Below are 114,967 nucleotides of genomic sequence, written 5' to 3'. Positions count from 1 at the left end.
TCGCTCCACACCTTCGTCGCGACCCCCGCAATGACTGTGCGATCGTTCGAATAGGCCCAAATGCCAAGCACCGGCTTAGATTCCTCACGTGCACAGGCAATCTCCCACTTTTGCCCCGTCGATGCAGAGGAATTCTTGCTCACGAGGACGATGACTCCGTCGGACCGACGGATACGCGTGCGCACCTTCGCCTGCCAGTCGGAGTCGTAGGCTTCCTTCACTGACATATCTACGAACTCATACGGAGCCCTGGGTGAGAGCGATTGGCCTTTCAGCGCATCGCGCTGCCACTCGTCCTCGATAGCAAATGCAACAAAAATGGTCTTCGTGTCAGCCAATTCGGGCTCCTTTGTCGGACTGGACGTCAGGTCAAGGTAACAGATCGCCACCCGATGCGGCTAGCCAGCCAAACCCTAGGATGATCGCAGGACGTCAACCCATTGGAGGGCAACTTGGCCATCCCGACCACGATGTTCGGCATTCTGGCGCTCGTAGCGCTTGTAGTACCTGGCATTGTCTTCGCAGGAGTTCGTGCGTGGCTTCGAGGTTACAAGTGGTCGGATCAGACGGCGGCATCACGAGTACTGGACGCTGTGCTGGTCAGCGTGATCCTCGATGCCCTCTATCTGTGGGCCTTCGGGGCACTACTGGCTCCTATTCTCAACGATCCGCAGGGTGAACTGATCGCCAACCCGAGCTCCCTCGGATTTGCAACGGTCGTGCTCGGCCTAGCAATCCCCGCTGGCATCGCATTCGCCTGGCATGCTGACATGACTTGGACAAAGCCTGCGTGGGGGTGGTGGCCAAGCTGGGTCCAAATTCCCAGGAGACGCTCCTCCTTCGAGAGCACACCCACAGCCTGGGACAAGGTCGCGCCGCGACACAGTGACGTCTGGGTGAAAATCCGACTTCCGAACGGCGAACGAGTCGCTGGGTGGATGAGCGGGAAGAGCTTCGTTTCCACTTACCCGCAGCCTCGTGACATCTACATTCAGGAACAGTTCACGATCTCCGCGGATGGCAGCATCGGTGATCGAATCCCCAACACGGGCGGCGTGTGGCTTAGCATCACAGATGGGTCCATAGTCGAGTGGATCAACGAGCCTGAGGGGGACACTGACACATGACCGAGCAGCAGCCGCGGGAAATCCGTGAGGGAGCCGTCACGAAGGGCGCCGCGCCGACGGGAAATCGCCCTGCCCCGGCTCGAGCTCCAAGCACGCCATCGGGTGTAAGCGTTCCGGTCGAGCCCCCGCAGGAGCAACCGAGGGATTAGCAGCGTCTCCCTCGCCAGGCGCAACCCACTATTTGCCTTCGTCGACAACACATTCTCCCTTAGGCGCCGCCTAGTTGGGTCGAACCTGCTCGGAACGCTGGCGGTTCAGCGTATCGGTGACGTTGCCCAGGTCGTCGGGGAATAACGCGGCGTAGGTGTCGAGTGTGACTTTCGCGGACTTGTGCCCGAGCATGCGCTGCACCACCTTGACGTTGGCGCCCGCGCTGATTGCGAGCGACGCAGCTGTATGACGAGGGTCATGCGTTGTGATCCGGCGGAAGTGTGGGCCGAGGTCCATGCAGCGCTTCACCGCTCTCGTAAACCACCCTTGTACGCATGGCCCGGTCGCAGAAACCTGCCATCATCTGCGCTCCATACGCGATCGTCCGGCGCTTTGTTCTTGCAGGCCGCAGTCACCTCGGTGTCAACGGAGTCAGGGTAGGCGACTGTACGGCGCTCACGGGACTTCGCACTAGCCAGCAGCGCGCCGCTCTGAGCGAGCTGGCTCCCGCGGAACAGCCTGTGGTGTCCGAGCACGTCCTCGACTAGCCTCTGCGTATCGGTCGTCCAAATGCCGTCGTGCAATCGGCTGCATGGGGCGGCCTGTCCGGATCCCAGTCGCCGTAGTCCTGCGTTTCTGGATTCCAGTGATAGACCCGGAGTCGTAGATGCTCGAACGTGCCGTAGGCCCGGTCGCGGCGTTGTTCCCATCGCTCGCGCTCCGCGGTGGATTGCCATAGCTCGAACCAGCGCAGCAGGCAGAGGTCGACCACGTGCGTCAGCGTCCAGATGTACTGAAACAGGTTGCTGTTCGGTAGCTGCAGCGACCCAACGTCGGGTTGGTCTGGTGAGACCTGCCGTGAGAACCCACCCACCGTGAACACTTCACCGTGCGCTACGCCCGACAGATGCGAGTATTCGGCTCGGGCCTCGTCGACGTCCGCTGCTTCCATGACGCCTGTGACCAGCGCTGTGTAGGTCGGCACCTTGTCCTCGCCACCTGGCACCTTCACCGCGTCGAAGTCACGTTGTGCCTCCTCGACAGCCGGCTCGGCGTCGACCGCCTCGGCTCTGCCGTCGTGGAGCGTCGCCCTGATGTGAGTCGGCGTGTACCTCTGGGCAGACTTCACTTCGTTGAGATACATGAGGGCCGCGCGGTGCCGCGATCTTGCAAGATCCGTTGCGCTCAGCACCCACCACGCCCTGCCGAGTGTTTCGAGGGTGGTTCGGGTCAAAGCCGCGATGGATGGGCCAAACGTCTCGTCCATACGCACGAGGCGAGCGACGGCCTGAAATTCGTCACTCGCCGCTGACAGCGACATTGACACCGGACCGAGGAAGGAACTTCCAACGGTGTCTTCTTCGACCTGCGCGGCCTCTGATTCTAGCGGCGGGTCGCTCGCGGCCAGCCTCGATCCGGCGTCGCGCCAGGCGTTGCCGAGATCGATCATCGCGTTACCGAGCAACTGTTGTACGTGCGGTGGCGTCGGCAATCGACCGTCCATTTTTCAGGCCTCCTTGCCTGCAGCGGCTCACGCGGAACCCGAATCCGTACCTGCAATGCTGCCCCGGTCGGGAGCGATGGTAGGCCTGCAGCACCCGGGATGCAAGGGTCTGATGCTGTTGCACTCAGCGCCCGGCGACGCTGACGCAAGTGGGTCGGCGCGATCCGTCGACCGGCCTCCGTGTACGGCTGCAGCGCTTCGCGGAGCGCGGTGGCGTTGTCGTCGCTGAGGTCAGTCTCATAGGCGCGGCGTCGACGCCGAACCGGATTGTCTCGTCAGATCCTCGCTCGAGGTCGTCGACAAGGGTGGCGATCGTGCGCTTCGCCATAGCTTCATTCTTACCCGACCAACAGCCGTCGAGAACAACCCAATAGGGTGATGGAACACTCAGTAGAACAGGATCAAAACGTGGCAGTACGTCGCTCAGGACCAAGCTCGTTCTGGTCCTTCTCCGAATCGGCTCCTCGCACACGGCTGTACCGCGACGACATCGATTCGCTGTTGAAGCTGGTCCGCGATAGAGGCGCTACCGCGAGCCTCGTTTCGGGCAGCAACGTAGATCTGGACGCGGGCGAGGATATCCAGTCGTTGTCCGGCAAAGAATTGAAGGATCTATCGATCAAGACGCGCAACCCTGATTTCTCCATCGATCTGCAGCTAGCGCGGACTTGGGTTCTCTCCACCGACAGCTCGACTAGCACACACGATTTTGGGAAAGCGGTAGTCGGATTCCTTGGCCAGCACAAGGCAACCGCATGGGAGCGTGTCTGGCTAGAGATCTTCCGGAGCCGGTTCCTGGTGCTGGGCCTCACCGTTGTTCTCGGTTCTTTTGTCGTTCCGCTGATCTTGCTCAACGGTCTGAACCCGTTCCTCTTCCTGTGGCTGCTCGGCCCTTCCGCCGGAAGCGGGATTGCCGCAGCACTCACCAGCGGAACCGGTACATGGATTACACGGCGGACGCGTGCTGACGTCTACCAACGTCGAGAAGACCGCGGCTGGAGCATCGTTGGGTTCATCGGAACGACCATTTTTGGCGGCATCTTGGGGGCCGGAGTTACCTACCTTCTCACCCAGTAGGCGACCTGAAACAACCTTGTGGGATACCTCCTGGCTAGCTACGTCGCTGGTCATCAAGCTCAACCGCGGCCGCGCCGCCGGCCTTTGGGTCTGTACAACGGTTTGGCTAAACAGCAGTGCCCCCGCCTCACAGGGCGCGTACTGCGCAGCGGACGGCGGCTGTAGGTTTCGGTTCCATGCACCACACTTGCATCACGCGCGTCCTGGGAATGCAGAAAACCCCCGGATAACCAGGGGTTTTCTATGGCGGTACCGGTGGGATTTGAACCCACGGTGCTCTTTCAAGCACACAACTTTTCGAGAGTTGCACCTTCGGCCGCTCGGACACGGTACCGGGGTCGAGTGTAATAGAAGACGAGCGCCGACGCGAATTGAGCGATGCCGCTCATCCACAGGCGGCGCGGAGGGCCGGTGGTGTCGGTGGCCACGCCTAGGCTGGCCGCATGGCCAAGGCACACTCCCCTGCATTCCGCTGCACCGAATGCGGCTGGACCACCGCCAAGTGGGCCGGCCGGTGCGGCGAATGCCAGCAGTGGGGAACGGTCGTCGAGGCGACGGCCCCCACCGGTGTCCTCGGCAAGTTGACCCCGATCCGCGCGACCGACGAGCGCGCCGCCCGCCCCATCACCGAGGCCCGCTCCGACGAAGCACCCCGGTGGTCGAGCGGCATCGCCGAGTTCGACCGCGTCCTCGGCGGCGGGATCGTGCCTGGCGCAGCCATCCTGCTCTCCGGCGAGCCGGGTGTCGGTAAGTCGACCCTGCTCCTCGAGGTCGCGTCCCGGGCCGCGAAGACCGGCGCCCGCGTGCTCTACGTGAGCGCCGAGGAGTCGGTCAGCCAGGTCCGCCTCCGCGCCGAGCGCACCGGCGCCCTCCACGACGACCTCTACCTCGCCTCCGAGACCGACCTCGCCACCATCCTCGGCCACATCGACCAGGTCGACCCGAAACTCCTCATCGTCGACTCCGTGCAGACGGTCTCGTCCTCGCAATCCGACGGGCTCGCCGGCCAACCAGGCCAGGTCCGCGAGGTCTCGGCCGTCCTCACCCGCATCGCCAAGGAGCGGGACCTCCCGATCCTCCTCGTCGGCCACGTCACCAAGGACGGCTCGATCGCCGGACCCCGACTCCTCGAACACCTCGTCGACGTCGTCTGCCAGTTCGAGGGCGACCGTCACACCGCACTCCGCTTCCTCCGCGCGCAGAAGAACCGCTTCGGCGCGACCGACGAGGTCGGCTGCTTCGAGATGGCCGGCGACGGCATCGCCGAGGTCCCCGACCCGAGCGCCCTCTTCCTCAGCCAGAACGAGCCCGTGGCCGGCACCTGCGTCACCATCGTCATGGAAGGCCGCCGCGCGCTCCCCGTCGAGGTCCAGGCACTCATCAACAAGACGCAGGCACCGAACCCCCGCCGGGTCACCAACGGCGTCGACCCGTCCCGCGTGGCGATGATCCTCGCCGTCCTCCACGGGCGGTACTCCTACGACCTCAGCGACCACGACGTCTACATCTCCACGGTCGGCGGCGTGAAGATCGCCGAACCGGCGGCCGACCTCGCGATCGCCCTCGCCCTCGTCTCCGTCATCCGCGACCTCGCCCTCCCCCGCGACCTCGCCGCCTACGGCGAGATCAGCCTCAGCGGCGAGGTGCGCCCCGTGAGCGTCGCGAAGCAGCGCGGTTCCGAGGGCAACCGCCTCGGCTACAAGCTGCTGCTCAACTCCGACGTCAGCAACGACCTCAAGTCCGTGCTGGGCATCGCGAAGACCGCGGCCGAAGCAGCGCGGCCCGCCCGACGCGAACGCGAGCTCGACGCGGCCTTCTGAGCCGACCGCCGGCGGTCAGGATCGAGCTCTTCGGCCGCCCGCGCCTACTCCGCCGGCGCCTCGAGTTCGAGGACGCGGAGCAGCTCCTCCGGCGACGCCTGCAGGGAGTGCGGACCGGCGACGTCGAAGAGCACCGTCTCGATGTCGTCACCGTAGGTGCGGAGGAAACTCGCGAGCCAGACGCCGTCGTGCAGGCCCACGTAGGGCGGCAGGGCGGCCGGCTTGTTCTTGGCGTCAGAGAAGAGAAGCAGCGCGAGCCTCGCGGTCTCCGGCTGCCGGAACATCCAGACCTCGCCGGTCTCGGTCGGCTTGTCGGGATTGCCCGGCTTCATGAGCGGGACGACGAACCGCCCGTTCCGCAACGCGAGCGCCACCGCCACCATGTCGCCGGCGGCGAGGGCCGCGGCCAGGGGCTCGGAACGGAACTCGGGTCGCTTCTGCTTCGCCATGCCTCCATTGTCGCAGGCCGGTGACGGGCGACAGGGTGGCCCCGCGAGTCCCTCGGCTCAGTTCAGGAGGAACTGCGCGCTGTCGGCGGAGGCGAACCCGCCGATGGAGGTGTTGAGGTGGTACGACGCCCCGCCTGCGGGCACCGGATCGCGCGGCGTATCACAGGTGTCGGGAGCGGACCGCGTGCGGTCCCAGGTGATCGGCGGGTTCGACGAGACCGTCTTCCCCGGCTCCAGAAGCACCTGCTGGTCGCTCGGCGCCGTCTGGCAGTCGGTGGAGGTCCAGTACGATTCCTCGCCACTCGAGACGGTGAACACCTGTTGGCTCGTGCCGGCGTTCATCGTGCACACGGCCGAGCCGGTGTTCGTCACGCTCAGCGACAGCTGGGGCAGCTCGCCCGCCGCGAAGCTCGTGCCGTTGACGACCGCTTCGACCCGGATCTGATCCGCGGTGCACGCAGCCGCCGAACCGGGGTCCGTGGTCGCGGCCTCGTCGATCGGCGCGGTCGTGGACGTCTCGGGCGCAGCGCTCGCGACCGGCGGCGCGGACGCCGACGGGGTCGGTGACGATGACGAGGCAGCCGGCTCGGCACCGGAACCCGACGCCAGCCGGACGATCAGGACGACGACCAGGATGACGACGGCGAGCAGGGCACCGAACACGATCAGCCTGCGTCGCCAGTAGACGGCGGGCCGCTCCGGTCCGCGGGGATTCGTGAGGCTCGACATGCTCACAGATTAAGTGCAGTCGCGCGGAAACGCCCGATGCCCCGCCGTCGGTGCGGACCGTGGTCCGACCGATGACGGGGCATCGGGATGGTGCTTACGTGTCCGCGAACGCTAGAGCTGCTGCGCCGAACGACGACGGGCGATCACGAGCGCGAGACCACCGACGAGGAGCAGTGCGGCGAGCGCCGCGTTCCCCCACGGCTCGGCACCGGTGTCGCTCAGGCTGCCGTCCTGGCTGCCGCCGGCCGTGCCCGAGCCGCTACCGGTCCCGCCGCCCGCACCGGGCTGGGTGCCCGGGTCGGTGCCGGGGTCGACCGCCGCGGCCTGCACGACGATGTCCTGCCAGCCGATGACGTTGCCGTCGGCGTCCTGGACGACCAGGCGGTGCGAGCCGACCGGGGCGTCCTCAGGAACGGTGACCTGCACGTTGCCGTCCGCGTCGACCTGCACGAGGCCGTCACTGACGAGGATCGGGTCGGAGTGCAGCCAGACGCTCACCCAGGTGCCGGCGTATTCCTTGCCGACGTGGATCGTGGCGAGCTTGCCGATGATGAAGTCGGTGATCGCCTTGATGAGGTCCTTGAGCGCCTGGATGAGTGCCGAGTCCGGGGCGGGCGTCGGCGGCGTGACCACCGGCGGCGTCGCGACCGTGAGCGGCACCGTCAGCGTGGTGCCCGACTCGAGTGCCGTGAGGCGCACCGTCGCCGCGCCGTCGGCCGTGCCGGCCGGCAGCGTGAACGAGACCGTTGCGGCACCGGCCGTGACCGGGACCGTTCCGACGGCTGCACCGTTGACCTCGATGGCGAGCGAGGTGTTCACCGGGCTGCCCGTGGAGGTCAGGTCGAGCTTCGCGACGTCGAACGTGACCTTCCCGCCGGCGGCGATCGCCGCGGTCGGTACGTTCGTGACCTGCACGCTCTGGCGGGCGAAGTCCGGAGCGACCGGGCTGTTCGCCGTGAGGTACGAGACCCACGCGTCGCGGTCGACGAGACCGGAGTCGCGCGTGTCGGTGCCGTTCGCGAACTCGCGGAAGTTGTCGCCACCCTGCAGCAGGAAGCTGAAGGAGCCGATCCGGTAGCTCTTCGCCGGGTCGATGGGCGCGCCGTTCACCGTGATGCTCGTGATGCGCTCGCCCTGACCCTTCGTGGGGTCGAAGGTGTACTGGACATTCGACGACAGGCCGAGCTGCAGGTACGGACGAGACGGCACGTTCCCGGCCGCGTCGAGCTGCCACTGCTGCTCGAGCACCGTCTTGAACTGGGCACCCGTGAGCGAGGTCGTCCACAGGTTGTTGAGGAACGGCAGCACCGCGTTCGCCTCGGCGTACGTGATGTCACCGGCGAGGATCTCCTCGCGCATGCCACCCGGGTTGACGATGCCGATGTCGGCCCCGCCGCGGTCCGCGCTCGAGAGCGAGGCCCGGAGGGAGTCGGCGACGAGCGCACCGAGCGTGGACTCCGCGCCGCGGTCGTCCTTCACCCCGTTGTTGAACGCGCGGGTGATGTCGGCCTTGGCCTCACCGATCTTCCGGTTGCCGATCTCCGCCGCGACCGCGAGGGCCTTGTCGGTGATCGTCTTGACCGTGGCGACCGCCGGGTACTGCTTGACGAGGTCGGCTTCGGCCACGGTGGTGCGCGCGACGTTCTTCGCCGTGTAGGCGGTCACGTCACCCGACGCGCGGTCGACGGTCAGCGTGATCTGGCCGATGAACTCGCCGTAGCTGCCGGTCTGGAGCACGGGGCGGGTCTTGCCGGTCACACCGGGGATCGGAGCGTCCCACGCGTACTGCTTGTGCGTGTGGCCGGTGAAGATCGCGTCGACCTCGGCACTCGTCGTGGTGACGATGTCGGTGAAGGCACTCTTCTCGGCGAGCTCCTGCTCGAGGGTCGCGCCGTCCGGCGTGCCGGCTCCAGCACCCTCGTGGTACTCGGCGACGATGACGTCGGCCTCACCGTTGGACTCGTCGCCGTCGCTGAGCTGGGCGGCGACGCGGTTCACGGCCTCGACCGGGTCCCCGAAGTCGAGGTCGGCGATGCCCGCAGGCGACACGAGCGTCGGCGTCTCCTCGGTGATGGCGCCGACGACGGCGACCTTCACCCCGTCGATGTCGAGGATCGTGTACTCCTGAAGTGCGGGCCGCTTCGTGCCCTTCTCGTAGACGTTGGCCCCGAGGTACGGCCAGGCCGCGTTCTTCCCGTCGGCCATGACGCGGTCGACGAGGTCGCCGTAGCCCTGGTCGAACTCGTGGTTGCCGACCGCGGAGGCCGCCAGCCCGAGTGCGTTGAGCACGTCGATCGTCGGCTGGTCCTCCTGCGACGACGAGGCGAAGAGCGAGGCTCCGATGTTGTCGCCGGCGGAGATGAACGCCGTCTGGTCGGGCGCGAACATCGACTTCAGCTGCTCGATCGTGCCGGCGAACTTCGTCGTGTTGGCGTCGATCCGACCGTGGAAGTCGTTGATGTTCAACAGGTTGACGGTCGCGGACTCGCTCGCGTCGGCGCTGATGCCGACGATCACGGGGTCGTGGTCACTCGAACGGAACATGTCCGGCACGTTGAAGTCGGTCACGTTCGCGTTGTACCGCGAGTACTCGAGGGCGATCGACTCGACGGAGTTGATGTTCCACACGTCGGCGCCGGTGACGCTCTGGTCGGCCTCCGGCGACGCGAAGATGTGGTCGAGCGAGCCGACCGCACCGTCGTAGGCGTAGGTGTACTCGCCGGTCTTCGCCTCCTGGCTGAGGTAGCCGGCGTCACGGAGCACGTCCAGCGGGTCCTCGGCGTCGTAGGAGTTGAAGTCACCGACGAGGAAGACCTTCTTCGTGCCGATGTCCTTCGAGACCGTGTCGGCGAAGGCCACGAGGGCCTTGGCCTGACGCGTGCGGTCGCCGGTGAAGGCGCCCTGGCCGGTGTTGGCGTTGTCGCCCGTCGCGGCCTTCGAGGTGCTCTTCGACTTGAAGTGGTTCGCGATCACGAGGAACGTCGCCGCGTCGTCCGCGCCCTTCGGCTTGAACGCCTGAGCGTCGGGCTCGCGGGCGTTGTCGAAGGCGGGCTCGTCGAGCAGGATGCGCGATTCACCGACCGTCTCGACGGTGGCGGACTTGTAGATGAACGCCGTGCGGATGACGTCCTCGTCCGCGGGGACCTTCGCGGGCGAGGGGACGAACGTCCAGGTGCCCTCACCGGCGGCGGCGTTGAGGGCCGCCGTCAGCGTCTTCAGGGCGTCGTCGCGGTCGAGACCGATCGACGCGGAGTTCTGGATCTCCTCGAGCGAGACGACGTCGGCGTCCAGGGCGTTGATCGCCGAGACGATCTTCGCCTGCTGACGCGCGAGGCTCTCGGCCGTGGCCGCTCCGCGCACGCCGCAACCGGCGGCGTCGGAGTTGTCGACGGTCGTCTTGCCACCGTCACGGTCGCTGTAGAAGGTGCAACCGGTGCGCGAGTCGCCGGTGGTGGCGAAGTAGTTCAGCACGTTGAAGGTCGCGAGCGAGACGTCGCCGCCGACCCCGCGAGGCGAGGTGGTGCGCGTGTTCTCGAACGTCGCCGGCTGCGCCTCGGCCGCGTTGGCGCCCGTCAGGTGCTGCGTGGGCTGGAACTTCCAGTTGCTGTTGCGGAAGTCGAAGACGACCGGAGCGGTGAACGTGACGGCTGCACCGACGCGGACGGGAGCGGTGGTCGAGACGTACGGGAGCGGGATGCCGGTGTTCTCCGCCTTCGAGAAGTCGACGGTGGAGGCGTCGTCGAGGACGACCTTCTCCGCCGGGACCCGTGCCGCAGCGGCGAGCGCCTCAGCGGACCCGGGCTTGCCGAGCACGGTCGGGGTGACGAACGGGCTGTCCGACGCGGCCAGGCCGACCTCGCCGTACCGGTTGGTGGCGTAGGTGTCGGTGACGGTGTAGTCGCCCGCGGGAGCCACCAGCATGCCTTCGAGACGCTCGCGCTCCTCATCGGTGGCCGGGAACGCGACCGTCGCTGCGGTCGGTGCCGTGACCCCGGTGGCGTCGAGCGTGGTGACCGCCGCGGCGTCCGTGACCTTCAGCTGCGTGAGGCCGTAGTACTCGTCGACCACGCCGGTGACCTGCACGTACTGACCGACCGCGACGGAGCCGACGGTTGCCGGTGAGTAGACGAAGATCCCGTCGGACGCGAGGTGGGTCGCGGGGTCGATGGCGCCGCCGGTCCCCTCGGTCTGGAGGTAGTAGCCGTTGAAGCCGCCCGTGGGGAAGCTGGCGGTGACGAAGCCCTTCGTGGTCACCGTCTGGCCGACCATGGTGCTCGCGGCCGCGGTGCCCTGGATCTCGGCGATCGTCGCCACGCCGGGCTCGACCGGGGTGGTCGGGTCGGTGGGCTCGGGGCTCGGCTCCGGGTCGGGGGTCGGCTCGGGGTCGACCGGGGTGTCGCCCGCGCTGTTCTGCGGGGTGACGGTGTCGCTGAGTCCGAAGTCCGCGGCGTTGCTGTCGGTGTCGGCGAAGTCGGTGCGCACGATCGACTGCGGTACGGCGTTGCCCGAGGGCGACGGCGACGCGGCCGTCTCGAAGGTGTTCGAGGTGCCGTAGCCGAGGAGGTCGACGATGGTCGGGTCGGCGACGACGGAACCGGTCGGCAACGTCACGGCGGCCGTCGAGGCGACGAGCGCGAGCGTGCCGTTCTGCCCCTGCGGGCTCAGGGAGCTCGTCACGTCCGGGGTCGGCAGCGCGACACCGTTGGCGCCGTTCGACGATCCGGAGACGAGGTAGTACCCGCCGGCTGCGATGGAGCCGGTGAGCGGGACCACGGTGGAGGAGGCGCCGACACCGTCGAGCTTCCGGTACTGGATGGACCAGCCGCTGACGTCGACGGGCGTCGCGCCCGGGTTGTACAGCTCGACGAACTTGTTCAGATAGGGCGCGTTCGCGCTCCCACCCGAGAGGTAGGCCTCGTTGATGACGACGCCGAGGCCGTCCGTCGAGGCGAGTGCGGGTGTCGCCACGAGCGGTGCGGCGACGAGCCCGGCAAGGGCGGCGAAGGCGGACAGCCTCCACGGGTGTTTGAACGACATGTGGCTCCGAATCGAGGGCCGTCCTCGTTCGGGGCGCGCGACAACGCACCCCCCATTCGAGGCACAGACGATGGGTAGTGCCTCACAAGCTAACCGACATGCGTGACGGAAGACCACCGGAAATGTGAACGGCACGTAAACCCGGGCGTGCTCATCTGAGCAGACCGACTTCGTCCCGAGGCACTCGAACGCCTGGTCAGCAGCTGATTGTGAACGGTCTCATGACCCCATCCGCGGGCCACCAACCTTCAAGCGGTGGTTCAGAGCAGCTTGAGCATCCGGGTGTTACCGAGCGTATTGGGCTTCACCCGCGCGAGGTCGAGGAACTCGGCCACACCCTCGTCGGAGGAGCGCACGAGCTGCGCGTAGACCTCCGGCGGGACGATCTCCTCGCCGATCTCCTGGTACCCGTGCCGCGTGAAGAAGCCGGTCTCGAACGTCAGGCAGAACAGGCGACGCAGGCCGAGCTCGATCGCGTCGTGCTCGAGGCGTTCGACCAGCGCGTGGCCGACACCGGTTCCGAGGTGGTCGGCCGAGACGGCGAGCGTGCGGACCTCGCCGAGGTCCTCCCAGATGACGTGCAGCGCACCGCATCCGATGAGCTCGCCGTCGGCGGTCTCGGCGACGCGGAACTCCTGGACCGCCTCGTAGAAGACGACGTCGTCCTTGCCGAGGAGGATGCGCTGCTGCACGAGCGGTTCGACGAGCTGCTGGATGCGGCGGACGTCACCCGTGCGGGCGCGACGGACGGTGTATCCCTGCGGAGCCTGCTCGACCATCTCGCCTCCCAGCGTCAGAACCTCCGAGCAAGTCTACTGACGCCCGCGCGGTGTTCCCGACCGAGCGAGGGCCTCCGGGTCAGTGCCAGGACGCGGGACCAGCGCTCCCCGCCGGGTAGGTGTCGATCGACACCTCGTCCTTGCGCCACGCCTTGAGGACCGGCGCGACGATCCGCCAGCACTGCTCGGCGACGTCGCCGCGCACCGACAGCGTCGGGTCGCCCTCGAGGATGCTCGACAGCACCTCGCCGTACGCGCTCAGCTGCCCGGCCTGGAGTTCCGCGTGGAGGGCGACGGGGTCCAGCTCGAACGGGTCGTCCTCGCCGTTGATCATCAGGTCGAGGTCGAGCGACGCCGGCTTCAGGCCGATCCGCAGCCGCGCCGGCGTCTTCGTCCCATGGAGGCCGGCGGGCAGGTGCGGCACCGGCTTGAAGGTGAACACGATCTCCTGCCGCGTGCCCGACAACGCCTTCCCCGAGCGCAGCACGAACGGCACGCCGGCCCACCGCCAGTTGTCGATCGCGAGCGTCATCTCGGCGAGCGTCTCCGTGTAGTTCGAGGGGTCGACCCCCTGCTCGTCGATGTAGGCGGGCAGCTTGCGGTCGCCGATCGTGCCGGCGCCGTAACGCGCCCGCCGACTCTCCGTCCCGTCGGTCTTCCACGGTCGTGTCGCGCGAAGCACCTGCGCCATCCCGCCGCGCAGGTCCTCGGCGTGCACGCTCGCCGGGGGCTCCATGGCGGCGAACGCGAGCACGAGCAGCAGGTGGCTCTGGATCATGTCGATCAGCGCTCCGGCCCGGTCGTAGTAGCCGGCACGACCCTCGAGTGCCAACTGCTCGTCGAAGACGATGTCGACGCGTTCGATGTTGTCGGCCGACAGCAGCGGCTCGAAGATGCGGTTCGCGAAGCGCAGGCCGAGGAGGTTGAGGACCGTGGACTTGCCGAGGAAGTGGTCGACACGGAACACCTGCTCCTCGGGCACGAGGTGCTGGAGGAGTCGATTGAGCGAGCGTGCGGAGGCGTAGTCGGTCCCGAACGGCTTCTCCAGGGCGAGCATGATGCCCTTCGGGAGCTCCAGCTTCCGCAGCGCCTTGCAGGCGAGCAGGGTGACGGCCGGCGGCAGCGCGAAATACAGCGCGACGTTCGGGCCGGCGGCCTCGAGGACCCGCTCGAGCGACGCGGGGTCGGAGACGTCGGCCTGCAGGTAGGTGGTCTCGGAGACGATCGCATCGGCCAGCTTCGAGGGGGCGTCGGCGAAGGAGCTCGCGACCCGCTTGCGCCACGCCTCGTCGGTCGACTCCGAGCGGTCAACGCCGATCAAGCGCACCGCCTCGCCGCGCGGCGAGGCGAGGAGCGAGGCGAGCCCCGGGAGGAGGAGTCGCGCCGTGAGGTCTCCCCCGGCGCCGAGGATGACGAGCGTGCGAGGGGCTGCGGCTTCGGAGCTGGCGGCGTTCATGCCGCGATCCTACGGGGTGTGGTCGATCATCTGCGCGACCTTGCGCGCCGCCTGCGATCCCCCGGCCCGGTACGGTGAGGGCATGCGACTCGGAGTCCTCGACGTGGGATCGAACACCGTCCACCTGCTCATCGTGGACGCCCACCCCGGCGCTCGCCCCATCCCCCAGTCGTCGCACAAGTCGGTGCTGCGACTCATGCGCTACCTCCTGCCCGACGGCTCCATCAGCGACGAGGGTGTGGCCGTCATCCTCGAGTCGATCGGCGCTGCCGCGGCGATCGCCCGCGAGAGTGGCCTCGACGAGCTGCTCTCGATGGCGACGTCCGCCATCCGCGAGGCCGCCAACGGACCCGAAGTCCTCGCCCTCGTGGAAGCACGGACCGGCATCGCACTCCAGGTGCTGTCCGGTGACGACGAGGCGAAACTCACCTTCCTCGCCGTCCGCCGCTGGTACGGCTGGTCCGCCGGCGAGATGCTGCTGCTCGACATCGGCGGCGGTTCTCTCGAGATCGCCGCCGGCGGCGACGAGGTCCCCGACGTCGCCATCTCGCTCCCGCTGGGCGCCGGGCGTTCAACCGTCGGGTTCCTCCACGACGACCCGCCGACCGCCGCCCAGCAGGAGGCACTCCGGCTGCACGCCCGCCAGGTGCTCGCCGACGCCCTGCCGGCCTTCGCCGCAGAACCGGACGCGCATCACGTCGTCGGTTCGTCGAAGACCATCCGCTCGCTGGCGCGGCTCGCCGGCTCGGTCGCAGACGGCATCGGCGGAACCGAACGGTCGCTCCTGCGCCGCAGCCAGCTCGACGACTGGATCCCCAGGCTCGCGAGGATCCCGGCCGAGGCGCGCCCCGCACTCCCCGGCATCACCGCCGACCGCACCTTCCAGATCGTCGCCGGCGGGATCGTCCTCTCCGAGGCCATGGCCGCCTTCCGCGTGCGCGAGCTCGACGTCTCCCCCTGGGCCCTCCGCGAGGGCATCATCCTCCGCTACCTCGACCGCCTCGGCTGACCGCCGCCGTTCGTTCGCCCATATTCGGGCGAGTGAACTCCGAGTCGCCCAAAGATGGGCGAACGAACGCGGCCAGGCACGACGAAGGCCCCCACTCCGCGGAGTGGGGGCCTTCGGTGGTGCTGGTGACTACTCGCCCGTGATCGCGAGGTCCGGCGTGGCCGAACCCGTTCCGAGCGAAGCCTGCGAGTTCACGCCGGCACCGACGGACTCGCCGCGAGCCGAGGTCGTGAACGCGAACGCCCCGTCCACGAAGTCGACGTGCACGTGGTCGCCGGCGTTCAGCTGGCCGTGGAGGATCTGCTCGCTGAGCTGGTCCTCGACCTCGCGCTGCATGGCACGGCGCAGCGGACGCGCACCGAGAGTGGGGTCGAACCCGACCTCGATGAGTCGCTCCTTCGCCGGGAGCGTGAGCTCGATCGTCATATCGCGGTCGAGCAGACGCTCCGACAGGCGCTTCGTGAACAGGTCCACGATCTGCAGGAGCTCCGGCTTCGACAGCTGCGGGAACACGATGATGTCGTCGACACGGTTGAGGAACTCGGGCTTGAAGTGCTTCTTCAGTTCCTCGTTCACCTTGCCGCGCATGATGTCGTACCCGGTCGAGGCGTTGCCCTCGATCTGGAAGCCGACGGGCCCACCGGCGATGTCGCGAGCACCGAGGTTGGTGGTCATGATGATGACGGTGTTCTTGAAGTCGACGACACGACCCTGACCATCGGTCAACCGGCCCTCTTCCAGGATCTGGAGGAGCGAGTTGAAGATGTCGGGGTGCGCCTTCTCGATCTCGTCGAAGAGCACGACGCTGAACGGCTTGCGGCGCACCTTCTCGGTGAGCTGGCCACCCTCTTCGAAGCCGACGAACCCGGGAGGAGCACCGAACAGTCGCGAGACCGTGTGCTTCTCGCCGTACTCCGACATGTCGAGCGAGATGAGCGCGCCTTCGTCGTCGAACAGGAACTCGGCGAGCGCCTTGGCCAGCTCGGTCTTACCGACACCCGTGGGGCCGGCGAAGATGAACGAACCGGACGGACGCTTCGGGTCCTTCAGACCGGCACGGGTGCGTCGGATGGTCTTCGAGAGGGCCGAGATGGCCTCCTCCTGACCGATGACGCGCTGGTGCAGTGCCTTCTCCATGAAGACGAGCCGCGAGGACTCCTCCTCCGTGAGCTTGAAGACGGGGATACCGGTCGCCTGGGCGAGCACCTCGGCGATCAGACCCTCGTCGACCTCGGCGGTGGTCTTGACGTCGCCCGAGCGCCACTGCTTCTCGAGGCGCAGACGCTCGCCGAGGAGGTTCTTCTCCTCGTCGCGGAGCGAAGCGGCCTTCTCGAAGTCCTGCTCCTCGATGGCCGTCTCCTTGGCCTCGCGGACGCCGGCGATCTTGTCGTCGAACTCGCGCAGCTCCGGAGGGCTCGAGAGGATCGACAGACGCAGGCGTGCGCCGGCCTCGTCGATCAGGTCGATGGCCTTGTCGGGCAGGAAGCGGTCGGAGATGTAGCGGTCGGCCAGGTTGGCGGCCGAGACGAGTGCACCGTCGGTGATGGACACCTTGTGGTGGGCCTCGTAGCGGTCGCGCAGCCCCTTGAGGATGTTGATCGTGTGGGGCAGCGACGGCTCCATGACCTGGATGGGCTGGAAGCGGCGCTCGAGTGCGGCGTCCTTCTCGAAGTGCTTGCGGTACTCGTCGAGCGTGGTGGCACCGATGGTCTGGAGCTCACCGCGTGCGAGCAGCGGCTTGAGGATGGAGGCTGCGTCGATCGCGCCTTCAGCGGCACCGGCACCCACGAGGGTGTGGATCTCGTCGATGAAGACGATGATGTCGCCGCGGGTGCGGATCTCCTTGGTGACCTTCTTCAGGCGCTCCTCGAAGTCACCGCGGTAGCGGCTTCCGGCGATGAGCGAGCCGAGGTCGAGCGAGTACAGCTGCTTGTCCTTCAGCGTCTCCGGGACGTCGCCCTTGACGATCGCCTGGGCGAGGCCCTCGACGACCGCGGTCTTACCGACACCGGGCTCACCGATCAGGACCGGGTTGTTCTTGGAGCGACGGGAGAGGATCTGCATGACCCGCTCCATCTCCTTGTCGCGACCGATGACCGGGTCGAGCTTGTTGTCGCGCGCGGCCTGGGTGAGGTTGCGACCGAACTGGTCGAGGATCTGGGATCCGCCCTGGGCCTGCTGCTCGCTCTGGTTGCCGCCGACGGGCGCGGCTTCCTTGCCCTGGTAGCCGGAGAGCAGCTGGATGACCTGCTGGCGCACCCGGTTGAGGTCGGCGCCCAGCTTGACGAGGACCTGGGCGGCGACGCCCTCACCCTCGCGGATGAGGCCGAGCAGGATGTGCTCCGTGCCGATGTAGTTGTGGCCGAGCTGCAGCGCTTCGCGCAGGCTCAGCTCCAGCACCTTCTTGGCGCGCGGCGTGAACGGGATGTGTCCCGTCGGCTGCTGCTGGCCGGTGCCGATGATGTCGGTGACCTGCTCGCGCACGGCATCCAGGGAGATCCCGAGGGACTCGAGCGCCTTGGCGGCCACTCCTTCGCCCTCGTGGATGAGGCCGAGCAGGATGTGCTCGGTCCCGATGTAGTTGTGGTTGAGCATCTTGGCCTCTTCCTGGGCCAGGACGACGACACGACGCGCACGGTCGGTGAATCTCTCGAACATGATCACTCTCCTCCGGCACCGGGCAGGGTGGTGATGCCGTTAGTAGGAGCGTAACGACCACCGCAGCTCTCATCGCCCCTGTTCGCCGTGGGCGTGATGCCGGGGGTCCGGGAACGCCGCAGCGCACGTGCACCTGGCACGTGCGCTGCGGGTGTGGACGGATCGCGGGTGGATCAGACGGGGAACCGGACGGTCGCGGCGAGCGCCCCACCGCCGGGGACGTCCTCGGCTCGGACGGCGAGGATCCTGGCGTCGGACAGGAGTGCCCGTCGGAGGATCTCGTCGATCACGCCGTAGTTCGACGCGTCGGCCTCCTCGTCGAGGGTGACGACACCGGTGGCCTCGTCGACCGTGCCGGGCAGGTTCGTGTCGATGTCGACGAACAGGGTGTCGACGGCGTTCGCGGTCGCGGCGCGTGCCACGTCGCCGAGGTCGGTCACCGCGCGTCCGTTCGACGCCCGGGTGCCGAACTCCTCGCAGAGCGCGTGCAGCTCCGCGGCGTACAGCTCGTCGAGGATCGGTCGTGCCGCGGCGGCGAGCTGTTCGTCGGAGCGTTCCTGCTGGTTGCCCTCGATCTCGGGCTTCACCAGCTGCTTGGAGGTGCTCACCGAGCGGAAGATCCCCGTCATCGGTTCGGCGCCGGCGAGGATGAGCGGTTCCTTCGAGTTCGCGAGGATCGGCGCGAGCGCCTTATCGATGATCTGCGCGTACTCCTGCATCCGGATCTTCTGGCCCTCCGAGCCCTGGATGCGTCCGAGCTGCTCGCGGCCGTTCGAGCCGCGACCGCGGATGGAGTCGACGTGAGCCGCCGCCGCGACGTCCTCGGGGATGTCCAGCTCGATGCTCGTCGCCGGCAGGTCGCGGGCGACCGCCACGAGCCGGACCCCGCTCTGCGCCAGGGCCAGCACGTAGGCGGACTGCGGGAAGGTGAGCGCCCGCATGAGCGGCTTGATGTAGAAGCGGTCCGACACCACGGTGCACGAGCGCAGGACGTTGGGCACACGGAAGTACCGGGTCGTCGTCGGGCTGACGAAGATGGCCAGGCTCGAGGACAGGTACCGGAGGAAGTCCGGGTCCTCGAGGAGGCGGTCGATCTCGTCGGTGAACCGCCCGACCGCGGCACGGTCCGCTCCCGCCGCAGCCAACTGCTCCACCGCCTGTTTGACCTGGTTCTTCAGGTCGAGCCGGATGTGGCTCGTGTCCGCGGGGTTGGTGCTCGTCTCGAGGTAGATCGACACGCTCGACGCTTCTCGGGCGTTCGCGAGCTCGACGATGTCGGAGCGGGTCGGAATATCGGTGTGGTGCACTGATGCCTCCTTCGATCGCGTCAGGCGAAGGGTCGACCGGGAGCAGGCGACGCCGTCGTGGGCCTGACTTGCCCCCAGTATAGGGACGCGGTCGCCGCGCGGCCCTGGCGGATTCGCCGGGGATTCGGAGGCGGAGCGGGCGCCGTCGGGCTCGCTCAGCGCACCCGTCGCCGGGCCGTGCCGACCGCTACTGGAGCGCCGAGGTGAGTCGGGCGAGGTTGTCGAGGACGGTCGAGCGCAGCGGCTGCTTCAGCCATTCCGCGAGCGTCAGCTCCTTGCTGATCTCGCGGTACCCGTCCTCCACGGCACGCATCTCACGGACGAACTCCCGCCCACGGACCATGAGCGACACCTCCAGGTTGAGACCGAAGGACCGCATGTCCATGTTGCTCGAGCCGATGACCGCCACGTCGTCGTCGATCGTGAAGTGCTTGGCGTGCAGGATGTACGGCGCCGGGTACTGGAAGATCCGCACCCCAGCCCGCAGAAGCGCCTCGTAGTACGACCGCTGTGCGTGCCACACCACCGCCTGGTCGCCGATCTCGGACACGAACAGATCGACCGGGACCCCGCGCTGCACGGCGGTCGTGACGGCGGCGAGCAACGACTCGTCGGGGACGAAGTACGGACTCGTGATGACGATGCGCCGTTGCGCCGCGTAGATGAGCGCGAGGAAGAGCTTGAGGTTGTTGTCGCCGTCGAAGCCGGGGCCGCTCGGCACCACCTGGAGTTCGAGGTCGCCGGCCGGCCGGGCGTCGAGCAACCCGACCTCCTGCGACAGCACGTCGCCCGTCTCGCTGTACCAGTCGCTCAGGAAGATCGTGTTGATGCCGGCGACCCCCGGGCCCTCCACCCGGGTCATGAGCTCCTGCCACTGGAGCCCGCGTTTGATGTTGCCCGGCTTGTTGTAGCTCCGGTCGATCATGTTCTGCGACCCCATGTACGCGACGGCGCCGTCGACGATCACCATCTTGCGGTGGTTCCGGAGGTCGGGCCGTTGGAACTTCCCCTTGAAGGGCTGGAGCGGCAGCATGAGCGCCCACTGCGCCCCCATCGCCGTGAGGCGCTGCAGGGTGTGCTTGTAGTCGGGGGTCCGCCAGCTCGCGAAGTGGTCGAGCAGCACCCGGACGGTGACGCCGCGATCGATGGCGCGTTTCAGCGCGTCGAAGAACGGCTTCGTCGTCCGGTCGCAGGTGAGGATGTAGAACTCGACGTGCACGAAGTGCTCGGCGCGGTCGACGTCGCCGGCCATCGCGTGGATGGAGGCCTCGTAGTCGCCGATCAGGCTCGCGGCGTTCCCGCCCTGGAGTGGCATCGAGCCGAGGTTGCGATTGAGTGTCACGACCGATCGGAACCACGCCGGCGCGTTCGAGGTCAGGTTCGCCTTGACGAGGTCGCGGGTCGTCTGACGGATGTACACGTTGATGTCGTACTGCTTCCGCCGACGCACCCGCGGCAGCTTCGGATTGCCGATGAGCAGGAAGACGATGACGCCGAGGTACGGGATGAGGAAGATGGCCAGCAACCAGGCCATCCCGGCGGTGGGGCGCCGGTTGCGCGGGACGACGATGACCGCGATGACCCGGATGATGAAGTCCAGGACGAGGGCGGTGATGCCCAGCCAGTTCCAGGAGAACTCGATCGTCATGTCGCCCATCCGCTCAGGTGCCGAGGCTCCAGCCTACTGACCGCCCCGGACTGCGGGCATGCGACACCGCGGCCTCGGACGGACGCTCAGACCTCGCGGGGGGCCGTGGAGTCGACGGGCGGCAGACCGAGCTTGGCCCGCTGTTCGGCCTCGACCTGCGCGTACGCCTTGCGCTCGTTGCGGTCGGAGCGCAGGATGGCACGCATCACGACCCAGAAGATGACGCCGACGACCACGGTGGGCAGCAGCGACCAGAGCGCATTCAGCCAGTAGTCCTCGATCACCCGTCAATCGTACCGCCCTTCGACAGGCGCAGGGACCGGAAGGACGGGTCGCTCAGGAACCACCCGCGAGGGCGCCCCAGAGGCCGCTCACCACGAGGTAGAGGCCGATACCGCTCACCACGATCCAGATCGTGATCCGTGCCGTCGTCGGTCCTTGCTTCTTCGGGTCCTGGTGGTCGCCCGGGTCCATCATGCTCATCGTCGCGCCTGACTGTTCGTGGTCGTGCTGCCGGGTGGGCCGCTACTTGACCAGGGGGAAGAGGATCGTCTCGCGGATGCCGAGACCGGTGAGCGCCATGAGGAGGCGGTCGATGCCCATACCCATGCCGCCCGACGGCGGCATGCCGAACTCGAGGGCCCGCAGGAACTCCTCGTCGAGACGCATCGCCTCGACGTCGCCCTGCGCGGCGAGCTTCGCCTGTTCGATGAACCGCTCGCGCTGCACCACCGGGTCGACGAGCTCGGAGTAGCCGGTCGCCAGTTCGAAGCCGCGGACGTAGAGGTCCCACTTCTCGACCGCGCCCTCGACGGAACGGTGCGCCCGGACAAGGGGGCTCGTGTCGACCGGGAAGTCCATCACGAAGGTCGGGCGCTCGAGCCCGCCCTTCACGAAGTGCTCCCACAGCTCCTCGACGTACTTGCCGTGGATGGGGTGGGGCACTTCGACCCCCTCGCGCTCCGCGAGGGCCTTGAGCTCCTCGATCGGGGTCTGCGGGGTGATCTCCACACCGGCTGCGGCGGAGAGGCTCTCGAACATCGAGATGCGGTCCCAGTCGCCGCCGAGGTCGAACTCGGTGCCGTCGGCCCAGGTGACGACGTGGCTGCCGCTCGTGGCCAGTGCGGCGTTCTGGATGAGGGTCTGGGTGAGGTCGGCCATGGTGCCGTAGTCGCCGTAGGCCTCATACGCCTCGAGCATCGCGAACTCCGGGCTGTGCGTGGAGTCGGCACCCTCGTTGCGGAAGTTGCGGTTGATCTCGTAGACGTGGTCGATCCCGCCGACGACGGCGCGCTTCAGGTAGAGCTCCGGCGCGATGCGCAGGTAGAGCTCGGTGTCGAACGCGTTCGAGTGCGTGACGAACGGCCGTGCCGACGCGCCGCCGTGCATGACCTGCAGCATGGGCGTCTCGACCTCGACGAAGTCGCGCTCCGTGAACGTCTGGCGGAGGCTGGCGACGGTCTTCGCCCGGTCGAGCACGTTCTTGCGCGCCTGGTCGCGGGCGATGAGGTCGAGGTACCGGCTGCGGACCCGGGTCTCCTCGTTCAGCTCGTTGTGGAGGTTCGGCAGCGGGAGGATCGCCTTCGCGGCGATGGTCCACTCGGCCACCATGATCGACAGCTCCCCACGGCGGCTGGAGATGACCTCACCGGAGACGAAGACGTGGTCGCCGAGGTCGACGAGCTCCTTCCACGCGGCGAGCTGCTCGTCGCCGACGCTGGCGAGACTCACCATGGCCTGGATGCGGCTGCCGTCGCCCGACTGCAGGCTCGCGAAGCAGAGCTTGCCGGTGTTGCGCAGGTGCACGACCCGCCCGGCGACGCCCACGGTCACACCGGTCGCCTCGTCGGGCTGCAGCTCGCCGTAGCGGGCGCGCACGGCCGGGATGGTGTCCGTGATGGGCAGGGTGACCGGGTAGGCGCCACCGGCACCGGAGGTCGCCTCGTCGATGAGGCGCTGGCGCTTCGCGAGGCGGACGGCCTTCTGCTCGGAGAGCTCTGCCTGCTCTGCTGCGTCGTCGATCTGCTCTGGCGTCGTGTCAGTCATGCGGTGCGATTCTCCTCGTGCGGTCACTGGAGTTTACCGGGGACCACGCTCGGGCTGCGCGCACGGACGGTTTCCTATGAACCGGCTATCGACGGCCTGACAAGGGTCTCGAAGAACCGTTCCGAGCACCCAGTCGTGGCCTCGGCCCGTGCTTGGCTCGGAGGCCAGGAGTCCCGATCGGGGGCACCGACGCCGGAAACGAACTCGAAAGGCTCGTCATGACGACGCTCTCCGACCACCAGCACACCGACGATCAGCACACTGCCCGCCGCGACGCCACCGTCGTCCCACCGGTTCCGGCCTCGGCCGCCAACGACCGGCGCTCCGTCGGCCTCGACGCCGGGCTCGTCCTCCTCCGCGTGGTCCTCGGTGTGGTCTTCATCGCGCACGGGCTGCAGAAGTTCCTCGTCGACACGATCCCGGGCGTCGCCGCCGGCTTCGGCGGGATGGGCATCCCGCTCCCCGACGTGACCGCGGTCGTCGTCGCCGGACTCGAGGTCGTCGGTGGACTCCTGCTCATCGTCGGGCTCGGCACCCGCGTCATCGGGGCGCTGCTCGCCGTGACGATGGCGGTGGCCCTGGTCCTCGTGCACCTGCCGGCCGGCTTCTCCGCCGCCGAAGGTGGCTTCGAGTACGTCATGGTGCTCGGCGTCGCCGCCCTCGCCCTCGCCCTCACGGGCCCGGGTCGGTTCGCGATCGACGCGCTCATCCGCCGTCGCCACTGACCCCGGTACCACGACGTCGCCCACTCCGTCTGGCGCGACCACGGCCGCTCGCTCGCCCGTTCGGACGAGTGGGCGGCCGTTCGGCTAGAGCAGCTCGTCGACGTCGGGCGTCGTGGCGCCGCGCAAGGCCTCGTCCACCGAGGACCGGACGAGCGAGGACAGGAACCCGCCGGCGTTCTCGATCCCGATCTCCTGGAGGAGTCCGGTCGCCTGCTGCACGACGGCCCGCGAGAAGCTGGCAGCCGTCTCGACCGCCTCGGCGTACGCCTCCCGATCGGCCTCGGCGATGATCACCGGTTCCGCGCCCATCTCCACGACCAGTGCCTGGCCGATCGGCTGGACGGGTGCCGGAGCGGTGACGGCGAAGGACGTCTCGTGCAAGCGGGCGAGGTCGAGGCTGGTCCCCGTGAACACCATCGCCGGGTGCAACGCCAACGGGATGGCGCCCGCGCGAGCGGCCGGAGCGAGGACCGCGGTGCCGAAGCGAGCCGAGGTGTGCGCCACGAGCTGGCCCGGCTGCCACGCACCCACCGCCGCGAGCCCCTCGACCAGCGACGCGAGTTGCTCGTCAGGCACGGCGATCACGACGAGTTCGCTCCGCTCGACGACCTCGGTCGGATCGAGCACGGGGACGTCCGGCAACAGGGCGTTCGCGCGGTCGAGACTCTCCTCGGACACCGCGGTGATGCCGACGATCGCGTGTCCGGCACCGCCGAGGGCCGCCCCGATGACCGGGCCGACCCGACCGCTTCCGATGATCCCGACGCCGAGGCGGGCATTCCGACGGTCGGCGCTCACCGCATCGTCCGATCGTCGTCGGCCGGCACCGGCGTTGCCGGGGATTCGAGTGGTCCCTCGGCCTCAGCCACGGCCTCCGTGCCCGGCTGCGCCGTCGGTTCTGCGAGGTACGGGGCCGTCACCGGCTCGTCACCGGGCTGGTGTTCGGGGTCGAAGCTCGCCCAGCGGTGACTCCGGTCGGTCGCCTGCGCGACCACGATCGCCTCGGAGGCCGCCTCGAACATGCGAACCGCCTCGTCCCGCGCCATGGCCGGGAGCTTCGCGATGACCGGACCGGGCACCGTGTGCGCGGTCGCGGAGGCCAGGTCGAGTGCCCGCAGGAGCGGCCCCTGGTTGATCCGGATGCTCTGCAGCCGGGCGAGCGGCAGGATGTGCAGCTTCCGCCAGACCACCCCCTGGCGGAAGAGCAGCATCCCGTCGCGCAGCGCATAGCCCGTGCGCCGCCACGAGAACCAGTTGATCCACATCGAGCGACGGGGCGACCCGACGAACCCGACCCCGTCACGCGTCGAGAGGGCGGACTGCAGTGGAGCCCAGGCGCTGCCGTCGATGCGACCCGCGAGCATGAGTTCCACGACCTGGGCGGCGTCGACGAGCGATCCGACCGGCAACACCGTGTTGTTGCTCGCCCCGCGGGTAGCCTGCTCGAGGGAGAGACCGGCCTTGTTGATCCGGACCTTCCACCAGCCGAAGGGACGCCAGATGATCGGCTGCGACACCTCGATGGCGTGGATGCGACCCGGAGGGATGGTGTCGTTGGTCGTCGAGAACAGACCGAACCCGACGCGCACGCCCGAGGGGGTCGCGGCGATGCTGTAGCGGAGCGACTTCGTCACGCTCGACCAGATGAAGGCACCGAGGCTCAGCACCATCGGCACGAGCCAGAACCAGGCCCATTCGAGACCGTTCACGAGCAGGACGACCCCGACCACGACCGAGATCAGGACGATGACGGTGAACGGACTCAGCACGGTCGAGCCGACGAGACGTCCGAGGGTCAGCCGCACGACCGAATCCGGCACCGCCTCCTGAGGGTCCAGTTCCGGTGAGATGAAGTCGTCCACCCGCTCGGTGACGAACCGTGAGACGCCGCCGCCGTCCGGCGTCGCGGCGTCCGGCAGATTCGGGTCGACCGGAGCGGCGGCGGGCCGCTGCTGGCGCTCGGCGAGCTTCACGCCGCTCGCGAGGGTGAGCACGTCGCGGCGCAGGCCGTCGGCGTCCGCCGTGTAGAGGTACTCGAGCTTGACGTTCGCGTCCTGCCCGGCGACGCTCACGTTGATGCGGGAGGCACCGATGAGTCGGGCCAGCAGCGGCTTCTCGATGGAGACGCCCTGGATGCGGTCCAGCTTGGCCTTGCGGTTCGTGCGGAAGAGGATGCCGCTGCGGACCTCGACGGCCTCGTCGGTGACGCGGAAGGTGTGCATGCGCCACGAGAGCCAGAACACGGCGATGACCACGATGAGCCCGCCGGCGATCGCGAGGAGCACCCAGCCGACGAACCCGTGGTTCAGGATGTAGTCGATCGGGTCGGTCGGTTGCTCCATGCCCGGCGCCGGGATGAAGAACTCGATGAGCCGCTCGCGCAGGTTGGCGATGACGATGCCGAGGATGGCGACGAACGCGATGCCGCCGCGGAGCAGGGGCGTCGCCGGGTGCAGGCGGTGCCACTGACCGTCGACCAGGCTCTGCCCGGCGACGCGCGGAACGATCGCCTCGGCCGTCGGTTTGACGCGTGGCCCGGCAGCGGGCGCCTCGAACCGGGGCGGCGGTCCCTGCGGCTGCTGCTCGCTCACAGGCCGGTCCGTCGGCTCTCCGCCACGGCGACCAGGTGGTCGCGCAGTCCCTCCGCCTCGGCCTCGGGCAGCCCGTTGATCACCACGCCGGTGGAGGCGGATGCGGTCACGAACTTGAGGTCGGCCAGGCCGAACGCGCGCGAGAGGGGCCCGCGGTTGATGTCGACGAGCTGCATGCGACCGTACGGGACGGCGACGAAGCGTTGCCACATGATCCCCCGGCGGAACAGGAGGTCGTCAGCGCGGAGCTGGTAGCCGATGGCCCGGATCCGACGCGGGATGAAGGCCGCGGTGATCAGCGAGATGACCGCGAAGGCGGCGAACGGCCACCAGATCCACGTCCAGTCCCAGACGAGCGCGACGAATACGACCGCCGCGGTGACGATGAGGAGGCCGGCGCCCTCGGAGATGAACTCGATGGCGATGAGTTTGCGGCTCACCCGACGCCATTCGACGTCGGGGAGGTCCAGCCGGTGCCCGCCGGGAGCGGACGACTCGGCGTGTGCGGCCTCCGTGGCCGACGTCTCGTCGAGCGGTGTGTCGATCAAGGGCCGCTCGATGAGCGGTTCAGGTGTGGGACGGGGCTCCCCCGGGTGCGGCGTCGTCATCATCATCCTTCGGAACGGTGCAGAACCACTCGGCCACCAGAGCGGCGGCGACGAGCGCGACGGATCCCACGATGGACGCGATCACCAGCCACAACGAGCCTAGCGCGGGCAGGATCGGGCGGGTCAGGAGGAAGAGCATGATCCCGACGGTTGCACCGGCGACCAGGGCGCCCGCGTGGCTCGACGCCTTCGCGAGGGCGGCCACGCGCATGGCCCGGAACGGGTCGATCCGTCGGGTCGCGTGCCCGGTCGTGCTGCGCCGGATCGGCCAGGACAGGACGATGAGGATGATGGCGACCGCGACGAGGGAGACCGTGAGGGTGACGGGCGGGATGATCGAGGCACGCCCGGCGGACACCGACGCCACCTCGACGAGGAACCCGACGACCACGCCGACCCCGGCGAGGACGATGAGCGGCGTCGCGGTGGTCCGCCTCACGGCTGCGCTCCGTCGTCGGGGACCACGGATCCGTCCTTGGCGGCGGCGAGGGTGTCGAGGCGACCTACACCGGGCAACGTCGCGTCGGGGTCGAGCAACAGCCACGGCACGACGACGAAGCCGCGCTCGGCGGCACGCGGGTGCGGGACCGTCAGGCGGTCGTCGTCGATCGTCTCGTCGTCGTAGGCGAGCAGGTCGAGGTCGAGCGTCCGGTCGCCCCAGCGCTCCTCGCGGACCCGGCCGTGGGCCAGTTCGATCCGCTGGAGTTCGTCGAGGAGTTCGAGCGGCCGGAGCCGGGTCCGGACGATGGCGACCCCGTTGAGGTAGGCGGGTGCCGACTCGTCCACGCCCGCCGGCTTGACGGCGGCACTCGAGACGAGCGGCGAGGGTCGGACCTCGAGCACGCCGTCGACGGCGGCGAGGTCCTCACACGCCTGAGCGATCGTCGCGCGGCGATCCCCGAGGTTCGCCCCGAGCGCGATGACAGCCTGCACCGCGCGTGGCTTCGGTGGCCCCGGGCGTCGCGCCGGGTCGTGGATCGGGGTGCGCGACACCATCAGCCGGCCTGTCCGGTCTCGGCGCGATCCGCGGCGGTGCGCTCGATCGTCACCGCGACGTCCGCGAACGGCACCGTGATCGGGGCGCTCGGCTTGTGGAGGGTGACCCGCACCGCCTCCGCGCGCGGGTTCGACAGCACGACGGCGGCGATGCGCTCCGCGACGGTCTCGATGAGGTCGACCGGGTCGCGCTCGACCGCGGCGACCACGGCTTCCGCCAGCTCGCCGTAGTGCATGGTCGCGCCGAGTTCGTCGCCGCCTGCCGCAGGGCGGAGGTCGAGGGTGACCGTCACGTCGATGACGAACTCCTGCCCCGCTTCGCGCTCGAAGTCGAAGACGCCGTGGTGGGCGAAGGCCCGCAGGCCTGTGAGGGTGATCGAATCAGTCATCGGCTCCACCTTGCCATGCATCGAGGGTGTCGAGGGCGAGTCTCGTGGCGGCGACGTCGTGGACGCGGACGCCCCAGGCGCCGGCTTGGACCGCCAGCACGCTGACCACGGCACTCGGGAGATCGCGATCGGTCATCGGCGCGTCGTCCGGCAGGAGTGCGCCGAGGAACCGCTTGCGCGAGGCGCCGACGAGCACCGGATAGCCGAGCTCGAGCAGCAGGTCGAGGCGCGCGAGGATGCGCCAGTTGTGCTCGGTGTGCTTCGAGAAGCCGAGCCCCGGATCGACGACGATCCGCTGCGGATCGACGCCCTGACCGAGCAGGGTCGACACGCGGTCGTCGAGTTCGCGCGCCACGTCGACCGCCGCGTCCGTGTACGAGGCGCGGCTCGCCATGTCCACCGAGTGGCCGCGCCAGTGGCTGATGACGCAGTCGAGGCCGGATGCGGCCATGAACGCCGGCATCCGATCGTCCGCGAGCCCGCCGGACACGTCGTTGATGATCGACGCACCGGCGTCGGCTGCAGCTCGGGCGGTCTCGGCGCTCATGGTGTCGATGCTCACCCGCACCCCGGCCGCCGCCAGGGCCGACACGACGGGTGCGACCCGGTGTTGTTCCTCGCGGGTGTCGACCCGAGCGGCGCCCGGCCGGGTGGACTCACCGCCCACGTCGATGACGGTGGCCCCCGCAGCGACGAGCTCGAGGCCGTGCGCGACGGCGTCGTCGACGTCGAAGTAGCGGCCGCCGTCGCTGAAGGAGTCGGGCGTGACGTTGACGACGCCCATGATCTCGGGCTCCGTCGTCGGCGCCGCGGTCGTGCGTCGGCCGTCTGCGGGGACGGCGTGCCCGTCGTCGCTCGTCACCGGATCACCGGGCCTGTTCGGCGGTGGTGCCGATCAGCTGCATGAGTTCGGCCCGCGCGGCAGGATCTGCGAGGGCGCCGCGGCTGGCGATCGTAACGGTGGTGCTCGTCAGCTGACGCGAGCCGCGCATGGACACGCAGCCGTGCGCCGCCTCGAGCACGACGAGGACGCCGCGTGGGGCGAGTCGCTCCTCGAGGACGTCGGCGATCTGCTCGCTCAGTCGCTCCTGCACCTGCGGGCGGGACGCGATCGTGTCGACGACCTTCGGCAGGGCGCCGAGCCCGATGACGCGTTCGTCGGGGAGGTAGGCGATGTGCGCCGTGCCGAGGAACGGCAGCAGGTGGTGCTCGCACACGGAACGGAAGGCGATGTCGCGGACGAGCACGGCGTCGCTCGTCGCACCCTCCTCGATGGGGATCGTGCGAGCCAGGTGCTCACCGGCGTCCTGGCCGATGCCGCTGAAGAACTCCGCGTACGCGTCGGCGACGCGCGTCGGGGTGTCGGCCAGGCCGTCGCGGGCCGGATCCTCGCCGATCGCGTCGAGGATCTCCAGGACGGCCGCAGCGATTCGCGCTCGGTCGACGGACGGCCGCGAGGCCGAGTCTGCATCAGACTCGGCCTGCGCGGCTCCGGCCGCGGCGTTCGCGGGGTGCTCGCCGGGCGTCATGCGGGCTAGGCGGTCGCCGGTCGAGGCTTCGTGGCGCGGGTGCGCTTCGGCTTTACTGGCGCCTCCGGCTCCGGCTCGGAGCTCACGCCGCCGTCCGCCGCACCCGAGTCGATGGGGGCGGTGAACGTCGTCGAGCCGACGGCGGAACCGGACCCGACCGGGCGCTTCTTGCTGGACAGCCACACCGGACGCGCCGGGAGCTTCTTGACGTCCTTGAAGATCTCGGCCAGCTGCAGGTGGTCGAGGGTCTCCTTCTCCATCAGCTCGGCGGCCAGGCGGTCGAGCACGGCGCGGTTGGTCGTGATGACCTGCCAGGCCTCGTCGTGTGCGGCCTCGATGAGTTCGCGGACCTGGGCGTCGACCCGCTGCGCGATCTCCTCGGAGTAGTCGCGCTGGTGGCCCATGTCGCGGCCGAGGAACATCTCACCGGAGGACTGACCGAGCTTCACGGCGCCGACGTCGGTCGTCATGCCGTACTCGGTGACCATCTTGCGGGCGATGCCGGTGGCCTTCTCGATGTCGTTCGAGGCGCCGGTGGTCGGGTCGTGGAAGACGAGCTCCTCGGCGACGCGGCCGCCCATCGCGTAGGCGAGCTGGTCGAGCAGCTCGTTGCGCGTGACGGAGTACTTGTCCTCGAGCGGGAGCACCATCGTGTAGCCGAGGGCGCGGCCGCGGGGCAGGATCGTGACCTTCGTGACGGGGTCGGTGTTGTTCATCGCCGCTGCCGCGAGCGCGTGACCACCCTCGTGGTACGCGGTGATGAGCTTCTCCTGCTCGCGCATGACGCGGGTGCGTCGCTGCGGACCGGCGATGACGCGGTCGATGGCCTCGTCGAGTGCACGGTTGTCGATGAGCTGTGCGTTCGAGCGCGCGGTCAGCAGCGCCGCCTCGTTGAGGACGTTGGCGAGGTCGGCACCGGTGAAGCCGGGCGACTTGCGGGCGACGACCTCGAGGTCGACGCTCGCGGCCAGGGGCTTGCCCTTACCGTGCACCTCGAGGATCCGCTTGCGGCCGGCGAGGTCCGGGGCGTCGACGCCGATCTGGCGGTCGAAGCGACCGGGACGCAGGAGCGCGGGGTCGAGGATGTCGGGACGGTTCGTCGCGGCGATGAGGATCACATTGGTCTTGACGTCGAAGCCGTCCATCTCCACCAGGAGCTGGTTGAGGGTCTGCTCGCGCTCGTCGTGACCGCCGCCCATGCCGGCACCACGGTGACGACCGACGGCGTCGATCTCGTCGACGAAGATGATCGCCGGCGAGTTCTCCTTGGCCTGCTGGAACAGGTCGCGGACGCGGCTCGCGCCGACACCCACGAACATCTCGACGAAGTCTGAGCCGGAGATGGAGTAGAAGGGGACGCCTGCCTCGCCGGCGACGGCGCGGGCGAGCAGGGTCTTACCGGTTCCGGGAGGGCCGTAGAGCAGCACACCCTTCGGGATGCGGGCGCCGACGGCCTGGAACTTCGCGGGCTCCTTGAGGAAGTCCTTGATCTCCTCGAGCTCCTCGATGGCCTCGTCGGCACCGGCAACGTCGTCGAAGGTGACCTTCGGCGACTCCTTCGAGACGAGCTTCGCCTTCGACTTGCCGAACTGCATGACCTTGTTGCCGCCGCCCTGCATGCCGGACAGCATCAGCCAGAAGAACACACCGATCAGGAGCAGCGGCAGCAGGAGACCGAGCATCGACAGCAGCCAGCTCGGCTGCGGGACCTTGTCGTTGTACCCGCCGGAGGGGTCTGCGGCGTCGACGGCCTCGACCACGTCGGCGGCACGAGCGCCGACGTAGTAGAACTGCACCTGCTTGCCGAACTCGTCGTCCGCCTTCGTCAGCGTGAGGTCGACGCGCTGGTCGCCGTCCGTGATGACGGCCTCCTTGACCTGCCCCTTCTCGAGGAAGGCCAGGCCTTCCTGCGTGGAGACCTCACGGAAGCCGTTCATGCTCATCAGGCTGATGCCGATCCAGAAGACCAGAGCAGCGATGATGAGGTACGGGATGGGACCCTTGAAGAGGCGCTTGACGTTCATAGTTGAGAGGCCGGGACTGGCCCGTTCCCTTTCTGCAGGAGGGGTCGACGGGCGGAGCCGCGTCGGAAATCAGGCTACCCCCTCGCTGCTGGATGCCTCCCCCATGTTTGCCATGGGCTTAACGAGTGATCCAGGCGAGGTTCGTCGCTCGCTCAGGCGTAGACGTGAGGGGCGAGCACGCCGACGTCGCGGAGGTTGCGGTACTTCTCGTCGAAGTCGAGACCGTACCCGACGACGAAGTCGTTCGGGATGTCGAAGCCGACGTACTTGCACTCGACGTGGACCTTCGCGGCCTCCGGCTTGCGCAGGAGCGCGCAGACCTCGATCGAGGCGGCGCCGCGCGAGGCGAAGTTCTCGAGCAGCCAGGAGAGGGTGAGGCCGGAGTCGATGATGTCCTCGACGATCAGGACGTGACGGTTCGTGAGGTCTGCGTCGAGGTCCTTGCGGATCTGCACGACACCGCTCGACTTCGTGCCGGCCCCGTAGGAGCTGACGGCCATCCAGTCCATGGACAGCGGGATGCGGAGTTCGCGCGCCAGGTCGGCCATGACCATGACCGCGCCCTTCAGGACGCCGACGAGCAGGACGTCCTTCCCGGCGTAGTCGACCTCGATCCGGCGGGCGAGTTCGGCGAGCTTGTCGCGGATCTCCTGCTCGGTGACGAGGATGGTCGTGAGGTCGTCCGAAATGTCGCTCTGCTCCATGCGTCGAGTGTATGCGAGATGACCCGGACGCCGGTGCGCACCTCCTCCTCGCGGGGCCTGCCGTCAGCGCGCGGAGAACACGATGCGGCCGTCGCGGCGCATGGCCCGGCAGCCGGGCAGATCGATCGGTCCCTGCCCGGCCCAGTCGGTCACGAGCCGCGCGACCTCGATCGTCTGCGTCCTGGAGAGGGCGACCCCGAACTCGCTCTGCACGATGTACCGGATGACGCGCTGCCGGAGCGCGGCGGGGTTCGCAGCGAGCGCCGCCGCGCTGACGGAGATCCCGGCCTCGGCGTGCTCGACGATCTCCTCGATGGTCTCCTCGATCATCTCCTCGAAGGCCTCGGCGTCCTCCCGCATGGCGTCCGCGGTGCGGGCGAGCGCCTCCGCGATGCCCGGTCCGAGTTCGCTCTCGAGCACGGGGAGCACCCGCTCCCGCACACGGACACGCGTGTACGCGGCGTCGGTGTTGTGCGGGTCGTCCCAGGGGGTGAGGCCCATCGCGGCACACGCCTCGCGGGTCTGCGCCCGGCGGACGCCGAGGAGCGGGCGGACGAGGGCGCCGCTGACGGGCGACATCCCCTGCAGGCTGCCGGCGCCGGATCCGCGGGCGAGCCCGAGGAGCACCGTCTCGGCCTGGTCGTCGAGCGTGTGTGCGAGCAATACGGCCGACGCCCCGGCCTCGACGCGTGCGCCCTCGAGCGCCGCGTACCGGGCATCGCGCGCAGCCGCCTCCGGACCGCCGTCTGCACCGACCTCGACCCGCCGGACGAGCACCGGGTCGAGGCCCATCGCCCTCGCCTGGTCAGCCGCGCGGGCGGCGACGGCTGGGGAATCCGTCTGCAGGCCGTGGTCGACGATGACGGCACCGGCCTGCAACCCGAGCTTCGACGCCTCGAAGGCGGTCGCCGCGGCGAGGGCGAGCGAGTCCGCCCCACCACTTAGGGCGACGAGGAGGTCCGCCTCGCCCTCCGCCCTGGAGCCGGCCGCCGACCACCGGCCGATCGCGTCGCGGACCGCCTTCCGCAGTAGGGCGACGGACGGGTGGAGCGGAGGTCGGACGTCGTTCACGCGCTCCACGCTATTGCACGACGGCGGGCGTCCCCCGGTACCGGTGGCTCCTGGGCGCATCGGTTAGGGTTGGTCCTCGTCGGCGACCGTGCCGATTCCAGGACATCCAACCTCGCAAGGAGCAGGCTTATGGCCGAGTACGACGCCGTCATCGAGATCCCGCGGGGCAGCCGCAACAAGTACGAGATCGACCACGAGACCGGTCGGGTCTTCCTCGACCGCGTGCTGTTCACGAGCTTCGTCTACCCCACCGACTACGGCTTCTTCGAGAACACCCTCGGCGAGGACGGCGACCCGGTCGACGTGCTGGTCCTCCTCGACTTCCCGACGTTCCCGGGCGTCGGCATCAAGGTCCGTCCCGTGGGCGTGCTGCACATGACCGACGACGGCGGCGGCGACGACAAGGTCATCGCCGTGCAGTACAAGGACCCGCGCTGGGCGCACATCCAGGACCTCAACGACATCCCGCAGGCGACGCGCGACGAGATCGAGCACTTCTTCGTCCACTACAAGGACACCGAGCCCGGCAAGTGGGCTCGCATCGACGGCTGGGGCGACGCCGCCGCCGCCGAGAAGATCATCCTCGCGGGCTTCGAGAAGCTCAAGGCGGAGGGTCACTGACCCCCTGAGGCCCAGCCTCACCCCGCACGACGAAGCGGCCGACACCCTCGGGTGTCGGCCGCTTCGTCGTGCGGGGTGCCGCGATCAGCCGAGCGGTGCGCCGCGGTCGGCCATGAACGGCTGGGCGTCGATCGCGTTGCCGTTGATGCGGACCTCGAAGTGCAGGTGGCAGCCGGTGGAGGCGCCGGTCGTGCCGACGTAGGCGATGACCTGCCCCGCGGAGACCTGGTAGCCGACACCGACCTGGATGCCGCCGTCCACGATGTGCGCGTAGCCGGTCGAAACACCCGATCCGTGGTCGATGAGGATGAAGTTGCCGTAGGTGCCGTACCACCCGGCATAGGTCACCGTGCCGGAGGTCGCCGCGTAGATCGGGATCCCGCACCCGCCCGCGATGTCCGTACCCCGGTGGAAACTGCCCGAGCTGCCACCGCCGGTGGAGATCGGGTCGCGATAGCCGTAGGTGCCGGAGATGCTGCCGGACGCCGGGATGGCCCAGCCCTGGCTGCTGAGCTGACCGCCATCGGCGCTCTGCCCTCGGGCCGCAGCCTCGGCTGCGGCCTTCGCCTTCGCCGCGGCCACGCCGGCCTCGTAGTCCTGGACCGTCTTGGCCGTGGTGTCCTGCAACGCCGTCAACTGCGCGTTGAGCGTGACGATCAGCTCCTGGTTCTGCTCCAGCTTCGCCGCCGCCGCGGACGCCGCCTCCTGCGCGGCCTGCATGGCGGCCTGCGCGGCCTGCCGCAGCGACTCGCGTTCGTCGCGGGCGACGCCTGCCTGCTCACCGAGCGCCGCTGCGGTGTTCCGCGCGGCGACGGCCTGCTCGTAGACACCGTTGCTGTGCTCGGCGACCTGGTTCATGTTGCCGAGCTTCGACAGGAGGTCGGTCGCGCCCTTGCTCTCCCCGTCGAGGAAGAGGCTCAGGCTGAGGTCGGCACCACCGGAGCGGTACAGCTGGGAGGCGACCCGACCGGCCTGCTTGGTGGCCGTGTCGGCTTCGGTGGTCTTCGCGTCGGCTTGGGCCTGGATCGCGGTCGCACGGGCGTCGGCCTCGAAGAACGCCTCTTCGGCCGCCTGGAACTCGGTTCCGCGCTTCTGGGCCTCGTCCTGGGCCACTTGCAGTTCGTCCTGCAACTGGACGATGAAGTTCTTGATGTTCGTGACCTCGGCCGCCTTCGCGGCCTCGTTGCCCTTCGCCGCCTGGACGTCGTCCCATGAGGGATAGTCGGCTGCCGAAGCCGGTCCCGCGATGCCGAAGGATCCGACGATCGCGAGGGACATCACGACCGCGGCGGCGAGGCGTCCGCGCCAACGGGCGGAGGACACCGTCCCGGAGGTCGTCGTCCGGCCTCGGCGCGAGGCACCGGGAAGTCTCTTGCTCATGAAGTACGGCCCATCTCGGTTCGCTGCAGTCACATCGGTCACATCTGTACCACTGTCCACGGTACCCCCGGAGGGGTGGGGACAGCCCTCGGACACCCCGCGCGGCGCGGCCGGGCGGGCATGGTGCCACGCCCGAGGCTAACCCCGGCGATGTGCGGCTCAGCGACCATTCGGCGCCTGTCGCGAGATCCGCCGTCGAGCGGGACACGGCGGCGGGGGAACCCGATTTTGGATTCCGGGGTTTCATCCGTATGCTTGTCGCTCGGTAGTCATGAAGCTTCAGGGCTTCGCGGCCCTATCGTTTAGCGGCCTAGGACACCGCCCTTTCACGGCGGCAGCACGGGTTCGAATCCCGTTGGGGTCACCACCGACTACTGGAAAAACAGCCGCTCAGATTCAGGTATAGTGAGTCTGCGCGACTGCGAGAAGCACCGAGCAACACCAGCATCACCGCAGTTCGTATCATCACCAATTCAACATGTATGGCCCTGTAGCGCAGTTGGTTAGCGTGCCGCCCTGTCACGGCGGAGGTCGCGGGTTCAAGTCCCGTCAGGGTCGCAAAAGGTCGGAAGCCCTCTCGCAAGGGAGGGCTTCTGCTTTTGAGACATCGTCGCCGTTCGTGCAGCTGATGTACTCGGCTCTGTAGCTCAGTTGGTAGAGCGCACGACTGAAAATCGTGAGGTCACGGGATCGACGCCCGTCGGAGCCACGGAACCCCCACCTAGCTTCTACATGGTGGGGGTTCTTTTTTTGCCCGGCCTGCCACCCAGCCCGCCGAGGCCCGACACGATTTGCCACGCCCGTCCACGGTGACCAGACTCGCAGCGTGGAGTCGAGACCGTCACGCCGAGCAACCAGCCGCACGCGGCGAGCGACCGTCCGCCGAGCACACTGGGTGGCCGCCTCCGTCCTCGGCGTGTTGCTGAGCGCCTCGCTCGTCTCCTGCTCCGATACGCAGTACGGACTGCCACCTGACGAAGCCGTCGGCACGTGGCGCAGCGGAGACACCCTGCTCGAGCTGGCCGACGACGGAACCTTCGACGCCACCGCCTGGCCCTCGGAGGTGCAGTGCAGCTTCGACGAAGACCCACGCGAGAACGACGTCATCGACTTCTCCGGGACATGGGTCGTGGACAACGAGGGAACCAATCGGGACCTCGTTCTGCGGCCCGACGACGGCGCTTGCGAGACGTCATCGATCACCTCCAGCGTGCGGAGCGACGACGATCTCGCTCGCCTGTGCATCCACACCCGCGGGTCCCTGTCCGGCCCGGCCGAGAACTTCTTCACCCTCTATCAGGGTGATCCGCCGGAGATCGAGGATCCGGATCGCTGCCTGAACTACTAGCCGGCACCGGCTCAGTGGGCCTGCGGGCAGACCTGTCTCGCTTCCCCGCTCCCTGAGCCTGCCGAAGGGCCTCCGAAGAACTTCCACAATCGAGACAGCTCAGCATCTGGAATGTCAGTGGTCCATGGTGGACTTGATCCATGACCGAGAGCACCGCTTCCGCAGTTCGAGCTGGCGATGAGTACGCCGCGCAGCTCGCGGAGTTCTCGGACGAGTACGCGGAGATCTGCCGGCAGCAAGCTGTGTTGGCCGCTCGGGCGGCGCGGCTCCTCGCTCGCTCGGCGGCGTATGCCGACGCCCTCGCCGACTCGGTCGTCCCGGCCATCTATCCGCCGGCCGAACGGCAGGCCCTCTCCCGCCGATCCACTTGCGCAGCGCTCGCCATGGCTACGCGAACGCCCGAGCAGACGGTTCAGCGGGCGACGAACGAAGCGGAACGGCTCGTGAACGAGGCACCCGCCGTGCTCGCTTCGCTCGAGGCCGGCCGCATCTCGGCTCGGCATGCGCAGACGATCACCGACCAACTCAGCGACGTGCCGACAGCGGGCCGGGCGGCGTTCCTGGAGGCGGTGTTACCGGTCGCGGAGCAGTTGACCGACGCCAGCCTCCGCAAGCGCGCCCGTGTCCTCCGGGAGCGCCTCCACCCGGAGTCCATCACCGCACGTGCGGTCCGCTCCGAGGCCGACCGTCGCGTCGAGTTCGAGCCCGCGACCGACGGCATGGCGTGGGTGCACCTGTTCACGACCGCACCGATCGCGCAGGGCATCATCGAGCGGGTCGAAGCCACAGCAGCGGAGTCGCGCGCAGCTGGCGACACCCGCACCTGCGCCCAGCTGCAGGCGGATGCCCTCGCGGCACTGGCCCTCACCGGCGTGACCCCGCAAGATGTCATGTCGAGCCCGGTGCTCCCGCACCCGATCGAGGTCCAGGAGCACATCACGCCCACCGTGCAGATCACCGTCCCCGCGCTCAGCCTGGCCGGCGTCTCTGATGCGCCGGCGACCCTCGACGGATACGGCCCGATCGACCCGGAGACGGCCGCCCGGCTCGCGGTGAACGCGCCCAGCCTGACCCGGATCCTGGTCCAGCCGGAAACCGGCGCCGTCCTCTCAGTTGGGCGGAAGCAGTACCGCGTGCCGGCCGATCTCCAACGGGCGGTGCGCCTCCGGGACGGCACCTGTCGCGCACCCGGCTGCGGCAGGCGCGCGCGGGCCTGCGACTTGGATCACTCGCTCGCGTGGGAAGACGGCGGGGCGACGGACGTCGGGAATCTCGCGTGCCTGTGCCGACATCACCACCGGATGAAGCACCTCCCGGGCTGGAACCTCGACCACGGGCCCGGTGGTGTCCTGGACTGGACGACACCCGACGGGAAACATCATCGGACGGAACCCGATCCCGCTCCGTTCTGACCACCTCCGGTCCCCGAGCGTGTCGGAGGGTTCTTCGTGGGCACTTCGACAAGCTCAGTGATCGGAGGAGATTCACGGGGCGCGCTTCGGTCCCTGAGCTTGTCGAAGGGTTTCTCGTGCGCACTTCGACAAGCTCAGTGACCAGGGACGCACTCAGCGACCGGCAGCGGTTCACCGGACACACTCCGGTCCCTGAGCCTGTCGAAGGGCAGTCGGAGTGCGCCCGCTCGGTGCGCGCGAAGGACCGTGGCCGGCTCCCGCCATGCGCCTTCATCCGCAAGCCCGAGACATCCAGGGTCGATCGAGACAGACTGGTGGCATGAGTTCTGCAGACGACCGCACCACCGACGGACCCGACGACGCCCACCAGATCCCGGACGGCGTCGACGACGCGACTGTGGAAGCGGTCGGCAAGGTGACCGAGGCGCTCGAGGTGGTGGAGCAGGCACGCGGCATGCTCTACGGCTTCCACCGCCTCACCGGCAAGGCGGACCTCGCGCTGGGCGAAGCGGCAGACGCGCTCCGCGACGCCGGGCACACCGAGCTCGCCGATCGCATCGATCGTGAGCTCGTCGGGCGGAACGTCATCGACGGACGCTGGACGTTCCAGATCGTCGAGGACTACGACGGCAACTACTGGGAGCCGTTCCGCACGCTCGAGGCACACGTGCGCGATGAACTCGCCGGCGGGCGCCGCCACCTCGCGGAAGCCGCCATGAAGGAGGACCGCCGCACCCACGGCGCTCCACACCACGAGGCGACGCCACCCACCGTCTGACGCCAGCCCGGAGGCGCCGGCGGCCGTCCCAGGACAGCCCCGGCAAGCGGTTAGGCTCGATCCGATGACCGACACACCTGTCTCCCGGACGAAGTTCTCCCGCCAGCTGGTGATCGTCGGAGCCGCCGAGTTCGCCGACGCGTACGGAGCCGACGCACTCACGCTCGCCGCCCTGGCCCGACACCTGGACACCTCGGCGCCCGCGCTCCTCAAGCACGTGCGGAGCACCGAGGACCTCCGAGCCGCCGTCGCGTCCCTCGCACTGGCCCACCTCGCCAGCAGCATCGACATCGCGACGAGTGGCCTCGGCGGGACGCCGGCGCTCACCGCACTGGCCGAGACCTACCGTCGCTTCGCCCTCGCCTACCCCGGCCGGTACACGCTCGCCTTCTCGACGACCGACGTCCGGACCGTCACCGGCGACCCCGCCGATCGGGAACTCGTCCTCCTCGTCGAACGGACCCTCGCCGGACGCGGGCTCGACAGCGTCGCGATGACCGACGCCGGCAGGATCGTCCGCGCGGCCCTCCACGGCTTCGTCTCCCTCGAGCTCGTCGACGGCTTCACCCGGGGTGCCGAGCCCGGCGCGAGCTACGCTGTCCTCGTCGAGCTGCTCGACCGTTCGTCCGCGCTCGGATCACGCCACCTCCAGGAGACGCCATGACCATCGACCCGACCACCCCGACGGCTCCGACCGTCCTCTTCGTCTGCGTGCACAACGCCGGACGCTCCCAGATGGCGGCCGGCTTCCTGGGCGCGCTCGCCGGCGACCGGGTCGAGGTGCTCTCGGCGGGCAGCGAACCCAAGGACCGCATCAACCAGGTCGCTGTCGAAGCGATGGCGGAGCACGGTATCGACATCACGGCCGCCGTCCCACGCATCCTCACCACGGAAGCGGTGCGGGCGTCGGACGCGGTGATCACCATGGGCTGCGGCGACGCCTGCCCGATCTTCCCCGGCAAACGCTACGAGGACTGGGAACTCGAGGATCCGGCGGGGCAGGGCATCGACGCCGTCCGACGCATCCGCGACGACATCGAGGAACGCATCGCGGCCCTGTTCGTCGAGTTGGTCCCCTCCGAGACGTCCGAGTTCCCGACCTCGATCGGGTCGGTCGCAGGCAGGGCGCTGTCCGCTCACGGGTTCACCCGGTTCGAGCAACTCACCAGGGTCTCCCCCGCGGCGCTCGCCCGCATCCACGGCGTGGGTCCGACGGCCATCGATGTCCTGTCCGCAGCACTCGACGCCCGCTCGCTCGCCTTCGCCTCCTGAGCGCGATCGTCGGCAGCCGCCCGGCGTCGGCCCGCAACCCCATTGCTCAGCGCGACACCCGTCGTATCGTGGTCGTATGAGCAAGCACGCAGCGAACGACGACCGCATCCCCGAGGACACCGAGACCACCGAGGACTCCATCGAGCAGGAGGTCGACGGTGAGGACACGTTCCTCCCCGTCGCCGAGCCGACCTCAGGCCCCGCCCCCGCACCGTAACCCGAGGAAGCGTCACCTGAGCCGCCGGGGGAACCTGCGGCTCAGGGGCGGACGAGTGCTCGGAGGTCCTCCAGGGAGCCGTCGAAGACGTTCACATCGATGAACTCCTCCTTGCCGACGTAACCGGCCAGGCGTTCCCGGCTGGTGTACTGCCACAGGTCCCACGCCCGCCCGTCCGACAGGACCGGTGGTGTGACGACCGAGCGGATCCAGAGCGGGTTCCGCTCGTACGCACCCGCGAGGAACGCGTCGGAGTACCGCATGGTCGCGTAGATGATCGGCGGTCGCCCGTAGTGCTCCTCGAGTGCCGCGAGGAGCGGATCGAGGACGGCGGCGACCCGCTCAGCACTCGGAGGCGTCCGGCAGTAGTCGGCGTAGCACTCGAGATCGATGGTGATCGGCAGCGCCCCTGCGGTGACGGGGACGGTGTCGAAGATGTTCTGCGCCTGCGTCTCGGCCGGGCTGTCGAAGCTCAGGAAGTGGTACGCCCCGACGAGCAGGCCGGTCTTCTCGGCCGCCCGCTGCGCGCCCGCCCAGTTCGCGGCGAACCGTTCGTCCTGATCGCCTGATCCCTCGGTCGCCTTCATGATCGCGAAGTCGATGCGCTGAGCCGCGAGGACATCCCAGTCGATCTCGCCCTGATACGAGGAGACGTCGACCCCTCGCACCGCGTACGAGGCGGCCAGGATGGCGTTCGGCCGCACGAGCCCCATGGCGATGAGCGCCACGCAGACCACGCCGATCGCGAGCGTGCCGGCCGCCCCGACGACGAGCGGCCACCAGCGTCTCCAGAATCGGTTCATCGACTCACTGTGTCACGTCTCGGCCGGTCACCTCGCCGTCGTGCCCCGGCGCGTGATGGCTCACCGCGGATACAGGACGGCGGTCTGCGGGTCGACGACGAGGTCCACGGGATCACCGGTGGACCACCCGGCCGAGGCGAGCGTCGGCACCGTGACGTCGGCCGCGAGGAGTTCCGTGCGGATTCGGACGACGTCACCACGCGGTTCGAGGTCGGTGATGACCGCCCGGACGGCGCCGCCACCGGGAGCCTGGTCGGCGTCGAACACCTCCACCCGCGACGGCCGGAACGCGCAGGCGACGGCGGCCCCGAGCGGCATGGGCTCCCCCTCGACGACCGGGCCGACCGCGACCTCCGTCCCGTCGACCAGCCGGAGCCCGCTCCGCGTCCGCACGCCCGTCAGGAGGTTCAGGCCGGCGAGGTCGGCGGTGAACGCACTCCGCGGCCGCTCCAACACCTCCGAGGTCGGCCCCTGCTCGACGATGTGCCCGGCGTCGAGCACGACGACCCGATCGGCGAGGGTGTACGCGTCCAGCACCTCGTGGGTCACGAGCAGGGTCGTGCGTCCGCGCAACTGTTCGCGGAGCATGCGACGCAGCTGCGGGGCGACCGAGGCGTCGAGCGCGGCCATCGGTTCGTCGAGGAGGAGCAGCGCGGGATCCGGCGCGAGCGCCCGGGCGAGCGCCACGCGTTGCGCCTGACCGCCGGACAGCTCAGCGGGTCGGCGGTCCTCGAGGTGGGACGCCTCCACCGATGCCAACCGCCGCCTGGCGATGTCCCGTGCCTCGCCGCGCGACATCCCGGCGACGAGCGGCCCGTAGGCGACGTTGTCGAGCACGGTCCGGTGCGGGAAGAGCAGCGCCTCCTGGGCGAGCAGTGAGACACCTCGCCGGTGGGGCGGGAGCCAGCGCTCACGCCCGGCCTCACCCACCCGGAACAGTTCACGACCGCCGAGCGTCGCCAGCCCCGTGTCCGGCCGCAGGAGACCCGCGAGGACGGCGAGCAACGTGGACTTGCCAGCTCCGTTCGGTCCGAGCACGGCGACGGTCTCACCGGGGGCGAGCTCGACGGCGACGTCCCAATCGCGGGCGCGCATGGTCGCCCGCAGGCTGAGCGGTGAACCGCCACGCTCCGCCGGGATCATCGATCGACTCCGACGACGGGTCGCGGAGACGGTCGCCGCCCACGGGCCGGACGTCGCGTCACCGCTCCACGGGCACCGGCGACCCCGACGACGAGGACGGCCACCACGACGAGGACGAGCGACAGGGCGACCGCGGCGTCCGGATCGGTCTCGCGTTGCAGGTAGATCTCGAGCGGGAGCGTGCGGGTCACGCCCTGCAGACTCCCCGCGAAGGTGAGCGTGGCGCCGAATTCGCCGAGCGCCCGCGCGAACGAGAGGATGGCGCCGGAGACGATGGCGGGCGCGATGAGCGGCAGCGTGACCGTCCGGAAGACCGTGGTCGGCCGCGCACCGAGCGTCGCCGCGACCGCCTCGTAGCGAGCGCCGCTCGTGCGGATCGCACCCTCGAGACTCAGGACGAGGAACGGCAGGGCGACGAAGGTCTGGGCGAGGACCACGGCGGTCGTGGAGAACGCGATGCTGAGCCCGGCGTCGGCGAGCGCCGGGCCGAGCAGGCCGAGCCGGCCGAAGGTGTAGAGCAGGGCGATGCCGCCGACGACCGGGGGAAGCACGAGCGGGAGGAGGACGAGCGACCGCAGGAGCCGCTGGCCCGGGAACCGTGTGCGGGCGAGGACGAGCGCGAGCGGCACGCCGAACAGGACGCAGAGTGCCGTCGCGATGAGCGAGGTCCGCAGACTCAGGCCGAGCGCCGCGACCGAGGACTCCGAGGTCACGAGGGCGCCGAAGTCCGCCCAGTCGACCCGCAGCACGATCGCGACGAGCGGGAGCAGCACAAACGCCGCTCCGATCGCCGCGATGACGACGACCCAGCGGGGCACCCCCGAGCCCTGGTTCCTCATGCGGTCACGGCGCGCCGAAGCCGGCGTCGGCGAGGACACGCTGCCCGTCGGCGCTCACGACGAAGGCGGCGAAGGCTGCGGCGAGCGCGGGGTTCGCGCTGCCGGCGAGCGGCGCGATCGGATAGGTGTTGACGGCCTTCGAGGACTCGTCGAAGGCGATGCCGCGCACCGCGTCGCCCGCCGCGATGACGTCGGTCACGTAGACCAACCCGGCGTCGGCCTCCCCCGAGGTCACCTTGCCGAGGACGTCGGTGACCGACGACTCCTCACTGACCGGACTCAGCGCGACACCCGTGGCCTCCTCGACGGCGACGGTGGCCGCGCCGCACGGCACCTGCGGCGCGCACACGACCGTCTTGACACCGGGGCGGGCGAGGTCGGCGAAGGTCTGCACGTCGGCGGGGTTCGACGGCGGGACGGCGATCTGCAGGACGTTGGTCGCGAAGTCGGTCGGGTCGCCGTCGACGAGGTCGGCGTCGACCAGCTTCGCCATGTTCTTCTCGTCCGCCGAGGCGAACACGTCGCCGGGGGCACCGTTCGTGAGTTGCGTGACGAGGTCGGACGATCCGGCGAAGGTGAGCTCGACGCTCGTGCCGGGGTGCGCCTGCTCGAAGTCCGCCGCGAGCGTCGTGAAGGTCGTCTTGAGGGACGCCGCGGCGTACACCGTGATGGAGCCGCTGAGCTCGTCCGCCGTAGCTGAGCCGCTCGGTGTCGGCGCCGTCGCTGGCGCGGCGCAGGCGGATGCGGTGAGCAGGATCCCGATGCCGAGGGCCACGGCGCTGAGCAGTCGGGTGGAGCGACGGGGTGCGGTGCGGTTCATGTCTGCGCCTTCGGGGTCTCGATGAGGACCGTCGTGGCTTTCACGACGGCGATGGCTGTGGAGCCGAGTTCGAGGCCGAGTTCGCGCACGGCCTCACTGCTCATGAGCGACACGACACGGTGCGGTCCGCACTGCAGTTCCACCTGCGCCATGACCGTGTCCATCGTGATGTCCGTGACGATGCCGACGAAGCGGTTCCGCGCGGAGCGTCCGATCTCCGAGGGGTCGACGGGGAGGACGGCGTTCTGTCGGGCCAGCCGCGCGAGCGACAGCCCATCGACGACCGCACGGCCGGCGTCGTCCTTCGCGCTCACGAGCGCGCCCTGGTCGATCCAGCGGCGGACGGTGTCGTCACTGACCCCGAGGAACAGGGCGGCGTCTCGGATACGGATCTGCGGCATGGAGTCAGGCTAGTGCACGCATCCACGCCTGATCGCCGTAGTCTCGTCCGCATCCGCGTTCCCGGCCGCCCGTCGCGTACCGATGCGGCGACCCTCCGCGACGACGACCGCTCCGAAGCACCCGCATGAGATCACGACTGCTCGCCGCCGCCGCGGTGCTCGCCCTGGCCGCCGGGCTCACCGGATGCGCCCAGTCCGACGACGACGGCCCGGTCGTCGCCTTCTATGGAGACTCCTACACGCTCGGCACCGGCGCGAGCGACCCGGCGAACCGGTGGTCGACGGTGATCAGCGAAGAACGAGGATGGCGAGAGTTCAACCCGAGCGTGAACGGCCTCGGCTTCATCAACCACCGCGACCGCTTCGGTGACGACAGCGGCGATCTGCCCTCGCTCATCATCGCCGAACGCCCCGAGATCGTCTTCGTGACGATGGGGCTCAACGACGCCTTCAGCTTCGACCAGTCGGCCGATCGGATCCACGAGCAGATCGACGCCGACCTGCATCGCTTGCGCGACGCCCTGCCGGACGCGCGCTTCATCGTCGTCGAGTCCTTCTGGTACACGGACGAGCGCCCGGCGGCGATCGAGACGATCATCGATTGGGTGGCCGAGGCCGCCGACGAGATCGACGCGGACACCGTTCCCGGAGCGTCGCACTGGATCGAGGGACACCCGGAGTGGATGGCCGCAGACGGACTGCACCCGAACGACGACGGCTACGCCGAGATGGCGCGCCGCATGGACGCGGAACTCGACCGCCTCGGCCTCTGAGGCGTCGCCCCGAGTGGTCTCGCCACTCAGCCCAGGCGGATGCCCCGGTCCGCCATGAACGGCACCGCGTCGACGCGGGAGCCGCCGATCCTGACCTCGAAGTGGACGTGGCAGCCGCTGGAGGCACCCGTCGATCCGACCAGGGAGATGTTCTGCCCTGCGGACACCGACTGGCCTTCGCCGACGAGGATGCTGCTGTTGTGCGCGTAGCCGGTCATGACCCCGCCGCCGTGGTCGATGAGGACCCAGTTGCCGTAGGTCCCGAGCCACCCCGCGTAGACCACCTGGCCGGCATTGGCGGCGTAGACCGCGCGACCGCACCCGGCTCCGATGTCGGTCCCGGAGTGGAACGCGTTGACGCCCGGCACGGGTCGCCCAGGTCGTGGTCCGTAGTTGTCGGTGATCCTGCCGGAGATCGGCAGCGCCCAGCCCTGACCGCCGACCGCACCTGAACTGGCACCGCCACCGCCGCCACCACCACCGCCGCCACCGCCGGCGTTCGCTGCGGCGTTCGCGGCGGCTTCGGCAGCAACCCTCGCCGCTTCGGCTGCCGCGGCGGCCGCAGCTGCAGCAGCCGCTGCCGCCGCGCGCACCTCCTCGCCCTTGCGGTAGTCGGCTTCCGTGGCCGCGCGGTTCTCCTTGAGGACGATGAGCTGGGCCTCGAGCGTGGCGAGGTACTCCTGCTGATCGGCCACGGCGGTCTCGGCGTCCGCTCGAGCCGCGACCGCGTCGCCGAGGGCGGTCTCGGCTGCCGCCGCGAGGTCGCCGAGCGCGGCTTCGGCGATGGTGGCCTGCTCGGTGAGGAGGGAGGCCGTGTTCGCGTCCGTCTTCGCGCGGTCGTAGGTCCCGTCGGTCGACTCGCTGAGCTTGGAGATCGTGCTCAGCCGGCCGAGGAGCGCCTCGGGTTCGTCGCCGTCCAGGAACGCCGCGGTCGAGAGGTCCACGTTCCCGGACCGCAACCACGCGGCGACGAGCGCACCCGCCTGCCGCTTGGACGTCTCGGCCACGGTCGTCGCGGCGACGGCCTGCTCACGGAGCGACACGGCACGGTAGCTGGCTTCGTCGACGGCGAGCTGCGCCGCCTCGTACTCGTCCGCGCGCAGCACCGCTTCCGCCTCGGCGAGCACTGCGGCGTTCTTGAGCTCCTGGACGAGGCCTTCGATCTGGACGATGGTCGACTGCTTCGACGTCTCGCTCGACCGGGCCGCCTCGACGTCCTCCCAGCTGGGGTACTCCGCAGCAGCGGCCGGTTGCGCGAGTCCCAGTGAGAGGACGATGACTCCGGCCAGGGTCGCGGCGATGGATGCGCGACGGCGCGCGGGACGGAGGCGTGGCATGGTGCCCATCGTGCCAGCGGTGAGCCCTGTTCGGGGGGAGGCTCGCCCAGCGGGCACGGCGGGTTCAGCGGCGGGCGAGCACGAGGTCGAGCACGCGGTCGGCGACGGCGCGCTTCGAGCCGGCCGCCTCACCGACGAGCTCGCCCTCCCGGTCGATCACCACGACCTCGTTGTCGGGTGTGCCGAAGCCGTCGGTCCAACCGACGCGGTTGAGGACGAGGAGGTCGGCGCCCTTGCGGGCGATCTTGGCTCGACCGAGGGCCAGGAGCTCGTCGCGATCGGATGCGGTCTCGGCCGCGAAGCCGACGATGAGGCGGCCCGGCACGGCTGCCTCCGCGAGCCCCGCCAGGACGTCGGGGTTGCGCACGAGTCGCAGGGTCAGTTCGTCGCCGGTGTCCTCCTTCTTGATCTTGCGCTCGGCGATCTCGGCGGCCCGGTAGTCGGCGACGGCCGCCGCCATCACCACGACGCTCGCCTCCTTCGCCGCTGCGTCCATCGCGGTGGCGAGTTCCGCCGCGGTCCCGACGGGGACGACCCTGAGGCCGACGACACCGGCCGCCTCGGCCGCGACGTCCGCCTCGAGGTGCGCTGCGACGAGCACGACCTCGGCGCCGCGGGCGACGGCCGCCTGCGCGACCGCCAATCCCTGCCGGCCGCTCGAGCGGTTGCCGAGGAAGCGCACCGGGTCGAGCGGTTCGCGCGTGCCACCCGCGGAGACGACGACGCGATCGCCACGCAGGTCGCCGGCCGAGTCGCGGCCCTGCAGGAGCGCGAGTCCCGCCGCCACGATGTCCTCCGGCTCGCTCATCCGCCCCGGTCCCTCGTCGCCGCCGGTGAGTGCGCCGGTCTCCGGTCCGATGCAGGCGACGCCGCGCGAGCGCAGGAGGGCGACGTTCGCCGTCGTGGCCGGGTGCTGCCACATCTCGGTGTGCATCGCCGGGGCGAGAAGCACGGGTGCACGACTGGCGAGGATGGTGGTGCCGAGGAGGTCGTCGGACAACCCGGCCGCGAGCTTCGCCAGGGTGTTGGCCGTCGTGGGAGCCACGACGATGAGGTCCGCCCGCTGCCCGAGGGCGACGTGCCTGACCTCGGCGACGCCGTCGTACAGCGAGGTGGTGACCGGGTTCCGGCTGATCGCCTCGAGGGTGGGCAGCCCGACGAACCGCAGGGCGCTCTCGGTCGGGACCACGTGGACGTCGTGCCCGGCACGCACGAAGCCACGCACCACGCCGACCGCCTTGTAGGCCGCGATCCCACCCGTGATGCCGACGACGACGGTGCGACGGTGCGCTCCGGGTACTGCGTCCTGCGTGGTCATCTCGTCTCCTCGCCACCGGCGCTCCGGCGCGCGGTCCTCGTCTAGTCTGTCCTAGTCCGGCCGGCCGAGGAGGAACCCCCGTGTGCACCGTCATCATCGACTTCGAGCCGGGGCGCCCGTGGCCGATCGCCGTGCTCGGGCTCCGGGACGAGCAGCCGGGACGCGCCTGGGATCCACCCGGCTCCTGGTGGCCGGCGCTCGGTGACGGGGTCCGCGGCATCCACGACCGAGAGGCGGGTGGTGCCTGGTTGGCGACGAACCTCGACGCCGACGGCGGGCCGCGGGCGGCGGTCGTGCTGAACCGACGCGAGGACCTCCCGATGCCGGCGAGCGGGTGGGTCTCGCGCGGGGTACTCCCCCTGCAGGCCGTGACGACCGGGGTCGACGGCTCCGACGGCCGGATGGCCCGCTCGTGGAACCTCGTCGAGCTCCGCCCCGACCGCGTCGAGGTGACGAGCTGGGACGGCACGTCGCTCCGCTCGGTCGAGGTGCCGCCCGGTCTGCACGTCGTGACCCACGAGGGACCCGACCACCTCGACGTCCCCCGGGTGCGCCGGTGGCGGCCCGACTTCGTCGAGGCCCCGGCGCCGACAGGCCCGCTCGATGGCGCCACGGCCGCGTCGTGGGAGCCCTGGTTGCAGACACTGCGATCGACGACGCGCCTGGCGGCCGACGCGGACGAGGCCGTCGTTCGCATCGACGACCACGACGGCCTGCGACTCGCCTCGCTCTCCGTCACCGCCCTGTCCCTCGGCCCGCAGGGAGCGGTGCTGCGGAACGCCAGGCTCACCGAACCGGGCCGACTCCCCAACACCTTCGTCTGGGAGTGACGCGGGGTCCTCGGACGAGCCACGGGCCCCCGATCGGACTGGCGGCCGTGTGGAGGGCGCCCAGGCCCGCTCGATACTGTTGCACCATGGCCCTGAACCCCGTGCGACTGCGACTGCTCGAGGCCTTCGACCGCCTCGGCACGATCCGTGCAGTCGGCCGCGAGCTCGACCTGAGCCCCTCGACGGTCTCCCAGCAGCTCTCCGTCCTCGAGTCGGAGACCGGCGCCGCCCTGTTGGAACGACGCGGCCGGACCCTCGCGCTGACACCGACCGGAGCACTGCTCGTGGAACGCGCCAGGGCGCTCCTCGCGCAGATGGACGCCATCGAGGTGGAACTGGCCGAGGTCGAGTCCGAGCCGTCCGGCCGCTTCCGCATCGCCGGCTTCGCGAGCGTCATCGCCCCGGTCCTCATCCCGGCCGCGCGCGCGCTCGCCCAGCAGTACCCGCGACTCGAGGTCGAACTCATCGAAGTCGAACCGCACGAGAGCACCACGGCCGTCCAACGCGGCACCTGCGACGTCGTCATCACGGTCGACCAGGAGGACGGCTTCCTCCTCGACCCCTCGGTGCACAGCGTTCCGCTCACCACGGACCCGCTCCTGCTCATCGCACCGCTCGACCACCCGCTCGCCGGGCGCGACATGGTGTCGTTCGCCGAACTGCAGGCGGAGTCGTGGGCGCTCGACGCCCCGGGCACCTACCTCGGCGAACTCGTCCCGCTGCTGTGCCGACGCTCGGGCTTCGAACCCCGGGTGGTCGGACGGTTCACGAGCTACGAGGTCGTCATCGACCACGTCGCGGCAGGGCTGTCCGTCGCCGTCCTCCCCGACATCGCGATCGGCTCGCGTACCGACGTCGTCCGCAAGCCGATCTCGGGGATGAGCGAGCGGAAGATCATCGCAACGGCGCGGAAGGGCTCACTGCAGCGTTCCGCCGTCGCCGCAGCGCTCGCAGCCATCCAGCGCGCGACGGACGAGGCCGTCGCGCGCTGAGCTCGACAGGCGAGCGGTCAGCCGTGGTAGCCCGACTTGGCCATCGCGACGAGCGCGCCGACCATGCCGATGCCGCCGAGGACGGTGATGAGGGCGATCACGCCGATGAGGATGTCGTTCACGGTCATGCACCCATCGTACTGAACCTCGCGGGAGCCACGACTAGGGTTGGTCCGTCCCCCGAACAGCACCCGGAGCACCCCCATGATCACCTCGTCGAGCGAATCGCAGGCCGCCGCCTTCCGTGAGGGACGGACGCCACCGACGGAACAGCTCGACGCGGACACGGTCGTCATCGCCGTTCCGACCACCGACCCCGCGAACCCCTTCACCCTCTGCTCGGTGCTCTTCGGCACGGACGGCCGCGCGATCGTCATCGACCCGGGAACCGACACCCCGGAGGGTCGGGAGCATCTCCTGCGTGAGCTCCGCGACGTCGGCGTCACCACCCTCACCGGCATCGTGGTGACCCATCTCCACCCCGACCACCTCGGCCTGGCCGGGGTCCTGCGGGAGGAACTGGCCGCGCCAGTCCTGATGCACCGGCTCGAAGACGAGGCGGCCGGTTCGACGCCGCCCGGCCCGGCCGAGCTGGCCGCGGCCCTGGACGCCTGGGGCGTCCCGGCCGACGACACGACCGTGCGCCCCTGGAGTGAGGGCGCCGCCGCCCCGGCAGGCCACCTCGGCGACACCCGTGCCGATCGGACGCTCGAGGACGGCGAGCTGCTGGCCCTCCCCGGTCGCACGGTCCGCGTCATCCACACGCCCGGGCACACCACGGGGCACCTCACGCTGCGCGACGAGGACCGCGGCTACCTCTTCACCGGCGACCACGTCCTCCCCACGATCTTCTCAGGCCTCGGGCTCGGTGCACGGACCGCGGAGAACCCCGTGACGGCCTATCTGTCCTCGCTCGACCGCGTCCGTGAGCACGACGGCGACCAGGTGATCCCGGGACACGGCTTCCGCTTCACCGGCCTCGCCGAGCGGTGCGACGAATTGGCGGCCCATCACCTGCGTCGTGCGGACGAGGTGCGGTCGGTCCTTGCCGACGACCCCGATGCGGACGTCTGGACCATCGCCTCGCGCATCGGCTGGTCCGCCGGGTGGGACGCGCTGACGGGACTCCTGCGGGTGTCCGCGCTCACGCAGACCGACTGGCATCGGGCCCGCCTCCTGCAGCTCGCCGGCTGACGGCTACCCTCACCCGCCGGCGACACCTCGACGAGCCAGGGCACGCTCGAAGGCGTACAGGCCCCCGCCCGCTGCGCCGCCCGCGGCGAGGACGGCGAACGCGACGACCCCGATCGTCGACCCGAGTCCGATGGGCGCCGCGATGAGGCCGCCGACGACCGAGACGAGCACGGCCGAACCCCCGCCGGCGATCCAGGCTCGACGGAGCGGAGCGCGTTCACCCCAGTGGTCCAGCACGCCCAACGCGAGGAGCGCACCCACCGCCCCGACGGCGGCCAGCATGCCGCCGACGAGCCCACCGACGAGGACGGCGATGCCGCCGAGGTCGGCCGGGTGCGCGGAGACGGTCCCGACAGCCCCGAACAGTTGCGCGCCGGCGGCGATGACCGCACCGACGACCGCACCACCACTCACGGCGAGTCCGAACAGTGGGACGACGCGCAGGAGGGACCACCCCGGGTCGACCGCTTCACCGAATGCGTCCATGGCCATGATCGCCTCCTGCACCCGAGCCTCGTCGTCGAGGCGTCCTGGCGCTCAGCGTGGCACGGGGTCGGCCCGCCACCCAGCCATTGCACGGCGGGTGGGACGGGTGTAGGAGCAGGCGAGGCGGGTGTCCGAGGGGGACGTGCTACCAGCCCATGGTGCCGGGGGCGCCCTTGAACGGCCCGATGATCCCCGGCGTGATCCACCCACCGTAGAAGTCGCCAGCCTGGGCGTGCACCCGGACGCCGTCGACCTCGCAGGCCTCCATGCGCCCCGGGTAGACGGCGATCATGCCGAACAGGGGTGCGTAGCCCGAGCGCGGGTCCGGGTAGGTCCAGGCGGCCGCGGGCGCGACCTCGTCGCCCACCCGGACGTCGAGGTAATGGGCCTCACCCTTGAACTCGCACATGGTCGTGCCGTCGACCGGCACGAGGACGCCCGGCGTGAAATCGGCGGCCGGCACGTAGTACACGGGCGGGTGACTCGTCTCGAGGACGCGGACCGCCGACGTCGACTCCGCGATGACGGCTCCCCCGAACCGGATGACGACGCGTTCGTCGCGCGGCTCGACCCGGGGCGGGCGCGGGTACTCCCAGACGGACTCCTCACCGGGTCCGGGCTGGACGGGGACGGGTCGGCGGGAGCGAGAGGAGTCGGGCATCGTCCCACTCTGCCCGGTCCACCTGAGCGCCGACCGCGAATCCGACGGCGCCGCTCAGCCCTGCGGTGCCGGTCGGCGCAGCACCGACCACAACAGCCACCCACCCGCCACGGCGTACGACACCAGCAGGAGCACCACGGCCGTCCCACCGAGGTCGAGGACGACCGGGATCACCGGTGAGCCGCCGAGCCCGGCGTCGGTCGTACTCCAGTTCGCCGTCAGCAGGGCCAGCACGATGAGCACGACCCCGGTGGCGAGGAGCGGGCCGGCGGTCGCCCACACCTTCTGGCGCGTGGTCCAGGCGCGTGCCCGCCAGAGCATGACCATGCCGGCCACCCAGCCGACGAACGGGACGACGAGCCCGCCGAGCATGACGACGAGCGCGGTCGCGACGGCGAACCCTGGGCGTTCGAGCAGCTGCTCGGCGAACGGACGGTCGTCGGATGCGCTCATCGGTTCCCTTGCTCGTCGGGCGGCCCCTGTGGACCGTCGGCCTCAGCCTGCCATGTCCGGACGCTCCGTGCTGCGGAGAACGGTATGACGCGTCAGCGGGCCTCGGTCGACCTCGCCCGGACGTGCATGCGTTCGCCCTGCTTGCCGAACAGGCTGAGGAACTCGACCGCTCCGGCCTCCGCCCGCCCGAACCAGTGCGGCACTCGGGTGTCGAACTCGACGACCTCGCCCGCGGTGAGGACGAGGTCCTGATCGACGAGCAACAGGCGGAGCCGGCCGTTCAAGACGTAGAGCCACTCGTACCCCTCGTGCACCTGCTGCGTCCCGGGGGTCTGCGGACCAGGTCCGCCGTGGATGATGCTCTTGAACGCGTGCAAGCCTCCCGGCCGGCGGGTGAGCGGCACGATCGTCTGGCCGTGGCGCTGGACGGGTTTCAGATGCACGCGGGGGTCACCGGTCTGCGGGGCGCCGACGAGGTCGTCCAGCGGGACCTGGTGCGCCTTCGCGAGCGGCAGGAGCAGTTCGAGGTTCGGTCGGCGCTGTCCGGACTCGAGCCGGGACAGGGTGGAGACCGAGATGCCGGTCTCGGCGGAGAGCGCCGCGAGGGTGGTGCCGCGGTGCTGCCGGATCGCGCGGAGACGCGGCCCGACCGCGTCCAGCACCCCGTCGATCGACCGCTGCTCCTCGTGTCCATGCGCCATGGCTCGATTCTCCGGGGCCGTTGCCGTTCCAGCAAGGTTTCTTGCCACTTCGGCACACTGCGATGCACGCTGGACCCCGCACCGCCCCTCGACCGAACGGAACGATCATGACCACGCCCGCCCACATCCCGTCCGCCGCCGCACCGGCCCCGACCGAGCTCGTCGACGCGATCATCGTCGGCGGCGGTGCGGCCGGACTCAGCGCCGCCCTCATGCTGGGCCGCTCGCGTCGCTCCGTCATCGTCGTGGACGGTGGCCAGCCCCGGAACGCCCCGGCCGACGGCGTCCACGGCTTCCTGTCGCGTGACGGCATCCCCCCTCGGGAGCTCGTCCGTCTCGGGCGCGCGGAGGTCGCCGCCTACGGGGTCCTGGTCATCGACGCCCAGGTCGGCACGGCCGTCCGCGACGACGAGGGGTTCGTGCTGACGACGACGGACGGGGCGTCCCTCCGCGGTCGACGACTGCTCATCGCCACCGGCACGGCCGACGAACTCCCGGACATCCCCGGACTCCGCGAACGCTACGGGCGCGACGCCCTCCACTGCCCGTACTGCCACGGCTGGGAGGTGCAGGACCGGGTGATCGGCATCCTCGGGACGGACGCCCAGGCGGCGGCGCACCAGGCCCAGCTGTTCCGACAGCTGAGCGAACGGGTCATCGTGCTGCGCAACACCGCCGAGGCGTTCGATGGCGAGCACCGGGCCGCGTTCGACGCCCGCGGCATCGAGGTCGTCGACGGCCTCGTGGAGCGGCTCGAGGTCGAGGACGACCGACTCGTGGGCGTCCGCCTCGCCGACGGCCGGACCGTCCGCGTCGACGCGCTCGCGGTGGCACCGGTCGCCCGGGTGCACGCGGCGGCCTTCGCCGAGCTCGGCGTGCAGACGCAACCGCACCCGGCTGGTGCGCACTACGGCGATGCGATCGGGGTCGACGCGATGGGTGCCACCTCGGTCCCCGGCGTGTGGGCGGCCGGGGACGTCACCAGCCTGCGGCCGCAGGTCGTGCAGGCGGCGGCCGCCGGGGCGATGGCCGGCGCGGCGATGAACGCCGACCTCGTGCAGGACGACGTGCGTCGCGCCCTCGCGGAGCGGTAGAACCACCACTGTCGCACCGGCGGCGGACATGGGACGATGACGGCACGGGACGAGTGGTCCCGTGCCGTCCGAAACCTGGGGAGGACGCACATGCCTGGTACACCGAGCACCATCGACGACTACCTGGCCGCGCTGCCGACCGACCCCGCCGACGCCATCGAGGAGATCCGTCTCCGCGTGCACCGGATCGTCCCGGGGATCACCGAGGCGATCCGCTACGGCATGCCGACCTTCATGCTCGACGACCGCTACCTGCTCTACCTCGGCGCGTGGAAGCACCACATCGCGCTCTACTCGATCCCGCCGTTCGACGAACCCCTCCAGTCGGCCGTCGCCGACTACCGCGCGGCGAAGGACACGCTCCAGTTCCCGTTCAGCCGGCCGATCCCCTTCGAGCTCATCGATCAGATCGTCACCGAGCTGCTGGCCCGCCGCCGCGCCGCCGACGCCCGCCACGAGCACTGAGGACCCGGCCTCGGTCGAGCGCGTTCAGCCCTGCGCCACCCACAGCCCGACCGTCGCGAGGGCGACCGTCAGCGGCGCCACCGCGAACCCGAGCGCGATGAAACGGCCCCAGCCGAACTCGACGTCCGCCGCCTGCAACCGGCTGTGCCAGAGCAGGGTCGCGAGGGCCGCCCACGGCGTGATCAGCGCCCCCGCGTTCACGCCGATGAGCAGCGCGGCGAACCGCACCGGGTCGCCGGCCACCGGCTCGAGCGCGAGGTAGGCCGGCAGGTTGTCGACGAGGTTCGCGCTGGCCATGCCGACTCCGGCCAGCTGCAGGAGCGCCGGAAGGGAGTCACCCGTGCCGGCGATCGATGCGAGCAGACGCGCCAGCCCCATCGCGTGGGCAGCCTCGACGACGAGGAAGAGCCCGGACGCGAGGAGGAGGAGCTGCCAGGGGACGAGTGCCGGGCGGAGCGCGCGCGGACGTCTGACGAGGAACACGACCACCAGCACCACGGCCGCTCCGAGCGCCGACATCCACACCGGGATCCCGGACACCAGCAGCGGCAGCAGCACGAGCACGACGAGCCCGGAGACCCACAGCAGCACGCGATCGTCGTCGCTCGGCTCGACGTCCACCGTGTACCGCCCGGCGAGCTGTCGCCGGTAGACGATCGCGAGGACGACGCACGGGACGACGACCGCGATGATCGCCGGCACGAGCAGAAGCGCGGCGAATCCTCCCGGCCCCAGCGGGCCGCCACCAGATGCCGCCGAGGCCTCGTCGATCGCGTGCTCGGCGAGGAGGTTCGTGAGGTTCGAGACCGGCAGCAGCAGTGACGCCGTGCACGCCAGCCACACGGTGGTGAGGGCGAAGGGCACCGGCGAGAGTCCCGCGTGCCGGGCGAGCGTGATCACGACCGGCGTCAACAGGACGGCCGTGGTGTCGAGCGAGAGGAACACGGTGCTGAGCGTCGCCAGCGCGACGACGAGCACCCACAGCAGCCAGGTGCTCCCCCGGCCCCACCGCACGAGCCGCGAGGCGACGAGGGTGAACAGTCCGGCGTCCGCAGCGAGTTCGGCCACGACGGTGATCGCCACGACGAACAGGAGGATCGGCCACACGCGATCCGCGATGCCGAGCGCCTCGCTCCCCGGGAGGATGCCGGTGAGGATCGCGATCGCGCCCACGACGAGTAGGACGACACCGAGCACGGCACTGCGCACGACGCCTCCTCCATCACCGGTCCGTCGGTGCGCTGCGGCCCGCTCGGCAGTCGATCATACGACGGCCGTTGCGGCGATCGCCGTCGGGACGTCAGCAGATCGGCTGCGAGATCGCCCCGAACTGGGGGCATCACCAGCCTTGGAACCGCATCGACGGGCTGAGAGCATCGGAGGACGTGCCGAAGCAGATGCGTGGTGCTCTGGCCGCCCACGCTTCCGGTGCGCCATCAGCACCGGAGAAAAGGGGAACACCGTGGGTCGACTGCGAACCGAGCGAGCCGACGATCCGCGGACGTCCCTGACGAGGCGCTGGGCCACCGCCCTCGCCGGATCGGTCGCCACGGCGGCGCTGCTCGTCGGGGCACTCGTCCCGGCCACCGCCGCAGTCGCCGACAGCGCACCGGTCGACCCGGCAAACCCGCTCACCCCGACCACCGTGACCGCCGACGCCCTGCCGACGCCCCAGATCGACGGCGTCGTGTGGGACCAGGTGGTCGCGGGCGGAACGGTGTTCGTCGGTGGCCAGTTCACCACCGCCCGCCCGGCCGGAGCCGCCGTCGGCGTCGGGACCGTCCCGCGCTCCAACTTCCTCGCCTACGACCTCGCGACCGGTGCGTTGCGCACCGACATCACGACGTCGTTCGACAGCCAGATCCGGGCCATGGCCGTCTCCCCGGACCAGTCCCGGCTGTACGTCGCGGGTTCCTTCACGAAGGTGGACGGCTCGACCCGCTACCGCGTCGCCGCGTTCTCCCTCCCGTCGATGACCCTGGTCTCGACCTTCGCGCCGACCGTCAATGCGACGGTCGAGTCCATCGCGGTGACGTCCGGCAGCGTCTACCTGGGCGGCATCTTCACCTCGGTCCAGAAGACCGAACGGCTCCGAGGAGCTGCGCTCAACGCCACGAACGCGGCACTGCAGCCGTGGAACCCGTCGGTGCTGGGCGGCTCGGTCAAGGCGATCGTCGTGTCGCCGGACGGGTCGAAGGTCGTCCTCGGCGGCGGATTCACCTCGATCGGCGGATCGGCCGAACCCGGACTCGGCATGGGTGCCGTCAGTGGCGACACCGGTGGGATCCTGCCGTGGGCCGCGAACTCCATCATCCGCAACGGTGGGACGAAGTCGTCCGTCTTCTCGCTCTCCTCCGATGCCGACAGCGTCTACGGCGTCGGCTACCAGCACAGCCAGGGTGGGAAGGCCACCGAGGGCACGTTCCGGATGCGCTGGTCGGACGGCGGCCTCGACTGGCTGGCGGACTGCCACGGCGACAGCTACTCCGTGCAGGTCGTCGGCGACGTCGTCTACACCGCGGGTCATGCGCACGCCTGCGACAACACCGGCGGATTCCCCAACTCGGACGGTTACCACCGCGCCGTCGCCTTCTCGAAGCAGAGCGTCGGCCGGGTCGCCCACAACACCCCGCCCGGTGGCTGGACCTACGGCAACTTCGAGGGCAACCCGGCCACGCAGCTGCTGCACTGGTTCCCGGACATGAACGCCGGAACCTTCACCGGACTGAACCAGGGTCCGTGGGACGTCACCGCGGGCGGCGACTACGTGCTCTACGCCGGCGAGTTCACCACGGTCAACGGCGCTCCGCAGCAGGGCCTCGCCCGGTTCGCCACCCGTGCGGCGTCGACGAACGCGCAGGGCCCGCAGCTCGGGGGTTCGAAGATGACCCCGCGCGTCACCGGCGTCGGCGGTGGCGCCGCGAAGGTCACCTGGCCCTCCAACGAGGACCGCGACAACGCCGTGCTCCGGTACGACGTCATCAGAGACAACGCGACCACCGCACCCGTGTTCACGGTCAACGCGGCCTCCTCGTTCTGGGACAAGCCGGATCTGACCTTCGTCGACCAGGGGTTGACCCCTGGTCAGAGGTACTCGTACCGGGTCAAGACGACCGATGCGGCGGGCAACACCGCCTGGGGCGACAACGTGTCGTTCACCGCCACGGACGGCGCTCCCATCGCGTCCACCGACCTCGACCGCACCGTCCTCGCGGACAGCCCGTCCCATTACTGGTCCCTCAACGAGGCGTCCGGCACCACCGGCGGCGACTGGGTCGGCGGCGGCGACCTGCAGCTGACCGGCACGACCCTCGCACGCGGCCAGGCTGGAGCGGAGTCCGACGGCAGCGGCACGTCCACGGCCTTCGGCGGCGACGCGCGGGGCGTGACGGCGACCACCGAACCGTTCACCAACCGCTTCACCCTCGAGGCGTGGGTCCAGACGACGACCACGTCGGGCGGGCCCATCATCGGCGCTTCCAACGGCACTGCGCTCGGCTCCGGCAACCGTGACCGGCTGGTCTACCTCGGCAACGACGGACGTGTCCGCTTCGGCCTGTACCCGGGGACCGTGCGCACCGTCACGTCGACGAGCGCGGTCAACGACGGCGCGTGGCACCACGTGGTCGCCGTCCTCGGGAACACCGGCCAGCAGATCTACATCGACGGCGTCCTCGAGGCCGAGGACACCGGAACCGTCCGGGGCCAGGACTACAGCGGCTACTGGACCGTCGGCGGCACCTCGCTCTCCGGCTGGCCCGACCGACCATCGAGCGACCACTTGGACGGCAAGCTCGACGATGTCGCGGTGTACCCGCGGGCGCTCACCGCCGCGCAGCTCGCCGCGCACCACGCCGTCGGCACGGACGGCATCGCGCCCGAGCCGGAGAACCAGGCGCCCACCGCGGCCTTCACCGCGACGGGAGACCTCCTCACCGTCTCCGTCGACGGAACCGCCTCGACCGACGCCGACGGCACCGTCACCGCGTACGCCTGGGACTTCGGCGACGGCGCGACCGGTGCGGGAGCCACGGCGAGCCACACGTATACGACGGCAGGCGACTACACCGTCTCCCTCACAGTGACCGACGACGACGGATCGACTGCGACGGCGACCCGCTCCGTCACGGCCACCGCTCCGGTCGTGCCGGAGCCGACGGCGACACCCTTCGCGTCGGACACCTTCGACCGCTCGGCGACGAGCGCATGGGGCGACGCCCCGACCGGTGGCACCTGGACGGTCACGGGCGGGAAGACGGCGTTCGCCATATCCGCCTCGACCGCCACGATCCAGGCTCCCGCCGGGGGCACGCGGACCGCACGCCTCAACGCCGTCTCGGAGGCCTCGGCGGACGTGCTGACCGATGTGGCCCCCTCGGTCATCGCGAACGGTGGTGGCGCCTACTACTCGGTCATCACCCGTCAGGTCGGTTCCGTCGCCTACTCGGCACGCCTCTGGTACCGCGCGGCGAACGACGTCCGTCTGCAGCTGCTGTCCGGATCGACCGTGCTCGTCTCGCAGAAGGTCGACGGACTGACCGCAGCCGCGGCCGACGCCCTCCACCTGCGCGCGGTCGCCGGCGCCCCGGTCGACGGCGTGACCGCGCTCAGCGCCAAGGTGTGGGCGGGGTCGGCCGCGGAGCCCGCTGACTGGCAGGTGACGGCTTCGGACGCCAACGCCGCACTGCAGGCACCCGGCGGCGTCGGACTGTCCGGCTACGTGTCCGGGTCGGCGACCAACGGGCCGGTGACCTTCACGGTCAGCAGCTTCGACGCGATCGCCGCCGGGGGACGTGAGGCGGCCGCCACCGCGCCTGAACCGACCGATCCCGCCGACCCGACCCCGGTCGAACCGACGGAGCCGGTGACCCCCACGGAGCCGACCACACCGGTCGAACCCACGGAGCCGACCACGCCAACCGAACCGTCGGAGCCGACTGCGCCGGCCGAGCCGACACCGCTCGTCTCCGACGACTTCGCCCGCACCGTGACGAGCGGCTGGGGTGACGCGACTGTCGGTGGCACCTGGACCCTCACGGGTGGGAAGACCGGCTTCGGCGTCTCGTCGGGCCGTGGCACGATCGCGGCGACCCCGGGCGCGACCCGGACGGCGATCCTCGCTGCCACCCCCGTGACCGCCGCGCAGACCTCCGTGAGCTTCTCACTCGACCAGGCACCGACCGGCGGTGGACAGTTCGTGTCGCTCATCACCCGGCAGATCGGCGCGGACCGCTACGTCACCCGCGCCTGGGTCCAGGCCACCGGGGTCGTCCAGCTCCAGGTCCAGCGCAACGGCAGCACCATCAGTGCGGTGAACCTGGCCGGGACGGCGGTCACCGCAGGGACCGAGATCCATCTCGTGACGAGGACGACTGGCACGACGAGCACGACGATCGAGGCCAAGGCCTGGACCGGCGCCACCGAACCCACGGCCTTCCAGCTCACCGTGGTCGACGACATGGCGGCGTTGCAGGGCGCCGGTGTCGTCGGGGTCGGCTTCTACCTCTCCGGTTCCGCCCAGGCCGCAACCAGTGTCTCGTTCCGCGACCTCCGCGTGCTGCCGGTCGGCTAGTCCGGCCTCTGGTCGCACCCGGAACCACGCCGCCGCCATCCCCGCTCCGCCATCGGAGGGGTCAGGCCCGAACCCAGCGCCCGATGAGCTCGAGGAGCGCGGTCTCGGCATCGGCCGCGGCCTCGACACTCGCGAAGGTCACCACACCACGGTCGGGCGCCGCCCAGACGACGAGACCGGACGGGTCCTCGAACCGGAACCCCTCGGCGTCGGCCCGCCGCTGCACGCCCCGGTGCAGCACGATACGGATCCGGTTCGCCGGGTGCAGGGCGAAGGTCACGCGGTCCTCGCCGGCGTAGACGAAGCTCGGTGCCTTCCACTTCAAGTGCTCCGAGAACCCCTCGTCGGAGGCCATGATGGCCTCGCGCAGCCGCACGACCGCCGGCTTCAGCTGGTGCGAGAGGGAGTCGAGGTAGGCGTCGACCTCGGCGGAGGTCATGGGGTCAACCCGTCGGGCGACCGACGTACGCCGCGACGTCGCCGGATCCCCAGATCGAGCCGACACGCGTTCCGGCCCGCTCGTTGGCCGCCTCGACGATCTGCCCGTTCCCGAGGTAGATCGCCACGTGGTAGTAGTCGTAGCCGCTCGACCAGAAGATGAGGTCGCCGCGCTGCTTCTGGCTGTACGGCACGAGGCGCCCCTGCGACTGCATCGTGTAGTACTGGTTCGTCGCCGAGTGGGTACCGATGCCGCTGCCGTACGCGGCCCGGGTGAGGCCCGAGCAGTCCCAGACGTCGGGGCCGGAGCCGCCGAGCTGGTAGCCCTTGCCGACCTGCGCGAGCGCGAAGGCGATCGCCGACTCGACGCCGGCGGAGTTCGGCGGAGCGACCGGGCTGCCCCCGCCACCACCGCTGGAGGCACCGCCGCCGCCGCCACCGCCGCCGCTACTCGAGCCGCCACCACCCGACGAACCGCCGTTCGAGGCCGGGGGCGTGTTCGCCGCTGCGGCCGCCGCAGCTGCTGCGGCCTCCGCCGCCTGACGGGCGGATTCACCGGCCGCGTAGCCGCGCTCGGTCTCGGCCGTGGTGTTCTTCAGAGAGGCGAGCTGCGCGTACAGCTGCTCGGCCTGCTGCTCCTGCGCGGCGACCGCGGCCGATGCGGCAGCCGAAGCGCTCTCGGCCTCGTCGTACTTCGTCTGCGCCTCGCCCTCGAGTCGCTCGCGTTCGGTCTTCGCGACCTCCGCCTGGTCGGTGAGCCCGGACGCCGCATTGCGGTCCGTGACCGCCTCAGCGTAGCTCGCGGCGTTGCGCTCGCCGAGCTTGTCCATGACGGACAGCCGCGACAGGAGGTCGTCGGACTTCCCCGCGCCGAGGACGAGGTCGAGCGACACGTCGCCGCCACCGCCTCGGGAGAGCTGCGCGATGAGCGCGCCGGCGCGCTGCTTCGACACCTTCGCGGCGGCCGCAGCGGCGTCGGCCTGCGCCTGGAGGGCGGACTCGCGCGCGGTCGCCTCGGTCACGGCGTCCTGCGCCTGCCGGTAGGACTCCGCGGCGATCTGTGCCGTGCGGAACGCGGCGTCGGACTGCTCCTGCAGGGAGGTGATGAGTGCGGTGATGTTCGTGATCTCGGCGGCCTTCGCGGACTCGCTCGACTTCGCCGCCTCGACGTCCGCCCAGCTCGGGTAGTCGTCCGCATGGGCCGGCAGCACCCCGAGGGTGAGCGAGGCGGTGACGACGCCGACGGAGACGGCCATCGCCAGCCAGGGACGGCGGCGGCCGTACTGCGCACCGGGCGTTCGTGCGGGGGTCATCATTCTCCAGTCCGACGACACGATCACTCCGACACCGGCGGGTCGCGGTCGACATCGTGTCACAACAGTCACAATAGAAACTTTGATCACACTAGCCACTCTCGTCCCGCAGCACCAGCTCGAATGCCCCCGGACTGGGCACGGAGGCGCGTCGAAGGGCGCGCCGGACACCGGGGCCCGCACCTCGACACGCTCAGTGACCGGAGCGGGTACGCCGGGCGAACCGGTCAGGCGGGTTCGACGTCCTCGGGCGACCAGCGGGAGGACTCGCCAGAGCGGATGATCGCCAGCAGCTGCGAGCGCAAGGCAGACTCGTCCGGCAGCTCGGGGAAGACGTCGGCTTCCAGCCGGTGGGCGGCGAGCCAGGCCTCGTCGCCGGCCGCGGTCCGGCTCACCACGTGCCGCCGGCGGTCGTCGGCGGCCGCGATGCGCTCGATGAGCCCGGCGCGTTCCAGTCGGTCGAGGGTGCGCGACATCGTCTGGTTCTGCACCCGGGCGCGGCGGGCGAGGTCCTTCTGACTCGCCGGCCCGCTGTCCAGGAGGTGCAGGACGATGAGGCCGGCGTGCGTGACGCCGATGCCGTCCAGAGCCTGCTGCCAGGTGTGCTCGATGAGGCGCGCGGCGGTCGACAGCAGACGCCCCGTGGGCCAATCCGCCATCGGATCGCGAGCGGCGTCGGCGACCACGCCGTCGGTCGCACGCACTCCATCCATGGCACCAATGTAGCGCCCGCGCCTCGGAGGGGGCCTCCACCAGCCGCCGCAACGACCCGGGGCACGCGTGCTGTCCCCCAATCCCTTGTCTGTCGGCCGAGCGACGAAGTCCGTCGCCGGGAGGTCGATCCACGACGGAATCGCGCGTGGCACACCTGCCTCACCCCCAGAATTGGGGGCCGCCGACCCCCTGGAGTGGGGGATCCGCCGATGACCCCCGCTTCCTACAGTGGAGGGATATCCAAGGGGGACGGTCATCCCGATCGACATCGTCGATCGGTCGTGGGGACACGAACGACGTCGCGTTCTCCGCGGGCGGCCCGAACCGCCCGTGCGCACCGCGCACCCGAACCACACCCGAACCCACAAGTGGATAGCAGCCCCCATGACGACGTACCCGAACCGCCGTCGGTCCTTCCGACAGACCCGCCCGCGCACCCGAACCGCGGTCTCCTTCGAGCAGCGCACCCTGCGAGGGGATGACGCATGAGCGCCGAACTCACCGAGAGCGCGTTCCCGATGACCGGTCCGATCGCGACGCCGGTCACGTTGGGCCGACGCCGCGCCTCCGCGATCCGCGCCGAGTCGTCACCCGCCGCCGTCACCTCGCTGACCCAGCGGGAGTGGTCGAAGCGCTACCGCCGCTGGCTCGTCCTCACCGACAGCGCCATCGCCCTCTTCGCCGTCTCCGCGGCCTTCGTCGTGCGGTTCGGCGACGAGCCCGTCGGCCCGGAGGCCCAGCAGCTCTACGTGCTGCTGTCCGGCCTCATCGTGGTCGTCTGGGTCGCCGTACTCGGGTTCACGAGGACCCGCGACAGCCGCATCATCGGCTCGGGCGTCATCGAGTACAAGCGGGTCGTCAACGCCAGCGCGTTCGCGTTCGGCATCCTCGCGATCGCGTTCCTCATCGCCAAGGTCGACATCGCGCGCGGCTACTTCATCCTCGCCCTGCCGGCAGGGACCCTCGCCCTCCTCGCCTCGCGGTGGATGTGGCGTCGGTGGCTGCTCAGCCGTCGCCGCGTCGGGGAGTACACGGCACGGACGGTCGTCGTCGGACGCCGCGACGACGTCGACTACGTCCTCCAACAGGTCGCCAAACAGCACAGCATGAGCTACACCGTCGTCGGCGCGGCCATCACCGACGAGGAGACCGCCGAACCGTTCTCGAGCCGGGGCCGGTCCGTCCCCGTCATCGCCCACGTCGACGGCGTCGCCCAGGCCGCTGCGAACCTCACCGCCGACGCCGTCATCATCGCCGGACCGGTCGACGGCGGCAGCGACTACATCCGCCGACTCGGCTGGGACCTAGAGGGCACCGCGACCGAGCTCGTCCTCGCCGCGCGCCTCACCGACGTCGCCGGCCCCCGCATCCACTTCCGTCCCGTCGAGGAGCTGCCGCTCATCCACGTGGAGATCCCGCAGTTCGAGGGCGGCCACCACATCATGAAGCGCGCCCTCGACGTCGGCCTCACGAGCCTCGGCCTGCTGCTCATCTCCCCCGTGCTGGCCCTCCTCGCGCTCGCGATCAAGCTCGACAGCCCGGGCCCCGTCCTCTTCCGTCAGGAGCGCGTGGGGCGCAACGGTGAGCGGTTCACGATGTTCAAGTTCCGGTCGATGATCACCGACGCCGAAGCCGCGCTGCCCGCCCTGATGGCGCAGAGCGAGGGCAACGGTGTGCTGTTCAAGATGAAGAACGACCCGCGGGTGACGCGGGTGGGCCGCATCCTCCGCAAGTACTCGCTCGACGAGTTCCCCCAGCTCTGGAACATCCTCACGGGTGACATGAGCCTCGTGGGCCCTCGCCCGCCGCTCGCGAGCGAGGTCGCCGAGTACGAGAAGGACGTCCACCGTCGCCTCCACATCAAGCCAGGGCTCACCGGGATGTGGCAGGTCTCCGGACGCTCCGACCTGAGCTGGGACGAGAGCGTCCGACTGGACCTCTACTACGTCGAGAACTGGTCGATCACCGGCGACCTCATGATCATGTGGCAGACCGTCAAGGTGGTCCTGAAACCGGTCGGCGCGTACTGATGCGAGGACTGCTGTCGGTGATGCCCCCAAAGCGAGGGGTGTCCTGCGAAAAGAGGACAAAACTCCTTCCGGAGGGGACAACACTTCGCTACAGTCGTCACCATCACCGCGAACCGATGAGTCGTTCGACACCCGAAACACCCGAACCCGTCGACACGATTCACCAGGTCAATGACGCCGCTCGCGCGCACGAACCCGATCGTGCATCGAGATCCGTGACGCTTACCCGAGCGACGCGAGCATCGACGCCGTCCGCCCCCGAAGGCGGACACCACCGGGCCGTGAGCGCGAGCTGTGACATCGTCGCCGTGCACCGGAACCCGACCGGGCACGCGATACCCGAACACCGGCGCCCGAGACGCCGGCCAGCAGCATCGGCGCACACCCGAACCCCGTGGGCCGGCAGCGACATCATGAGAGACCCGAACTCAGCCATGACCACCACCCTGCAGTCCGTCGCGCGATCCGCCGCGGCCACCACCCGATGAGGGCCCCGAAGCGCAGGAGCGTCGCCCACGGCCGCCAGGCCGACGGCACCCTCCGGATCGCGATGGTGGGCACCCGTGGTGTCCCCGCCGCTTACGGCGGGTTCGAGACGGCCGTCGAGGAGATCGGCAGTCGGCTCGCCGCCCGCGGCCACGACGTCACCGTCTTCTGCCGTCGCACCGCCGCCGACCAGCCGGACGAGCACCTGGGGATGCGCCTCGTGCACCTGCCCGCCGTCCGCAAGAAGGTCCTGGAGACCCTCAGCCACACGGCGCTGTCGGTGCTGAACATGGCCGTCACGAAGCGCCACGACGTCGCCTTCGTCTTCAACGCCGCGAACGCCCCCTTCGTCCCCGTCATTCGCGCCAAGGGCGTCCCGACCGCAGTGCACGTGGACGGTCTCGAATGGAAGCGGGCGAAGTGGAGCGGTTCCGGCAAGCGCTACTACCGCTGGGCCGAGGAACGCTCCGTCCGCACGGCCGACGCGCTCATCGCCGACGCCGCGGGGATCGCCGACTACTACGAGCAGCAGTTCGGCGTCCCGACCGAACTCCTCACCTACGGCGCGAAGATCCTCGAGCAGCCCCGCACGGACCTGCTCGGCTCAGGAGCCGGCGTCGAAGCCGGGGCCTTCCACCTCGTGGTCGCCCGGTTCGAACCCGAGAACCACGTCGACCTGATCGTCGAGGGCTACATCCGCAGCGAGGCGCGACACCCGCTCGTCGTGGTCGGCTCCGCACCCTACGGCGCCGAGCACAGCGAACGTATCGCGGCCCTGGCCGCCAGCGACCCGCGCGTGCACCTGCTCGGTGGCGTGTGGGACCAGGAACTCCTCGACCAGCTCTACGCCGGTGCGCTCACCTACGTCCACGGCCACTCCGTCGGCGGGACGAACCCGTCGCTGCTGCGCGCCATGGGCGCCGGAACGGCCGTGATCGGCTTCGACTCGGTCTTCAACCACGAGGTCGTCGGGAGCACCGGTTCCTTCTTCGCCACGGCGGACGAGGTCGCCCGGCTCATCGAGCAGGCCGAGCTGGACGAGGCGGGCACGGCAGCCCTCGGAGCAGCGCTCCAGGCACGCGCGGCCGAGGTGTACCGCTGGGACACCATCGCCGACGGCTACGAGGCACTCGCCCTCCGCCTGGCCGACGGCGCGACCATCCACGGTACCGGACGGTTCAACCGTCTGCCGATCGACTGGAACCCGAAACCCGTCGCCGGCATCCACCCGACACGCTTCACCGAGACCACCGGAGGCTTGGCATGACCCGAATCACTGCCGACACCCGTTCGACCACCGAGTCCTACAACGAGATCGTCGCCCGCCTCGCCGGCGCCCAGAAGAAGCGCGCTCCGGGTGCCCCGGCCTACTCCATCTACGTGAACCGCAAGGCCGGACGGTATCTCGCCGCCGGGGCGTACAAGGTCGGACTGACCCCGAACGTCGTCACCGCGATCAGCGCGCTGTTCACCTTCGCCGGTATCGCGATGCTGGCGATCCTGCCTCCCGCCTGGTGGGTGGGCGTCGCCATCTGGCTCGCCCTCGCCATCGGATACGCCTTCGACTCGGCCGACGGCCAGGTCGCCCGCCTGCGCGGCGGCGGCTCGGCGAGCGGCGAATGGCTGGACCACGTCGTCGACGCGACGAAGATCTCCACCCTGCACCTCGCGGTCCTCATCATGGTCTTCCGCCACTTCGACTTCACGAACCCGGCCCTGTACCTCATCCCGATGGGCTACACCGTGGTCGCCGCCGTCTCGTTCTTCGCGATGATCCTCAACGACCAGCTGAAGGCCGCCTACGGCCACAAGCCGGCCCTCGACGCCCGTCGGAGTTCGCCGATGCGCTCGCTGCTCGTCATTCCGACCGACTACGGCTTCCTCTGCATGATCTTCCTCCTGATCGGCTTCCCTCCCCTCTTCTTCGCCGCCTACACGCTGATGTTCATCGCGAACACCGGTCACCTGCTGCTCGGGTCCGTCAAGTGGTTCCGGGACATGGACCGTCTCGGAGCGGCACCCGCCGCAGACGTCCGGAGCTGATTCGACGATGAACGGCCTTGGGGGGTCCGGCCGGTCGACTGCAGCGTCGCCCGGACGGAGGACACTACTGCTCGCGCATCCGAGCGCGGACCTGTACGGATCCGACCGCGTATTCCTGGAGACGGTGGAGGCGTTCGTGCGCGACGGCTCCGACGTCGTCGTGACGATGCCGGCCGGCGGGCCGCTGAGTGCGCTGCTCGTCGAGCGGGGCGCGCGGGTGCACATCGTGCCGACGCTGGTGCTGCGGAAGAGCCTGCTGACCCCCCGCGGGTTCGGCGCGCTCGTATCGCAGACCGTCCGGGGGCTGCGAGCAGGAGGACGACTCCTCCGATCGGTGCAGCCGGACCTCGTGTGGACCAACACCATTACGATCCCGCTGTGGACGGCTCTCGCCCGCCTGCACCGCCTGCCGTCCGTCGTGCACGTCCACGAGGCGGAGGGCTCGGCGAAGCCCGTCGTCATGCGCGCCCTCGCCTTCCCCCTGCTGTTCGCGGACCGGCTGATCGCGAACAGCCGCTACAGCGCCGAGACGCTCCAGCGCTCCTACCGTCGACTCGCCGGTCGGACGAGCATCGTCCTGAACGGCGTACCCGGCCCCGACGCGGTGACGCAGCCCCGCGCGGACGTGCTCGACGAACTCCGCGTGCTCTTCGTCGGCCGTCTCTCGCCGCGGAAGGGGCCGGACCTCGTGATCGAGGCCGTCGACGAGCTCACCCGCCGCGGTATCCGAGCGCGGGCCGACATCGTCGGCGCCGTCTACCCCGGTTACGAGTGGTTCGAGGACGAACTCCTGGCCTCCATCGCGGAGCGTGGGCTCGAGGGCCGCGTCACGCTGCACGGATTCCAGCCGTCTCCGTGGGCCGCGCTCGCGACCAGCGACGTGCTCGTCGTGCCGTCCCGACTCGACGAGCCCTTCGGCAACACCGCGGTCGAGAGCATCCTCGCCGCCCGGCCGGTCGTGGTGAGCGACACCTCAGGGCTCCGCGAGGCGGCCGCGGGCTACCGTGCTGCGACCTTCGTGGCCCCTGGGGACGCGACCGCCATCGCCGACGCCCTGGCCGAGATCCGATCGGACTGGGCCACCCGCTCCAGCGCGGCCATCGCGGATGAGCGGATCGCCGCCGACCGGCATTCCGTCCGTTCCTACCAGGACCGGATCATCGACTCCGTGGTCGGGCTCCCGATCCGGGCGCGGCGGAGCGGACACGTCCATGTGTAGCGCCGACCTTCGTCCGGGCCGAGTCTCCGGTGGAGCCCGTCAGGCGTCGTCGCGTGGTGTCACGGCCGGCAGCGCGGCCGTGAGCGCGTCGACGACCGCTCCGACCTGCGCGATGGTGCGGTCGTGGGCGGCGGACCCCTGCAGGTGGCCGTCGGCGATGTCGAACGGGTCTGCAGGCGTCTTACTCCGCCCGAACCGGCGGAGGCCCGTGGGCTTCCGGCTCGTGGGTGCGAACCCGCGGCGCCCGTGGATCATCGCCGCGAAGCGGTCCAACACCCCGTCGGCCTCGACATCGGCCTCGTCTGCGAAGCCCGGCATCGTGGCCAGTGCAGTCGCCTCGCGCAGGGTGAACGTCCGAGACCGCGCCGCTGGTGCGAGCGCGGCGATGGCCGACCGTTCGGCCGTGGAGGCGGTCAGGATCAGTGACGCGCCCTTGACGATCTCCAGCGAGATCGGCCGCGAGCGGTGCGCACCGGCGAAGGCGGCGAAGCCGTCGCCGCGCTCCACCCGTCTGACCCGTTCGCAGATCTCGGAGCCGGCCCTGGCCGACACCCCGGCGCTCTCGACCATGACGCCGTCGAAGCCTGGTAGGCCGCTCAACCGTCGATGCAAGAGGAACTCCGCCAGCGGCGATCGGCAGACGTTCGCCGCGCACACCACCAACAGTGTCTGGTCACGATGCTCGTCCAGATCCCTGCTCCCCTCGTCCTCCCCACATGATAGTGGGACCATCGGGACGGCCGGACCGGCCTACCCGCAGCACAACCCCGGCCCGGTGCCGGCAGAAGGGCACTGACGTGACCGTTCACGACTACCTCGGCGCGATCCGCAAGCAGTGGGCCGTCATCCTCATCCTCGCGCTCCTCGGTGCAGCGGGTGGCTACGTCTACGCCCAGACCATGCCGAGCATGTACCGCTCGACGAGCAGCGCCTACGCCTCGGCCGCATACGGCGAATCGACGAGCGAACTGGTGCAGGGGTCGACCTACGTGCAGAACCTGGTGCAGTCCTACGCGCTGATCGCGAAGTCACCCTACGTGCTGCAGCCGGTCATCAACGACCTCGACCTCGACCTGAGCGTCGCCCAGCTCGCGCGCACCGTCACAGCCGACACCCCGCTCAACACGGTCGTCGTCGACATCTCCGTGGTGAACTCCGATCCCGAGCTCGCCAGAGCCATCGCCGACGGCATCGCCAAGTCGCTGTCGGACGCCGTCGCGAACATCTCCCCCAAGGACGCCGCGCAGGCGGCTTCGGTCCAGCTGACCATCATCTCGCCGGCCTCGGCACCGGTGAACCCGGTATCTCCGGACGTGCGGCTGATCACCGGCATCGGCGGCGTGATCGGCATCCTCCTCGGCCTCGCTTGGGCGGTCCTGCGCGAGTTGGTGGACACCCGGATCCGGAGCAACTCCGACATCGACCTCGTCACGGACCTGCCGCTCCTCGCGGAGGTCGGCCGCACCTCACGTGATCGTCGAATCGCCCAGGTCATCCGTTCGAGCCCGAACGGCATCACGGCCGAGGCGTTCCGATCGCTCTGCATGAGTCTGGCATTCGCGGATGTCGACAAGCCGGTGGCCTCCATGGTCGTCACGTCGGCACTCCCCGGTGAGGGCAAGAGCTCCGTTTCCGTCGGACTCGCCATGTCCCTCGCGGAGTCGAGCGGCAGCGTCATCCTCGTCGACGGTGATCTCAGGAACCCGTCGATCGCCGAGTACACGGGCCTCGACGGCACGGTCGGACTCACCAGCGTCCTGCTCGGCGACGCCTCCCTCGACGAGGCGGTCCAGCCCTGGGGTGTCCCAGGCCTCGACATCCTGGTCGCCGGTGCGGTCCCGCCGAACCCGAACCAGCTCCTCGCCTCGGACACGATGCGGACCACGCTGGACCTGCTGAAGTCCCAGTACGACTTCGTGGTCATCGACACCTCCCCGGTCATCCCGGTCACCGACCCGCTGTGGCTCGTCCACGAGACCGACGGCGCGATCGTCGTGGTCCGCGAGCGTCGCACGAAGCGCCAACAGCTCCAGAAGGCGCTGTCGACGCTCGACTCCGTCGGCGCGCGGGTGCTCGGCGTGGTGGCGAACGACGTCAGGCATCACGAGCGCACGACGTATTACACGGACGACGAGAACGCGCGGCCTCGGCAGAGCGCACCCGTCCTGGGTGCACGGCGTCGGCGAGCGGTCGTGGCGACGACGACGACGACGGAACCTGCACCCGAGACCGCCGGAGAGCGGTAACCGCCATGTCCACGACCGCCCGAGACGCGCGGCCGGCGCGCCGCGGTGAATCCGGTTCACGCGAAACGTGGATCGATTCCGCGCGCGGGATCGCGATCATCCTCGTGGTGTTGTTCCACGCGGTGATGTATCTCGGGGTGGCCGGGATCACCGGGCCGTGGTCGTTGGCCAGCACCCCGCTCGACACCTTCCGCATGCCGCTGTTCTTCTTCGTCTCCGGGCTGCTGGCGCCGTCAGCGCTCGCACGCCCCTTCCGGGATCTGTTCCGCAAGCGCCTCCTGCTCCTTCTCTACCTATACGTCGTGTGGAGCACCCTGCAGACCGCCTACGGCGCGGTGATGCCCCCCGTGGGCGACGCTCAGGATCCCGTCACGTGGTGGTCGTTCGCGTCGATCCTGGTCCAGCCGCATCCGAACCTCTGGTTCATCTACGCCCTCCCGATCTACTTCGTCGTGGCCTGGCTCATCCGCCGCTGGCCGCCCCTGGTACAGCTCGCCCTCGCGGCCGCGGTCTCCGCTGCGTTTGGGACCGGGATGCTCTCCTCGCTCGGTGTGCCCTGGGAGAAGGCGGGCCGCTACTTCTTCTTCTTCCTCCTGGCGGCGCATGCCGCGCCGCTCGTCAGACGTCTGGCGCCGCGTCTCGGGCTCGTGCACCTGCTCGTCCTGGTCGGGGTCTACGGCGGTATCGTCGTCTTCGTCCTCAGGACCCAGGCGCGTTTCGTCCCGTTCGTCCTCCTCGGAGCCGGCCTCATGGCGACGGCGACGGGCATCGCGCTCGCCGTGGTGTTGTCCCGCTTCCGCTCCTGCTCCTTCCTGGCGGTTCTCGGCACGAGGACGCTCCCCATCTATCTCCTTCATACGTTCCCTATGATCGCCGTGGCCGGCGCGCTGCACCCGATCGCCGAGACGCTCCCGCTGTGGTGGAGAATCGTGCTCCCTCCCGCACTCACGGCGGCTTCCATCCTGATCTCCCTTGGGATCCACCGGCTTCTTCGGGCGGTGCCCGGCGTCTTCACCGCCCCGGTGAAGAGCTGGACGATCGCCTCAGAACCGCGTTCTCGAAACATGGACCCGTCACAGATCCTTGCTGTACCATCCGTCAACAGCACTATCGCGCCACCCGACCGAAACGGCCTGTCACGGGCCGAGTCCGCTCCATCCGACGCAGCTGAACCTCCCCCGCATCCACCCCGCGTCGACGGATCGGGCGCTCCCGATCCCCGTGAGGAACCCCTTCTTGACTTCCGACCTCCACGCAGCCGGTCCTCCCACGACCGACCGGCCAACGCTCCGATCGACGCGCCGTCGCGTCCGACCGACTGACGGCTCGAGCGGCATCCGCCGTGCCGGCACCGTCCTGGCGAGCGGTCTCGCGGCCGGAGCCCTGCTCCTGACCTCCCTCACGGCCGCAGCACCGGCGAACGCCGCAGGTGAGACCTGGTCCGTCGGCAAGCCCGTCGCGAATGACACCTTCGCGCGGACGGTCGCGACCGGGTTCGGCTCGGCCGATCTCGGAGGCGACTACACCTCCGCGGTCACCACCGGGATGGCCGTCGCGAACGGCGGCAGCATCACCTTCACCACCCCGGGGACCGCCCGCCAGGCACTGCTCGCCGGTGTGCAGATCGGCGACGTCCAGGCCACCGCCACCATCACCGTCCCAACCCTCCCCACCGCCGGGAGCGGCGTCTACTTCGGGCTGCAGGCCCGGTCGGACGGCAAGCGGTACTACCAGAGCACGGTGCGCGTCACGCCCACCGGTTCGGTCTATCTCGGCACGGCACGCATCGACGGGTCAACCACGAACCAGAAGAAGCTGTCGAAGGAGGCGCTGGTCGCATCGGATCTCCAGCCCGGCCAATCGCTGCAGATGGACCTGCGCACCCGGTCGTCCACCACCGTCACCGTCGCGAGCCGTGCGTGGGTCGTCGGAGCGGCGAAGCCCTCCTGGCAACGGATCGCGACCGACGCGAGCGCTGAGCGGCTCCAGTCCGGCGGGATCGGTGTGTGGAGTTACCTCTCCAGCGCGGCGGCACCGCTCGGTCTCGGGATCAGCGCCCTGAGCGCGGCCCCGGTGACCTCGTCGTCGGCCAACCCGGAACCCGAACCGACGACCCCGGTCCCCGCGCCGACCGAGCCGACGGACCCCGTCGAGACCCCGGTGCCGGAACCGACCACACCAGCGACCCCGACGACCCCCACCGCTCCCGCGACGCCGACCACCCCGACCACGCCGACGGGGCCTGACACCCAGGTGCCGTCGAGCGGCCGAGGTTCGGCTGCGGTCGGGACGACCTCGTACGCGATCCCGAAGGGCGCGTTGTACGTGGCGGCAGGCAACGGCACCGGGGGCTCGGGCAGCCTCGCCTCGCCCTACACGTCACTGACGCACGCCGTCGCGAAGGCGCCGAGTGGATCGACGCTGGTGCTGCGCGCCGGCACCTACCGCGAGAGCGTCGTCCTCGCGAGCTCGAAGCAGCTGACCATCCAGTCCTATCCCAAGGAAGCGGTGTGGTTGGACGGCAGCGACCGCGTCGCCGGCTGGAACAAGAGTTCCACGGGCTGGGCGGTGACGGGCTGGAACACCGGCTTCGACACCAGCCCGACCTTCACCAAGGGTGCGTCGGACGGCAGTGCCGAGGCCATCAAGTTCATCAATCCCGCTTATCCGCTCGCCGCCTACCCCGACCAGGTGTGGGTCGACGGCGTCGCCCAGCAACAGGTCGCCAGTGAGCGAGCGGTGGGAGCGGGCACCTTCTTCGTCGACCGCGCCGGGAAGCGCCTCATCCTCGGTACGGACCCTGCCGGGAAGACCGTCACGGCGAGCAAGCTCCAGACGGCACTCGCCGTGAAGAGCGTCGGCAGCGTCGTGCGCGGCCTCGGTGTCCGGAACTACGGCAACTCGGTGTACCAGATGGGTGCGATCACGGCTCAGAACGACGCCATCACCTTCGAGAACCTCGTGGTGCAGGACAACGCCACGATCGGCATGTACGCGTGGGGCACCGGCGTGACCTTCGCGAACATCACCGCGACCGGCAACGGGATGATGGGCGGCGGAGCGAACTCGGCCGACAAGTTCACGCTCAAGAACTCCGTGATCTCGGGCAACAACGTGCAGAACTTCAACCGGATGCCGGTGTCCGGCGGGTTCAAGATCACGCGTTCGCGCACAGTCGCCTTCACCGACAACGACTTCCAGAAGAACACCACCGTCGGCCTCTGGCTCGACGAGTCGGTGTACAACGGGAAGGTCTCGGGGAACCGTTCCATCGGCAACGGCGCGACCGGGATCATCCTCGAGATCTCGGACACGTTCTCGGTGACGAACAACGTCATCGCCTCGAACGGGCGGTACGGCCTATGGATCGGGAACACCGGCAACGTGCAGGTGTGGAACAACACCATCACGGGCAACTCGATGGCCGCCCTGCAGCTGACCCAGGACAAGCGTCGCCAGACGAACGTGAACTCCGCGGGCCACGACCGGCGTCAGCCGCTGCCCGACATGACGGTGCCGTGGATCATCAAGAACGTCACGGTGTCGAACAACGTCATCTCGGGTGCCGGCGGTGGGTGCCTCGTCTGCGTGGAGGACCAGTCGAAGGAGTTCACGGCCGAGCAGATGAAGCTCACACTGAACGGCAACGTCTATCAGCGCGCTTCCGCGAACGCCCCGTCGCTCGCGGTGCGCTGGGGACAGGGTGCAGCGACCGCGAAGAGCTTCGCGACGGTGGCCGCGTTCACGAAGTCGACCGGCCAGGAACGGCGGTCGGTCCTCGTCGAGGGCACCGCGGTCACGACGGCGGACTTCCAGTTGACGCCGGCGGCACTCGTCCAGTCGGCGCTCGTCGTGGTCGCCGTGCCGAGCTCCATCGCCGGGCTGCTGGGATTGCAGGCCGGGATCGCCCCGGCGCGGGCGGGGAGCCTCCTCAGCCCCTGATCGCCCCCGGATCATGATCGGAACGGCGTGTGCTCCGGCACACGCCGTTCCGTCGTCACCCCTCGATTTGGGGGCAACATCCCCGCGAACGGGGGAAGGCCTTCCGGGGTGCCCTTCGGTAGGATCGGATGACCGGTGGACGGATGCAGACCCGGCGCATCCCCACTCCAGGCCCTCCCGAATCGACCGACGCCCGAACGTCCTCGACCCCTGCGGCCCCGGCGAACCGACGATCCGACCGGAGCCATGAGGGGGCGATCATGACGGCACGACCGAGCATCCGAGCGACCCGCCGGACTCGCCCCACCGCCCCCGCCGAAGCGCTCGCCCCGACGGCGGCGGTGCCGACGACACCGCTCCGGCCGCACACGTGGATGGACCGGGCTGCGGCGGCGACGGCCCCGATCCTCCTCGCGATGTCGATCGACCTGCCGCAGGGCCTGAAGGTGGGCTACGTCTTCGCCCTCCTCCTCATCCCGGTGTGGCTCCCCGTCCTGGCCCGCTTCCGGGAGGCCCGCCTGTTCGGCGTCCTCGGACTCGCCGCGATCGCCATGGGAGCCGTCCTGACCGCGTTCAGCAGCGCCGGACAGTCCACCAGCCAGACCCTGCTGGCCGGGAACTCCTTCATGGTGCTGGGGCTCGTCGCCGGCACCGGTGCGCTGCTCTGGGCCCGTACCGTAATCGGCGCCCCCATGGTCGCGGTCTGGTTCGGACTCGGCATGGTGGCGGCCATCCCCCTCGGGAACGGACTCTCGAGCGTCAACGTCTGGCGCTTCGGACTGTCCCTGCCGCTGACCGTCCTGCTCCTGGCCCTGGCGTGGCGCTGGAGCTCGCGGCTCATGGAGTTCGCCGTCATCGCCGTCATCGGCGTCATCGGTGCCCTGAACGACGCCCGTTCCGGAAGCGCGATGCTCGTGATGACGGCGGCCCTCGTCCTCTGGCAGCTGCGTCCGTCGAGCCCGGGCGGACGCGGCTCCACGGTCCGGACACTCCTGGGCCTCGGCGTCCTCGCCGCGGCCGTGTACACCATCGCGCAGGCCGTGATCCTGGGCGGGCTGCTCGGTGAGCGGACGCAGGAACGCACCCAGGCGCAGATCGACACCTCGGGGAACCTCATCGTGGGCGGCAGGCCGGAGGCCGCCGCCACCGTCGAGCTCGTCGCGAACCGTCCGCTCGGCTACGGTTCTGGAGCGCTCCCGACCCTGTCCGACATCCTGTCGGCGAAGACCGGCATGTCCTTCATCGGCTACCAACCGAACAACGGGTACGTCGAGCGGTACATGTTCGGCAACGGCTACGAGGTCCACTCCATGATTGGCGACCTGTGGGTGCGCTTCGGACTCCTGGGGGCCGCGCTGGTCGTGCTCCTGTTCGTCCTGACCTTCCGGGCCATCGGCGACGGACTCGCCCGCCGCGCGGCCAGTGCCCTCGTGGTCTGGCTCGCCATCAGGATGCTGTGGAACCTGTGCTTCAGCCCGATCGACTCGTCCGTGCTCCTCACGATGCTGTTCCTCGGGGTGGCCTTCGTCCCGGTGGCGACTCGGCACCGGATCGATCCGTCGGGGACCGTCGCGCTGCGCACCCTGCCGAACCCCCGGTCGGCGGTGCGCCGATGACCGCCGCCACGCCGCAGGCCAAGCCGCGCCTCGAGTGGGTCGACGCCGGCAAGGGGCTCGCGATCACCCTCGTCGCCATGTACCACTCGGCGAGCTGGTTGCTCGGCGCCGGGTTCGAGATCGACGGGTGGCGGCAGGTCAACGAGGCTCTGTCGTCGCTCCGCATGCCCCTGTTCTTCATGCTGGCCGGACTGTTCGCCGCGAAGTGGCTGACCGCGTCCTGGAGGGCACTGTGGCGGTCGAAGCTCTCCCTCTTCGTCTGGGTGTTCCTCGTCTGGGAGGTCATCGGGTCGGCGGTCTTCCTCCTCGGGCTCACGATGAAGGGTCAGCCGATCAACCTCGTCGGCACGATCCGCGACCTGGTCGTCTCGCCCATCGCACCCCGGTTCGAGCTCTGGTTCATCTGGGCGCTCGCGATCTTCTTCGTCGTCGCGAAGCTCATCCGACGCATCGACTGGCGGATCCAGCTCGTGGTCGCCGGTGTCTGTTCGGCCACCGCGCTCAGCGGCTGGGAGACCGCCAACATCGGGTGGAGCGGCTCGATCAAGTACTGCTTCTTCTTCCTCGCCGGTCTGTACCTGAAGGACGCGGTGTTCCGCCTGAGCCGCGCGCGGGTCGGGGTGCTCCTGGTGACCCTCATGGTCTCCTGGGTCGCGGTCTCCGCGGTGGTCGCCGTGTTCGGACTGCGCTGGGTGCCCGGCCTGTACTTCGTGAACTGCGTCCTCGGCGTCGTCACCGGGGTGACCGTCAGCCGCTGGCTGGCGCGGATCCCGCGCCTGGTGTCCATCGGGTCGAACACCCTACCGGTCTACCTGACCCACACACCGCTCATCATCGTCATGGCCTATCTGCTCGCACTGCTCGCGCGGGTCACACCGATCGCGGTCGTGGCCCCCGGGCTCCCGCCGGTGCTGGCCGGACTCGCGATCGCCGGGTCACTGCTCATCAGCGGGGCCGCCATGCGCGGGCCGGCACGGGTGCTCTACGAGGCGCCCGGGTTCCTCCGCGGACCGACTCCTGCTCCGACGCGCGGACGGCACGCCGATGTCCGCTGAGCCCGCCCGGTCAGCCGACGGCGCTACCCCAGTCGGAGACCTCACCGACGGCCACGGCCGGGTTCCCCGCGACGACGGTGCGCGGTGTCACGTCGCGGCGGACGACCGAGCCCGCACCGACGACGGCACCCTCGCCGAGGGTCACGCCCTTCAGCACCAGGCAGCGCGTCCCGATGAGTACCTTGCGCTCGATGACGATCGGCGCGGTGTGGGCGCGGCGTCGTCCGGTCGGCGACGTCGTCCAGTGGAAGTCGGTGTCAAGGATCTGCACCTCCCAGGAGATGCGGACGTCCGGTCCGATCTCCAGGCCCGATTCGACGTTCACGATGGTGCGCATGCCGATCTTCGACCCCTTCGACAGATGCAGCGTCGCGCCCTCGCCGACCCACATCTGCGCGCCCTTCGACACCGTGCAGCCGCGGTCGAGCCGGTAGGTCCCCGGACCGCCGAGCTTCACGCCCGCCTCGATCCTCGCGCCCGGGTGTCCGCGGAGCACGCCACGTGCGTAGCTCCAGAAGTGCTTCCGCACGGCACGCAGTCGTCCCATCGATCCATCCGATCCTCGAATTCCCCGACTGCGAGCCTAGCGGCGACCATCGGACCGCCAGTACCCCGTCTCCGGAGGCCATTCCCGTGACCAAGCACCCGAGCACCATCACCGTCCAGCAGTCCTTCCCGGAACCGCGGCCGACCACGAACCCGTACATCGTCATGCTGCGCGACCACCTCGCGACGACGCCCGGCGTCGCCGTGCGGACGTTCTCCTGGCGCGGGGCCATCCTCGGTCGGTACGACGTCTTCCACGCCCATTGGCCCGAGATCCTGGTGTCCGGATCCTCGGCACCCAAACGCGCCGTCCGCCAGCTCCTCACGCTGGTCCTCCTGGCGAGGCTCGCCCTCACGCGGACCCCCATCGTGCGGACGCTCCACAACCTCCACCGGCCGTCCGGGATCTCGCGGGTCGAGCACGGACTCCTCGGACTGTTCGAGCGCCGGACGTCCTTCGTCATCGTGCTCAACGAGCAGACGGTCCCACCCGCAGGCGTCGGCGCAGCCCTCATCCCGCACGGCCACTACCGCGACTGGTACGCGCGGTTCCCGCAGCGGGACGCCGTGAGCGGCCGCCTGAGCTATTTCGGCCTCATCCGGCGGTACAAGGGCGTCGACGGTCTGCTCCGTGCGTTCACGGCCCTTCCCGGGGACGAGCACAGCCTCCGGGTGGCCGGTCGGCCGTCCAGTGACGAGCTCGCGGCCGAACTGCGCGGCCTGGCGGAGGACGACGACCGGATCGACCTGAGCCTCGAGTTCCTGAGCGACGCCGAGCTCGTGGACGTCGCGCGGCAGGGAGAGCTCGTCGTCCTGCCCTACCGCGAGATGCACAACTCGGGCGGCGCGCTCGCCGCGCTCTCCGTCGACCGGCCCGTGCTCGTCCCGTCCAACGCGGTCAACGAGCGGCTCTCCGCAGAAGTGGGACCCGGCTGGGTCGTGCAGTACGAGGGAGAGCTCGACGCCGCCGACCTCGAGCGCGCCCTCCGGGTCGTCTCCGATACGTCACGGAGCAGCTCTCCCGACCTCTCGGCCCGGGACTGGGACCTGTCCGGCGAGCTGCACCTCGCGGCGTATCGATCGGCGCTCGGCGACGATCGACCGGATGCGTCCGGCACCGCTGCGCGGAAGGCCGACGTCCGTGCGATCTGAGCTGCTCGAGCCCATCCGGCACGCGGACACCGCTCAGGCGTCGACGCGTCGGTACTCCTCGTACGAATACCCCACGGCACCGGCGATCATCCCGAAGCCGCGCGCCAGCGTCCGGACGCCCTTCGCCCGATGGCGGAGGGATCGGGTGACGACACCGACCACCGACCTCACCGCGCCCCCGGCCGCGCGCACGAGCCCCTTGGCGATGCAGCGGACCCTCGCCGTGAGCCGTCCGCGGAGGGAGTCCTCGAGCGCGATGGACGTCTGGCTCCAGCTGTTGCCGCTGCTGAACGCTCGGCGGACCACCCAGTCGCGCGTGCTGCGGGCTGCCGGGACGATGTCCCAGACCACCGCCTCGTCGCACCACACGAGACGTCCACCGGTGGCGTGCAGCGTCCGGGTGAACATCGTGTCCTCGCCGCCCGCGTGCCCGAAGGCCGTGTCGAACACCAGCCCGATGCCGCGGACCACCCGCAGGTCGATCAGCAGGTTGTTGGTGGCTGCCACCGACACCGCCGTGCCCGTCGGCATGCGGCGCCGGGTGAAGAACTCCCCAGCCTGGATCCAGGCGGAGGGTTCCCGCTCGAAGCGGGAGACGACGGGGCCGACCACGGCCACGGCGTCGCCGCGGTCGAAGGTCGCGACGAGGTCCACCAGCCACCGCTCGGTCGGCCGTTCGTCGTCGTCGATGAAGACCAGCAGGTCGCTCGCAGCGGCCTCGGCGAGCGCACGGTTGCGTGCGGCGGTGATGCCGCTCTCCGACTCGCAGCGATACGTGAGCACGACCGGGCCCGCCGACGGGAACTCCTCGACGAAGGCCCGGGCGCTCTCCTGCGGATCGTTGTCGACGACCAGCACCTCGACGCGCTCGAACCGCTCGATCACCTGCTCGGCCTGCTCGATCAGCGCCGGCAGCGCCACCCGGAGGTCGTCCGGCCTCCGGAAGGTCAACATGGCCACGACCAACGAGGTCGCGGCCTGGCGTCCGGTGGCTCCGGCCGGGGTCTCCGAGTGCATGTGCTCCCTCTCCGCGGCAGAGCCGTCGATCGATGACCAGACTATTGGGTGCCGGGACGTCCCCACCGCCCCCACCTCGGGCGTCGTCGCGGCGGTGTGCGCATGACCGCCGGGACCGCGCCGGGGACCACGAGCGGCGACTTCGGCCGCCATGCCGCCCGGGGCGCGGCCGTCACGATGGTCGGTCAGCTCACCAGGATCCTCGTCCAGGTGGTTTCCGTGGTCGTGCTCGCGCGGTTCCTCACGCCCGACGACTACGGCCTCTTCGCGATGGTCATGGCCGTCGTCGGCGTCTCGGAGATCTTCCGCGATTTCGGGCTCTCCAATGCTGCGATCCAGGCGAAGACGCTCAGTGATCGACAGCGCGACATCCTGTTCTGGGCGAACTCGGGCATCGGCATCGCGCTCGGTGCGATCATCTTCGGTCTGGCCTACTTGATCGCGGCACTCTACGGGAAGCCCGAGCTCGTGCCGCTCGCGCAGTTCATGGGGCTCGCCTTCCTCCTGAACGGCGTCTGCACCCAGCACCGTGCGAGCCTCAGCCGGTCGCTGCGCTTCACGACGCTCGCCGTCGTCGACGTCGCCGCCGCCGTCATCGCGCTCACCGTCGCCATCGTCTTCGCCGTCCTCGGCGCCGGGTACTGGGCCCTGGCCTGGCAGATGGTGACGCTGTCGTTCGCAACGCTGATCCTCGTGCTCATCGCGTCGCGCTGGCTCCCCCGGCTCCCGCGACGCGGGGTCGACATGCGGGGCTTCTACCGGTTCGGTTGGAACATGGTCGCCACCCAGCTCGTGGGCTACGCGGCCAACAACACGGACTCCTTCGTCATCGGCCTGCGCCTCGGTGCGGCTCCGCTCGGCATCTACAGCCGAGGCTTCCAGCTCCTCATGAACCCGCTGAACCAGCTCCGCGCGCCGGTCACCCGCGTCGCGATCCCGGTCCTCTCGCGGATCCAGGACCAGCAGGCGCGCTTCGACTCCTACGTCGTGCGCGGACAGGTCGCACTCGGCTACACGCTCGTCGCCGGCCTCGGGCTCGTCGCCGGCGCCGCGGAACCGATCGTGGCCCTCGGTCTCGGCGAGCGCTGGCTCGAGGTGGCCCCGGTCCTCCGGTTCCTGACGGTGGCCGGTGCCTTCCAGACCCTCGCCCTCGTCGGGTACTGGGTCTACGTGTCGAAGGGGCTCACCGCCCGGCTGTTCCAGTTCACGCTCATGAGTGCGGCCCTGAAGATCACCTTCGTCCTCATCGGGTCGAACTGGGGCGTCGTCGGTGTGGCCGCGGGCTTCGCCCTTGAGCCAGTGGTGTCCTGGCCACTCTCGCTCTGGTGGTTGAACCGGTGGGCGCCGATCCCGATCCGGAAGCTCCTGTTCGGCGTCGTACGCATCTCGCTGCTGACCCTCGCAGCCGGGGCCGCCGCGTACGGTGCGACCGTCTTCACCGTTGGCTGCGGTTCCGTCCTGCAGATCCTCGCCGCGATCGTGGCGGACCTCGCGGTGTACGGCCTCGCCGCACTCGTGGTCCCCGCCGTGCGTCGAGACCTGCGGATGGTCCTCAACATCGTCTCGGCCGCGCGACGGTCGAAGACCCCACCCGCCGCCTCGACCGAGCCGGACGGCCCTGCCGACGACGGGAGTCTCGCATGAACACCGCCGCCGTCCCCGACTTCCGCGGCACCGCCGTCGTGGTCGTCAACTACGGCTCGAGTGCGCTGCTCGCCGAGCACCTCACGAGACTCACTCGGGACGCTCCGGGGCTCGTGACGGTCGTCGTCGACAACCTGACGACCACCGCGGAGCGCGCCCGGCTCCAGACCCTGGCCACCGCCGAGGGCTGGTATCTGGTGGAGCCGTCGGGCAACCTCGGCTTCGGAGCAGGCGTGAACGCCGGCGTCGAACTCGCCGTCGAGGCGGGGGCCAGCCGATTCGTGATCCTCAACCCCGACGCGGAACTCCTCCCTTCCGCTGCGGCCGCGCTGTTCGCCGCGTGCGAGGCCGACCCATCGGCCCTGGTCGCGCCGCGCATCCTCCGCCCGGACGGCAGCCTCTGGTTCGGCGGGTCAGACCTGTACCTGGACGACGGTCGTATCCGCTCCCGTCGTCGTCGCCTGGCGACGGTGCCCCTCGATCGGATCGAGCCCTGGCTCACCGGCGCTTGCCTCGCCATCGGCCTGTCGCTGTGGCGCGAGGTCGGTGGCTTCTCGGACGAGTACTTCCTCTACTGGGAGGATGTCGACCTGTCGCACAAGGTCGTCGCCGCCGGGGGCACGCTGCTCGTCCTCGACGACGTCACCGCCGTGCACGCGGAGGGCGGGACCCAGGCCGTCGGACAGACCTCGTCCGGTCAGGCCAAGTCGGGGCTGTACTACTTCTACAACATCCGGAACCGCCTCGTCTTCGCCGCGCTCCACCTCAGCGAGCGCGACGAGGCCTCGTGGCGGCGCTCCACCCTCGCGGTCTCGTGGGAGATCCTGCTCCAGGGCGGCCGGAAGCAACTGCTGACGAACCCGTCCGTCCTGTGGACCGCCGTCCGTGCGATCCACGACGGACGCCGACTCGCGACACGGATCCGCACCGGCCGCGCGTCCACCCACTGATCTGGCCCCGCACCGAGAAACGCCCCTGATGAGCATCAGGGGCGTTTCTCGGTGTGCTCCGTATCCCGACGGAGGCACATCTGGCGATGTCCCGGCGCTGCGAACACCGGTGGACACCGCCGTTGGTGCGGCCGGGAGTGGGCGTCTCATCGAGGACGGCGTCCGCTCCCGGCCGGGTCTCGGTCAGCTCAGAGCGCGGTGACCCGGTAGCCGGTGTAGTTCACGACGACCGGACCGTTGGTGATGGTGCCGGAGAGGTAGGTGTCCACCCCGACCGACCCCGGCGCCTGCAGCGCGGCGGTCGTGTCGGTGGTGCTCGCCTGCCAGTCGGGCTCGGTCTGCCCGTCCGCCCAGGCCTTGGCCTTGATGGCGGTCGTGCCGACACCGGACACCTGCGTACGGACCGTGATCTTCATCCCGGGGGTGTACGCGAGGCCGGCGATGTTCACCGCGGTCAGCGCCGTGGATCCCTTCATCAGCTGCAGACGCAGGACACCGTTCGCCTGCACCCAGACGCGCGCCGCGTAGTTGTCGGCGCCGACCTGACGGCCGACCAGCGAGACGAACTGTCCCCCACCGGTCGATGCCTGCGCGATCGTGAACGACACCGTCGAATCGGTCGCGGTGGACGAGACCTGGGCGAGTCGAGCGGTGCGGGACTGCCCGGCCGTGGCCGAGATGAGGCCGGCGGTGCCGTTCACCGAGAACGACGACGCCGTCCCGGCGAGCGTCCACGGGCCGCCGGTCTGCGCGGCTCCCCAGCTGTTGGCCGCGGTCCGTGCGAACGTGTCCGCCGCGATGACGACCGGATTGGGGTCGACCGGGGGCACGATCGGCGCGGTGACCGTGACGGTCCGCGTGGTCGTGGCCGTGAGCCCGCCGTTGTCCGTGACCGTCGCGGTGACCGTGTAGGTCCCGTCGGCGGCGTAGACGTGCGAGGACGTCGAGCCGGTTCCGGTCGTGCCGTCTCCGTAGTCCCACGCGACCGAGGCGATCGTGCCGTCGGGGTCGGTGGACGCGGTGGCGTCGAGCGCCGCGGTGAGCCCGGAGGCCGTCGCCGTGAACGACGCGGTCGGAGCCTGGTTCACCGGGGTCGGCTGGGCCGCACCCGGCGTCGCTGCGAGCAGGTCGTCGAAGGTGACGGTCACCGGTCCGTTCGTGGTCGATCCCGACAGGTAGCTGCTGAGGCCGACCAGGCCGGCGGACTGCAGCCCGGCGGTGGAGTCGGTCGCCTGGACCTGCCAGGCGGTCGGCTCCGTCGCGCCGGCGACCCAGACCTTCGCCCCGAGGGTGGTGGGCGAGGCGCCCGTCACCTGCAGCTTGATCTGGAGCGCCTGTCCGGCGGTGTAAGTGAGGCCCGGGACGGTGACGGCCTGGAGAGCCGTCGCACCCTGCAGGAGCTGGATGCGGACCGCTCCGTTCGCCTGGATCCAGACGCGGCTGGAGTAGAACGCGTTCCCGACCTGGCGACCGATGACGGACGCGTACACGCCGCCACCGTTCGCCACAGCGGAGGCCGTGATCTTCGCGCTCACCGTCACGTCCGTCGCGGACACCGCGTTGAGGCGAGCCGTGCGGGTTCCGCCCGCGGGCAGCGACATCTTGCCCGTGCCGTTGCCGACCGAGAAGCTCGTGTTGCCTCCGGCGACGGTCCAGGCTCCGCCTGTCCCCGCCGTGCCCCACGCGTTGCTCGCGGTGCGCTCGAAGGTGTCCGCCGCGTAGGTGGACGCCACCGGGATCTCCGCGACCGTGACGCTCAGGGTCGTCGCCGCCGTGCCGCCGCGGTTGTCCGTCACGGTCTGGGTGACCGTGTAGGCGCCCGCCGTCGCGTAGCTGTGGGTCGTCGTCGTCCCGGTGCCGGTCGCTCCGTCACCGAAGTCCCACGCCACCGAGGCGATGGTCCCGTCCGGGTCCGAGGCACCCGATCCGTCGAAGCTCGCCGTCAGTCCGGTGGACGCCGCCGTGAAGCTCGCGATCGGCAGCTGGTTGGGAGCCAACGTCGTGACGACGTCGTGCGAGACGCTCGCGGTCGCGCCGACGCTGTCGGTGACCGTCAGGCTCACACTGAACGTGCCCGCCGTGGCGTACGTGTGTGTCGCGGTGACGCCCGTCGCGGTGGTCCCGTCGCCGAAGTTCCAGGCGTACGACGCGATCGTCCCGTCGGGATCGACCGAGGCGGAGGCGTCGAAGGACCCGTCCAGGTTCACGACCGTCGGCGTGAAGGCCGCGGTCGGGAGCTGGTTCGGAGCCACGGCCGTCACCGTCTGCTGCGTGGTGGCCGTTCCACCGCGGTTGTCCGTCACCGTGAGGCTGACGGTGTAACTGCCGCCCGCGGCGTAGGTGTGGGAAGCCGTGGCGCCGGTGCCGGTCTGGCCGTCACCGAAGTCCCAGGCGTAGGAGCTGACGACCCCGTCCGAGTCGGTCGAGGCCGACGCGTCCGTGGTGAGCTGGAGGTTCGCCACCGCGTTCGTGAACGCGGCGGTCGGCAGCACGTTGGGAGCCTGGCCGAGGCCGAGCTCACGGTGCTGGGTGACCTGGGCGTCGGTCAGCGGCGCGTTGTACACGGCGACTTCGTCGATCTTGCCGTTGAAGTACGGGACCGAACCCTGCCAGGCGTTGTCGCCGCCGACCCGCCAGTACCCGGTGTAGTCCTGCGCACCGGTCTGCGGGTTGGTACCGACGGACGAGCCGTCGATGAACAGCTTCATACCGGCTGCGGACTGCTGGGCGACCACGTGGTGCCACTGGCCGTCGTTGACGGCGGCCTGCGAGGTGATCGTGTTCTCCTGGCCGGTCCAGGTGCCGAAGACGAGCTTGCCGTCGGGACGCAGGAAGACGTGTCGGTCGTACCCACCGGACCCGCCGGTCTGGTTGGAGCCGAAGCCGATGACCTTGCCCCCCTGGGTGGAGGTGGTCTGGAACCAGGCCTCCATCGCGTAGCTGGTCGGGTTGGAGTAGCTCGACTGGCTCGAGACACCGCCCTCGTCCCAGCCGTTGGAGGTGAACTGGGCCGCCCTGTTGTCCACGCCGGAGATGGCGCCGTTCGCACCCTTCGTGACCTGACCGAAGTACAGGCCGTTCGACTCAGTCGGGCCGGCGTCGACGGCAGTGGACCCGCTCGTCTCGTTGAGGCGCCAGAAGAGCGCCGGGTCGAGGCCGAACACCGCGGCGCCGTAAGCATCGGCCGGTGCGGTCGGGACGGTGGACGTGCGGCCGGAGGCGACGTAGTGGGCGTCGACCTGCTGGCGGGTCAGGACCGTCGGGAACACGGACACGTCGTCGATGTCGCCGGAGAAGTTGCTGCTGCTCGGACCGTTGGGCCAGCCACCGAGGCTGTCACCACCGACACGCCAGTAGCCGTTGAAGACCTGACCGCTCGTGACGTCGGCCCTGGCCGCGACCTTCCGCCCGTCGACGAACAACTGCATGCCGTTCGCTCCGAGTGAGGCGGCGACCTGGTGCCACTCGCCGTCGTTGTAGGCCTTCGGGCTGGTCACGACGTTCGTCGCGCCCGTGTAGGTGCCGAAGTTCAGTCGGCCGTCGTTGCCCATGTAGACGTGACGGTCGTAGGAGGAGGAGTTGCCGGTCGCGGATCCGCCGAACCCGATGATCTTGCCGCCGGAAGTGGTCGTGGTCTTGAACCACGCCTCCGTGGTGAAGACGTTCGGGGAAGGCCTCTGGACGGTGGAGGAGCTGGATCCGCCCGAGAAGGTGGTCGCCGCGTTGTTCGAGGCGGCTTCCTGGCCAGCCGCTCCGCGCGTCACGCCGGTCGCGGTGAGGGTCAGGTCGTCACCAGAGGTCCAGTCGAAGCCGGTGGTCCCACTCGACTCGCCGAGCGGCCAGAGGGAAGTCGCGCCGTCATTCAGCACCGACTGCTGGTAGCTGCTGATCACGCCGTCCTCGGAGACGGTGACCGCGACGTTGAGTCCCTGCTGGAAGTTGCCGTACGGGTCGGTCGCCCTGATCCGGTAGTTGTAGGACTGTCCGGGTGTCAGGCCGGTGTCGAGGAAGGACATGACCGGACGCTTCCAGAACGTGGAGGAGGCCTGGGTCGTGTACACGGGCGAGGCCGTGACGTTGTTGCGGATCACCTGGTAGGTGAGGTCCGAGTTGTCGCGGTCGTAGTTGGCCTGCCATGAGATGCGGGCCGTCCCACGGCTGAACGACGTGACGGTGGGCACGAAGTTGGAGCCGGTGAGTCGCGGGCCGTCCTTGTTCGGGGCGATGGAGGCCTTCGCGAACCGCACGAGGCCCTGCATGCCCGTGCCGTTCACCTGGGTGAACTCACCGGCGTAGAGCACGTAGTCACCAGCGACGGTCACGTCCCAGGCGCCCTGACCGGTACCGGTGTAGCTGCCGGTGTTGATCGTCGGGAACCAGTTGAGCAGGGTCGGTGCGGGGGTGCCCGCGAAGTTGTAGTAGCCGTACGGGTCGGCGGTCAGCGTGCCGGTGGTGGCCTTGGTGAAGGCGGTCGCTCGCTGGAAGCCCCACGGGTCGGTCTGCGGGTATCCGCCGACGTTCCCGCAGTAGTGGGCGTGGCTGGCGACGTAGACGACGTCGGTGTCTGCCGCGACGGAGTACGAGTCGCCGTGGCAGTCCTCGACCCACTGCAGCTCGCCGCCGGTCCAGTCGGCCTTGAACGCGCCCTCGATGTTGCCTCCCTTGCCGAAGGTGTATCCGGTGCCGTAGACGCTTGTGCCGTCGCTCGTGAGGGAGTTGATCGACGCCTCCTCACCACCGTTGCGGATGAGGGAGTTGATCGCCCAAGGCATGGAGCTGCCGGAGGCGGTGCTCAGGGCCGCGAGCCCGTAGCCGGGACTGTTCGAACCGTTCACCGACGTGAAGTTGCCACCGATGACGATTTTCGAAGAGTCGGGGCTGAGGACGAGCGCCTGCACCGTTCCGCCGACGACGTCCGGTGCGAGGCCGGTCAGCGCGCCGTTCGACGCGGCGAAGCCCGCCACACCGGCGCGGGCCGAGCCCTGCGCGGAGGTGAACTGACCACCGGCGTACACGGTCGTGTCCGTCGCGGTGACCGCCTTGACGATCGAGTTGATCGACGGCGCGAAGCCGGCGATCAGCGTCTGCGTCGCCACGTCGAACGCGGCGAGGCGGTACCTGGTCGTCCCGTTGACCGCCGTGAACTGGCCGCCCGCGTACAGCTTCGTACCGTCGGGCGATGCCGCCAGCGAGCGCACCTGTTGGTTGAAGTTCGGTGCCCACGGGAGCAGCGCGCCAGTCGACAGGGTATAGGCGAGGAAGTTGTTGCGCGTCACGGTGTTCGCACCGGCCGCGGATCCCGCCGGCCGTGCAGTCGTGAACGAACCGGCGACGTAGACCGTGTTGCCGATGACGACCTGGTCCCAGACGACACCGTTGATCTGGGGTGCGGGAAGGGCGTCGGACGAGACCGTCGCGGGCTGGCCGGTCGTCGGCGTCGTGTCGGCCGATGCCGCCTGTGCGGTGGTGAGCGTGCCGAACAGCACGGCCGCGACGGTGATGCCGACGAGGGCGAGGCGGCGCGCGCCGGATGGTCGGTGCGTCCGCCGCGCGATCGCGGGCTCGGACGACAGCAGTGTGGTCATGGTGTATCTCGCAGTCTTCTCGGGTGAAGGAGGCGGACCGCTGGCACACGCGTTCGGGAGACGCGGGCGGGATGATGAGGTCCTCCACGCAGTCAAGCGCAAGATGGGGGACGACGATGCACCCCGTTGGGGGCAGAAGCACCCCCAGATCAGGGGTGACTTTCGCTGACAGCCCCGATCACACCTGACAGATCGACAGCTGGCTGATACAGAACGCTCGTCAGCGCGGTGCGGCGCCCTCGAACACCACCGCCGGCTCGGCCGCCGCATAGTCGACCGTCACCCGCACAGCGTCGCGCGCGTCCTCGGGGACATTGAAGACGAAGGTGCCACGCACGGTCTCGCCCGCCGCCACCTGCTCCGGGAACGGCACGCCGCCCGGAGCGGCCAGCTCGATCGCCGGCGTGAGATCCGAACCGTAGTAGGCGTTCGCGACCGCGCCCGCCAAGGAGTACGCCTCGGAACCGGAGTTGGTGAAGGCGATCGTCACCCGGATCGACGGACCGGCGACCTCGCCGGGCTGAGACGCCTCACCGTCCACGGCTTCCAGTGATTCGATGCGCACGCTCACCGCGTCGGTCACCGGGGCGGTGTCGTCGAGACCGATCGCGCCGTCGCTCGATCCGGCGGGGGGCAACGTCGAGCCGGGCTCCGCGGTCGGCAGCGTCGACGATGACGACGAGGGAAGGGCGGACGGCGCGGTCGTGCCCTGCCCCGACGGCGTGCCCGGGCGGAGGGTCAACCACAGGACGATCCCGACGACGACGAGGACGACGACCACGGAGACCACGATGGCCACGAGGCGGCGGCGCTCCGGCGCTCCGGCTTCGTGTGCTGCGGGGGACACCTCGGTGCGGTCTTCTGCTTCGGCCATGTCATGCTCCAGATCGTCTCGGGAACTGTATCGCACCGGTCCGTCAGGGGGTATCGGAGCCGACACCCCTCCTCGGGTGGCACCTGAAAGTGGACTCGGCAAGCGCTGATGACCCTCATACCCTCGGAAGAGGCTCAATGAACGCGCCGAAGACGACAGGGAAACACTCGAGTGGGGAGCGTTCGGCGATGACCGATCAGCAGAGCAGCGCGCAGCAGTCCGGACGACAGGGCCGCGTCGGCTACGCCGCCGGAGCATTCGACCTGTTCCACGTCGGTCACCTGAACATCCTGCGGCACGCGAAGAGCGCCTGCGACTACCTCATCGCCGGCGTCGTCTCGGACGAGCTGCTCCGCACCCGCAAGCGCATCGAACCCATCGTCCCGCTGACGGAGCGACTCGAGATCGTCCGTCACATCGGCTTCGTCGACGAGGCGGTCGAGGAGACCTGGGACGACAAGTTGCAGGCGTGGGACGCGCTGCGCTTCGACATCTTCTTCAAGGGCGACGACTGGCGCGGCACCGCCGAAGGCCTCCGGCTCGAAGCGGAGTTCGCCAAGGTGGGTGTCGAGGTCGTGTACTTCCCGTACACGATGAGCACCTCGAGCACCGCACTCCGACGCGCACTCGCCCAGCTCGACGAGCAACGCGAGCTCGACGCGACGCTCGTCCAGGCCTGATTCCTCCGGCACGATCGCCGGTTCCCGCCCCGCAGCTCCACGCTCCCCATCCGCAGCGCATCGAGGTACTGTTGGACGGATCGACACACGGGGCGGTGGACACATGACGAAGGCTCGGCAGGCACTGCTGGCACGCCTCACCGGCTCGCTGCCCGTCCACGGTTCGATCGTCGGTGTCGCCACCGAGGAGCGCACGGTCGTCATGACCTACGGCGACGGCCCGAGCCCAGACGGCACGCCTGGCGTGCTCGACGCCCTCGCCGCGGCCGGCGCCACCGCGACCTTCTTCGTCCTCGTCGGACGGGCCAGGAAGCACCCCGAACTGCTCCACCGCATGGTGGCCGAGGGGCATGAACTCGCCCTCCACGGTGACGACCACGTCCGCCTCACCGACTTCCCCGAGGAGGTCGCCTACCGGCGGACCCTCGCCGCGAAGCAGGAGCTGGAGCAGCTGAGCGGGCAGCGCATCGAGTGGTTCCGTCCACCGTACGGTGCGCAGAGCATCGAGACCTGGCAGGCGGTCAAGCGGGCCGGCCTCCAGACGGTGCTGTGGACCGCGACCGCGTGGGACGTCAAGGACGTCGGCGAACACGAGCGCGTCGCCCACGCCGTCCGGCACTGCCACCAGGGGTCGATCCTGCTCGCGCACGACGGCTTCGCCGGCCCTGCCGACGGCGTCGACGACGGCCCGGAGCCCGACGTCGACCGCGGTGCACTCGCGGAGGAGCTCCTCAGCGGATTCGCCCGCGAAGGGCTCGTGGGCCGCTCGCTCGGCGAGGCGCTGCGCGGCGGCAAGGCCGTGCGCCGGGCCCGCTTCTCGGAGTAGCGGCACCGCGGTCCCTGAGCCTCCCCGGTCCCTGAGCTTGTCGAAGGGCGTCGACGGGAGCCGCTCAGTCCTTCGCGAAGCGGTCGGTCGCGTCGACGAGCGCCGAGAGGATGCCCGGCTCGTCGAACGCGTGCCCGGCGTCGGGGACGATCGTGAACTCGGCCTCGGGCCAGGCGCGGTGCAGGTCCCAGGCGGTGAAGACCGGGGTGCACATGTCGTAGCGGCCCTGGACGATGACGCCGGGGACGCCGGCGAGTTTGTCGGCGTCGCGGATGAGCTGTCCGGGTTCGAACCAACCGCGGTTGGTGAAGAAGTGGTTCTCGATGCGCGCGAACGCGACGGCGAACCGCGGGTCGGTGAAGCGGGCGACGGTCTCGGCCTGTGGGAGCAGCGTGATCGTCGAGGACTCCCAGCGCGACCAGGCGACCGCCGCCGGACCGTGCACAGCAGGGTCCTCGTCGAACAGGCGCCGGTGGTAGGCCTCGATGAGCCGACGGCGCTCCTCCACGGGGATCGGTTCGAGGTACCCCTCCCACAGGTCCGGGAAGACGGCTGCCGCGCCGCCCTCGTAGAACCAGTCGAGTTCCTCGTCGCGCAGGGTGAAGATGCCGCGGAGGACGAGCTCCGTCACGCGCTTCGTGTGCTTCTGGGCGTACGCGAGCGCGAGGGTGGAGCCCCAGGACCCGCCGAACACCATCCAGCGCTTGATCTTCAGCGCCTTCCGCAGCGTCTCGAGGTCGGCGACGAGGTGCCAGGTGGTGTTGGTGGACAGGTCGGCGGCGGGATCGCTCGCGTGCGGGGTGCTGCGGCCGCAGCCGCGCTGGTCGACGAGGACGATCCGATACCGCTTCGGATCGAAGAGGCGGCGGTGGACGGGGCTCGTGCCGCCGCCGGGTCCGCCGTGGAGGAAGACGACGGGTTTCCCGTCGGGGTTGCCGGAGGTCTCCCAGTACAGCGACTGTCCGTCGCCGACGTCGAGCATGCCGGTCTCGTACGGCTCGATCTCGGGATACGGCTCGCCCATGGTCCTGTCCTTCCTCGGTGCGCGCTCGACGCGTCGCACTGGTCGTTCTAGCATGGCGTGGATCGTCCGGCCGAGGGTGCCACCACACCGTTCCCCCAGGTCTCGTCAGAGCTGGTCGGCCGACACCGAGAAGGTGTCGCAGGCGGCGGGACCGCCGTTGTACCCGGTCATGAACCAGCGCTGGCGTTGCTCGGCCGAGCCGTGCGTCCACGCTTCCGGGTTCACCTGGCCGGTCGCCGCCTCCTGGATGCGGTCGTCGCCCACCGCGGCCGCGGCGCTCAGCGCGTCGTCGATCTCCTGCTGCGTCACCGGCTTCAGGAAGGCGACACCCTTGGCATCCTCGGTGTCGGACGCCGCCGCCACCCAGGCGCCGGCGAAGCAGTCGGCCTGGACCTCGATGCGCACGGAGTCGGACGCCGGCCCGGTGCCGCTGCGGTCGGCGCGATCCATGACGCCGGTGAGCGCCTGGATGTGGTGACCCCACTCGTGGGCGACGACGTACATCTCCGCGAGCGGGCCACCGGAGGCGCCGAAGCGGTCGCGCAGCTCGCCGTAGAAGCTCGTGTCGATGTAGATGGTCTGGTCCGGCGGGCAGTAGAACGGGCCGGTGGCACTCGAGGCAGCACCGCATCCGGTGTTCGTCTGCTGGTCGAAGATGATGAAGTCAGCCGGTGAGGTGTAGTCCACACCGAGGGCCGGAAGCTCCTCCGACCAGTAGTCGTCGAGCGAGGAGTAGGCACCACCCATCCGGCAGTCGACGTTTGCGTTCGCGTCGGCACCTGTCTGGCACTCCTCGGAGAGGAGGGTCTCCTCCTGCGATCCGCCACCGGCTCCCCCGCCGCCGAGGAGGCCCGAGACGTCGACGCCGAGGAACTGGGAGATGAGCGCGATGACGATGACCCCCACCGCGCCGCCGCCGACGGCGATGCCGGTGGTCTTGCCCCGTCGCTTGACCTTGTTCCCGCTGATGTCGGCGTTGTCGTTGAACGTCATGTCCGCACCTTATCGCGCAGCGCGAGGTGAGGCATATCGTCGCCGGACCCTTGCGCCGACGACGATATGCCTCCCGTCAACCGGCTGCGCTCAGCGCTGCTTCTTGGACAGCGTCTTCTCGTCGACCGGCGCCTCGCCAGAAGCACGACGCGCTGCGAAGTAGTCGGCGGCCTCCTGCTGGCGCTGCGCCTCCTGGCCGGTCGCGATGGGCGCCCGCACATGCTCGGGAGCGAACCCGAAGGCATCGACCAGGTCGAGGGCGTGCGGGCGGAGCCGCGCGATGAGGCGGTCGACGTAGGCGCTGACAGCCTGACCACGCTGCGGCGAGAGCCGACCGTGGATGAGGTACCAGGCCAGGTGCTTCTCGATGAGCGAGAGCCCGAAGAGGTCGTGCACCCAGGTCATGACCTGCTTCGTGCCCGGGTCCTCGATCTGTTCGACGCCCTCGGTGAACGCCTCCCACTGCAGCAGTTCGCCATGCGCCCGTGCCGCCTCGATGAGCTCGTTCTGGTGCGCGTTGAAGAGGTCGGATGCGGCCTGCTTGGACAGCTTGTTGGCTCCGCGCAGCTTGGTCGCGACCTCGGCGATCATCGACTCGACCCGCTCCGTGAGCAGCTCACGCTGCACGTTCGTGTCGCGGAGCTGGCTCACCGAACGCGCGGTGGACCCGAAGTCCTTCACCGTCTGCGCGAGGCTCCGCAGCCCACTGTTGTGCACGGCGCGGTCGGTCGCCTGCTCGACCACGTACCGCGCGAGCGCCCCGGCGTCGACCTTCGCGAACTTCCGGCTGTAGTCGGTGAGGAGGCGCTTGGCGACGAGCTGCAGGAGCACGTTGTTGTCGCCCTCGAACGTGGCGTACACGTCGAGGTCCGCACGCAGACCCGTGAGGCGGTTCTCGGCGAGGAAGCCGTTCCCGCCGCACGCTTCCCGAGCCTCCTGGAGGGTGTCGAGCGCGTGCCAGGTCGACAGGGGCTTGAGCGCTGCCGCGAGCGTCTCGAGGTCCTGGCGGTCCTCGTCGGAGTCGGCCTTGCCACTGAAGACCTCGTCGAACTTCACGAGCAGCCGGTCGTGGGCGAAGATCTGCGCGTACGTCGTCGCGAGGCGGGGCAGGAGCCGGCGCTGGTGGCGCTGGTAGTCGAGGATGACCTCCTCCTGCGTGTCGCTGCCCGCGTTGAACTGACGGCGCTCGCTGCCGTAGGTGATCGCGATCTGCAGCGCGAGGGCGGAGGCGGACGTCGCGGCGCCGTCGAGCGACACCCGACCCTGGACGAGCGTTCCGAGCATGGTGAAGAAGCGACGCCCGGGGCTCGCGATCGGCGAGGAGTACGTGCCGTCCTCGGCGACGTCGCCGTAGCGGTTCAGCAGGTTGGTGCGCGGGACACGAACCCCGGTGAAGTGCAGTCGACCGTTGTCGATGCCGTTCAGGCCACCCTTCAGCCCGTCGTCCTCGCCGCCGATCCCGGGCAGGAAGGCACCCTCGTCGTCGCGGATGGGGACGTAGAAGCAGTGGACGCCGTGGTTCACGCCGTTCGTGATGAGCTGGGCGAACAGCGTCGCCGCCTTCCCGTGGACGGCCGCGTTGCCGAGGTAGTCCTTCCACGCCGCCCGGAACGGGGTGTCGATGACGAACTCCTGCGTCTCGGGGTCGTACGTCGCCGTCGTGGCGATCGACGCCACGTCGGATCCGTGGCCGGACTCGGTCATCGCGAAGGCGCCGGGGACGTCGAGGTTCATCGCCCCCGGGAGGAACGCGTCGTGGTGCGGCTCGGTGCCGAGGTGGAGGATCGCGGCGCCGAAGAGGCCCCACTGCACGCCGGACTTGATCTGGAGCGACGGGTCGGCGAGCACGAGCTCCTCGAACCCGGCGATGTTGCCGCCGTGGTCGTCCGCACCGCCGAGGCGCGTCGGGAAGGCTTTGAGCACCTGTCCGTTCTCGACGAGCAGCTTCAACTGGTGGAACACGCGGTCGCGGTGGTCGTCCATCGACTGCCCCTCGATGCGCTGCATCTCGGGGCGGGCGGCGAGCGCGCGGGAGGCGAGACGTGCCTCCGGCCAGGATCCGAGGAGCTGGCGGGCGAGCGCCGGGACGTCGAGGCGCGCATCCGACGGCGCAACCTCGACCGTCGCTGCCGTCGTACCGCTGACGCTCGTCCGGATCGCTGTGTCGACCATCCCTGTGCCCTGCCTTTCACCCATGAAAACCTCCCACAATGGTAGGACTGTCATAACGAAGCCCGAAAGCACCTGTGGGATGTGGACAAGGGGCCGCCCGATCGTGGCGGACCGTGTTGGTCATGCCCCACAGCTGTCGCAGGAAGCTCCCAGGCCGTGGCTCAGCTGTTCGCGGACACGACCTCGACGAGCGCCGCACCATAGGCGTCGAGCTTCTTCGCACCGATGCCGCTGATGCCGTCGAGCTCGCCGAGCGAGGTGGGTTTGGCCGTCGCGACCGCCCGCAGGGTGGCGTCGCCGAAGACGATGTACGCCGGGACGCCCTGCTCCTTCGCGACGCTCGCCCGCCAGGCGCGGAGCGCCTGGAAGAGCTCGGCGGCGGCCGGTTCCAGCTCCGCGTTCGCGCCCGCCGACCGGGAGGACGACCGCGACGAGGACCGGGCGGCGCGTTCCGGCTCGCGGCGCATGGCGACTGGCCGGCTCCCGGCGAGCACCTCGGCGCTCCCCTCCGTGAGGCCGAGCGTGCCGTACTCGCCGACGGTGGCCAGGAGGTCGCGTGCGAGGAGTTGGCGGACGACCCCACGCCACTCCTGGTCGCTGAGGTCTTCGCCGATGCCGAAGGTCGCGAGCTCGTCGTGCCGCTGCTGGGCGACCCGGTCGGTCCGCTTGCCCCGGAGGATGTCGATGATCTGGCCGGCACCGAACGACTGGTTCCGTTCGCGCTTCAGGCGCACGATCGTGGAGAGGAGCTTCTGCGCCGGGACGGTGCCGTCCCAGGTGACCGGCGGTTCGAGGCAGGTGTCGCAATTGCCACACGGGGTCGACGGCTGGCCGAAGTACCGCAGCAGGTTGACCCGGCGGCAGTCGACCGTCTCGCAGAGCGCGAGCATGGCGTCGAGGTGCGCACTGAGGTTGCGCTGGTGGGCGAGGTCGCCCGGCGACTCCGCGATCATGCGACGCTGCTGCACGACGTCCTGAAGGCCGTACGCGAGCCAGGCGATGGACGGCTCGCCGTCGCGGCCCGCGCGCCCCGTCTCCTGGTAGTACCCCTCGACGCTCTTCGGGAGGTCGACGTGGGCGACGAACCGGACGTCCGGCTTGTCGATGCCCATGCCGAACGCGATGGTCGCGACGACCACGACCCCGTCCTCGCGGAGGAAGCGGGACTGCGCGGCCGCGCGGACCGAGGCGTCGAGGCCGGCGTGGTACGCGACGGCGTCCACCCCGTTGTCGCGGAGGAGCTGGGCCGTCTGCTCGACCGTCTTGCGGCTCAGGCAGTACACGATCCCGGCGGTGCCGGCCGGCTGCTCCTTCACGAACGCGACGAGCTGCTTGCGGACCTCGTTCTTGCCCACGATGCGGTACTGGATGTTCGGGCGATCGAAGCTCGAGACGAAGTGCTTCGCCTCGCCCAGGTGGAGGCGCTGGGTGATCTCCTGGTGCGTCGCGTCGGTGGCGGTCGCGGTGAGGGCGATCCGCGGGACGTCGGGCCAGCGTTCGGCCAGCTCGCCGAGCATGAGGTAGTCGGGGCGGAAGTCGTGCCCCCACTGCGACACACAGTGCGCTTCGTCGATGGCGAGGAGCGCGATGGTGCCCTGCCCGAGGAAGCGGCGGGTGGCCTCGGAGCTCAGCCGCTCGGGCGCGACGTAGAGGAGGTCGAGCTCGCCGGAGAGATAGGCCTGCTCGACCCGGGAACGCTCCGCGGGATCCTGCGTGGAGTTGAGGAAGGCGGCACGGACGCCGACCGCGAGGAGCGCGTCGACCTGGTCCTGCATGAGCGCGATGAGCGGTGACACGACGATGCCCGTGCCCGGCCGGAGCAGTGCGGGGATCTGGTAGCAGAGGCTCTTGCCGCCACCCGTCGGCATGAGGACCACCGCGTCGCCACCGCCGGCCACCTGCTCGATGATCTGCTGCTGCTCCCCGCGGAACGCGTCGTACCCGAAGACGGTGTGCAGGGCCTCCTGCGCTGTGGCGAACTTCTGGCCTGCGGCGCGCGTGACGGCCGGGGTCGCCGTGCGCGGGGCAGCCGGAGCGGCCGTGGACGGCGCCGCGCCCCAGCTGACCCCGCCGCCGAGGTAGGCGTCGTCGGGCGGCGGTGCGTCGAAGTCGTCGGGAGCGTCCGCGTCGTCCGGGATCCAGTCGGGTTCGGTGCTCCAGCTCATCCGTCGATCGTAGCCGCCACAGCCGACATCGCCGCGCGAGCCTCCACAGCGTTCCGGACGGAAAGTTCGTTCCTCTTAATGCCGGAGGGTCGTCGAGGCCGGATCCGAACTTTTTCCAAACCACCCCTGTGGGGGCTCCGAAGTGTCATCGAGGGCCGGTTCTGAGAGGCACTCGAACAGCCGGTCCAAACCTCATCAAAGGAGAATCACATGCGTACCATCAAGCGGAACCACATGGCAGTGCTCGCACTCGCCGCCGTCGCAACCTTCGGCCTCGCAGCCTGTTCCAGCGGCTCCAGCTCGGACAGCGGCTCCTCCATGGAGCCCAGCTCCGCACCCACCGAGTCCATGGCTGCCGACCCGGCAGCGGACCTCGTCGGCTCGGGCTGCGCCGCCTACGCTGACGCCGTCCCGGACGGTGCAGGATCCGTCGCCGGCATGTCGGCCGACCCGGTCGCCGTCGCCGCATCGAACAACCCACTGCTGACCACGCTCACCGCTGCGGTCTCCGGCCAGCTGAACCCCGACGTCAACCTCGTCGACACCCTGAACGGCTCCGAGTTCACCGTCTTCGCTCCGGTCGACGACGCCTTCAAGAAGATCGACGCCGCCACGATCGACAGCCTCAAGACGCCTGAGGGCGCTGCGACGCTGACGTCGATCCTCACCTACCACGTCATCCCCGGCCAGATCGCGCCGTCGGACATCGATGGTGACCAGACCACCGTCGAGGGTGGAACCGTCAAGGTCGAGGGCTCGGGTGACAACATCACCGTCAACGGTGCCAAGGTCATCTGCGGTGGCGTCAAGACCGCCAACGCGACCGTGTACCTCATCGACTCGGTCCTGATGCCGCCGGCCAAGTAGCCGACCGCGGGTTCACCCGCACGCATCACCAGCGACACCCGCAGCCCCGTCATCCGCACCGGATGGCGGGGCTGCTTCGTCGTGTCCGGGGCCGATCGTCTGCGACGCCGAGCGGACGCGCGTCTGTGAGAATGGACCCATGCCGTCAGACCGCTCCGACCGCGTCCTGCGCGGGTCGAGCGCGGCGGTGTTCGCGACCTTCGTCGCCCTGCTGTCGCACGTCGCCGGCGGGGGCCAGGTCCCGGGTGCGCTCGGTGTCGTCGCCCCACTCGTCCTCTCCACGGCGGCCTGCGTCCTCCTCGCCGGTCGGCGCCTGACCCTCCTGCGGACCACGCTCTCGGTCGTCGTCAGCCAGGTCCTGTTCCACACCCTGTTCGTACTCGGCACCGCACCGCGAACGGCTCAGCACCCGGGAGCCATGGCGCACGGCACGCACGGGTCCGCCGCAACGGTCGACCTCGTCACCGGCGCGACCGCGAGCCACCACACCGATGTGGGCATGTGGTCCGCCCACCTCGCCGCCGGTCTCGTGACCATCGCCGCCTTCCAGCGCGCGGGCTCGCTCCTCGCGGCCCTCGCGGGCGTGCGGGAGTTCGTCCTCGTCCGCCTCATCCGCAGAGCGCTGACGGACACGCCGCCGACGCGCCCGACGCGCGTCGAGACGGCGATCGAACCCCGCCTGGCGCACCCGCTCGGCTTCCACCCCGAGACGACCGCCCTGCGCGGTCCGCCGCTCGCGACCATCCGCTGAGCACGCGGCCGGCCGGACCCCATCGGTCCCCGTCGACCGCCCCACACCGCGGGTCGTCCCACCGCGCTCCGACATCCGGAGCGCCGCACGACCCGTCTCCCCATTCCCGTCGCTCGACCACGGTCCCCGCCGACCCGTCGAGCGGCCAGTGCTGCAGCGGCGACGCGTCCCGAGGGACGAGCGCGCCGACCCGCAGGAAAGGAGCCACCACCGTGGCCGAACCCCGCACCTCCTCCCCACCGGACGACGACCTCGCGGTCGCGCCGAACCGCTCCCCCGGACTGGCTCCGATCCGGGCACCGGAGGCGATCATGCTCGCATCCGTGCCGGTCGCCGTCGCCGTCACCCTGCTCGCGCTCGTCGGCACCGGGGCGTTCTCGACCGGGACCCTGCTCTCCGACCCCGGTGTCGTGGTCACGAGGGGGCTCCCGATCGCGCGCGTGGTCCACGATGCGGCGGCGGCGGTGACGATCGGGCTGCTGACCGCCGCGACGTTCCTCCTGCCGGGGCAACGCATCGTGCCCGGCATCGTCTCGTTCTCGCAGGCCAAGGCCGTCCGCTGGGCCGCCTGGTCGTCGGCCGTCTGGTTGGCCGCCGGTATCGCGGTCCTCGTGTTCACCGCGGCGAACTCCATCGGCGTCCCCGTGTCGTCGCCCACCTTCGCCAACACCTTCCTCTTCTACGCGACGCAACTCGAACTCGGTCAGACGCTCCTCGGCTCGCTCGGGTGCGTCCTCCTCGTCGGCTGCATCGTGGTGCTCGCGCGCCGTCTCGCCTGGGTCGCCGCGGCGAACGCCATCGCGGTCTTCGCGCTCCTGCCGCTCTCGCTGTCCGGACACGCGGCCGGCTCCGACGAACACGGCAACGCAGTGAACTCGCTCGCCGTCCACCTCATCGGCGTCACCGCCTGGGCGGGCGGCCTCGTCGCGGTGATCCTGTTGCGCCGAGCCGTCGGAAACGAGATCGGGGTCGTGGTCGCGCGCTACTCGGTGCTGGCCGGTTGGGCGTTCGGGGCGGTGGCCTTCTCCGGTGTCGTGAACGCCTCACTGCGTCTGGCGGGACCGTCCGACCTCCTGACCCCCTACGGGCTGCTCATCGTTGCCAAGACGGTGGCGCTCGTGCTCCTCGGTTGCGCAGGCGTCTGGCACCGACGTCGCCTCATCCCCCGGCTGCTGCGTCCAGGTGGTGACCCGAGGGCCTTCATCCGCCTCGCGGTGGGCGAGGTCGTCGTCATGGCCGTGACGATGGGCGTCTCCGTCGCGCTGTCCCGCAGCCAACCGCCGGTGTCGCAGGAGCCCGTCGCCGACGACGTCCGACGCCGCCTCCTCGGGTTCGAGTACCCACCGCCCGTGACGCCGCTCCGGATGTTCACCGAGTGGCACGTGGACTGGATGTGGGCCGGGATCGCGGCCGTCGGCGCCGGCTGGTACCTGTGGGCGTTCCTGCGGCTCAGACGGCGCGGTGACGCGTGGCCGGTGACCCGGCTGGTCGCCTGGCTGCTCGGCTGCGTCGCACTGCTGTACGCCACGAGTGGTGGCCTCGCCGCCTACGGCCAGATCCACTTCAGCACCCACATGCTCCAGCACATGGCACTCATGATGATCGCGCCGCCGCTCCTCGTGCTCGGCGGCCCGGTCCTCCTCGCCCTCCGGACCCTGCCGGCCCGGACGGACGGTGGGCGGGGGCTCCGCGAGTGGATCCTCGCCGTCGTGCACTCCCGCTACCTGAGCCTCCTGTCGAAGCCCGCCGTCGCGGGCGTCCTGTTCGCCGGCAGTCTCGTGGTGTTCTACTACACCGGCTGGTTCGAGTGGGCGATGATCGCGCACCAGGGTCACGTCCTCATGACCGTGCACTTCCTCGCCACCGGGTACCTGTTCTTCTGGGTGCTGATCGGCGTCGACCCCGGTCCGAACCGGCCCGCGTTCCCGTTCCGGCTCATCCTGCTGCTCGCGACCCTGGCGTTCCACGCCTTCTTCGGCCTGGCGATCATGTCGAGCTCGACCGTGCTCGCCGCCGACTGGTGGACGGCCCTCGGGTACACCGACACCGCCGCGCTCCTCGCCGACCAGGGCGTCGGCGGTGGCATCGCCTGGAGCGTCGGGGAGGTGCCGGCGGTGCTCGTCGCGCTCATCGTCGTCTCGCAGTGGGTCCAGAGTGACGAGCGCGCCGCGAAACGGTACGACCGCCGGGCGGAGCGCGACGGTGACGCCGAGCTCGGCGACTACAACGCCCGTCTGGCGCGCATCAACCGGCAGGACGAGCGGTCGAGTGAGGACCGCGAGCACTCCTGAGCCGGACGACGACGGCCCCGCCGGCAGTGGATGCCGGCGGGGCCGTCGTGGTGCGGAGGACGATCAGGAGGTGGGAGGACCTTCCGAGCCGGAACCGCCCGACACCGAGGTCTGGTCGTCCGGCTCCGGCTTGCGACGGGTCACGAGGAGCACGCCGATGCCGGCCACCAGGACGACACCGATCGCGCCGACCACCCACCAGACGTCGCCGCTCAGACCACCGGTGGCCGGTGTGGCGGTGTCGCCATCACCTGCGCCACCCGCAGCCGACGACGGCCCGACGGACGAGGCACCGCTCGTCGCGCACGCCGGCTCCGAGCTGCCGGCGGCGAGCTCCTGACCCTCGGCCGGTGCCCACTGGAAGGTGTAGCTCCCCGACAACGGATGCCCGTCCGTCGACACGAGCTGCCACACGACCGTGTACTCCCCGGCCTCGCCGAGCTGCATCGGCATGACGAGCGCCGGTCCGTTGACTGCCGCACACGCCGTGCCGTATTGGAGCTGCTCGTCGCCGGGGCCGGTCACCTGGATCTGATTGGACTGACCCGCCTCGCCGAGGTCGAGCAGGTTGTCGTTCGTCGTGATGACGACCTGCTCCGGCTGCTCGGTGACCGTCGATCCCTCGGCGGGGCTCGTCGAGACGATGGTGTTGTGCGCTGCAGCCGGACCGGCGACGGCGAACACCGCCGCCGCCGCGAGGAACGCGGTGGCGACGGAGCCGACGAGGCGGCGGCGACGGGCCGTCGTCATCAGGCCTGGCGCTTCGCGTCGGACGCCGCGCGACGCGCGGACGCGGCGATCACGATGCCGGCGGCACCGACGACGAGCCCGGCGATGCCGAGCACGCGTCCCAGGACGTCGGTGGTGCCGGCGTCGGAGGCGGCAGCGGCCTCGGTGTGGTCACCGTCGCCGTCGTCGTCCGTGGCAGCCGCGCCGTGGTGGTCGCCGGCCTCGGCGGCCGTGACGACGACGACCGGTGCGGGCGACTCGAGGTCGTCCTCGGTCTGGCCGTCCTTCGCGACGTCGGTCCAGTCGGTCTGGCCGACCTCACACGTCTGCGTCACCGGGAACACGAGGGTCTTCCCCTCCGCGTCGGCCGGCAGCTGGACCTGGAAGGAGACGGTGTCGCGGTAGCCGTCGGCGAGCGGCGTCTTGGCCGTGTAGACGACGGTGCCGACACGTTCGGCGAGCTGCTCGCCGTGGCTGTCGGTGATGGGCTTCGCGAGCGGGGCCATCTGCTTGTCGATGGTCCAGTTCGGGTTGACCGTCGGCGTCACGGCGTTGATCTCCTCGGGGATCTCGAAGGAGAGGCTCGTGGTGGGCGAACCGTCGCAGCCGTGACCGACGGCGAAGCTCAGCACCGTGTAGGAACCGGCGGCGGTCGAGGTGGGCGTGACGCTCACGTGGGCGCTGGCGGCGAGCGGCGCTCCCACGGCGAGGAGTGCTCCGGCGCCGATGGCGATCGCGCCGAGGGCGGCGGGCTTGCGGAAGGTGGGGCGGGGGGTCGTTGCGTTCATGATGTCCTGTCGACTGCTCCGCGGCGTCGAGCCTGCGGAGACGGATGGGGCGACGCCTGGGCGGGCGCGCCGATGGGTACTGCGATGCGGATGGCCGACCACGCCGCGCACAGCACCCGTCCGTGTCGGACGGTGGCGCGGCGGTCAGGCGGTGGCGAACGCCGGAGGACCGCGGTGACGCAGGTGGAGCAGGATGACGCCGAGGTTGCGCGGGCGCTCGTTGACGCGGACCCACTGCACCCGCCGAGGCGCCGGGACGAGGTGGACCGGGGCGGCGCGACGTGCGAGCAGCCGGACCGTCAAGGCCGCGAGCGCCGCGCGGGTCGCGCGCTCGGCGAAGAGGATGGCCGTGATCGTGGCGACGGCGGCGACGAGGTGGGCCACCCACATGGCGGTGGCGCCGTGGCTGTGCATGGTGATGCCTCCGCCGGCCGCCAGCTCGACGACCTGGTGCCGGTGCCACGAGCCGGCACTGGATCCGCCGCCCGAGGCCACCGTCGCGCTGACGGTGCTCGGGACGAGGGTGAAGAGCGCGTGGTAGCCGAGCTGGCTCACGAGCACGGAGGCGACGATCCCCGGAACGGTGATGCGTCGGCCGGCGAGCAGCACGCAGACGAGGACGGCGAACGTGCCGCCGACGAGGAGCACGAACGCGGACGGTGCCGCGGCCCCGCCGATCGTGTGCGAGAGCGCGGCGGCGAAGGTGGCGAAGGCCGCTGCGGCGGTGCCGCGGGCGACTCGAGCCCACCGTTCCGTCATGCCAGGCCTCCGGGAGAACGAGCGGACCAGGTGTCGACGCTCGGACTCCCAGACTACCCGAGCGATGGTCGCGCTCAGGCCGCGTCGGCCACGAACAGCAGGACGATCGACGCGACGGAGCAGGCCACGCCGATGCCGAAGCTCACCCAGAACAGCAGCCGGAGCGCCTTCGCGTGGTCGGCGCTCCGCGTGAACCGTGCACGGGACGGCTCGCGCCGGGCGTAGAAGACGTTCGGTTCCTCCGGGTCGCGGAGCGCGTCGAACTCCGCGTCGGAGACGGGACGGGAGTACAGCTCCGCGGCCTCCGTCATCCAGCGGACCTCCCGGCCGGCCGTCCCCTCGGGGCGCTCCGGATCGACCGGTCCGTCGACGATGACGCCGTGCGTCTCGATCCAGCTGCCGTCCGCCGCCCTGGCGATGAGCATGGCGAGGAGCACGACGACGGCGCATCCGAAGCCGATCCAGGTGAAGACCTCGAACACGAGGCCGAGGAGGTCGTGGGTGTCCACGCTCACATGCTATCCGGCGACTCCGGGTGCGCCGGCGACCGCTCGACTCAGACCGACTCCGGGCGCTTCTGTCGCATGGGTTCCGCCGGCTGGTCCGGACCGTTCCAGACGCCGACGATGCCCCAGGCGACCGCGGCGATCGGGACCGCGAGGACCGCCCCGACGATGCCGCCGAGGATGGTGCCGGCCGTCAAGGCGAGGAGGACGACGAGGGCGTGCAGCTTGAGCGAACGCGCCATGACGACGGGCTGCAGGAAGTTGCCCTCGAGCTGGTTCACCAGGACGACCACACCGACGACGATGAGCGCGGCCACCGGACCGTTGGCCACGAGCGCGACGAGCGCCGCGAGGATGCCGGCGGCGGTCGCACCGACGATCGGGATGAAGGCGGTGAGGAACACGATGACGCTCAGCGGCAGCGCGAGCGGGACGCCGATGATCGCGAGGCCGATGCCGATGCCGAGCGCATCGACGGCCGCGATCGTCGCGGTACCGCGCACATAGCCGCCGAGCGTGTCGACCGTCTTGCCGCCGACGCGCTTGGCGCGGTCGTACGCGGCCCCGGTGAAGGGGCGGAGCAGGAACTCCCAGAGCCGCGGCCCGTCCTTGAGGAAGAAGAACAGCACGACGATCATGAGGACGAGCCCGGTGAGGAAGCTCGCCGTCGCCGAGACCCCGGCGAGCGCCCCGCTGCCGAACTGGCTCGAGGTGAGGAAGTCGACCGCGGTCTGCTTGGCGTCCTCGATCTGCTTCTCGTCGATGTCGAACGGCAGGGTGCCGAGCCAGTCCTGCAGCTGCCCGAAGCCCTTCGAGGCGGAGTCGACGAGGTCGTCCCACTGGCTGCGGACGGCCCAGACGATGAGCCAGCCGATGCCGCCGAGGACGACGAGGATCGAGACGAGGGCGATCCAGGTGGCGAGGATCGACGGGAGGCCCTTCGACCGCATCCACCGCATGAGCGGGTAGATCGCGGACGCGAGGATGAGGGCGATGACGACGGGGATCATCACGAGGGAGAGCTGGGTCAGCGCGAAGACGATCAGCGCGGCGACGGCGACGATGGCGAGCGTCTGGACACTCCGGGTCGCGAACGTGCCGATGCGGTCGTGCCAGAGCCCTCGTGCGAGCGGCTCGGGCGTACCGTCGTGCTTGTCGAACAGGCCCATGGGATCCCCAATCTCGGGAGCGACGGGACCGGAGCGGCCCCGTCGCCCAGTCAAGCACGTCGGCGAGGACCGCGGCAGACCGAGCGGAGTAGCGTTGGCCGTGATAAGGAGGCGCTCATGACGAGACTCGACGCCGATCCGGTACCCAGCGTCTGCCACGCGCCCGACAGCTCGGGCACGCGGCTGCTCGAGGCACGTGAGGTCCCCCTCGGCGGCGTCCGAGGCCTGAGCGTCCACCGCACCCTCCCCCAGCGCGAGCTGCCGATGATCGGCGCCTGGTGCTTCCTCGACCGCTTCGACGAGGACCGCGCGCGGATGCGGGTCCTGCCGCACCCGCACACCGGCCTGCAGACCGTGACCTGGCCGCTGGCCGGCGACATCCGGCACCGGGACAGCGTCGGCAGCGACGTGGTCGTCCGCCCGGGTGAGTTGAACCTCATGACGAGCGGTCTCGGGGTCTCCCACTCCGAGTTCTCCGTCGGCGAGGAGGAGGACGAGATGCACGGCCTCCAGCTCTGGGTCGCCCTCCCCGAGCATGCCTCCTCGGTCCCGGCGGCGTTCGAGCAGCACCGGGACCTGCCCGTCCACACCGCAACCGGTCTCCGCGCGACGGTCCTCATCGGCACGCTCGGTGGCGCGACGTCCACCGCGACCGTGCACTCGCCGCTCCTCGGCGCCGACGTCGTCCTCGACCCCGGTGCAGCGGTGACCCTGCCGGTCGACCCCGCCTTCGAGCACGGTGTCCTCGTGATCGACGGTGCGCTCGAGGTGGACGGCATCGACCTCACCTCCGGTCCGCTGCTCTACCTCGAGCCGGGTCGCGACCACCTCAGCCTCAACAGTGGCAGCGGTGCCCGATTCGTCCTCCTCGGCGGGACACCGTTCCCCGAGGAACTCGTCATGTGGTGGAACTTCGTCGGTCGGAGCCACGAGGACATCGAGACCGCGCGGGCGGACTGGGAGGCCGGTTCGCCGAGGTTCGGCTCGGTGGCCGGTCACGGGGTCGAGCGCATCCCGGCCCCGCCGCTGCCGAACGTCCGGCTGACCCCGCGTCGGCGGTCGATCTGATCCCTCCCGGACGGTGCTCACCATCCCGATCCGGACCACATCCGTCGGCCGTCCGCCCGGCCAAGGGAGGATAGGCTGTCCTCAGGAGATCGGCTGCTCGTGAAGGTGGGCTCATGCAACGTCTGAGTACGCGACTGCTGCTGACCTGCGCCGCGATCGGCGTCGGGGGCGGCCTCGTCTTCGTCGTCTCCGGGTACGTCGGGGGCACGATCTCCGCCACCGCGCCGGTGCTCTACGGCCTCATCATCGGTGTCTACTTCCTGCCGGGCGTCGTTGCACAGGCACTGCTGCGCCGAGGCGGCGTGGCGCTCATGACCGGCCTCACCGCCGGCCTCGTCTCCGCGGCGTTCAGCCCGCAGTGGTTCTTCCGCTACTTCGGCACCGGCCTCGCCATCGGCCTCCTCCAGGAGATCCCCTTCGCCGTGTCCCGGTACCGCGTGTGGCGTTCGTGGGTCTTCTATCTCGCCGCCGGGATCGCCGGGATCGTGTTCGCCGCCTCGGTGCTCGTCGTCCTGGGCATCGACCACTTCACCCCGGTCGCACAGGCCGTCTACATCGCCCTGTTCGTGCTCAGCCCGATCGCGTTCACCGCGGCCGGACGCGGCGTGGCCGCAGCGCTCGCCAGGGCAGGGGTCGGGCGGTCCATCGCCAAGCCGGTGCAGCGCGGCCGCGGATCCGTCGACACGCGGGCCTGAGTGGACGTCGCTCCACCGGCGCAGCCCGCCACCCTGGTCCGACGGGTGCGCATCCGTCATGACGACCGGGAGCTGTGGACCCCGGACGACGTCTCGTTCGGGATCGCGCCGGGCGAGGTGGTGCTCCTCCTCGGACCGAGCGGGTCCGGGAAGTCGACGCTCGCCCTCGCCCTCAACGGCCTCATCCCCCACGCGCTCCCGGCCGAACTCGAGGGCACCGTGGTCACCGCCGGCCTCGACACCGTGGATGCGACCGTCGCCCAGCTGAGCGAGCACGTCTCGATGGTCTTCCAGGATCCGGACGCGCAGATCGTCACCGGTTCGGTGCTCGACGAGGTGTGCTTCGGACCGGAGAACCTCCTGCTCCCCGTCGAGGACGTCCTGGCCAGAGCCGAGCGCGCGCTGCGGCAGGTCGGGCTCTGGGAACGGCGGACCGAGAACCCCGACCGCCTCTCGGGCGGCGGCCGGCAGCGCCTCGCCATCGCCTGCGCCCTGGCCATGGGTGGCGAGCTGCTCGTCCTCGACGAACCGACGGCCAACCTCGATCCGGCGGGCATCGAGGAGGTCTACGCCGCCCTCCGGTCCCTCGTCTCCGCGCTGGACGGTTCCCGGGGTGACCACGCGATCCTGCTCGTCGAGCACAACCTCGACGCCGCCATCGACCTCGTCGACCGCGTCGTCGTCCTCGACCGCGACGGCCGTCTCCGGTTCGACGGGCCGACCCGCGAGGTCCTCGTCGGCCATGTCACGGAGCTCCTCGAGATGGGCGTCTGGCTGCCGGTCGCCACCCTCGCCGCGCTGCGCCTGCAGGAGGCGGGTGTCCTCCTGCCGAGCCTCCCCCTGACACCCGACGAGCTGACCGCCGCCCTCGACGCGATCGAGCTACCGGCACCACCCACCGCCGTCGCGGCACACATCGGCGCCGACCGGCCCGTCGCCGTGCGTGTCGACCGCCTCAGCGTCGAGCGCGGGAGGGGGCGACACCGGACGCGGATCCTGCACGAGGTGAGCCTCGAGGTCGACACCGGCGACTTCCTCGCCGTCATCGGCACGAACGGCGCCGGCAAGACGACCCTGCTCCAAGCGATCGCGGGCGTCGTCCAACCCCCTCGAGGCCGCATCGACGTCGGCGGGGTCGACCCCGGCCGGAGCGACGTGCGCACGGTCGCCGCGCAGATCGGGTTCGTCTTCCAGAACCCCGAGCACCAGTTCATCACCCACACCGTCCACGACGAACTCGCGCACGGCCTGCGGATCCGGGGCGTCGACGAGCCGGAGGTCGAGCGTCGCGTCACCGAGCTGCTGCGCCGCTTCGGGCTCGAGTCGGCGCGTGAGGTGCACCCGTTCCTCCTGTCGGGCGGTCAGAAGCGGCGGTTGTCCGTCGGGAGCGCACTCATTGCCGGAGCCCCGGTGCTCGCGCTCGACGAGCCGACGTTCGGGCAGGACCGCGCGCGGGCGAACGAACTCCTCGACCTCCTCGCCGAGCTCAACACCCAGGGCACGACGGTCATCGTCGTGACCCACGACCTCCAGCTCGTCGCGGACCACGCCACCCACGTCGCGGTGATGGCCGACGGGCGACTCCTGGCCCATGGCCCGACCGGCGCCGTCCTCGCCGACGACGACCTCATCCAGCGGTCCGGCCTGCGTGCGCCGCCGCTCGCGAGGGCCATGCGCGCGCTGGAACACCACCCCGAGTGGCGGCGTCTCTCGCGGCTCGCCGATCTGCCGGGGACGGACGCCCCGTGAGCACGACGTCGATCGACCCGTACGCGACGAACGGGACGCACCCGGCGAACCGGTTCCTGTACCGCTTGAACCCGCTCGCGAAGCTCGGTGCACCCCTCCCGGTGATGGCGGTGCTCGCGTTCACGAGGGACCTCCTGACACCGACGCTCTGCATCGCCCTGGCCGTCGCGATCATCCTCATCGGTGCTCGACTGACGAGACCGGTCGCGCTCCTCCTGTTCGTCGGGCTCCCGGTCGTCGTCGGGATCATGTCGTTCAGCTTCGGCCTGTGGACCGACCCGGGCAAGGTCGACCAGTCCGTCCTCCTGTTCCAGATCGGCGACTACCGCTTCTTCCTCGGGGCGCTGCTCGTCGGACTCGCGACGGCGCTGCGGCTGGCGAGCCTGCTCGTCCTGGCACTCATCGGCGGCCTCACCTCCACCGGACCGGATGTGGTCCGCGCGATGATCCAGCAGCTGCACGTGCCGTACCGGATCGGGTACACGGCACTCGCGGCCTACCGGTTCGTGCCGCGGTTCGGCCATGAACTCGAGGTCATCCGTTCGGCGCACCGGGTTCGCGGGATGGCCGAGGGGCGCGGTCCGATCGCCGCCGTCCGCCGCACTGCCGGGTACGTCGTGCCGCTGCTCGCCGGGGCGATCCGGCACGCGGAGCGGGTCGCCCTCGCCATGGACTCGCGCGCCTTCGGGGCCCATCGGACGCGGACGGAGCGGTACCGTGTCCCGTTCCGCGCGCGCGACTGGATCTTCATGATCCTCTTCTGGCTCGTGAGCGCCACCATCGTCTGGTGGAGTCTCACCGCCGGCCCTGGTCCGGTCACCCGCGGGTGAACCGCTGAGCACCCTGGCGGGGCCATCCCGTCGACGGCCCGGCACTCAGGGGCGGAGCTCACCGGCGAAGCAGACCGTCGAGCCGGAGCGCCGCACCTCGGCGAGGCCCGCCTTCAGGAGGACGCGCTGCGAGGCGGTGTTCGCGACGTCGGTGTCGGCGATCGCCCGTGACGCGCCGTGCGCTCTCGCGGCGGCGAGGGCCGCGACGACGACCTCCGTCGCCAGCCCGACGCCACGGGCCGCCGGGATGAGGCCGTAGCCGAATTCGACCGCACCGGTGCTGTCAGGCGGGCCGAAGAAGCCGAACCCTCCGACGGCCAGTCCCGCGGCGTCGCGGACGAGGTAGAGCGTGAACACCGGATCGTGATCGGTCGATGCGGCGTGGCCTCGGAGTGGACCCAGTTCGTCGGCGAGCGGATACTGCGGATGCCATGCATCGCCGTCCCGCTCGTCACGTTCGACGATCCGTCGGGCAAGCGCCGGGGAGATGGGTTCGAGTGTCGTCCGTGCCGTGTGGATGGTCATCGATGTCAGTCTCTCATCGTCTCGGGCGATGTCGCATGATCGAACGTATGTTCTAATGGATGCATGCGGTGGAGCGGACAGGAACTCGGAGTCGAAGCGACGTCGGCGCTGCCCGGCCTCGCCAAGTTGAACAACCTCGTGCGCAGCGTCCAGACGCCGGAGTTCGCCGGGATCACCTTCCACGAGGTGCTCGCGAAATCAGCCCTCAACCGGGTTCCCGGACAGTCGGTGATGCCGTTCGGGTGGACGATCAACCCCTACCGGGGATGCTCGCATGCCTGCGTGTACTGCTTCGCCCGGCCGAGCCATGGCTATCTGGATCTCGATGCGGGGAAGGACTTCGACTCGCAGCTCATCGTGAAGGTGAACGTCGCCGAGGTGCTCCGGAAGGAGCTCGCGAAGGCGAGTTGGGGGCGGCACCCCGTGGCGCTCGGGACGAACACCGACCCGTATCAGCGCGCCGAGGGCAAGTACCGACTCATGCCGGGGATCATCAACGCCCTCGCCGACTCGGGGACGCCGTTCTCCATCCTCACGAAGGGCACGCTGCTCCGGCGCGACCTGCCGCTGCTCGCCGAGGTCGCCCAGCGCGTGCCCGTCGACCTCGCCATGTCGATCGCCATCTTCGACGACGAGCTGCAGCAGTCGATCGAACCCGGCACCCCGACGGCGGCGGCCCGACTCGCGACCGTCCGCGCAGCGAGCGATCTCGGGTTCGACGTCGGGGTGTTCATGATGCCGATCCTCCCGTACCTCACAGACACCGTCGAGCACCTCGACCTCGCCCTGTCGCGCATCCGTGAGGCCGGCGCGAGCACGGTCCTCTTCTCGACGCTGTACCTGAAGGCCGGCGTCAAGCCGTGGTTCATGCAGTGGCTGTCGAAGGAGCACCCGGAACTCGTCGACCGGTACACCTCGATGTACGCCGACGGCGTCTACGCCCCGAAGGAGTACCGGAAGTGGCTCGCGGCCCGCATCCGGCCGATGATCCGCGACCACGGGCTCGAGCGAGGAACCGAGGACCCGGCCACCGGGGGTGTCCGCTCGTCGGCGCTCGGCATGCTGCGCGACGGGTACGGGGAGCGGGCCGAACTGCGCAAGCGCGCACCGGAGTTCGTCACCACCGGCCTCCAGGTCCAACCGACCCTGTTCTGAGCCGTTCATTCGCCCATGTTCGGGCGAGCGAACGCCCATTCGCCCGAACATGGGCGAATGAACCGGCGTCAGACGTCGGGGATGAGTCGCTTGCTGAGGAGGGCGACCTCGTCGGTGCCGTACCCGAGCGCCTCATAGAACCCGATCACGCGGTCGTTGCCCGTGCGGACCATGAGGTTGATCTTCGGGCACCCGAGCTCGATGAGCAGACGCTCGGCCTCCTCCATGAGGACGCGTCCGAGGCCGCCGCCCTGCTGGTCCGGCGAGACCGCGAGGTAGTGCACCCACCCGCGGTGGCCGTCGTACCCGACCATCGCCGCCCCGATCACGGCGCCGGCCTCCTCAGCGACGAGGAACAGCTCGGGCTGCGTCGTCAGCTTGCGCTCGATGTCCGCCGCGGGGTCGTTCCAGGGTCGGGTGAGGCCGACCTCGTGCCAAAGGGCGATGACGGCGTCGGTGTCGGATCGGGTGAACGGACGGATCTGCATCGATCCAGTCTCGCGCACCGCCTCTCGCCCGATGCACAGGCTCGCCTGCGAGCGCCGTCGATACAGTTGGTCACCCGAGCATCGACGAACGGACCCGAATGAGCATCGACCCTGCGCTGGAACCGACCGGCGACGAGACCCTGCCGACGAACGGATCGACACCCGTCACCGTGCACACGGGGAGCGGCCCCGTTACCGGACGCACCAAGGCCGGAACCTCCCGGTTCCTCGGCATCCCGTATGCGGCGGCTCCGTTCGGCGACGACCGGTTCCGACTCCCCCAGCCCGTCGAACCGTGGGACGAGCCACGCGACGCGACCCGCCCGGGAGCCACCGCGCCACAGGCCCCGTACTCCGGCGCGGTCGGCGAACTCTTCGCCACCGTCTCGGTGCCCGGCAACGAGATCCTGAACGTCAACGTGTGGGCACCCGCCGGGGCTGCGGACGGGGCGCTCCCGGTGATGGTGTGGATCCACGGCGGCTCGTTCGTCCACGGCTCGAACGCGCTCGACTCCTACGACGGCACCGCGTTCGCCCGTGACGGGGTCGTCTTCGTGTCCGTCAACTACCGTCTCGGTTCGGAGGGGTTCTCGGTGCTCGACGACGTCCCGCTGAACCTCGGCATCGCGGACCAGCTGGCCGCCCTGACGTGGGTGCAGGACGAGATCGCCCACTTCGGCGGCGACCCCGACCAGGTGACGGTGTTCGGCGAGTCGGCGGGCGGCGCATCGGTCGCGACGCTCCTCGCCCACCCGGACGCCGCCGCGGTCATGCGACGGGCGATCGTCCAGAGCGGTCCGCTCGAGGCGCAGACGCGTGAGCGCGCCGGCCGCATCACCAAGCTCATGGCGAAGGACCTGGGGGTACCGGCCACCCGCGCCGGCTTCCGGCGCATTCCACCCGAGGGGCTCGTGGCCGCCCAGGAACGGGTCATGGCTGGCGGCAACCCGCTGAACGGCGGCGCGGGGTTCGCCGTCGCGACGGACACCGCGCTCGTCCCGAGCAGCCCGATCGACGCCCTGCTCGCCGGGCAGGCGGCGGGGATCCCCGTCCTGATCGGCAGCACCACCGAGGAGTACCGGTTGTGGCTCGTGCCGGCCGGGCTCCTCCCCACGATCAAGCGCGTCCACCTGCTGGCGGCGCGCTTGAAGCTCGGCATCTCCGCAGCGACGGTCCGCACGTTCCGCCGGAACCGCCCGAAGGCGTCCACCGGCGAGATCCTCGGTGCGATCGCGACCGACGTCCTACTGCGCGTCCCGGTGAACCGGGTGGCCGACGCCCGAGCCGCTGCCGGGGCGGACACCTGGGTGTACGAGTTCGCCTGGCGGAGCCCCGTCGGCGAAGCGGGCAACGGGGCACTCGGAGCCGCGCACGCGATGGAGATCGGCTTCGTGTTCGACCGGATCGACTCCGCGGAGTCGATCCGGATGGCCGGTCGCGACGCACCGCAGTCCCTCGCGACCGCGATGCACGACGCCTGGGTCGCCTTCGCAACGACCGGCGATCCCGGCTGGCAGCGGTGGGACTCCACCCGCCCGGTCCGGACCTTCGACGGGGTCGACGACGCCGTCGTCCTCGCGCCGCGCGACGACGAGCGCGCGGCCCTCACGCGGTAGCGGTCCGCTCCCGGCGGTCGGAACCGCAGACCCACCGGACACGCAGAACGCCCGCCGAGCGTGAGCTCGACGGGCGTTCTGTTGCAAGTGAAGGACTACGCGGTGGCGATGTCCTCGACGAGCTGGTCACCGGGGGCTGCATCGTCGAACGCGGCCTCGATCTCGGCACGGTCGAGCATCTCCGTCATCCGTCGGCGACGGGCCTTCGGGATGATCGTCACGACACGACCGATCTTGCCGGCACGACCGGTGCGACCCGCGCGGTGCAGGTACGTCTTGTACTCGTCCGGGGCGTCGGCCTGGACGACGAGCGTGATGTCGTCGACGTGGATGCCGCGGGCAGCGACGTCGGTCGCCACGAGCACGTTGACCCGACCGGAGGTGAGCTTCTCCAGGTTGCGCGTGCGGCGCGCCTGGTTGAGGTCACCGTGGAGCGAGACGGCGGGGATGCCCGCCATACCCAGCTGCTCCGCGAGCCGCTCGGCGTACGCACGGGTGCGAGCGAACACGAGGGTCTTCTCGGTGCGGTTCACGAGCTCCTCGATGAGGCGGTCCTTGCCCTTGTGCTCCACCACGAGGACCCGGTGGTCGATGGTCGAGGACGCCTGGTCCTCGCCTGCGACCTCGTGCACGGACGGGTTCGGGAGGAACTCGTTGACGAGGGCTGCGACGCCCTTGTCGAGGGTGGCGGAGAAGAGCAGCTTCTGGCCGTCGGGCGAGGTGCGACGCAGGATGCGCTGCACCGGCTCGAGGAACCCGAGGTCGCACATGTGGTCGGCCTCGTCGAGGACGGTCACGGTGACCTGCGAGAGGTCGAGGCGACCCTGCTCGATGAGGTCCTCGATGCGGCCGGGGGTGCCGACGATGATGTCGACGCCACGCTGCAGTGCGCCGACCTGGCGGCCCTGCGGGACACCACCGTAGATCTGCGTGGTGAAGAGGCCGACGGCGCGCGCGATGGGCTGCACGGTGCGGTCGATCTGGAGCGCGAGCTCACGGGTCGGGGCGAGGATCAGTGCACGGGGCTTGCGACCCGGCTTGCGGTTCTTGCCGCCGCCGTTCTCCATGAGCTTCTCGACGAGCGGAGCACCGAACGCGATGGTCTTGCCGGAGCCGGTGCGGCCACGGCCGAGCACGTCGCGACCCGCGATGACGTCCGGGATGGTCGCCGCCTGGATCGGGAACGGGCTGGCGGCGCCGAGCTCGGCGAGCGCACGGACGATGTTGCCACCGAGGCCGAGGCTCTCGAAGGTCACACCCTCGACGTCGGCGGCCTGGATGGCGTCGGCCTCGAGGCGCTCGAGCACCACGTCGTCCTGGGGCGTGTACGAGCCGGCATCGCGCTTCGGGTAGTAGTCGCTGCCGCGGCTCGCGTCGGAGGTGCCGCGATCGTCGAAGCTGCGCTTCGGGCGGTCGTCGAACGAACGCTTGGGGCGGTCGTCGGACGAACGGGCCGGACGCTCTTCGAAGCTGCGCTTCGGACGGTCGTCGTACGAACGTGCGGGACGCTCCTCGAAGCTGCGCTTCGGACGGTCGTCGAAGGAACGTGCGGGGCGGTCCGTGCGGCTCGCCTGACGGGGGTCTCCCTGGCGTGCGGGGCGGTCGCCGTAGGACGGACGCTCCGTGCGCTCGCCACGGTTGTACGACGGACGCTCGTTGCGGTCGCCGGAGGACGGACGCTCGGTCCGCTCACCACGGTTGTACGACGGACGCTCGTTCCGGTCGCCATACGACGGACGCTCGGTCCGCTCACCACGGTTGTACGACGGACGCTCGTTCCGGTCGCCGGAGGACGGACGCTCGTTGCGGTCGTCACCACGGTTGTACGCAGGACGCTCGTTCCGGTCGCCGTACGACGGACGCTCGGTCCGCTCGCCACGGTTGTACGCAGGACGCTCGTTCCGGTCG

98 protein-coding genes, 4 tRNA genes and 3 pseudogenes (1 of these 105 cut by a window edge) are annotated in these 114,967 nt (G+C 70.0%); 45 read left to right on the top strand and 60 right to left on the bottom strand.

The window, feature by feature from the left end; translation table 11 throughout:
- Positions 1-338, bottom strand: the 5' portion of a protein-coding gene (locus QRN26_RS10505; protein WP_285036587.1) for a TIR domain-containing protein. It extends 34 nt beyond the left edge of the window; only the first 338 of its 372 coding nucleotides appear in the window; its start codon is at positions 336-338; its stop codon lies off the left edge, out of view.
- Positions 339-452: 114 nt separating this feature from the next.
- On the opposite strand from QRN26_RS10505, the gene QRN26_RS10500 reads away from it, so the two are divergent.
- Entirely contained in the window at positions 453-1,127 is a 675-nt protein-coding gene (locus QRN26_RS10500) for a DUF6338 family protein (RefSeq protein ID WP_285036586.1), read from the top strand.
- A gap of 219 nt (positions 1,128-1,346) precedes the next feature.
- Here QRN26_RS10500 and QRN26_RS10495 read toward each other — a convergent pair.
- From QRN26_RS10495 to QRN26_RS18920, 3 genes and pseudogenes are all read right to left on the bottom strand, one after another.
- A pseudogene (locus tag QRN26_RS10495) lies at positions 1,347-1,592 on the bottom strand (tyrosine-type recombinase/integrase); the annotation flags it as partial.
- A gap of 229 nt (positions 1,593-1,821) precedes the next feature.
- Positions 1,822-2,781 (bottom strand): hypothetical protein, encoded by a 960-nt coding sequence (locus QRN26_RS10490; protein WP_285036585.1) that lies wholly within the window; start codon positions 2,779-2,781, stop codon positions 1,822-1,824.
- Positions 2,724-3,014 (bottom strand): annotated as a pseudogene (locus tag QRN26_RS18920) (hypothetical protein); the annotation flags it as partial. The pseudogene QRN26_RS18920 and the gene QRN26_RS10490, both read right to left, overlap by 58 nt.
- A gap of 175 nt (positions 3,015-3,189) precedes the next feature.
- Here QRN26_RS18920 and QRN26_RS10485 point away from each other — a divergent pair.
- A complete protein-coding gene (locus tag QRN26_RS10485) occupies positions 3,190-3,858 on the top strand; it encodes a hypothetical protein (RefSeq protein ID WP_285036583.1) in 669 nt (222 codons plus the stop codon).
- Positions 3,859-4,102: 244 nt separating this feature from the next.
- On the opposite strand, the gene QRN26_RS10480 is transcribed toward QRN26_RS10485, so the two are convergent.
- Positions 4,103-4,192, bottom strand: a tRNA-Ser gene (locus QRN26_RS10480).
- A gap of 109 nt (positions 4,193-4,301) precedes the next feature.
- Here QRN26_RS10480 and radA point away from each other — a divergent pair.
- On the top strand, positions 4,302-5,678 hold the full coding sequence (gene radA / locus QRN26_RS10475) for a DNA repair protein RadA (protein ID WP_285036581.1): 1,377 nt from the start codon (positions 4,302-4,304) through the stop codon (positions 5,676-5,678).
- Positions 5,679-5,722: 44 nt separating this feature from the next.
- Here the strand turns inward: radA and QRN26_RS10470 are convergent, their stop codons facing one another.
- The 5 genes from QRN26_RS10470 to QRN26_RS10450 form a co-directional block, all read right to left on the bottom strand.
- Positions 5,723-6,127, bottom strand: a complete 405-nt coding sequence (locus tag QRN26_RS10470) for an SseB family protein (RefSeq protein ID WP_121289528.1) — start codon at positions 6,125-6,127, stop codon at positions 5,723-5,725.
- Positions 6,128-6,184: 57 nt separating this feature from the next.
- Positions 6,185-6,856, bottom strand: coding sequence for a hypothetical protein (locus QRN26_RS10465; RefSeq protein ID WP_285036577.1), 672 nt, complete (start codon positions 6,854-6,856; stop codon positions 6,185-6,187).
- 111 nt (positions 6,857-6,967) lie between these two features.
- Positions 6,968-11,893, bottom strand: a complete 4,926-nt coding sequence (locus QRN26_RS10460) for an ExeM/NucH family extracellular endonuclease (protein WP_285036574.1) — start codon at positions 11,891-11,893, stop codon at positions 6,968-6,970.
- A gap of 260 nt (positions 11,894-12,153) precedes the next feature.
- The gene (locus QRN26_RS10455; protein ID WP_056914186.1) at positions 12,154-12,672 is read right to left on the bottom strand and encodes an amino-acid N-acetyltransferase; all 519 of its coding nucleotides are present in this window, start codon (positions 12,670-12,672) and stop codon (positions 12,154-12,156) included.
- Positions 12,673-12,751: 79 nt separating this feature from the next.
- On the bottom strand, positions 12,752-14,128 hold the full coding sequence (locus QRN26_RS10450) for a glucose-6-phosphate dehydrogenase (protein ID WP_285036569.1): 1,377 nt from the start codon (positions 14,126-14,128) through the stop codon (positions 12,752-12,754).
- Between the two features lie 82 nt (positions 14,129-14,210).
- Between QRN26_RS10450 and QRN26_RS10445 the strand changes: the two genes are divergently transcribed.
- On the top strand, positions 14,211-15,137 hold the full coding sequence (locus tag QRN26_RS10445) for a Ppx/GppA phosphatase family protein (RefSeq protein WP_285036567.1): 927 nt from the start codon (positions 14,211-14,213) through the stop codon (positions 15,135-15,137).
- Positions 15,138-15,266: 129 nt separating this feature from the next.
- Here the strand turns inward: QRN26_RS10445 and QRN26_RS10440 are convergent, their stop codons facing one another.
- From QRN26_RS10440 to lysS, 6 genes are all read right to left on the bottom strand, one after another.
- Complete coding sequence (locus QRN26_RS10440; protein ID WP_056011489.1) at positions 15,267-17,795, bottom strand: ATP-dependent Clp protease ATP-binding subunit; 2,529 nt, start codon at positions 17,793-17,795, stop codon at positions 15,267-15,269.
- Between the two features lie 173 nt (positions 17,796-17,968).
- Positions 17,969-19,102, bottom strand: coding sequence for a baeRF11 domain-containing protein (locus QRN26_RS10435; protein ID WP_285036565.1), 1,134 nt, complete (start codon positions 19,100-19,102; stop codon positions 17,969-17,971).
- 187 nt (positions 19,103-19,289) lie between these two features.
- The gene (cls, locus tag QRN26_RS10430) at positions 19,290-20,750 is read right to left on the bottom strand and encodes a cardiolipin synthase (RefSeq protein ID WP_285036562.1); all 1,461 of its coding nucleotides are present in this window, start codon (positions 20,748-20,750) and stop codon (positions 19,290-19,292) included.
- A gap of 86 nt (positions 20,751-20,836) precedes the next feature.
- On the bottom strand, positions 20,837-21,034 hold the full coding sequence (locus QRN26_RS10425) for a hypothetical protein (protein WP_327078811.1): 198 nt from the start codon (positions 21,032-21,034) through the stop codon (positions 20,837-20,839).
- A 52-nt stretch (positions 21,035-21,086) separates the two neighbouring features.
- Entirely contained in the window at positions 21,087-21,233 is a 147-nt protein-coding gene (locus QRN26_RS10420) for a hypothetical protein (protein ID WP_157579829.1), read from the bottom strand.
- A 42-nt stretch (positions 21,234-21,275) separates the two neighbouring features.
- Positions 21,276-22,796 (bottom strand): lysine--tRNA ligase, encoded by a 1,521-nt coding sequence (gene lysS / locus QRN26_RS10415; RefSeq protein ID WP_285036559.1) that lies wholly within the window; start codon positions 22,794-22,796, stop codon positions 21,276-21,278.
- Positions 22,797-23,014: 218 nt separating this feature from the next.
- Between lysS and QRN26_RS10410 the strand changes: the two genes are divergently transcribed.
- Positions 23,015-23,521, top strand: a complete 507-nt coding sequence (locus QRN26_RS10410) for a DoxX family protein (RefSeq protein WP_285036556.1) — start codon at positions 23,015-23,017, stop codon at positions 23,519-23,521.
- An 84-nt stretch (positions 23,522-23,605) separates the two neighbouring features.
- Here the strand turns inward: QRN26_RS10410 and QRN26_RS10405 are convergent, their stop codons facing one another.
- From QRN26_RS10405 to tilS, 11 genes are all read right to left on the bottom strand, one after another.
- Positions 23,606-24,319: a Rossmann-like and DUF2520 domain-containing protein gene (locus QRN26_RS10405; protein ID WP_056008421.1), complete on the bottom strand. Its 714-nt coding sequence runs from the start codon at positions 24,317-24,319 to the stop codon at positions 23,606-23,608.
- A complete protein-coding gene (locus QRN26_RS10400; RefSeq protein WP_285036551.1) occupies positions 24,316-26,112 on the bottom strand; it encodes a PH domain-containing protein in 1,797 nt (598 codons plus the stop codon). The genes QRN26_RS10405 and QRN26_RS10400 overlap by 4 nt, the downstream gene beginning before the upstream one ends.
- Positions 26,109-26,720, bottom strand: a complete 612-nt coding sequence (locus QRN26_RS10395; protein WP_285036548.1) for a PH domain-containing protein — start codon at positions 26,718-26,720, stop codon at positions 26,109-26,111. The genes QRN26_RS10400 and QRN26_RS10395 overlap by 4 nt, the downstream gene beginning before the upstream one ends.
- A complete protein-coding gene (locus tag QRN26_RS10390; RefSeq protein WP_285036545.1) occupies positions 26,680-27,159 on the bottom strand; it encodes a DUF3180 domain-containing protein in 480 nt (159 codons plus the stop codon). The genes QRN26_RS10395 and QRN26_RS10390 overlap by 41 nt, the downstream gene beginning before the upstream one ends.
- Positions 27,156-27,653 carry a 2-amino-4-hydroxy-6-hydroxymethyldihydropteridine diphosphokinase gene (gene folK, locus QRN26_RS10385; RefSeq protein WP_235522570.1) on the bottom strand — a complete coding sequence of 166 codons (498 nt, stop codon included), beginning with the start codon at positions 27,651-27,653 and terminating at the stop codon, positions 27,156-27,158. Before folK ends, QRN26_RS10390 begins: the two co-directional genes overlap by 4 nt.
- Before the next feature lie 62 nt (positions 27,654-27,715).
- Positions 27,716-28,105, bottom strand: a complete 390-nt coding sequence (folB, locus tag QRN26_RS10380) for a dihydroneopterin aldolase (protein WP_082455910.1) — start codon at positions 28,103-28,105, stop codon at positions 27,716-27,718.
- Positions 28,098-28,889 carry a dihydropteroate synthase gene (gene folP, locus QRN26_RS10375; RefSeq protein WP_285037033.1) on the bottom strand — a complete coding sequence of 264 codons (792 nt, stop codon included), beginning with the start codon at positions 28,887-28,889 and terminating at the stop codon, positions 28,098-28,100. The genes folB and folP overlap by 8 nt, the downstream gene beginning before the upstream one ends.
- Positions 28,890-28,971: 82 nt before the next feature.
- On the bottom strand, positions 28,972-29,634 hold the full coding sequence (gene folE / locus QRN26_RS10370) for a GTP cyclohydrolase I FolE (RefSeq protein WP_285036541.1): 663 nt from the start codon (positions 29,632-29,634) through the stop codon (positions 28,972-28,974).
- A 5-nt stretch (positions 29,635-29,639) separates the two neighbouring features.
- Positions 29,640-31,658, bottom strand: a complete 2,019-nt coding sequence (ftsH, locus tag QRN26_RS10365; protein WP_285036539.1) for an ATP-dependent zinc metalloprotease FtsH — start codon at positions 31,656-31,658, stop codon at positions 29,640-29,642.
- Between the two features lie 152 nt (positions 31,659-31,810).
- Positions 31,811-32,362 carry a hypoxanthine phosphoribosyltransferase gene (hpt, locus tag QRN26_RS10360; protein WP_056008438.1) on the bottom strand — a complete coding sequence of 184 codons (552 nt, stop codon included), beginning with the start codon at positions 32,360-32,362 and terminating at the stop codon, positions 31,811-31,813.
- A gap of 63 nt (positions 32,363-32,425) precedes the next feature.
- The gene (gene tilS / locus QRN26_RS10355) at positions 32,426-33,433 is read right to left on the bottom strand and encodes a tRNA lysidine(34) synthetase TilS (protein WP_285036535.1); all 1,008 of its coding nucleotides are present in this window, start codon (positions 33,431-33,433) and stop codon (positions 32,426-32,428) included.
- A 129-nt stretch (positions 33,434-33,562) separates the two neighbouring features.
- On the opposite strand from tilS, the gene QRN26_RS10350 reads away from it, so the two are divergent.
- Positions 33,563-34,054, top strand: coding sequence for an inorganic diphosphatase (locus QRN26_RS10350; protein ID WP_056008441.1), 492 nt, complete (start codon positions 33,563-33,565; stop codon positions 34,052-34,054).
- 84 nt (positions 34,055-34,138) lie between these two features.
- Here the strand turns inward: QRN26_RS10350 and QRN26_RS10345 are convergent, their stop codons facing one another.
- The gene (locus QRN26_RS10345) at positions 34,139-35,434 is read right to left on the bottom strand and encodes a M23 family metallopeptidase (RefSeq protein ID WP_285036531.1); all 1,296 of its coding nucleotides are present in this window, start codon (positions 35,432-35,434) and stop codon (positions 34,139-34,141) included.
- 291 nt (positions 35,435-35,725) lie between these two features.
- Between QRN26_RS10345 and QRN26_RS10340 the strand changes: the two genes are divergently transcribed.
- The 9 genes and pseudogenes from QRN26_RS10340 to QRN26_RS10300 all read left to right on the top strand — a co-directional run bounded on the left by QRN26_RS10340 (position 35,726) and on the right by QRN26_RS10300 (position 40,461).
- Positions 35,726-35,801 (top strand) — tRNA-Glu (locus QRN26_RS10340).
- Positions 35,802-35,918: 117 nt separating this feature from the next.
- Positions 35,919-35,992, top strand: a tRNA-Asp gene (locus QRN26_RS10335).
- Between the two features lie 78 nt (positions 35,993-36,070).
- A tRNA-Phe gene (locus tag QRN26_RS10330) sits at positions 36,071-36,143 on the top strand.
- 186 nt (positions 36,144-36,329) lie between these two features.
- Entirely contained in the window at positions 36,330-36,782 is a 453-nt protein-coding gene (locus tag QRN26_RS10325) for a hypothetical protein (RefSeq protein WP_285036529.1), read from the top strand.
- A gap of 140 nt (positions 36,783-36,922) precedes the next feature.
- The gene (locus QRN26_RS10320; RefSeq protein WP_285036527.1) at positions 36,923-38,194 is read left to right on the top strand and encodes an HNH endonuclease signature motif containing protein; all 1,272 of its coding nucleotides are present in this window, start codon (positions 36,923-36,925) and stop codon (positions 38,192-38,194) included.
- 319 nt (positions 38,195-38,513) lie between these two features.
- Positions 38,514-38,972: a hypothetical protein gene (locus tag QRN26_RS10315; protein WP_056778966.1), complete on the top strand. Its 459-nt coding sequence runs from the start codon at positions 38,514-38,516 to the stop codon at positions 38,970-38,972.
- A 64-nt stretch (positions 38,973-39,036) separates the two neighbouring features.
- Positions 39,037-39,636, top strand: a complete 600-nt coding sequence (locus QRN26_RS10310) for a TetR-like C-terminal domain-containing protein (RefSeq protein ID WP_285036523.1) — start codon at positions 39,037-39,039, stop codon at positions 39,634-39,636.
- Positions 39,633-40,046: pseudogene (locus QRN26_RS10305) on the top strand (arsenate reductase ArsC); the annotation flags it as partial. The gene QRN26_RS10310 and the pseudogene QRN26_RS10305, both read left to right, overlap by 4 nt.
- 274 nt (positions 40,047-40,320) lie before the next feature.
- A complete protein-coding gene (locus QRN26_RS10300; protein WP_285036520.1) occupies positions 40,321-40,461 on the top strand; it encodes a hypothetical protein in 141 nt (46 codons plus the stop codon).
- A gap of 41 nt (positions 40,462-40,502) precedes the next feature.
- Here QRN26_RS10300 and QRN26_RS10295 read toward each other — a convergent pair whose 3' ends face one another.
- Genes QRN26_RS10295 through QRN26_RS10275 form a run of 5 tightly spaced genes read right to left on the bottom strand, consistent with a single transcriptional unit; the run spans position 40,503 to position 44,467 of the window.
- Positions 40,503-41,264, bottom strand: a complete 762-nt coding sequence (locus QRN26_RS10295) for a GH25 family lysozyme (RefSeq protein ID WP_285036518.1) — start codon at positions 41,262-41,264, stop codon at positions 40,503-40,505.
- 60 nt (positions 41,265-41,324) lie between these two features.
- Complete coding sequence (locus tag QRN26_RS10290; RefSeq protein WP_285036515.1) at positions 41,325-42,359, bottom strand: sulfate/molybdate ABC transporter ATP-binding protein; 1,035 nt, start codon at positions 42,357-42,359, stop codon at positions 41,325-41,327.
- 44 nt (positions 42,360-42,403) lie between these two features.
- Positions 42,404-43,246, bottom strand: coding sequence for an ABC transporter permease (locus QRN26_RS10285; RefSeq protein WP_285036513.1), 843 nt, complete (start codon positions 43,244-43,246; stop codon positions 42,404-42,406).
- 4 nt (positions 43,247-43,250) lie between these two features.
- Positions 43,251-44,066, bottom strand: a complete 816-nt coding sequence (modA, locus tag QRN26_RS10280) for a molybdate ABC transporter substrate-binding protein (protein ID WP_285036511.1) — start codon at positions 44,064-44,066, stop codon at positions 43,251-43,253.
- Positions 44,063-44,467, bottom strand: a complete 405-nt coding sequence (locus tag QRN26_RS10275) for a TOBE domain-containing protein (protein ID WP_285036509.1) — start codon at positions 44,465-44,467, stop codon at positions 44,063-44,065. Before QRN26_RS10275 ends, modA begins: the two co-directional genes overlap by 4 nt.
- Before the next feature lie 125 nt (positions 44,468-44,592).
- On the opposite strand from QRN26_RS10275, the gene QRN26_RS10270 reads away from it, so the two are divergent.
- On the top strand, positions 44,593-45,240 hold the full coding sequence (locus QRN26_RS10270; RefSeq protein ID WP_285036506.1) for an SGNH/GDSL hydrolase family protein: 648 nt from the start codon (positions 44,593-44,595) through the stop codon (positions 45,238-45,240).
- A gap of 26 nt (positions 45,241-45,266) precedes the next feature.
- On the opposite strand, the gene QRN26_RS10265 is transcribed toward QRN26_RS10270, so the two are convergent.
- The gene (locus QRN26_RS10265) at positions 45,267-46,577 is read right to left on the bottom strand and encodes a M23 family metallopeptidase (RefSeq protein ID WP_285036503.1); all 1,311 of its coding nucleotides are present in this window, start codon (positions 46,575-46,577) and stop codon (positions 45,267-45,269) included.
- A 64-nt stretch (positions 46,578-46,641) separates the two neighbouring features.
- On the bottom strand, positions 46,642-47,895 hold the full coding sequence (gene coaBC, locus QRN26_RS10260; protein WP_285036500.1) for a bifunctional phosphopantothenoylcysteine decarboxylase/phosphopantothenate--cysteine ligase CoaBC: 1,254 nt from the start codon (positions 47,893-47,895) through the stop codon (positions 46,642-46,644).
- An 80-nt stretch (positions 47,896-47,975) separates the two neighbouring features.
- Here coaBC and QRN26_RS10255 point away from each other — a divergent pair, with 80 nt between their 5' ends.
- The 3 genes from QRN26_RS10255 (at position 47,976) to QRN26_RS10245 (ending at position 50,911) form a co-directional block, all read left to right on the top strand.
- On the top strand, positions 47,976-48,725 hold the full coding sequence (locus QRN26_RS10255) for an NRDE family protein (protein ID WP_285036496.1): 750 nt from the start codon (positions 47,976-47,978) through the stop codon (positions 48,723-48,725).
- 86 nt (positions 48,726-48,811) lie between these two features.
- Complete coding sequence (locus QRN26_RS10250) at positions 48,812-49,717, top strand: LysR family transcriptional regulator (RefSeq protein ID WP_285036493.1); 906 nt, start codon at positions 48,812-48,814, stop codon at positions 49,715-49,717.
- A 204-nt stretch (positions 49,718-49,921) separates the two neighbouring features.
- Complete coding sequence (locus QRN26_RS10245) at positions 49,922-50,911, top strand: MBL fold metallo-hydrolase (protein WP_285036491.1); 990 nt, start codon at positions 49,922-49,924, stop codon at positions 50,909-50,911.
- A 9-nt stretch (positions 50,912-50,920) separates the two neighbouring features.
- Here the strand turns inward: QRN26_RS10245 and QRN26_RS10240 are convergent, their stop codons facing one another.
- The 4 genes from QRN26_RS10240 to QRN26_RS10225 form a co-directional block, all read right to left on the bottom strand.
- On the bottom strand, positions 50,921-51,403 hold the full coding sequence (locus QRN26_RS10240; protein WP_157579832.1) for a hypothetical protein: 483 nt from the start codon (positions 51,401-51,403) through the stop codon (positions 50,921-50,923).
- 139 nt (positions 51,404-51,542) lie between these two features.
- Positions 51,543-52,058: a DUF427 domain-containing protein gene (locus QRN26_RS10235; RefSeq protein WP_285036488.1), complete on the bottom strand. Its 516-nt coding sequence runs from the start codon at positions 52,056-52,058 to the stop codon at positions 51,543-51,545.
- Positions 52,059-52,112: 54 nt separating this feature from the next.
- Positions 52,113-52,511, bottom strand: a complete 399-nt coding sequence (locus QRN26_RS10230; RefSeq protein ID WP_285036485.1) for a hypothetical protein — start codon at positions 52,509-52,511, stop codon at positions 52,113-52,115.
- Positions 52,512-52,603: 92 nt separating this feature from the next.
- Complete coding sequence (locus QRN26_RS10225; protein ID WP_285036481.1) at positions 52,604-53,212, bottom strand: helix-turn-helix domain-containing protein; 609 nt, start codon at positions 53,210-53,212, stop codon at positions 52,604-52,606.
- 107 nt (positions 53,213-53,319) lie between these two features.
- On the opposite strand from QRN26_RS10225, the gene QRN26_RS10220 reads away from it, so the two are divergent.
- Both QRN26_RS10220 and QRN26_RS10215 read left to right on the top strand, forming a co-directional pair.
- The gene (locus QRN26_RS10220) at positions 53,320-54,306 is read left to right on the top strand and encodes an NAD(P)/FAD-dependent oxidoreductase (RefSeq protein ID WP_285036479.1); all 987 of its coding nucleotides are present in this window, start codon (positions 53,320-53,322) and stop codon (positions 54,304-54,306) included.
- 90 nt (positions 54,307-54,396) lie between these two features.
- Positions 54,397-54,771: an iron chaperone gene (locus QRN26_RS10215; protein WP_056008500.1), complete on the top strand. Its 375-nt coding sequence runs from the start codon at positions 54,397-54,399 to the stop codon at positions 54,769-54,771.
- A 24-nt stretch (positions 54,772-54,795) separates the two neighbouring features.
- Here the strand turns inward: QRN26_RS10215 and QRN26_RS10210 are convergent, their stop codons facing one another.
- Positions 54,796-55,980 (bottom strand): SLC13 family permease, encoded by a 1,185-nt coding sequence (locus QRN26_RS10210; RefSeq protein ID WP_285036474.1) that lies wholly within the window; start codon positions 55,978-55,980, stop codon positions 54,796-54,798.
- A 253-nt stretch (positions 55,981-56,233) separates the two neighbouring features.
- Here QRN26_RS10210 and QRN26_RS10205 point away from each other — a divergent pair, with 253 nt between their 5' ends.
- Complete coding sequence (locus QRN26_RS10205; protein ID WP_285036471.1) at positions 56,234-60,343, top strand: LamG-like jellyroll fold domain-containing protein; 4,110 nt, start codon at positions 56,234-56,236, stop codon at positions 60,341-60,343.
- A 61-nt stretch (positions 60,344-60,404) separates the two neighbouring features.
- Here QRN26_RS10205 and QRN26_RS10200 read toward each other — a convergent pair whose 3' ends face one another.
- The 3 genes from QRN26_RS10200 to QRN26_RS10190 form a co-directional block, all read right to left on the bottom strand.
- A complete protein-coding gene (locus tag QRN26_RS10200) occupies positions 60,405-60,782 on the bottom strand; it encodes a DUF1801 domain-containing protein (protein WP_285036469.1) in 378 nt (125 codons plus the stop codon).
- Positions 60,783-60,786: 4 nt separating this feature from the next.
- The gene (locus tag QRN26_RS10195) at positions 60,787-62,094 is read right to left on the bottom strand and encodes a C40 family peptidase (protein WP_285036466.1); all 1,308 of its coding nucleotides are present in this window, start codon (positions 62,092-62,094) and stop codon (positions 60,787-60,789) included.
- A 227-nt stretch (positions 62,095-62,321) separates the two neighbouring features.
- Positions 62,322-62,807 carry a MarR family winged helix-turn-helix transcriptional regulator gene (locus QRN26_RS10190; RefSeq protein ID WP_285036464.1) on the bottom strand — a complete coding sequence of 162 codons (486 nt, stop codon included), beginning with the start codon at positions 62,805-62,807 and terminating at the stop codon, positions 62,322-62,324.
- Between the two features lie 486 nt (positions 62,808-63,293).
- Here QRN26_RS10190 and QRN26_RS10185 point away from each other — a divergent pair, with 486 nt between their 5' ends.
- The 4 genes from QRN26_RS10185 to QRN26_RS10170 all read left to right on the top strand — a co-directional run bounded on the left by QRN26_RS10185 (position 63,294) and on the right by QRN26_RS10170 (position 68,586).
- Positions 63,294-64,838 carry a sugar transferase gene (locus QRN26_RS10185; protein WP_285036463.1) on the top strand — a complete coding sequence of 515 codons (1,545 nt, stop codon included), beginning with the start codon at positions 63,294-63,296 and terminating at the stop codon, positions 64,836-64,838.
- A 484-nt stretch (positions 64,839-65,322) separates the two neighbouring features.
- The gene (locus QRN26_RS10180; RefSeq protein ID WP_285036460.1) at positions 65,323-66,591 is read left to right on the top strand and encodes a glycosyltransferase; all 1,269 of its coding nucleotides are present in this window, start codon (positions 65,323-65,325) and stop codon (positions 66,589-66,591) included.
- Positions 66,588-67,367, top strand: coding sequence for a CDP-alcohol phosphatidyltransferase family protein (locus QRN26_RS10175; RefSeq protein ID WP_285036458.1), 780 nt, complete (start codon positions 66,588-66,590; stop codon positions 67,365-67,367). The genes QRN26_RS10180 and QRN26_RS10175 overlap by 4 nt, the downstream gene beginning before the upstream one ends.
- Positions 67,368-67,374: 7 nt before the next feature.
- A complete protein-coding gene (locus QRN26_RS10170; RefSeq protein ID WP_285036455.1) occupies positions 67,375-68,586 on the top strand; it encodes a glycosyltransferase in 1,212 nt (403 codons plus the stop codon).
- Positions 68,587-68,625: 39 nt separating this feature from the next.
- Here the strand turns inward: QRN26_RS10170 and QRN26_RS10165 are convergent, their stop codons facing one another.
- A complete protein-coding gene (locus QRN26_RS10165) occupies positions 68,626-69,318 on the bottom strand; it encodes an arsenate reductase/protein-tyrosine-phosphatase family protein (protein WP_285036453.1) in 693 nt (230 codons plus the stop codon).
- 65 nt (positions 69,319-69,383) lie between these two features.
- Here QRN26_RS10165 and QRN26_RS10160 point away from each other — a divergent pair, with 65 nt between their 5' ends.
- The 5 genes from QRN26_RS10160 to QRN26_RS10140 all read left to right on the top strand — a co-directional run bounded on the left by QRN26_RS10160 (position 69,384) and on the right by QRN26_RS10140 (position 77,445).
- A complete protein-coding gene (locus tag QRN26_RS10160; protein ID WP_285036450.1) occupies positions 69,384-70,832 on the top strand; it encodes a tyrosine-protein kinase domain-containing protein in 1,449 nt (482 codons plus the stop codon).
- Positions 70,833-70,837: 5 nt separating this feature from the next.
- Positions 70,838-72,154, top strand: a complete 1,317-nt coding sequence (locus tag QRN26_RS10155; RefSeq protein ID WP_285036448.1) for an acyltransferase family protein — start codon at positions 70,838-70,840, stop codon at positions 72,152-72,154.
- Positions 72,069-74,774 (top strand): right-handed parallel beta-helix repeat-containing protein, encoded by a 2,706-nt coding sequence (locus QRN26_RS10150; RefSeq protein ID WP_285036445.1) that lies wholly within the window; start codon positions 72,069-72,071, stop codon positions 74,772-74,774. The genes QRN26_RS10155 and QRN26_RS10150 overlap by 86 nt, the downstream gene beginning before the upstream one ends.
- Before the next feature lie 260 nt (positions 74,775-75,034).
- Complete coding sequence (locus tag QRN26_RS10145) at positions 75,035-76,390, top strand: hypothetical protein (RefSeq protein ID WP_285036442.1); 1,356 nt, start codon at positions 75,035-75,037, stop codon at positions 76,388-76,390.
- Complete coding sequence (locus QRN26_RS10140; protein WP_285036440.1) at positions 76,387-77,445, top strand: acyltransferase family protein; 1,059 nt, start codon at positions 76,387-76,389, stop codon at positions 77,443-77,445. The genes QRN26_RS10145 and QRN26_RS10140 overlap by 4 nt, the downstream gene beginning before the upstream one ends.
- Positions 77,446-77,455: 10 nt before the next feature.
- Here the strand turns inward: QRN26_RS10140 and QRN26_RS10135 are convergent, their stop codons facing one another.
- Positions 77,456-77,992 carry an acyltransferase gene (locus QRN26_RS10135; RefSeq protein WP_285036437.1) on the bottom strand — a complete coding sequence of 179 codons (537 nt, stop codon included), beginning with the start codon at positions 77,990-77,992 and terminating at the stop codon, positions 77,456-77,458.
- An 86-nt stretch (positions 77,993-78,078) separates the two neighbouring features.
- Between QRN26_RS10135 and QRN26_RS10130 the strand changes: the two genes are divergently transcribed.
- Positions 78,079-79,143 (top strand): glycosyltransferase family protein, encoded by a 1,065-nt coding sequence (locus tag QRN26_RS10130; RefSeq protein WP_285036436.1) that lies wholly within the window; start codon positions 78,079-78,081, stop codon positions 79,141-79,143.
- Positions 79,144-79,176: 33 nt separating this feature from the next.
- Here the strand turns inward: QRN26_RS10130 and QRN26_RS10125 are convergent, their stop codons facing one another.
- On the bottom strand, positions 79,177-80,160 hold the full coding sequence (locus tag QRN26_RS10125; protein WP_285036434.1) for a glycosyltransferase family 2 protein: 984 nt from the start codon (positions 80,158-80,160) through the stop codon (positions 79,177-79,179).
- A gap of 102 nt (positions 80,161-80,262) precedes the next feature.
- Between QRN26_RS10125 and QRN26_RS10120 the strand changes: the two genes are divergently transcribed.
- Both QRN26_RS10120 and QRN26_RS10115 read left to right on the top strand, forming a co-directional pair.
- Positions 80,263-81,804 (top strand): lipopolysaccharide biosynthesis protein, encoded by a 1,542-nt coding sequence (locus QRN26_RS10120; protein WP_285036433.1) that lies wholly within the window; start codon positions 80,263-80,265, stop codon positions 81,802-81,804.
- Positions 81,801-82,754, top strand: coding sequence for a glycosyltransferase family 2 protein (locus QRN26_RS10115; protein WP_285036432.1), 954 nt, complete (start codon positions 81,801-81,803; stop codon positions 82,752-82,754). Before QRN26_RS10120 ends, QRN26_RS10115 begins: the two co-directional genes overlap by 4 nt.
- A 188-nt stretch (positions 82,755-82,942) precedes the next feature.
- Here the strand turns inward: QRN26_RS10115 and QRN26_RS10110 are convergent, their stop codons facing one another.
- Together QRN26_RS10110 and QRN26_RS10105 are read right to left on the bottom strand one after the other, a co-directional pair.
- On the bottom strand, positions 82,943-88,339 hold the full coding sequence (locus QRN26_RS10110) for a PKD domain-containing protein (protein WP_285036430.1): 5,397 nt from the start codon (positions 88,337-88,339) through the stop codon (positions 82,943-82,945).
- A gap of 220 nt (positions 88,340-88,559) precedes the next feature.
- Complete coding sequence (locus QRN26_RS10105) at positions 88,560-89,213, bottom strand: DUF4352 domain-containing protein (protein ID WP_285036428.1); 654 nt, start codon at positions 89,211-89,213, stop codon at positions 88,560-88,562.
- Positions 89,214-89,401: 188 nt separating this feature from the next.
- Between QRN26_RS10105 and QRN26_RS10100 the strand changes: the two genes are divergently transcribed.
- The gene (locus QRN26_RS10100; protein ID WP_285036426.1) at positions 89,402-89,893 is read left to right on the top strand and encodes an FAD synthase family protein; all 492 of its coding nucleotides are present in this window, start codon (positions 89,402-89,404) and stop codon (positions 89,891-89,893) included.
- Positions 89,894-89,996: 103 nt separating this feature from the next.
- A complete protein-coding gene (locus tag QRN26_RS10095; protein ID WP_285036424.1) occupies positions 89,997-90,719 on the top strand; it encodes a polysaccharide deacetylase family protein in 723 nt (240 codons plus the stop codon).
- 64 nt (positions 90,720-90,783) lie between these two features.
- Here the strand turns inward: QRN26_RS10095 and pip are convergent, their stop codons facing one another.
- The 4 genes from pip to recQ form a co-directional block, all read right to left on the bottom strand.
- Positions 90,784-91,743, bottom strand: a complete 960-nt coding sequence (gene pip / locus QRN26_RS10090; RefSeq protein WP_285036423.1) for a prolyl aminopeptidase — start codon at positions 91,741-91,743, stop codon at positions 90,784-90,786.
- Between the two features lie 105 nt (positions 91,744-91,848).
- Positions 91,849-92,736: a KPN_02809 family neutral zinc metallopeptidase gene (gene ypfJ / locus QRN26_RS10085; protein ID WP_285036422.1), complete on the bottom strand. Its 888-nt coding sequence runs from the start codon at positions 92,734-92,736 to the stop codon at positions 91,849-91,851.
- Between the two features lie 90 nt (positions 92,737-92,826).
- Complete coding sequence (locus QRN26_RS10080) at positions 92,827-94,908, bottom strand: acyl-CoA dehydrogenase family protein (protein WP_285036421.1); 2,082 nt, start codon at positions 94,906-94,908, stop codon at positions 92,827-92,829.
- A gap of 161 nt (positions 94,909-95,069) precedes the next feature.
- Entirely contained in the window at positions 95,070-97,073 is a 2,004-nt protein-coding gene (recQ, locus tag QRN26_RS10075; RefSeq protein WP_285036420.1) for a DNA helicase RecQ, read from the bottom strand.
- Between the two features lie 210 nt (positions 97,074-97,283).
- Between recQ and QRN26_RS10070 the strand changes: the two genes are divergently transcribed.
- From QRN26_RS10070 to QRN26_RS10060, 3 genes are all read left to right on the top strand, one after another.
- Complete coding sequence (locus tag QRN26_RS10070; RefSeq protein WP_056008590.1) at positions 97,284-97,940, top strand: fasciclin domain-containing protein; 657 nt, start codon at positions 97,284-97,286, stop codon at positions 97,938-97,940.
- 139 nt (positions 97,941-98,079) lie between these two features.
- Positions 98,080-98,691 carry a hypothetical protein gene (locus QRN26_RS10065; protein ID WP_056008593.1) on the top strand — a complete coding sequence of 204 codons (612 nt, stop codon included), beginning with the start codon at positions 98,080-98,082 and terminating at the stop codon, positions 98,689-98,691.
- Between the two features lie 212 nt (positions 98,692-98,903).
- Positions 98,904-100,982: a bifunctional copper resistance protein CopD/cytochrome c oxidase assembly protein gene (locus QRN26_RS10060; protein WP_285036419.1), complete on the top strand. Its 2,079-nt coding sequence runs from the start codon at positions 98,904-98,906 to the stop codon at positions 100,980-100,982.
- A 63-nt stretch (positions 100,983-101,045) separates the two neighbouring features.
- On the opposite strand, the gene QRN26_RS10055 is transcribed toward QRN26_RS10060, so the two are convergent.
- From QRN26_RS10055 to QRN26_RS10035, 5 genes are all read right to left on the bottom strand, one after another.
- Positions 101,046-101,732 (bottom strand): copper resistance protein CopC, encoded by a 687-nt coding sequence (locus tag QRN26_RS10055; protein ID WP_285036418.1) that lies wholly within the window; start codon positions 101,730-101,732, stop codon positions 101,046-101,048.
- Positions 101,732-102,499, bottom strand: a complete 768-nt coding sequence (locus tag QRN26_RS10050) for a YcnI family copper-binding membrane protein (protein WP_056779052.1) — start codon at positions 102,497-102,499, stop codon at positions 101,732-101,734. The genes QRN26_RS10055 and QRN26_RS10050 overlap by 1 nt, the downstream gene beginning before the upstream one ends.
- A 144-nt stretch (positions 102,500-102,643) precedes the next feature.
- Positions 102,644-103,258 carry a hypothetical protein gene (locus QRN26_RS10045; protein WP_285036417.1) on the bottom strand — a complete coding sequence of 205 codons (615 nt, stop codon included), beginning with the start codon at positions 103,256-103,258 and terminating at the stop codon, positions 102,644-102,646.
- 74 nt (positions 103,259-103,332) lie between these two features.
- The gene (locus QRN26_RS10040; RefSeq protein ID WP_157579835.1) at positions 103,333-103,767 is read right to left on the bottom strand and encodes a hypothetical protein; all 435 of its coding nucleotides are present in this window, start codon (positions 103,765-103,767) and stop codon (positions 103,333-103,335) included.
- 47 nt (positions 103,768-103,814) lie between these two features.
- Entirely contained in the window at positions 103,815-104,933 is a 1,119-nt protein-coding gene (locus tag QRN26_RS10035; RefSeq protein WP_056008611.1) for an AI-2E family transporter, read from the bottom strand.
- 117 nt (positions 104,934-105,050) lie between these two features.
- On the opposite strand from QRN26_RS10035, the gene QRN26_RS10030 reads away from it, so the two are divergent.
- The 4 genes from QRN26_RS10030 (at position 105,051) to QRN26_RS10015 (ending at position 109,275) form a co-directional block, all read left to right on the top strand.
- Positions 105,051-106,001, top strand: a complete 951-nt coding sequence (locus tag QRN26_RS10030) for a pirin family protein (protein WP_056008614.1) — start codon at positions 105,051-105,053, stop codon at positions 105,999-106,001.
- Between the two features lie 113 nt (positions 106,002-106,114).
- Positions 106,115-106,696 (top strand): ECF transporter S component, encoded by a 582-nt coding sequence (locus QRN26_RS10025; RefSeq protein WP_056008617.1) that lies wholly within the window; start codon positions 106,115-106,117, stop codon positions 106,694-106,696.
- Between the two features lie 45 nt (positions 106,697-106,741).
- Positions 106,742-108,445 carry an ABC transporter ATP-binding protein gene (locus QRN26_RS10020; RefSeq protein ID WP_285036416.1) on the top strand — a complete coding sequence of 568 codons (1,704 nt, stop codon included), beginning with the start codon at positions 106,742-106,744 and terminating at the stop codon, positions 108,443-108,445.
- Positions 108,442-109,275: an energy-coupling factor transporter transmembrane component T gene (locus QRN26_RS10015; protein WP_285036415.1), complete on the top strand. Its 834-nt coding sequence runs from the start codon at positions 108,442-108,444 to the stop codon at positions 109,273-109,275. Before QRN26_RS10020 ends, QRN26_RS10015 begins: the two co-directional genes overlap by 4 nt.
- A 45-nt stretch (positions 109,276-109,320) precedes the next feature.
- Here QRN26_RS10015 and QRN26_RS10010 read toward each other — a convergent pair whose 3' ends face one another.
- Positions 109,321-109,800: a GNAT family N-acetyltransferase gene (locus tag QRN26_RS10010; protein ID WP_285036414.1), complete on the bottom strand. Its 480-nt coding sequence runs from the start codon at positions 109,798-109,800 to the stop codon at positions 109,321-109,323.
- A gap of 63 nt (positions 109,801-109,863) precedes the next feature.
- Between QRN26_RS10010 and QRN26_RS10005 the strand changes: the two genes are divergently transcribed.
- A complete protein-coding gene (locus QRN26_RS10005) occupies positions 109,864-110,955 on the top strand; it encodes an Rv2578c family radical SAM protein (protein ID WP_285036413.1) in 1,092 nt (363 codons plus the stop codon).
- A gap of 68 nt (positions 110,956-111,023) precedes the next feature.
- On the opposite strand, the gene QRN26_RS10000 is transcribed toward QRN26_RS10005, so the two are convergent.
- Positions 111,024-111,443: a GNAT family acetyltransferase gene (locus QRN26_RS10000; protein ID WP_285036412.1), complete on the bottom strand. Its 420-nt coding sequence runs from the start codon at positions 111,441-111,443 to the stop codon at positions 111,024-111,026.
- Positions 111,444-111,541: 98 nt separating this feature from the next.
- On the opposite strand from QRN26_RS10000, the gene QRN26_RS09995 reads away from it, so the two are divergent.
- Complete coding sequence (locus QRN26_RS09995) at positions 111,542-113,059, top strand: carboxylesterase/lipase family protein (RefSeq protein WP_285036411.1); 1,518 nt, start codon at positions 111,542-111,544, stop codon at positions 113,057-113,059.
- A 95-nt stretch (positions 113,060-113,154) separates the two neighbouring features.
- Here QRN26_RS09995 and QRN26_RS09990 read toward each other — a convergent pair.
- A partial coding sequence (locus tag QRN26_RS09990; RefSeq protein WP_285036410.1) for a DEAD/DEAH box helicase occupies positions 113,155-114,967 on the bottom strand: 1,813 nt, incomplete at its 5' end.

It is taken from the genome of Plantibacter sp. ME-Dv--P-095, from assembly GCF_030209365.1.
GTDB lineage: Bacteria > Actinomycetota > Actinomycetes > Actinomycetales > Microbacteriaceae > Plantibacter.
This window is presented reverse-complemented; position numbering and strand designations above follow the sequence as displayed.

Bases quoted from the DNA above. Each gene is read 5' to 3' on its own strand.
- lysS (WP_285036559.1), bottom strand. From the start codon at position 22,796: ATGACTGACACGACGCCAGAGCAGATCGACGACGCAGCAGAGCAGGCA.
- QRN26_RS10225 (WP_285036481.1), bottom strand. From the start codon at position 53,212: ATGGCGCATGGACACGAGGAGCAGCGGTCGATCGACGGGGTGCTGGAC.
- QRN26_RS10490 (WP_285036585.1), bottom strand. From the start codon at position 2,781: ATGGACGGTCGATTGCCGACGCCACCGCACGTACAACAGTTGCTCGGT.
- cls (WP_285036562.1), bottom strand. From the start codon at position 20,750: ATGACGATCGAGTTCTCCTGGAACTGGCTGGGCATCACCGCCCTCGTC.
- QRN26_RS10140 (WP_285036440.1), top strand. From the start codon at position 76,387: ATGACCGCCGCCACGCCGCAGGCCAAGCCGCGCCTCGAGTGGGTCGAC.
- QRN26_RS10145 (WP_285036442.1), top strand. From the start codon at position 75,035: ATGACGGCACGACCGAGCATCCGAGCGACCCGCCGGACTCGCCCCACC.
- QRN26_RS10025 (WP_056008617.1), top strand. From the start codon at position 106,115: ATGCAACGTCTGAGTACGCGACTGCTGCTGACCTGCGCCGCGATCGGC.
- QRN26_RS10195 (WP_285036466.1), bottom strand. From the start codon at position 62,094: ATGACCCCCGCACGAACGCCCGGTGCGCAGTACGGCCGCCGCCGTCCC.
- QRN26_RS10315 (WP_056778966.1), top strand. From the start codon at position 38,514: ATGAGTTCTGCAGACGACCGCACCACCGACGGACCCGACGACGCCCAC.
- modA (WP_285036511.1), bottom strand. From the start codon at position 44,066: ATGAACCGCACCGCACCCCGTCGCTCCACCCGACTGCTCAGCGCCGTG.
- QRN26_RS10270 (WP_285036506.1), top strand. From the start codon at position 44,593: ATGAGATCACGACTGCTCGCCGCCGCCGCGGTGCTCGCCCTGGCCGCC.
- QRN26_RS10250 (WP_285036493.1), top strand. From the start codon at position 48,812: ATGGCCCTGAACCCCGTGCGACTGCGACTGCTCGAGGCCTTCGACCGC.
- QRN26_RS10295 (WP_285036518.1), bottom strand. From the start codon at position 41,264: ATGAACCGATTCTGGAGACGCTGGTGGCCGCTCGTCGTCGGGGCGGCC.
- QRN26_RS10455 (WP_056914186.1), bottom strand. From the start codon at position 12,672: ATGGTCGAGCAGGCTCCGCAGGGATACACCGTCCGTCGCGCCCGCACG.
- QRN26_RS10410 (WP_285036556.1), top strand. From the start codon at position 23,015: ATGACGACGCTCTCCGACCACCAGCACACCGACGATCAGCACACTGCC.
- QRN26_RS10420 (WP_157579829.1), bottom strand. From the start codon at position 21,233: ATGAGCATGATGGACCCGGGCGACCACCAGGACCCGAAGAAGCAAGGA.
- folP (WP_285037033.1), bottom strand. From the start codon at position 28,889: ATGGGCGTCGTCAACGTCACGCCCGACTCCTTCAGCGACGGCGGCCGC.
- QRN26_RS10265 (WP_285036503.1), bottom strand. From the start codon at position 46,577: ATGCCACGCCTCCGTCCCGCGCGCCGTCGCGCATCCATCGCCGCGACC.
- pip (WP_285036423.1), bottom strand. From the start codon at position 91,743: ATGGGCGAGCCGTATCCCGAGATCGAGCCGTACGAGACCGGCATGCTC.
- QRN26_RS10215 (WP_056008500.1), top strand. From the start codon at position 54,397: ATGCCTGGTACACCGAGCACCATCGACGACTACCTGGCCGCGCTGCCG.
- QRN26_RS10100 (WP_285036426.1), top strand. From the start codon at position 89,402: ATGACCGATCAGCAGAGCAGCGCGCAGCAGTCCGGACGACAGGGCCGC.
- QRN26_RS10190 (WP_285036464.1), bottom strand. From the start codon at position 62,807: ATGGATGGAGTGCGTGCGACCGACGGCGTGGTCGCCGACGCCGCTCGC.
- QRN26_RS10240 (WP_157579832.1), bottom strand. From the start codon at position 51,403: ATGGCCATGGACGCATTCGGTGAAGCGGTCGACCCGGGGTGGTCCCTC.
- folE (WP_285036541.1), bottom strand. From the start codon at position 29,634: ATGACGCCCGGCGAGCACCCCGCGAACGCCGCGGCCGGAGCCGCGCAG.
- QRN26_RS10035 (WP_056008611.1), bottom strand. From the start codon at position 104,933: ATGGGCCTGTTCGACAAGCACGACGGTACGCCCGAGCCGCTCGCACGA.
- QRN26_RS10095 (WP_285036424.1), top strand. From the start codon at position 89,997: ATGACGAAGGCTCGGCAGGCACTGCTGGCACGCCTCACCGGCTCGCTG.
- QRN26_RS10115 (WP_285036432.1), top strand. From the start codon at position 81,801: ATGAACACCGCCGCCGTCCCCGACTTCCGCGGCACCGCCGTCGTGGTC.
- ftsH (WP_285036539.1), bottom strand. From the start codon at position 31,658: ATGAACGTCAAGCGCCTCTTCAAGGGTCCCATCCCGTACCTCATCATC.
- QRN26_RS10065 (WP_056008593.1), top strand. From the start codon at position 98,080: ATGCCGTCAGACCGCTCCGACCGCGTCCTGCGCGGGTCGAGCGCGGCG.
- ypfJ (WP_285036422.1), bottom strand. From the start codon at position 92,736: ATGACGTTCAACGACAACGCCGACATCAGCGGGAACAAGGTCAAGCGA.
- QRN26_RS10350 (WP_056008441.1), top strand. From the start codon at position 33,563: ATGGCCGAGTACGACGCCGTCATCGAGATCCCGCGGGGCAGCCGCAAC.
- QRN26_RS10110 (WP_285036430.1), bottom strand. From the start codon at position 88,339: ATGACCACACTGCTGTCGTCCGAGCCCGCGATCGCGCGGCGGACGCAC.
- QRN26_RS10460 (WP_285036574.1), bottom strand. From the start codon at position 11,893: ATGTCGTTCAAACACCCGTGGAGGCTGTCCGCCTTCGCCGCCCTTGCC.
- QRN26_RS10465 (WP_285036577.1), bottom strand. From the start codon at position 6,856: ATGTCGAGCCTCACGAATCCCCGCGGACCGGAGCGGCCCGCCGTCTAC.
- QRN26_RS10310 (WP_285036523.1), top strand. From the start codon at position 39,037: ATGACCGACACACCTGTCTCCCGGACGAAGTTCTCCCGCCAGCTGGTG.
- QRN26_RS10290 (WP_285036515.1), bottom strand. From the start codon at position 42,359: ATGCGCGCCCGCGATTGGGACGTCGCCGTCGAGCTCGCCCCCGGTGAG.
- QRN26_RS10220 (WP_285036479.1), top strand. From the start codon at position 53,320: ATGACCACGCCCGCCCACATCCCGTCCGCCGCCGCACCGGCCCCGACC.
- QRN26_RS10450 (WP_285036569.1), bottom strand. From the start codon at position 14,128: ATGAACGCCGCCAGCTCCGAAGCCGCAGCCCCTCGCACGCTCGTCATC.
- QRN26_RS09995 (WP_285036411.1), top strand. From the start codon at position 111,542: ATGAGCATCGACCCTGCGCTGGAACCGACCGGCGACGAGACCCTGCCG.
- QRN26_RS10120 (WP_285036433.1), top strand. From the start codon at position 80,263: ATGACCGCCGGGACCGCGCCGGGGACCACGAGCGGCGACTTCGGCCGC.
- folB (WP_082455910.1), bottom strand. From the start codon at position 28,105: ATGACTGATTCGATCACCCTCACAGGCCTGCGGGCCTTCGCCCACCAC.
- QRN26_RS10165 (WP_285036453.1), bottom strand. From the start codon at position 69,318: ATGGTCCCACTATCATGTGGGGAGGACGAGGGGAGCAGGGATCTGGAC.
- QRN26_RS10010 (WP_285036414.1), bottom strand. From the start codon at position 109,800: ATGACCATCCACACGGCACGGACGACACTCGAACCCATCTCCCCGGCG.
- QRN26_RS10070 (WP_056008590.1), top strand. From the start codon at position 97,284: ATGCGTACCATCAAGCGGAACCACATGGCAGTGCTCGCACTCGCCGCC.
- hpt (WP_056008438.1), bottom strand. From the start codon at position 32,362: ATGGAGCAGAGCGACATTTCGGACGACCTCACGACCATCCTCGTCACC.
- QRN26_RS10045 (WP_285036417.1), bottom strand. From the start codon at position 103,258: ATGACGGAACGGTGGGCTCGAGTCGCCCGCGGCACCGCCGCAGCGGCC.
- QRN26_RS10445 (WP_285036567.1), top strand. From the start codon at position 14,211: ATGCGACTCGGAGTCCTCGACGTGGGATCGAACACCGTCCACCTGCTC.
- QRN26_RS10230 (WP_285036485.1), bottom strand. From the start codon at position 52,511: ATGAGCGCATCCGACGACCGTCCGTTCGCCGAGCAGCTGCTCGAACGC.
- QRN26_RS10285 (WP_285036513.1), bottom strand. From the start codon at position 43,246: ATGAGGAACCAGGGCTCGGGGGTGCCCCGCTGGGTCGTCGTCATCGCG.
- QRN26_RS10245 (WP_285036491.1), top strand. From the start codon at position 49,922: ATGATCACCTCGTCGAGCGAATCGCAGGCCGCCGCCTTCCGTGAGGGA.
- QRN26_RS10005 (WP_285036413.1), top strand. From the start codon at position 109,864: ATGCGGTGGAGCGGACAGGAACTCGGAGTCGAAGCGACGTCGGCGCTG.
- QRN26_RS10155 (WP_285036448.1), top strand. From the start codon at position 70,838: ATGTCCACGACCGCCCGAGACGCGCGGCCGGCGCGCCGCGGTGAATCC.
- QRN26_RS10300 (WP_285036520.1), top strand. From the start codon at position 40,321: ATGAGCAAGCACGCAGCGAACGACGACCGCATCCCCGAGGACACCGAG.
- radA (WP_285036581.1), top strand. From the start codon at position 4,302: ATGGCCAAGGCACACTCCCCTGCATTCCGCTGCACCGAATGCGGCTGG.
- coaBC (WP_285036500.1), bottom strand. From the start codon at position 47,895: ATGACCACGCAGGACGCAGTACCCGGAGCGCACCGTCGCACCGTCGTC.
- QRN26_RS10050 (WP_056779052.1), bottom strand. From the start codon at position 102,499: ATGAACGCAACGACCCCCCGCCCCACCTTCCGCAAGCCCGCCGCCCTC.
- QRN26_RS10055 (WP_285036418.1), bottom strand. From the start codon at position 101,732: ATGACGACGGCCCGTCGCCGCCGCCTCGTCGGCTCCGTCGCCACCGCG.
- QRN26_RS10000 (WP_285036412.1), bottom strand. From the start codon at position 111,443: ATGCAGATCCGTCCGTTCACCCGATCCGACACCGACGCCGTCATCGCC.
- QRN26_RS10320 (WP_285036527.1), top strand. From the start codon at position 36,923: ATGACCGAGAGCACCGCTTCCGCAGTTCGAGCTGGCGATGAGTACGCC.
- QRN26_RS10080 (WP_285036421.1), bottom strand. From the start codon at position 94,908: ATGGTCGACACAGCGATCCGGACGAGCGTCAGCGGTACGACGGCAGCG.
- QRN26_RS10395 (WP_285036548.1), bottom strand. From the start codon at position 26,720: ATGACGACGCCGCACCCGGGGGAGCCCCGTCCCACACCTGAACCGCTC.
- QRN26_RS10030 (WP_056008614.1), top strand. From the start codon at position 105,051: ATGACGAGACTCGACGCCGATCCGGTACCCAGCGTCTGCCACGCGCCC.
- QRN26_RS10185 (WP_285036463.1), top strand. From the start codon at position 63,294: ATGAGCGCCGAACTCACCGAGAGCGCGTTCCCGATGACCGGTCCGATC.
- QRN26_RS10470 (WP_121289528.1), bottom strand. From the start codon at position 6,127: ATGGCGAAGCAGAAGCGACCCGAGTTCCGTTCCGAGCCCCTGGCCGCG.
- QRN26_RS10125 (WP_285036434.1), bottom strand. From the start codon at position 80,160: ATGCACTCGGAGACCCCGGCCGGAGCCACCGGACGCCAGGCCGCGACC.
- QRN26_RS10200 (WP_285036469.1), bottom strand. From the start codon at position 60,782: ATGACCTCCGCCGAGGTCGACGCCTACCTCGACTCCCTCTCGCACCAG.
- QRN26_RS10175 (WP_285036458.1), top strand. From the start codon at position 66,588: ATGACCCGAATCACTGCCGACACCCGTTCGACCACCGAGTCCTACAAC.
- QRN26_RS10170 (WP_285036455.1), top strand. From the start codon at position 67,375: ATGAACGGCCTTGGGGGGTCCGGCCGGTCGACTGCAGCGTCGCCCGGA.
- QRN26_RS10235 (WP_285036488.1), bottom strand. From the start codon at position 52,058: ATGCCCGACTCCTCTCGCTCCCGCCGACCCGTCCCCGTCCAGCCCGGA.
- QRN26_RS10180 (WP_285036460.1), top strand. From the start codon at position 65,323: ATGAGGGCCCCGAAGCGCAGGAGCGTCGCCCACGGCCGCCAGGCCGAC.
- QRN26_RS10345 (WP_285036531.1), bottom strand. From the start codon at position 35,434: ATGAGCAAGAGACTTCCCGGTGCCTCGCGCCGAGGCCGGACGACGACC.
- QRN26_RS10105 (WP_285036428.1), bottom strand. From the start codon at position 89,213: ATGGCCGAAGCAGAAGACCGCACCGAGGTGTCCCCCGCAGCACACGAA.
- QRN26_RS10440 (WP_056011489.1), bottom strand. From the start codon at position 17,795: ATGTTCGAGAGATTCACCGACCGTGCGCGTCGTGTCGTCGTCCTGGCC.
- QRN26_RS10135 (WP_285036437.1), bottom strand. From the start codon at position 77,992: ATGGGACGACTGCGTGCCGTGCGGAAGCACTTCTGGAGCTACGCACGT.
- QRN26_RS10275 (WP_285036509.1), bottom strand. From the start codon at position 44,467: ATGCCGCAGATCCGTATCCGAGACGCCGCCCTGTTCCTCGGGGTCAGT.
- recQ (WP_285036420.1), bottom strand. From the start codon at position 97,073: ATGAGCTGGAGCACCGAACCCGACTGGATCCCGGACGACGCGGACGCT.